90 protein-coding genes, 1 tRNA gene and 1 riboswitch (1 of these 92 cut by a window edge) are annotated in these 115,343 nt (G+C 63.9%); of the genes, 51 read left to right on the plus strand and 40 right to left on the minus strand.

The features are described 5' to 3' along the window. Positions 1 to 401: 401 nt before the first annotated feature. The 6 genes from QCE58_RS05795 to QCE58_RS05820 form a co-directional block, all read right to left on the minus strand. Complete coding sequence (locus tag QCE58_RS05795; RefSeq protein ID WP_250496747.1) at positions 402 to 3,737, minus strand: efflux RND transporter permease subunit; 3,336 nt, start codon at positions 3,735 to 3,737, stop codon at positions 402 to 404. 3 nt (positions 3,738 to 3,740) lie between these two features. Next, positions 3,741 to 6,860, minus strand: coding sequence for an MdtB/MuxB family multidrug efflux RND transporter permease subunit (locus QCE58_RS05800; protein ID WP_250521017.1), 3,120 nt, complete (start codon positions 6,858 to 6,860; stop codon positions 3,741 to 3,743). Between the two features lie 15 nt (positions 6,861 to 6,875). Further along, positions 6,876 to 8,231, minus strand: a complete 1,356-nt coding sequence (locus QCE58_RS05805) for an MdtA/MuxA family multidrug efflux RND transporter periplasmic adaptor subunit (protein WP_008350608.1) — start codon at positions 8,229 to 8,231, stop codon at positions 6,876 to 6,878. Positions 8,232 to 8,552: 321 nt separating this feature from the next. Next, positions 8,553 to 9,386, minus strand: coding sequence for an IclR family transcriptional regulator (locus tag QCE58_RS05810; protein WP_008350606.1), 834 nt, complete (start codon positions 9,384 to 9,386; stop codon positions 8,553 to 8,555). A 512-nt stretch (positions 9,387 to 9,898) separates the two neighbouring features. Beyond that, a complete protein-coding gene (locus tag QCE58_RS05815; RefSeq protein ID WP_144403775.1) occupies positions 9,899 to 10,207 on the minus strand; it encodes a hypothetical protein in 309 nt (102 codons plus the stop codon). 194 nt (positions 10,208 to 10,401) lie between these two features. Then, positions 10,402 to 10,983: a DJ-1/PfpI family protein gene (locus tag QCE58_RS05820; protein WP_250439448.1), complete on the minus strand. Its 582-nt coding sequence runs from the start codon at positions 10,981 to 10,983 to the stop codon at positions 10,402 to 10,404. A 177-nt stretch (positions 10,984 to 11,160) separates the two neighbouring features. On the opposite strand from QCE58_RS05820, the gene QCE58_RS05825 reads away from it, so the two are divergent. Then, positions 11,161 to 11,634: a hypothetical protein gene (locus tag QCE58_RS05825; RefSeq protein ID WP_051079045.1), complete on the plus strand. Its 474-nt coding sequence runs from the start codon at positions 11,161 to 11,163 to the stop codon at positions 11,632 to 11,634. Between the two features lie 115 nt (positions 11,635 to 11,749). Next, complete coding sequence (locus QCE58_RS05830; RefSeq protein WP_250521018.1) at positions 11,750 to 14,422, plus strand: mechanosensitive ion channel family protein; 2,673 nt, start codon at positions 11,750 to 11,752, stop codon at positions 14,420 to 14,422. Positions 14,423 to 14,429: 7 nt separating this feature from the next. Here QCE58_RS05830 and QCE58_RS05835 read toward each other — a convergent pair whose 3' ends face one another. Then, the gene (locus tag QCE58_RS05835; RefSeq protein WP_051079032.1) at positions 14,430 to 15,038 is read right to left on the minus strand and encodes a cysteine dioxygenase family protein; all 609 of its coding nucleotides are present in this window, start codon (positions 15,036 to 15,038) and stop codon (positions 14,430 to 14,432) included. Between the two features lie 127 nt (positions 15,039 to 15,165). Here QCE58_RS05835 and QCE58_RS05840 point away from each other — a divergent pair, with 127 nt between their 5' ends. After that, a complete protein-coding gene (locus tag QCE58_RS05840) occupies positions 15,166 to 15,639 on the plus strand; it encodes an Lrp/AsnC family transcriptional regulator (protein ID WP_033536869.1) in 474 nt (157 codons plus the stop codon). 281 nt (positions 15,640 to 15,920) lie between these two features. After that, the gene (locus QCE58_RS05845; protein ID WP_244807855.1) at positions 15,921 to 16,142 is read left to right on the plus strand and encodes a hypothetical protein; all 222 of its coding nucleotides are present in this window, start codon (positions 15,921 to 15,923) and stop codon (positions 16,140 to 16,142) included. 7 nt (positions 16,143 to 16,149) lie between these two features. On the opposite strand, the gene QCE58_RS05850 is transcribed toward QCE58_RS05845, so the two are convergent. Next, a complete protein-coding gene (locus QCE58_RS05850) occupies positions 16,150 to 18,696 on the minus strand; it encodes an FUSC family membrane protein (RefSeq protein WP_250521019.1) in 2,547 nt (848 codons plus the stop codon). A 203-nt stretch (positions 18,697 to 18,899) separates the two neighbouring features. Between QCE58_RS05850 and recC the strand changes: the two genes are divergently transcribed. From recC to arfB, 4 genes are read left to right on the plus strand one after another with little or no spacing between them, the layout of a single operon-like run. Beyond that, on the plus strand, positions 18,900 to 22,298 hold the full coding sequence (gene recC / locus QCE58_RS05855) for an exodeoxyribonuclease V subunit gamma (RefSeq protein ID WP_250521020.1): 3,399 nt from the start codon (positions 18,900 to 18,902) through the stop codon (positions 22,296 to 22,298). After that, positions 22,295 to 25,999: an exodeoxyribonuclease V subunit beta gene (gene recB, locus QCE58_RS05860; RefSeq protein ID WP_250521021.1), complete on the plus strand. Its 3,705-nt coding sequence runs from the start codon at positions 22,295 to 22,297 to the stop codon at positions 25,997 to 25,999. Before recC ends, recB begins: the two co-directional genes overlap by 4 nt. After that, the gene (gene recD, locus QCE58_RS05865) at positions 25,996 to 27,948 is read left to right on the plus strand and encodes an exodeoxyribonuclease V subunit alpha (RefSeq protein WP_250521022.1); all 1,953 of its coding nucleotides are present in this window, start codon (positions 25,996 to 25,998) and stop codon (positions 27,946 to 27,948) included. Before recB ends, recD begins: the two co-directional genes overlap by 4 nt. Then, positions 27,945 to 28,358, plus strand: coding sequence for an alternative ribosome rescue aminoacyl-tRNA hydrolase ArfB (arfB, locus tag QCE58_RS05870; RefSeq protein WP_034474228.1), 414 nt, complete (start codon positions 27,945 to 27,947; stop codon positions 28,356 to 28,358). Before recD ends, arfB begins: the two co-directional genes overlap by 4 nt. 1 nt (position 28,359) lies before the next feature. Here arfB and QCE58_RS05875 read toward each other — a convergent pair whose 3' ends face one another. The 7 genes from QCE58_RS05875 to thiC all read right to left on the minus strand — a co-directional run bounded on the left by QCE58_RS05875 (position 28,360) and on the right by thiC (position 35,390). Next, positions 28,360 to 28,884, minus strand: coding sequence for a hypothetical protein (locus tag QCE58_RS05875; protein ID WP_008350584.1), 525 nt, complete (start codon positions 28,882 to 28,884; stop codon positions 28,360 to 28,362). Positions 28,885 to 29,008: 124 nt separating this feature from the next. Next, on the minus strand, positions 29,009 to 29,941 hold the full coding sequence (locus QCE58_RS05880; RefSeq protein ID WP_250521023.1) for a DMT family transporter: 933 nt from the start codon (positions 29,939 to 29,941) through the stop codon (positions 29,009 to 29,011). 119 nt (positions 29,942 to 30,060) lie between these two features. Next, positions 30,061 to 31,662, minus strand: a complete 1,602-nt coding sequence (locus QCE58_RS05885; RefSeq protein WP_250521024.1) for an L-lactate permease — start codon at positions 31,660 to 31,662, stop codon at positions 30,061 to 30,063. Between the two features lie 257 nt (positions 31,663 to 31,919). Next, a complete protein-coding gene (locus tag QCE58_RS05890; protein WP_268811669.1) occupies positions 31,920 to 32,048 on the minus strand; it encodes a hypothetical protein in 129 nt (42 codons plus the stop codon). Between the two features lie 260 nt (positions 32,049 to 32,308). After that, the gene (locus tag QCE58_RS05895; RefSeq protein ID WP_250521025.1) at positions 32,309 to 32,833 is read right to left on the minus strand and encodes a hypothetical protein; all 525 of its coding nucleotides are present in this window, start codon (positions 32,831 to 32,833) and stop codon (positions 32,309 to 32,311) included. 205 nt (positions 32,834 to 33,038) lie between these two features. Then, positions 33,039 to 33,218, minus strand: coding sequence for a glycine zipper 2TM domain-containing protein (locus QCE58_RS05900; RefSeq protein WP_372492622.1), 180 nt, complete (start codon positions 33,216 to 33,218; stop codon positions 33,039 to 33,041). Positions 33,219 to 33,458: 240 nt separating this feature from the next. Next, positions 33,459 to 35,390 (minus strand): phosphomethylpyrimidine synthase ThiC, encoded by a 1,932-nt coding sequence (thiC, locus tag QCE58_RS05905; protein ID WP_175979900.1) that lies wholly within the window; start codon positions 35,388 to 35,390, stop codon positions 33,459 to 33,461. A 129-nt stretch (positions 35,391 to 35,519) separates the two neighbouring features. Beyond that, positions 35,520 to 35,660: riboswitch (TPP riboswitch) on the minus strand. 220 nt (positions 35,661 to 35,880) lie between these two features. Here thiC and QCE58_RS05910 point away from each other — a divergent pair. After that, entirely contained in the window at positions 35,881 to 36,822 is a 942-nt protein-coding gene (locus QCE58_RS05910; RefSeq protein WP_250496756.1) for an EamA family transporter, read from the plus strand. 350 nt (positions 36,823 to 37,172) lie between these two features. After that, positions 37,173 to 37,955 carry a DUF4397 domain-containing protein gene (locus tag QCE58_RS05915; protein ID WP_250521026.1) on the plus strand — a complete coding sequence of 261 codons (783 nt, stop codon included), beginning with the start codon at positions 37,173 to 37,175 and terminating at the stop codon, positions 37,953 to 37,955. A gap of 59 nt (positions 37,956 to 38,014) precedes the next feature. Here QCE58_RS05915 and QCE58_RS05920 read toward each other — a convergent pair whose 3' ends face one another. The 3 genes from QCE58_RS05920 to QCE58_RS05930 form a co-directional block, all read right to left on the minus strand. Beyond that, positions 38,015 to 38,656: a dihydrofolate reductase family protein gene (locus QCE58_RS05920; protein ID WP_250521027.1), complete on the minus strand. Its 642-nt coding sequence runs from the start codon at positions 38,654 to 38,656 to the stop codon at positions 38,015 to 38,017. 293 nt (positions 38,657 to 38,949) lie between these two features. After that, positions 38,950 to 39,084, minus strand: a complete 135-nt coding sequence (locus tag QCE58_RS05925) for an entericidin A/B family lipoprotein (RefSeq protein ID WP_008350566.1) — start codon at positions 39,082 to 39,084, stop codon at positions 38,950 to 38,952. Positions 39,085 to 39,272: 188 nt separating this feature from the next. Next, a complete protein-coding gene (locus tag QCE58_RS05930; protein ID WP_008350563.1) occupies positions 39,273 to 40,742 on the minus strand; it encodes a sensor histidine kinase in 1,470 nt (489 codons plus the stop codon). A gap of 149 nt (positions 40,743 to 40,891) precedes the next feature. Between QCE58_RS05930 and QCE58_RS05935 the strand changes: the two genes are divergently transcribed. The 5 genes from QCE58_RS05935 to QCE58_RS05955 all read left to right on the plus strand — a co-directional run bounded on the left by QCE58_RS05935 (position 40,892) and on the right by QCE58_RS05955 (position 43,272). Then, positions 40,892 to 41,068: a DUF1328 domain-containing protein gene (locus QCE58_RS05935; RefSeq protein WP_008350561.1), complete on the plus strand. Its 177-nt coding sequence runs from the start codon at positions 40,892 to 40,894 to the stop codon at positions 41,066 to 41,068. Between the two features lie 54 nt (positions 41,069 to 41,122). Further along, entirely contained in the window at positions 41,123 to 41,284 is a 162-nt protein-coding gene (locus QCE58_RS05940) for a DUF1328 family protein (protein ID WP_008350559.1), read from the plus strand. A 195-nt stretch (positions 41,285 to 41,479) separates the two neighbouring features. Further along, positions 41,480 to 42,055, plus strand: a complete 576-nt coding sequence (locus tag QCE58_RS05945; protein ID WP_008350558.1) for a bacterioferritin — start codon at positions 41,480 to 41,482, stop codon at positions 42,053 to 42,055. A 94-nt stretch (positions 42,056 to 42,149) separates the two neighbouring features. Next, positions 42,150 to 42,782, plus strand: coding sequence for a response regulator transcription factor (locus QCE58_RS05950; RefSeq protein WP_008350556.1), 633 nt, complete (start codon positions 42,150 to 42,152; stop codon positions 42,780 to 42,782). 49 nt (positions 42,783 to 42,831) lie between these two features. Further along, complete coding sequence (locus QCE58_RS05955) at positions 42,832 to 43,272, plus strand: response regulator (RefSeq protein WP_239295414.1); 441 nt, start codon at positions 42,832 to 42,834, stop codon at positions 43,270 to 43,272. A gap of 9 nt (positions 43,273 to 43,281) precedes the next feature. On the opposite strand, the gene QCE58_RS05960 is transcribed toward QCE58_RS05955, so the two are convergent. Both QCE58_RS05960 and QCE58_RS05965 read right to left on the minus strand, forming a co-directional pair. Beyond that, positions 43,282 to 44,082, minus strand: coding sequence for a phosphodiesterase (locus QCE58_RS05960; RefSeq protein WP_250480428.1), 801 nt, complete (start codon positions 44,080 to 44,082; stop codon positions 43,282 to 43,284). A 59-nt stretch (positions 44,083 to 44,141) separates the two neighbouring features. Then, on the minus strand, positions 44,142 to 44,498 hold the full coding sequence (locus QCE58_RS05965) for a hypothetical protein (protein ID WP_008350549.1): 357 nt from the start codon (positions 44,496 to 44,498) through the stop codon (positions 44,142 to 44,144). Positions 44,499 to 44,697: 199 nt separating this feature from the next. Between QCE58_RS05965 and QCE58_RS05970 the strand changes: the two genes are divergently transcribed. Next, positions 44,698 to 44,982, plus strand: a complete 285-nt coding sequence (locus QCE58_RS05970; RefSeq protein ID WP_008350548.1) for a hypothetical protein — start codon at positions 44,698 to 44,700, stop codon at positions 44,980 to 44,982. Positions 44,983 to 45,093: 111 nt separating this feature from the next. Continuing rightward, positions 45,094 to 45,306 carry a hypothetical protein gene (locus QCE58_RS05975; RefSeq protein WP_008350546.1) on the plus strand — a complete coding sequence of 71 codons (213 nt, stop codon included), beginning with the start codon at positions 45,094 to 45,096 and terminating at the stop codon, positions 45,304 to 45,306. Between the two features lie 29 nt (positions 45,307 to 45,335). Here the strand turns inward: QCE58_RS05975 and QCE58_RS05980 are convergent. Further along, a tRNA-Leu gene (locus tag QCE58_RS05980) sits at positions 45,336 to 45,420 on the minus strand. Positions 45,421 to 45,623: 203 nt separating this feature from the next. Between QCE58_RS05980 and QCE58_RS05985 the strand changes: the two genes are divergently transcribed. Further along, complete coding sequence (locus QCE58_RS05985; protein WP_175979903.1) at positions 45,624 to 46,076, plus strand: metallophosphoesterase family protein; 453 nt, start codon at positions 45,624 to 45,626, stop codon at positions 46,074 to 46,076. Between the two features lie 54 nt (positions 46,077 to 46,130). Here the strand turns inward: QCE58_RS05985 and proP are convergent, their stop codons facing one another. From proP to argA, 3 genes are all read right to left on the minus strand, one after another. Then, a complete protein-coding gene (proP, locus tag QCE58_RS05990; protein ID WP_033536864.1) occupies positions 46,131 to 47,606 on the minus strand; it encodes a glycine betaine/L-proline transporter ProP in 1,476 nt (491 codons plus the stop codon). Positions 47,607 to 48,273: 667 nt separating this feature from the next. Further along, a complete protein-coding gene (locus QCE58_RS05995) occupies positions 48,274 to 48,546 on the minus strand; it encodes an oxidative damage protection protein (RefSeq protein WP_008350541.1) in 273 nt (90 codons plus the stop codon). A gap of 58 nt (positions 48,547 to 48,604) precedes the next feature. After that, positions 48,605 to 49,975, minus strand: a complete 1,371-nt coding sequence (gene argA / locus QCE58_RS06000) for an amino-acid N-acetyltransferase (protein ID WP_033536863.1) — start codon at positions 49,973 to 49,975, stop codon at positions 48,605 to 48,607. A gap of 106 nt (positions 49,976 to 50,081) precedes the next feature. Between argA and hrpA the strand changes: the two genes are divergently transcribed. From hrpA to QCE58_RS06030, 6 genes are all read left to right on the plus strand, one after another. Continuing rightward, positions 50,082 to 54,455 (plus strand): ATP-dependent RNA helicase HrpA, encoded by a 4,374-nt coding sequence (gene hrpA / locus QCE58_RS06005; RefSeq protein WP_309779296.1) that lies wholly within the window; start codon positions 50,082 to 50,084, stop codon positions 54,453 to 54,455. A gap of 116 nt (positions 54,456 to 54,571) precedes the next feature. After that, positions 54,572 to 55,585 (plus strand): beta-propeller fold lactonase family protein, encoded by a 1,014-nt coding sequence (locus QCE58_RS06010; RefSeq protein WP_034474119.1) that lies wholly within the window; start codon positions 54,572 to 54,574, stop codon positions 55,583 to 55,585. Positions 55,586 to 55,666: 81 nt separating this feature from the next. Beyond that, positions 55,667 to 56,686, plus strand: coding sequence for a sterol desaturase family protein (locus QCE58_RS06015; protein ID WP_008350532.1), 1,020 nt, complete (start codon positions 55,667 to 55,669; stop codon positions 56,684 to 56,686). A gap of 76 nt (positions 56,687 to 56,762) precedes the next feature. Beyond that, complete coding sequence (locus QCE58_RS06020; protein WP_008350531.1) at positions 56,763 to 57,614, plus strand: EI24 domain-containing protein; 852 nt, start codon at positions 56,763 to 56,765, stop codon at positions 57,612 to 57,614. A 25-nt stretch (positions 57,615 to 57,639) separates the two neighbouring features. Further along, positions 57,640 to 58,458, plus strand: a complete 819-nt coding sequence (locus QCE58_RS06025) for a molybdopterin-binding protein (protein WP_250434384.1) — start codon at positions 57,640 to 57,642, stop codon at positions 58,456 to 58,458. Then, positions 58,455 to 59,150, plus strand: coding sequence for a copper homeostasis protein CutC (locus QCE58_RS06030; protein WP_250434386.1), 696 nt, complete (start codon positions 58,455 to 58,457; stop codon positions 59,148 to 59,150). The genes QCE58_RS06025 and QCE58_RS06030 overlap by 4 nt, the downstream gene beginning before the upstream one ends. A 9-nt stretch (positions 59,151 to 59,159) precedes the next feature. Here QCE58_RS06030 and QCE58_RS06035 read toward each other — a convergent pair whose 3' ends face one another. Beyond that, the gene (locus QCE58_RS06035; protein WP_008350527.1) at positions 59,160 to 59,624 is read right to left on the minus strand and encodes a rhodanese-like domain-containing protein; all 465 of its coding nucleotides are present in this window, start codon (positions 59,622 to 59,624) and stop codon (positions 59,160 to 59,162) included. A 346-nt stretch (positions 59,625 to 59,970) separates the two neighbouring features. Here QCE58_RS06035 and glnA point away from each other — a divergent pair, with 346 nt between their 5' ends. The 3 genes from glnA (at position 59,971) to ntrC (ending at position 64,285) form a co-directional block, all read left to right on the plus strand. Next, positions 59,971 to 61,386, plus strand: coding sequence for a type I glutamate--ammonia ligase (glnA, locus tag QCE58_RS06040; protein WP_008350526.1), 1,416 nt, complete (start codon positions 59,971 to 59,973; stop codon positions 61,384 to 61,386). 165 nt (positions 61,387 to 61,551) lie between these two features. After that, a complete protein-coding gene (gene glnL, locus QCE58_RS06045) occupies positions 61,552 to 62,694 on the plus strand; it encodes a nitrogen regulation protein NR(II) (RefSeq protein WP_008350525.1) in 1,143 nt (380 codons plus the stop codon). 100 nt (positions 62,695 to 62,794) lie between these two features. Further along, complete coding sequence (gene ntrC, locus QCE58_RS06050) at positions 62,795 to 64,285, plus strand: nitrogen regulation protein NR(I) (protein WP_008350524.1); 1,491 nt, start codon at positions 62,795 to 62,797, stop codon at positions 64,283 to 64,285. 17 nt (positions 64,286 to 64,302) lie between these two features. Here ntrC and xth read toward each other — a convergent pair whose 3' ends face one another. The 3 genes from xth to QCE58_RS06065 all read right to left on the minus strand — a co-directional run bounded on the left by xth (position 64,303) and on the right by QCE58_RS06065 (position 66,764). Next, the gene (gene xth, locus QCE58_RS06055) at positions 64,303 to 65,085 is read right to left on the minus strand and encodes an exodeoxyribonuclease III (protein WP_008350523.1); all 783 of its coding nucleotides are present in this window, start codon (positions 65,083 to 65,085) and stop codon (positions 64,303 to 64,305) included. Positions 65,086 to 65,172: 87 nt separating this feature from the next. Beyond that, complete coding sequence (locus QCE58_RS06060; protein ID WP_250521029.1) at positions 65,173 to 66,102, minus strand: phosphatidate cytidylyltransferase; 930 nt, start codon at positions 66,100 to 66,102, stop codon at positions 65,173 to 65,175. A 32-nt stretch (positions 66,103 to 66,134) separates the two neighbouring features. Further along, a complete protein-coding gene (locus QCE58_RS06065) occupies positions 66,135 to 66,764 on the minus strand; it encodes a lysophospholipid acyltransferase family protein (RefSeq protein WP_250521030.1) in 630 nt (209 codons plus the stop codon). Between the two features lie 230 nt (positions 66,765 to 66,994). Between QCE58_RS06065 and QCE58_RS06070 the strand changes: the two genes are divergently transcribed. The 7 genes from QCE58_RS06070 to pbpC all read left to right on the plus strand — a co-directional run bounded on the left by QCE58_RS06070 (position 66,995) and on the right by pbpC (position 79,687). Further along, entirely contained in the window at positions 66,995 to 67,609 is a 615-nt protein-coding gene (locus tag QCE58_RS06070; protein ID WP_008350520.1) for a CDP-alcohol phosphatidyltransferase family protein, read from the plus strand. A 40-nt stretch (positions 67,610 to 67,649) separates the two neighbouring features. Then, positions 67,650 to 69,425, plus strand: a complete 1,776-nt coding sequence (locus tag QCE58_RS06075; RefSeq protein WP_250521031.1) for a bifunctional alpha/beta hydrolase/class I SAM-dependent methyltransferase — start codon at positions 67,650 to 67,652, stop codon at positions 69,423 to 69,425. 56 nt (positions 69,426 to 69,481) lie between these two features. Next, the gene (locus tag QCE58_RS06080) at positions 69,482 to 70,804 is read left to right on the plus strand and encodes a phosphatase PAP2/dual specificity phosphatase family protein (RefSeq protein WP_409014095.1); all 1,323 of its coding nucleotides are present in this window, start codon (positions 69,482 to 69,484) and stop codon (positions 70,802 to 70,804) included. Next, positions 70,801 to 71,223 (plus strand): hypothetical protein, encoded by a 423-nt coding sequence (locus tag QCE58_RS06085; protein WP_250521033.1) that lies wholly within the window; start codon positions 70,801 to 70,803, stop codon positions 71,221 to 71,223. Before QCE58_RS06080 ends, QCE58_RS06085 begins: the two co-directional genes overlap by 4 nt. Before the next feature lie 117 nt (positions 71,224 to 71,340). Beyond that, complete coding sequence (locus QCE58_RS06090) at positions 71,341 to 73,158, plus strand: Ig-like domain-containing protein (protein WP_309779297.1); 1,818 nt, start codon at positions 71,341 to 71,343, stop codon at positions 73,156 to 73,158. 2 nt (positions 73,159 to 73,160) lie between these two features. Next, on the plus strand, positions 73,161 to 77,315 hold the full coding sequence (locus tag QCE58_RS06095; RefSeq protein ID WP_309779299.1) for an alpha-2-macroglobulin: 4,155 nt from the start codon (positions 73,161 to 73,163) through the stop codon (positions 77,313 to 77,315). 20 nt (positions 77,316 to 77,335) lie between these two features. Further along, a complete protein-coding gene (gene pbpC, locus QCE58_RS06100) occupies positions 77,336 to 79,687 on the plus strand; it encodes a penicillin-binding protein 1C (protein WP_250521035.1) in 2,352 nt (783 codons plus the stop codon). A 31-nt stretch (positions 79,688 to 79,718) separates the two neighbouring features. Here pbpC and QCE58_RS06105 read toward each other — a convergent pair whose 3' ends face one another. After that, the gene (locus QCE58_RS06105) at positions 79,719 to 80,228 is read right to left on the minus strand and encodes a DUF2628 domain-containing protein (protein WP_250521036.1); all 510 of its coding nucleotides are present in this window, start codon (positions 80,226 to 80,228) and stop codon (positions 79,719 to 79,721) included. A 237-nt stretch (positions 80,229 to 80,465) separates the two neighbouring features. After that, complete coding sequence (locus QCE58_RS06110; protein WP_250521037.1) at positions 80,466 to 80,864, minus strand: hypothetical protein; 399 nt, start codon at positions 80,862 to 80,864, stop codon at positions 80,466 to 80,468. 30 nt (positions 80,865 to 80,894) lie between these two features. Between QCE58_RS06110 and QCE58_RS06115 the strand changes: the two genes are divergently transcribed. The 10 genes from QCE58_RS06115 to QCE58_RS06160 all read left to right on the plus strand — a co-directional run bounded on the left by QCE58_RS06115 (position 80,895) and on the right by QCE58_RS06160 (position 92,451). Next, the gene (locus QCE58_RS06115) at positions 80,895 to 81,548 is read left to right on the plus strand and encodes a tetratricopeptide repeat protein (RefSeq protein ID WP_206540335.1); all 654 of its coding nucleotides are present in this window, start codon (positions 80,895 to 80,897) and stop codon (positions 81,546 to 81,548) included. A gap of 52 nt (positions 81,549 to 81,600) precedes the next feature. Continuing rightward, entirely contained in the window at positions 81,601 to 82,764 is a 1,164-nt protein-coding gene (locus QCE58_RS06120) for a polysaccharide deacetylase family protein (protein WP_250521038.1), read from the plus strand. 37 nt (positions 82,765 to 82,801) lie between these two features. Continuing rightward, positions 82,802 to 83,437, plus strand: coding sequence for a hypothetical protein (locus tag QCE58_RS06125; RefSeq protein ID WP_250521039.1), 636 nt, complete (start codon positions 82,802 to 82,804; stop codon positions 83,435 to 83,437). A gap of 184 nt (positions 83,438 to 83,621) precedes the next feature. Then, entirely contained in the window at positions 83,622 to 83,729 is a 108-nt protein-coding gene (locus QCE58_RS06130) for a potassium ABC transporter ATPase (protein WP_193788594.1), read from the plus strand. After that, the gene (gene kdpF, locus QCE58_RS06135; RefSeq protein WP_008350504.1) at positions 83,726 to 83,821 is read left to right on the plus strand and encodes a K(+)-transporting ATPase subunit F; all 96 of its coding nucleotides are present in this window, start codon (positions 83,726 to 83,728) and stop codon (positions 83,819 to 83,821) included. Before QCE58_RS06130 ends, kdpF begins: the two co-directional genes overlap by 4 nt. Further along, positions 83,818 to 85,602 (plus strand): potassium-transporting ATPase subunit KdpA, encoded by a 1,785-nt coding sequence (gene kdpA, locus QCE58_RS06140; RefSeq protein WP_250521040.1) that lies wholly within the window; start codon positions 83,818 to 83,820, stop codon positions 85,600 to 85,602. The genes kdpF and kdpA overlap by 4 nt, the downstream gene beginning before the upstream one ends. A 14-nt stretch (positions 85,603 to 85,616) precedes the next feature. Beyond that, the gene (gene kdpB, locus QCE58_RS06145) at positions 85,617 to 87,746 is read left to right on the plus strand and encodes a potassium-transporting ATPase subunit KdpB (RefSeq protein ID WP_051996808.1); all 2,130 of its coding nucleotides are present in this window, start codon (positions 85,617 to 85,619) and stop codon (positions 87,744 to 87,746) included. 5 nt (positions 87,747 to 87,751) lie between these two features. Further along, the gene (kdpC, locus tag QCE58_RS06150) at positions 87,752 to 88,321 is read left to right on the plus strand and encodes a potassium-transporting ATPase subunit KdpC (RefSeq protein ID WP_250434423.1); all 570 of its coding nucleotides are present in this window, start codon (positions 87,752 to 87,754) and stop codon (positions 88,319 to 88,321) included. A gap of 709 nt (positions 88,322 to 89,030) precedes the next feature. Then, the gene (locus QCE58_RS06155) at positions 89,031 to 91,820 is read left to right on the plus strand and encodes a sensor histidine kinase KdpD (protein WP_250521041.1); all 2,790 of its coding nucleotides are present in this window, start codon (positions 89,031 to 89,033) and stop codon (positions 91,818 to 91,820) included. A 46-nt stretch (positions 91,821 to 91,866) separates the two neighbouring features. Next, a complete protein-coding gene (locus QCE58_RS06160) occupies positions 91,867 to 92,451 on the plus strand; it encodes a GNAT family N-acetyltransferase (protein ID WP_008350495.1) in 585 nt (194 codons plus the stop codon). Here QCE58_RS06160 and QCE58_RS06165 read toward each other — a convergent pair. Beyond that, complete coding sequence (locus QCE58_RS06165) at positions 92,435 to 93,334, minus strand: LysR family transcriptional regulator (RefSeq protein ID WP_033537202.1); 900 nt, start codon at positions 93,332 to 93,334, stop codon at positions 92,435 to 92,437. The genes QCE58_RS06160 and QCE58_RS06165 overlap by 17 nt on opposite strands. A gap of 91 nt (positions 93,335 to 93,425) precedes the next feature. Here QCE58_RS06165 and QCE58_RS06170 point away from each other — a divergent pair, with 91 nt between their 5' ends. Both QCE58_RS06170 and QCE58_RS06175 read left to right on the plus strand, forming a co-directional pair. Further along, positions 93,426 to 93,920, plus strand: coding sequence for a hypothetical protein (locus tag QCE58_RS06170; protein WP_250521042.1), 495 nt, complete (start codon positions 93,426 to 93,428; stop codon positions 93,918 to 93,920). Between the two features lie 69 nt (positions 93,921 to 93,989). Beyond that, positions 93,990 to 95,267 (plus strand): amidohydrolase family protein, encoded by a 1,278-nt coding sequence (locus QCE58_RS06175; protein ID WP_008350489.1) that lies wholly within the window; start codon positions 93,990 to 93,992, stop codon positions 95,265 to 95,267. Positions 95,268 to 95,318: 51 nt separating this feature from the next. On the opposite strand, the gene QCE58_RS06180 is transcribed toward QCE58_RS06175, so the two are convergent. The 3 genes from QCE58_RS06180 to QCE58_RS06190 form a co-directional block, all read right to left on the minus strand. Continuing rightward, positions 95,319 to 97,442: a M3 family metallopeptidase gene (locus tag QCE58_RS06180; RefSeq protein WP_008350487.1), complete on the minus strand. Its 2,124-nt coding sequence runs from the start codon at positions 97,440 to 97,442 to the stop codon at positions 95,319 to 95,321. 167 nt (positions 97,443 to 97,609) lie between these two features. Continuing rightward, the gene (gene folD / locus QCE58_RS06185; RefSeq protein WP_250439530.1) at positions 97,610 to 98,464 is read right to left on the minus strand and encodes a bifunctional methylenetetrahydrofolate dehydrogenase/methenyltetrahydrofolate cyclohydrolase FolD; all 855 of its coding nucleotides are present in this window, start codon (positions 98,462 to 98,464) and stop codon (positions 97,610 to 97,612) included. A gap of 444 nt (positions 98,465 to 98,908) precedes the next feature. Further along, positions 98,909 to 99,136, minus strand: a complete 228-nt coding sequence (locus tag QCE58_RS06190; protein ID WP_235366345.1) for a hypothetical protein — start codon at positions 99,134 to 99,136, stop codon at positions 98,909 to 98,911. A gap of 55 nt (positions 99,137 to 99,191) precedes the next feature. On the opposite strand from QCE58_RS06190, the gene QCE58_RS06195 reads away from it, so the two are divergent. Further along, complete coding sequence (locus QCE58_RS06195) at positions 99,192 to 99,737, plus strand: hypothetical protein (protein ID WP_239294958.1); 546 nt, start codon at positions 99,192 to 99,194, stop codon at positions 99,735 to 99,737. A gap of 37 nt (positions 99,738 to 99,774) precedes the next feature. Here the strand turns inward: QCE58_RS06195 and QCE58_RS06200 are convergent, their stop codons facing one another. From QCE58_RS06200 to fixL, 4 genes are all read right to left on the minus strand, one after another. After that, the gene (locus tag QCE58_RS06200; RefSeq protein ID WP_235366347.1) at positions 99,775 to 100,677 is read right to left on the minus strand and encodes a DUF2950 domain-containing protein; all 903 of its coding nucleotides are present in this window, start codon (positions 100,675 to 100,677) and stop codon (positions 99,775 to 99,777) included. Between the two features lie 59 nt (positions 100,678 to 100,736). Then, the gene (locus QCE58_RS06205; RefSeq protein WP_250521043.1) at positions 100,737 to 102,146 is read right to left on the minus strand and encodes a DUF3300 domain-containing protein; all 1,410 of its coding nucleotides are present in this window, start codon (positions 102,144 to 102,146) and stop codon (positions 100,737 to 100,739) included. 232 nt (positions 102,147 to 102,378) lie between these two features. After that, positions 102,379 to 103,014, minus strand: a complete 636-nt coding sequence (fixJ, locus tag QCE58_RS06210) for an oxygen response regulator transcription factor FixJ (RefSeq protein ID WP_008350478.1) — start codon at positions 103,012 to 103,014, stop codon at positions 102,379 to 102,381. Then, positions 103,011 to 105,545 carry an oxygen sensor histidine kinase FixL gene (gene fixL, locus QCE58_RS06215; protein ID WP_034472179.1) on the minus strand — a complete coding sequence of 845 codons (2,535 nt, stop codon included), beginning with the start codon at positions 105,543 to 105,545 and terminating at the stop codon, positions 103,011 to 103,013. The genes fixJ and fixL overlap by 4 nt, the downstream gene beginning before the upstream one ends. A 292-nt stretch (positions 105,546 to 105,837) precedes the next feature. Between fixL and aceE the strand changes: the two genes are divergently transcribed. From aceE to lpdA, 3 genes are all read left to right on the plus strand, one after another. Further along, positions 105,838 to 108,531 carry a pyruvate dehydrogenase (acetyl-transferring), homodimeric type gene (gene aceE, locus QCE58_RS06220; protein WP_034472145.1) on the plus strand — a complete coding sequence of 898 codons (2,694 nt, stop codon included), beginning with the start codon at positions 105,838 to 105,840 and terminating at the stop codon, positions 108,529 to 108,531. An 80-nt stretch (positions 108,532 to 108,611) separates the two neighbouring features. Then, positions 108,612 to 110,243, plus strand: a complete 1,632-nt coding sequence (gene aceF / locus QCE58_RS06225) for a dihydrolipoyllysine-residue acetyltransferase (protein WP_250496778.1) — start codon at positions 108,612 to 108,614, stop codon at positions 110,241 to 110,243. Between the two features lie 74 nt (positions 110,244 to 110,317). Then, positions 110,318 to 112,366: a dihydrolipoyl dehydrogenase gene (gene lpdA, locus QCE58_RS06235; protein ID WP_008350470.1), complete on the plus strand. Its 2,049-nt coding sequence runs from the start codon at positions 110,318 to 110,320 to the stop codon at positions 112,364 to 112,366. A gap of 155 nt (positions 112,367 to 112,521) precedes the next feature. On the opposite strand, the gene QCE58_RS06240 is transcribed toward lpdA, so the two are convergent. Next, positions 112,522 to 113,097: a phasin family protein gene (locus tag QCE58_RS06240; protein ID WP_008350468.1), complete on the minus strand. Its 576-nt coding sequence runs from the start codon at positions 113,095 to 113,097 to the stop codon at positions 112,522 to 112,524. 773 nt (positions 113,098 to 113,870) lie between these two features. Here QCE58_RS06240 and pbpG point away from each other — a divergent pair. Beyond that, the gene (pbpG, locus tag QCE58_RS06245) at positions 113,871 to 115,055 is read left to right on the plus strand and encodes a D-alanyl-D-alanine endopeptidase (protein WP_033537204.1); all 1,185 of its coding nucleotides are present in this window, start codon (positions 113,871 to 113,873) and stop codon (positions 115,053 to 115,055) included. 77 nt (positions 115,056 to 115,132) lie between these two features. On the opposite strand, the gene QCE58_RS06250 is transcribed toward pbpG, so the two are convergent. Then, positions 115,133 to 115,343: the 3' end of an IclR family transcriptional regulator gene (locus QCE58_RS06250; protein ID WP_008350464.1), read on the minus strand. 599 nt of this gene lie beyond the right edge of the window; the window shows 211 of its 810 coding nt (coding positions 600-810); its start codon lies off the right edge, out of view — the gene reads right to left on this strand; it ends in the stop codon at positions 115,133 to 115,135.

A 115,343-nucleotide genomic window follows, 5' to 3' on the forward strand; every position in this document is an offset into this window, starting at 1 on the left:
GCGCGCCAGAGGCAAAAAGACCAAAGTCGCATTCGTCGCAGCAATGCGCAAGATGCTCACCCAGCTCAACGCCATGATGCGCGACGGCACAACTTGGAATCCCCCAAAACCATGATCCTTACCAACTCAACCCTTGACGCTCAATACAGTTGCTTTCTTTGCAGCAGCAAAGAAAGTGACTGCCGCCCCGCACAGGGGCAGTGCTAATAGACCGAGAGCAAAACGGGATCCGGCGAAGGACCAAGAACAAACGCCCACTCCGGCATCCGGCGAAGGACCAAGAACAAACGCCCACTCCGGCATCCGGCGACGGACCAAGAACAAACGCCCACTCCGGGATCCGGCGAAGGACCAACAACAAACGCCCACTCCGCGATCCGGAGAAAACAAAGAGCAAAACCTCACTCCGCCGCGCCAGCCGGCCCCGCCCCGCGCTGCCGCCGAGCGCGCCGTTCTTCCGCGCGAATCCGAAACCGATCCATATAAAGATAGACCACAGGCGTCGTATAGAGCGTGAGCATTTGACTCACGATCAACCCGCCAACGATCGCGATCCCGAGCGGCGCACGCATCTCCGAACCTTCGCCGCTGCCGAACGCCAGCGGCAGCGCACCGAGCAGGGCGGCGGCGGTCGTCATCATGATCGGGCGAAAGCGCAACAGACACGCCTCGCGAATCGCGTCCTGCGGCGTCTGCGCGCCGTGGCGCGTCGCCTCGATCGCGAAATCGACCATCATGATCGCGTTCTTCTTCACGATGCCGATCAGCAAAATAACCGCGATCAGCGCGATGATGCTGAACTCCGTCTTGAACAACAGCAACGCGAGCAGCGCACCGATGCCCGCCGACGGCAAAGTAGAGAGAATCGTGATCGGATGGATGTAGCTCTCGTACAGAATTCCGAGCACGATGTAAACCGCTGCGAGCGCCGCCAGAATAAGGAGCGGCTGGTCGTTGAGCGATTGCTGGAACGCCTGCGCCGTGCCCTGGAAGCTGCCGTGAATGGTCTGCGGCACGCCGATCGTGGCCATGGTCTCGTAGATCGCCGCGGTCGCGTCGGAGAGCGACTTGCCCGGCGGCAAATTGAACGAGATCGTCGATGCGACGAACTGGCTCTGGTGATTCACCGAAAGCGGCGTGTTGCCCGGCCCGAACTTCGCAATCGCGGAAAGCGGCACCATCGTTTCCTTCGATGTCGACACCGCAGCACCCGACGACGACCCGTTCTTGCCCGTCGCGGCGATCGCGTTGGTCGCCGAGTTCTTCACGGCGGCCAGCGCAAGGGCAGCGGTTGTGTCGGACGTGCTCGTCGAGGAACCGCCCGCGCCCGTCGATCCCGTCGCCGAAGTGGACGCGGTCGTCGTCGTGCCGGACGTGGTCGTCGATTGCGTCGATGCCGAACCGCTCGCCGTGCCGCCCGACGTGCTGATGTAAATCTGCTTGAGCATCTCCGGGTCCTGCCAGTATTTCGGCGCGAGCTCCATCACGACGTGATACTGCGACAGCGGGTTGTAGATGGTCGATACCTGCCGCTGGCCGAATGCGTCGTAGAGCGTGTTGTCGATCTGCGCGGGCTTGATGCCGAGGCGCGCGGCCGTCGCGCGGTCGAACGTGACCATCGCTTCGAGGCCGCCTTGCTGCTGGTCGGAATTGACATCGGCGAGTTCGGGGCGCTTTTGCAGCGCCTCGGTGAGAAGCGGCCCCCACTTGTACAAGTCCGCCGTGGAGTCGGACAGCAGCGTGAACTGATATTGCGCGTTCGATTGCCGCCCGCCCACGCGAATGTCCTGCACCGCCTGAAGGAAGGTGCGCGCGCCGGCGACATCCGCGAGCGGCTTGCGCAGGCGGTTGATGACCTGATCGGCGGACACCTTGCGCACGCTCTTCGGTTTGAGCGAGATGAACATGAAGCCCGAATTGGTCGAGCGCCCGCCCGTGAAGCCCGCGACGCTGTCGACGGCCGGGTCCGCTTCGACGATCTTCATCATCTCGGCGAACTTGAGTTTCATCGCCTGGAACGACGTGCTCTGGTCCGCCTGAATGCCGCCGATGATGCGGCCCGTGTCCTGCTGCGGGAAAAAGCCCTTCGGCACGATGACGTACAGATAAACGTTCAGCCCGATGGTCGCCAGCAGGATCAAGAGAATCGTGCGCGGATGCGCGAGCGCCCAGCCGAGCGTGCGCGCATAGCCGCGCTGCATGCGATCGAACTGGCGCTCCAGCCAGCGCGCGACGCGGCCTTCCTGCTTGCGCTCGTGCGGCTCTTCGAGCAGGCGCGAGCACATCATCGGCGTGACGGTCAGCGAGACGACGAGCGACACCGCGATCGCGAGCGACAGCGTGAGCGCGAATTCGCGGAACAGCCGCCCGACGATGCCGCCCATCAGCAAAATGGGCAGGAACACGGCGACGAGCGACACGCTGATCGACAGCACCGTAAAGCCGACTTCGCGCGCGCCGAGTATGGCGGCCTGCATCCGCGGCACGCCTTTTTCCACATGCCGAGTGATGTTCTCGAGCACGACGATCGCGTCGTCGACGACGAAGCCCGTCGCGATGGTCAGCGCCATAAGCGAGAGATTGTCGAGCGAGAAGCCGAGCAGATACATCGCCGCGAACGTGCCGATGATCGAGATCGGCACGGCGACGCTCGGTATCAGCGTCGCGCGCCAGTTGCGCAGGAACAGGAACACGACCATCACGACGAGCGCCACGGCGATCACGAGCGTGAGCTCGGTATCGTGCAGCGATGCGCGGATGGTCGTGGAGCGGTCGGCGGTCGGCGTGATCTGCACGTCGGCGGGAAGCGCGGCCTGCAACTGCGGCAGCATCGACTTCACGCGGTCGATCGTCTCGATGATGTTCGCGCCCGGCTGGCGATACAGGATCACGAGCACCGCGCGCTTGTTGTTGATGAGGCCGAGATTGCGCAAGTCTTCGACGGAATCGACCACTTCGCCGACATCCGAAAGCTTCACCGCCGCGCCGTTGCGGTACGCGACCACGAGGTCCTTGTACTGCGCGGCCTTGCTCGCCTGATCGTTGGTGTAGAGCTGGACGCGCGTGCCCTTGAACTCGATCGCGCCCTTCGGACTGTTCGCGTTCGCCGACGCCAGCGCGGCGCGCACGTCCTCCAGCCCGATGCCGTAGTGAAAGAGCGCACCCGGCTCGAGCTCGACGCGCACGGCCGGATTCGCCGAGCCGCTCACGTCCACTTCGCCGACGCCCGGCACGGTCGAGAGCGTCTGCTGCAGCACGGTCGCCGCGGAATCGTAGAGCGAGCCCGCCGTGCGCGTGGGCGAGGAGAGCGCGAGCACGAGAATCGGCGCGTCGGCGGGGTTGACCTTGTGGTACGTCGGATTCTGGCGCAGCGCGGTCGGCAGGTCGGCGCGCGCGGCGTTGATCGCGGCCTGCACGTCGCGCGCGGCGCCGTCGATATCGCGATTCAGGCCGAATTGCAGCGTGATGCGCGTCGTGCCGACAGAGCTCATCGAGGTCATTTCGCTGACATCGGCGATGGTGCCCAGATGTCGCTCCAGCGGACTCGCGACGCTCGTCGCCACCGTCTCCGGACTCGCGCCGGGCAAGGACGCCTGCACGGAGATGGTCGGAAAATCGACTTGCGGCAACGGCGCCACCGGCAAGCGCACGAACGCGAACATGCCCGCGAGCGCGATGCCGACCGCGAGCAGCGTCGTGGCGACGGGCCGGGCGATGAAGATGCGCGACAGGTTCATGACTCAGCGGCCCTCGCTGGCCGGGGCCGGCGGCGCGTCGCGATGAAAGCGCGCGCGCAGCTTGCGGGCGAGCGAATCGAAGCCGAGATAGATGACGGGCGTCGTGAACAGCGTGAGCAACTGCGACACGATCAGGCCGCCGACGATCGCCACGCCGAGCGGACGCCGCAGCTCCGAGCCCGCGCCCCAGCCGAGCATCAGCGGCAGTGCGCCGAGGAGCGCGGCCATCGTGGTCATCAGAATCGGGCGGAAGCGCAGCAGACACGCCTGGAAGATCGCTTCGCGCGGGGGCTTGCCCTGATCGCGCTCCGCTTCGAGCGCGAAGTCGATCATCATGATCGCGTTTTTCTTCACGATGCCGATCAGAAGCACGATGCCGATGATGCCGATGATGTCCAGATCGTGCCCGGTGATCATCAGCGAGAGCAGGGCGCCGACGCCTGCGGACGGCAGCGTCGAGAGAATCGTGATCGGATGGATGAAGCTCTCGTACAGCACGCCGAGCACGATATACATCGTGACGATGGCCGCGAGAATCAGGAACAGCTCGTTCGACAGCGACGCCTGGAACGCGAGCGCGGCGCCCTGATAGCGGATCTGGAACGACGCGGGCAAGCCGATTTCCTCCTTGGCCTGCTCGATTGCTTTCACGGCCTCGCCGAGCGACGCGCCCTTCGCGAGATTGAAGGAAACGGTCGTCGCCGGGAACTGGCCGAGGTGCGTGATGAGCAAGGGCGCCGCGCGTTCGTGGAACTTCGCGATGGCCGAGAGCGGCACCTGACCGTTGGTCGCGGTGGAAGAGGGCAGATAGATGCCGTTCAGCGTTTCGCTGTAATGCGCGTCTGACGGTTCGGCTTCGAGAATCACTCGGTACTGGTTCGATTGCGTGAAGATCGTGGAGATGATGCGCTGGCCGAATGCATCGTAGAGCGCATTGTCGACGGTCGCGGGCGTGATGCCGAAGCGCGCGGCTGTCTCGCGGTCGATCTCGATATACACCGACTGGCCGTTCTGCTGCAGATCGGTGGCGACGTCCGTCAGCACGGACGTGTGTTGCAGCCGCTCGACGAGCTTTGGCACCCATTCCGCGAACTCCGACGCGTTCGGGTCCGTCAGCATGAACTGATACTGCGTCGGGCTGACGGTCGAATCGATCGTCAAATCCTGCACCGGCTGCATGTACAGCTTGATGCCGGGAATATCGGCGACTTCGCTCTGAATCTCGCGGATGACATCGCTCGACGTATTGCTGCGGTCGTCGCGCGGCTTCAGGTTGATGAGCATGCGCCCGCTGTTCAGCGTGATGTTCGAGCCGTCCACGCCGACGAACGAGGTGAGGCTTTCGACGTCCGGGTTCTGCAGAATCTTCTTCGCGAGCGCCTGCTGCTGGTCCGCGACAGCCTGATACGACGCGGCCTGCGGCGCCTGCGTAATCGCCTGGATCACACCGGTGTCCTGCGTCGGAAAAAAGCCCTTCGGAATGTACACGTACAGCACGGCGGTCAGAATGAGCGTGAGCACGAAGACGAACAGCGTCGCGCGTTGGCGCGCGAGCACCCATTCCAGCGCGACCGCGTAACGCCCGATCACGTAATCGATGAACTGATGCGCGCGCGCCTCGAAGCGCTTGCTTTCCTTCGGCGGCGTGTGGCGCAGAAGTTTTGCGCACATCATCGGCACGAGCGTGAGCGAGACGATTGCCGAAATGACGATGGTCACCGCGAGCGTGATCGCGAACTCGTGAAAGAGGCGGCCGACGACATCGCCCATGAAGAGCAGCGGAATCAGCACGGCGATGAGCGAGACCGTCAGCGAGATGATGGTGAAGCCGATCTGCTTCGAACCCTTCAGCGCCGCTTCGAGCGGCGGATCGCCTTCCTCGACGTAACGCGCGATGTTCTCGATCATCACGATGGCGTCGTCGACCACGAAGCCGGTCGCGATGGTCAGCGCCATCAGCGAGAGGTTGTCGAGCGAGAAGCCGCACAGGTACATGATCGCGAGTGTGCCGACGAGCGACAGCGGCACCGACAAGCTCGGGATGATGGTCGCGTAGACGTTCGCGAGGAACAGATAGATGACGAGCACGACCAGCACGACGGACAGCGCGAGTTCGAACTGCACGTCGCGCACCGAAGCGCGGATGGTCGTCGTGCGGTCCGTGACGACGCGCACGTCGAGCGCGGCCGGCAGCGATTGCTGCAATTGCGGCAGGATTTTCTTGATGCCGTCGACCACCGCAATCACGTTCGCGCCCGGCTGACGCTGCACGTTCAGGATGATCGCGGGCGTCGAATCGACCCATGCGCCGAGCTTCGTGTTCTCCGGCCCCTCGACGATGCTCGCGACGTCCGTCAGCATCACCGGACGGCCGTTGCGATACGCGACGACCGCGCTCTTGTACGCGTTCGCGTCGGTGAGCTGGTCGTTCGCGTTGATGGTGTAGGCGCGCGTCGGGCCGTCGAAGTTGCCCTTCGGCGTGTTGACGTTGAGGTTCGAGATCGTCGTGCGCAGATCGTCGATGTTCAGGCCATACGACGCCAACGCGCGCGTGTTCGCGCGAATCCGCACGGCAGGGCGATTGCCGCCGCTCACCGATACGAGGCCGACGCCCGCGACCTGCGAGATCTTCTGCGCGAGACGCGTGTCGGCGAGGTCTTGCACTTGTGTCAGCGGCAAGGTTTTGGAGCTGACCGCGAGCGTCATGATCGGCGCGTCGGCGGGGTTCACCTTTGCGTAGATCGGGGGCGCGGGCAGGTCGGACGGCAGCAGGTTGCCCGCTGCGTTGATCGCCGCCTGCACTTCCTGTTCGGCGATATCGAGCGGCAAATCAAGGCTGAACTGCAGCGTGATGACCGATGCGCCCGCGGAGCTTTGCGACGACATCTGGTTCAGGCTCGCCATCTGCCCGAACTGCTTTTCGAGCGGCGCCGTGACGCTCGACGTCATCACGTCGGGCGACGCGCCCGGATAGAACGTCTGGACCTGGATCGTCGGATAGTCGACGGCGGGCAGCGCCGAGAGCGGCAAAAAGCGCAACGCGACGAGGCCGACCAGCATGATCGCCGCCATCAGGAGCGCCGTGCCGACCGGACGCAGAATAAAAATGCGGGATGGATTCATGCTTTCGAATGGCGCTTACTGCTGCGATTGCTGACGCCGATGACCGCCGTGGCGCGCACCCGACGCCGCCGAAGCCGGCGCCGCAGCCGACGCGCCCGATGCACCCGACGCGCCCGATGCCGCTTTCGCCTTTTCAGCCGGAATCGTGATTTTCGCGCCTTCCTTCAGGCGGTCCGAGCCGTCGATGACCACGCGCTCGCCGACTTGCAGTCCGGATTTGATGCTGGTGCGCTCGCCGTCGACCGGGCCGGTTTTCACGTTGCGCACGGTGACGGTGTTGTCCGGCTTCACGACGTACACGAACGCGCCCGACGAACCGTTGAGCACCGCCGGCGTCGGCACGATGGTCGCGTTCTTGATGACATCGACGAGCAGCTTCGTGTTCACGAACTGATTCGGGAAGAGCATGCCTTCCTTGTTGTCGAAGGTAGCGCGCAGCTTGACGGTGCCGGTCGTCGTGTCGATCTGGTTGTCGACGGTCTCGAGATAGCCCGCTTCGAGCGACGTGGTATTGGCGCGGTCATACGCCGTGACCGACATCTTCGTGCCCGCGTGCAGCGGCTTGAGAATCGCGGCGAGATTGTCTTCGGACGTGGTGAAGATCACGCTGATCGGCTGCAACTGCGTGATGACGACGACGCCGTTCGTGTCGCCCGTCGTCACGTAGTTGCCCGGATCGACCTGACGCAAGCCGACGCGCCCCGACACCGGCGCCGTGATGCGCGCGTAGGTCAGATCGAGCTTGTAGGTATCGACGTTGGCCTGATCCGACTTCACCGCGCCTTCGTACTGCTTGACGAGCGACGCCTGCGTGTCGACCTGCTGTTTCGCGATGGAATCCTGCGAGAGCAGCGTCTGATAGCGCTGCAGGTCGAGGCGCGCGGTCTGCAGCAGCGCCTGGTCTTTCGCGAGCGTGCCCTCGGCGTTGCGCAGCGAGATTTCATACGGACGCGGATCGATCTGCGCGAGCACGTCGCCCTTCTTGACCATCTGGCCTTCCTTGAACGCGACATCGACGAGCGTGCCGTTCAACTGCGTCTTGACCGTGACGTTCGCGAGCGGCGTCACGGTGCCGAGCGAATTGATGACCACGGGCATTTCGCCTTGGGTGACGGTCGCGACATGCACCGGCTGCGGCTGATTCATCGGATTCGGCATGCCGCGCCTTCCGCCTTGACGGGCTTCCGGCGCGCCGCTCGTGCCGCCGCTCTCGCCGCGATTCCACGGATGCCACCACGCAACTGCGCCGGCGACGATCAGGATCGCGACGATGAGCGGCACGACCCGGCGCCGCCGCGGCGCGGGTTCGATGGCGGCAGGCGTCGGAGGCGTCGGGCGCGAGTGCCCTGGGGGATTCTTTTGGTCGTCCATCGGTTCGGAGGCTGGTCTTTCAAATCTGTTCGGAGCGCGGACGGGCGGCGGTCACGGTTCAAGCGCCAGACGATGCGCCGCGCGCATGAACCGAGACCGAAGCGGAGGCCGTGAATGACGCGGGGCCGTTGAAAGCGGCTGGAAAGGCTGCCTGTCGAGCCAGGCGAGCGATCCGGCGCGACCCCGGTGCGCGCGAAGCATGATGCTACGTCCCGCACCCGAGGGCGTCCACCGGCCTTTCTTTCTGTTGATTACGAGTGTTACACGCGCAACCGGCCGCGCTTTCGAAGGCGTTCGGCCGCGCGGCGGCCGTCGCGTAGTCTAACTGGCGGCGCGCAATAGGTTCGGGGCGTGCGTTCCGCCGATCTCGCGTGTGATCTGCTCGACGCAATCGAGCAGGGCGGGCGCGACCTCGTCGATCAATATGTCGCGCGGACACTGATGCGCGGCGCCGCCGCAATTGACCGAATAGCGTTCTTCGGACGGCCCGACGAAGCCCGCCGCGACCGCATTCAATCCGTGATGCCATTCGCCGATGGAGATCGCGAAGCCGAGGCGCAACGCATCGTCGAGGCCGCGTTGCAAGCCGCCCGCGATGGCCGGCCAGTCGTCGCCGGATGCGATCTGCAAGCTGCCGATCAGCGCACGCCGATCCGCGTCGGACAACACCGCGAGATACGCGCGTCCGACAGCGGTGCGGCTCAGGTCCATCCTGCCGCCGACTTCCAGCCGCGACACCAGAACGGCGGACCGCGGACGAATGGCATCGATTACAACCATCTCCAAACGATCGCGCACGGCGAGGTGCACCGAGAGACCAGTGCGCTCGGCGAGACGGATAAGAAACGGGCGCGCTCGAGCGCGAATATCGAAATTACGTAAGAATCCGTTGCTCAGTTCGAGAACGGACGCCGTCAGCACGAAGCGCTCGCTGTCGGGCAAGCGGTGCAGCAATCCGGCGCCGACGAGCGTCGCGGTGATCCGGGATATCGTGGGCTTCGGAATTCCCGTCCAGTCGGTCAGTTCTCGATTGCTCACCGGCGCGTCCGCGGCGGCGATCCGGCGCAGCACATCGAGCCCGCGGGCGAGCGCGGTGACTTCCTCGCCGTCCTTCTCCCGGGCGCGTTCGCGGCCCACCGACGGTTCGTTTTGCATAGGCATTCGTTAAGTGAAACATCGTTTTGTTTGATGACCTGGCGCAATTCTACAAGGCCAGCACGAGAAACTTGCAAACGATGCAAACCTTCAGAATAAGCTGTACCCGCAATGAAATTTTTATGTGTTTCGGTGCATGTTGAACGAAACTTGGGCAGTTGCCCGGACCGCGAGATTTTGCTTGACTTGAGCAGCGATCCCGGAAAAAATGGAACCGAATTTCGAAACCCGGGGTGACGTGCGCTTCAGCGCTTACCGCCCGAGCTTCGGAGACAGGCTCTCAGGTTCTAGCACGGCCCTCGGAATGGCTAGAACTTTTAAGGCGCTACGGAAACGTAGCGCCTTTTTTTTCGTCCGTGCGTTCGTCGAAAGTCTTGGCGCGAATATACCGGAAAGCGCGGGGGAGCCGGGTCTCGTCGTTCGGACGTCGAAAGGAAATGATGGGGAGAGAAGCGGCAGTCATCTTCGCTGCCGAAAGCAAAACGCGGCGCAATGTGCGCCGCGCTGGGAGATCAATACATGTTCGCAAACACGCGTGGCTGCCGAAGCAAGCGTTTGCCGCGCCCGATCCAGTAGACCGCTGCGCACACCAGCAATAGCGCGACCGAGTACACGACGAGCGGCGAAATTCGTTCGGGCGCGGGCGGGCTCGTCGCGATGAGCAGAGCCGCGAAGAATGCAGCGCCCGCCTGACAGAAAGCGCGGTGAGCGAGACTGCGACGCATGCGTGGAGTGGTGAAGCGGGAGACAGGGGCGCGAGTGAACGGCTCGAAGAGCATCAACCCTGCGACAAGGGCGACGGCGACATTCATGAAGAGCATGGTGCGAGACTTCGTGGGAGGCGGGACGGCGGCAAATATATGCCAACCGTATAGGGTGCCAAAACCAGAAGTCTCCGAAATGTAGAGGGAAAATTCTATTCGCCGCTCACCGCGGGTAAATCGTTTGCGCCAGCTATATGTAAGGCTGGCGCACCCCGTTGACCAGAGGCGAGGTTCCCCTGCGATGCAAGGTTTCAAAGTTCGATTCGAGTGCCGAGCAGCGTCAGGAATTGCCCGATCCACGCCGGATGCGCGGGCCATGCGGGCGCGGTGACGAAATTCGCATCGGTGATGGCCTCATCGACGGCGATATCGGCGTAAGTCGCGCCCGCGAGCCGCACTTCGGGCGCGCACGCCGGGTACGCGGAAATGCGCCGCCCTTCGATCACGCCCGCCGCCGCGAGCAATTGCGCGCCGTGGCAGACCGCGGCGATCGGCTTGTTCGCCTGCGCGAAGTGCCGCACGAGTTCGAGCACGCGATCGTTCAGGCGCAGATATTCCGGCGCGCGGCCGCCTGCGATCGCGAGCGCGTCGTAACGGGCCGGATCGATGTCGTCGAAGCTCGCATTCAGCGTGAAGCGATGTCCCGGCTTCTCCGTATAAGTCTGATCGCCTTCGAAATCGTGGATCGCCGTCTTCACGGTGTCGCCGCGCTTTTTACCGGGGCACACCGCATCCACCGTATGGCCGACGGCCTGCAACGCCTGAAACGGAACCATCGTTTCATAGTCCTCGGCGAAATCGCCGGTGAGAAACAGAATCTTCTTGGCAGCCATCGCTAACCTCGTCAGGGAATGGGTTGTCGGATGCTCGATGCCGCGCGCCGCTCCATCGCGCTCGCGCCGCGCGGATCAGTCTACTATTCGCGCCGCGCTTCGCATGTGACAGCGCGAAGCGACGCGCACCGACAGCGTATGATGTGCGCGAGTTTCGAGACGAAGGAAGGTATCACCATGCAGATGACTCCCATGACCCGCATCGCCGTGACGCTCGCCGCGCTGGGCGTGCTGGCCGCGTGCGAGAAGCACGACGCAACCGCGGGGCAGGCCGCGAGCGCTCTCAACAATCTGGCGAGCCAGACGAGCCAGAAGTTCGACCAGGCGGCGAGCTACGTCGGCCAGAAGGTCGATGCCGCGAAACAATCGGCGCAGCAGAACATCGACAGCGCCGGATCGATGCCCGATGTCTCCGCGAGCAGCGTCGCCGCGACGGCGCGATCGAACTTCGACAGCGCGGCGAGCGCGACGAACGCCGCGATCAACAATGCCGCGAGCGCGACGGGCGCGGGCTTGCAATCGGCGGGGCGCAAGCTGCAGGAATGGTCCGCGCAGTCGGGCGGCGCGTCGAATCCGCAAGCGAGCGCGCAAGGCTCGGTCGCCGGACCCACGTCCGAGTCCAGCGGCGCGCGCACCGAGATGGATAAATAGGGCTGTTTCGTCTGAAAAATCAACGCAGAAGCGCTTAACATTCGGTTACGTCCGCTTTGGGCGGCCTCCCTGTTATAGCCGCTAAACTGGCGGACTTTCAGAAATCGAGACCGTTATGAAGTCACGCAAGCTCGCGCCGCGAAGCGCGGCGGCGTCTGGCGCGATCTCCTGGATGGCGGCGTGCGTGCTGTTGCGCGCCGCACTCGCGCGCCACGCTGCGCGCGCGTTTTCGCTTGCAATGTCGTCGATGCTCGCCGCGCTGGCCGCGTCGATCGTGTTCGCCTCGCCTGCCGTCCAGGCCGCACAGGCCCTCACGCTGCCCACGTTCCAGGAACTGATCACGCCGGCCGCGCCCGCATCCGCACCGGATGCCGCGTCGGCGCCCGCGATGTCCGACGCCGAGATGCTGCGCTCGCTCGACAACATCATCGCCACCCTCGATAGCGACAAGCAGCGCACGGCGCTCGTCGCGCAGCTCAAGCATCTGCGCGATGCGAAGCGCGCCGCCGATTCCACCGCTCCGGCATCCGGCGCGGCGGCGGCCTCCGCGACGGCGGACACCGCCGCGAGCGGCACGGCAGCGGGCGCACAGCCGACTTCGGGAACGACGGCATCGTCGGTCGTGGCGACCATCGCGCAGAACGCGGGCTTGCTGGGCGCGATCGCGTCGGCGCTCACGAACATCGAGGCCGACGTGAAGCGCGGCAAGACGCCTATCGCCTATTGGGTCGGACGCTTCAACGCCGCCGGCAACGAGCTTTTCACGATCGTCACGAGCCAGAGCCGCGAATCGTTCGGCCGCACGCTCTTCAACTATTTCGCGACGCTCGCGGGCTGGGGCGCATGCGCGATGGCGCTCGTCTATCTGCAGCGGCGCGTGCGGGCGCGATTCGGCATCGACAGCGGCCTGCATTCGAACCCGACGACGCGCGAACTGCTGCTCTTCACGCTGCGCCGCGTCGCGCCGTACCTGTTCGCGTTCCTCGCGGCGCTCACGTTCACGCACTACATGCCGCTGTCGCTCGGCCGCACGCTCGCGATGGTCACCGCTTACGCGATCGTCGCGGGCGCGGTGTTCTCCGCAATCTGTCTCATCATGTTCTCGCTGTTCGGCTCGGCGCACCGGCGCGTCGCGGTGAACCTGCTCATCGGCCGCGCGCGGCGGCTTCTCTTTCTGATCGGCACGCTCGGCGCGCTCGGCGACGCCGCCGCGAATTACGACGTCGCGCAGCAGCTCGGCACCAATCTCTCCGCGCTGATCTCGACGTGCGCGAACATGGGCGCCGCGGCGCTCACCGCGTATTTCGCGCTCGCGTTCCAGCGGCCCGTCGCGCATCTGATCCGCAGCCGCACGTACGAGCAGCGCAACACGCGCAAGGCCGCGACCGAGACGTTCGAAGTGGTCGCGTCGCTTTGGCAGTTGCCGCTGCTGCTGCTCGCGTCGGCGTCGGTTGTGGCGACGCTCATGGGCATCGGTACGTCGGAGAACGTGCTGCAGATGGCGATCGCCACCGCGGGCCTGCTCGTCGTCGCGTTCTTTCTCTCGGCGATCGTCGTGCGTATCACGCGGCCCAAGTCGAGAAAACCGCGCCGCCAGTCGGCGTATGTGCGCAGGCTCGTCAAGTTCGTCGGCACGATGATCGTGGTCGGCGTCTGGCTCGTGTTCCTCGAATTGTCGTCGCGTTTCTGGGGATTCTCGCTCGCGCACATGGCCGAGGAGAGCGTCGCCGCGCGCGGCATCACGCACGCGGTCGGGATGATCGTGCTGACGTTCTTCGTCGTCTGGCTGATCTGGATTCTGATCGACACGGGCATTCAGGAAGCGCTCAGGCCCGACGCGACGCGGCGCGGCGGACGCGGCCCGAGCATGCGCGCCCGCACGATGCTGCCGCTCGTGCGCAACGTGGTGTTCGTGTTCCTGCTGACGGTCGCCGCGATCGTCACCGCCGCGAATCTCGGCCTGAACGTGACGCCGCTGCTCGCGGGCGCGGGCGTGATCGGCCTCGCGGTGGGTTTCGGCGCGCAATCGCTCGTGGCGGATCTGATCACCGGGCTTTTCATCATCATCGAGGACACGATTTCGGTCGGCGATTCGATCGAGGTTGAAGGCGGTCACGCGGGCATCGTCGAAAGCCTGACGATCCGCACCGTGCGCCTGCGCGACGGCCAGGGCGCGATCCACGCGATTCCGTTCTCGCAGATCAAGACGGTGAAGAATCTGTCGCGCGATTTCGCGTACGCGGTGTTCGAGGTGCGCGTGCCATTTTCGGCGGACGTCGACCAGGTCACGCAGATGATTCGCGAAGTCGGCGCGGATCTGCTGGACGATTTCCGCTATCGGCTCGAAATGCTCGGGCCGGTCGAAGTGTGGGGACTCGACCGCTTCGACCCGAACTGGATGGTCGTGAAAGGGCAGATCAAGACGCGCCCGCTGCAGCAATGGAGCGTCGCGCGGGCGTTCAATCTGCGTATCAAGCGCAAGATGGACGAAGCCGGCATCGAGATTCCGGTTCCGCAGATGCACGTGCAAATGACGCGCGACGCGATGTCGGGCGCGGACGCCGAAGGACGCGAGCGCGCGCGGCGCATCTGGACGGGCGAGGCGCCGGCGCCGGTGGAAGAGGAAGAAGAACTCGCGGCCGGGCCGGCCTTTGTGCACGAGACGAAGATCGCCGCAGCCGCGGCCCGCGACGTTTCGCACGAACCCCAGCCGGCGCCGCCGCCGACCGATCAATCCGTGCAGATTCCGCCGCAGATTCCGACCGCGTCCGAGCCGGGGAAGGGCTGAGCTTTTTTCAGGCGGCGAGCAGATCGTTGACGTGTGTGGCGATCTGCTCGCCCGCGACGCCGTAGACATGCAGCGATACGGCGCGCGCGGCGGCATCGGCGGGATTGCCGAGCTGATGAATCGCGCCGCGTCCCGCATCCACATAGGACACCGCGCCCGGCGCGCGCGGATGACGCCGCGTCTCGATCGCGCGATGCGCGACTGCATCCCAGCGATAAAGCGTTTCTTCGAGCGCGCCATCGATCACCGCATAGCCGCACCATGTCCGATGACCATGCACCGGGCTCGCTTGCCCCGGCTCCCAGACGAGCGCGGCGATCGCGTAACGGTTGAGCGGGTCGGCGGCGAGCAGATGACGGCAATAGTTCCGCGGATCGCTCACGCGCTGATCGGGGCGCAGCAGACCCGGATCGGCGATCGCGCGTTGCAGCGCGAGGCGCACGCGCTCGCCGAACGACGCGCGCGAATCCGCTTCGGCGGCGGCGAATGCGGCGTCGATTTCGCGGCACAGTCGTTCGAGCGCGGGGTTTCGGAACGCGGCACAATCGGCGGCCGGGGAAGCCGCCAAAGCCGATGAAGAGGGCCGCGCCAGGCGGCTGACATGTTCGAGTCGCATAGTGGATGAGCCGTCGCGTCGTTGTTGTTCGATCCGCTCATTTATACCGGCTTGCCTCCAGAATTAGTTTCCATATAATTCCGCTCGACCATCAAGAAATAGAATAATTTCCTATAAGGGGTGCAGCATGGGAATGGACCTCATCGACCGCAAGCTGCTCGAATTGCTTCAGCAGGATGTGACGATGCCCATCGCGGAACTCGCGCAGCGCGTGAACCTTTCGCAGACGCCGTGCTGGAAACGCGTGCAGCGTCTGAAAGAGACGGGCGTGATCCGCGCGCAGGTTGCGTTGTGCGATCCGAAGAAGCTGGGCGTCGGGACGACGGTGTTCGTCGCGGTACGCACCAACCAGCACACGCAGACCTGGGCCGACGATTTCACGCGCGCCGTGCGCGATATTCCGGAAGTGGTCGAGGTGTACCGGATGAGCGGCGAGACCGATTATCTGTTGCGCGTCGTGGTGTCGGATATCGACGACTACGATCGCGTCTACAAGCAACTCATTCGCGCCGTGCCGCTGTATGACGTGAGCTCGAGTTTCGCGATGGAGCAGATCAAGTATTCGACGGCGTTGCCGGTGCGCCCCACGCTCGAACCCTGAACCGCCGACACATAAGAAAAGCCGCCCGGGCGGGCGGCTCAACACGTCCGGTCACTAGGTATCCCGGGATTGCCCCTTTAGCCCTTCCCGGGATCGGACGCGCATGGAATCGTGACTAGTATCGTCAATCGGACGGGCCGCGTTCAAGCGCGCGCGTGCAGCAGAGAATTTCGCGATGGCGGCGCGGGTTGCGAAACGACGATGGGCGCCCCGCAATCCAACTGAAACCCAACCCGAGTACCATAGCGGGTCCTTCCCGACACGCCGCCACGAATCCATTCATGAGCCACGACCCCCGCGATCCGCGCCGCCCGGACGGTACGCCGAAAAAGAATCCGACCCGCGCCGTCAGCGTGTTCATCGTGGTCGTGGTGCTGATCGTGATCGGCACGATCCTGTTCAACGCGATCCGCGAGAAGCGCGAGTTCGACGAGGAAAACGCGCAGCCATCCGCGGCGAGCGACGTGCGCCCCGCCGTGCCGGCGGTCGGCGCGTCGCATTAGGCACGCGTCAAACCGGCAGGCGAATCTGCGCGGCGTCCTTCTCGATCAGCGATGACGCCGCCAGCATCTGCTTGCATTGATGCGCGAGCAGCTTGAGATCGTGAAGCGCATCGGCGGGCAGCGACTGCGCGCGCTCTGCATCGACGACCATCTTGTCCAGATCGCGCCGCAGTTGCTTGAGCGCGTCCGCGTGAGCGGGCGGCGCATCGGGCTTGGCGGCGGCGGGCAGTTCGCCCTCGGCCTCGGCGAGATTGTCGCGCACGATCCCGAAGGTGCGCTGCACCGGCTCGAACGGCTGACCGCCCACCTCGTTGAGCGATTGCAGCAGCGGCGCGGCGGCGGTGATCTGCGAGGCGAGCACATGGCTCTGCACGAGCAGATCGTTCAATTCGGCGGCATACCTTTGCTGCGCCTTGGGCTCCAGCATCATGCGCTGGAACGCCTGCGCGAGATTGGCGAACGCGATATGCACGTTCTTGCGCGCGAGCCGGTAGCGGAAGGCGCGGTCGAGCGCCGTGGCGGTCACCGTCGCCGCGGCGGATGCGCCCTTGCTCGCCGTGGCCGCCGTGCTCTCGCCGATGCTCACCGACGATAAACGCTGCGCCGTCGCGCTCGCGGCTTTCATCGCGGAATCGGCGGCGGGCGGCGGCGTGGCGGCCATCGGCTCGACCGGTTCGCTGACCGCTTCCGCCGTGATCGTCACCGTTTGCGCGGGCGTCGCCACGGCCGACGACGTCGCCGCCACCGCACCCGCATTCGCATCGGCGAACACGGCGCGATCGACCGGCGTTTCGGCCGCCGGCGCGTGAACCGCAGCCGCGCGCGCCTTGTCGGTCTGCGTCCCGCGCCACCACCAGCTCGCTTCGAGATAATTGCGCGTCGCGGCGAGCAGATCCTTCACGGGCTTGCCCATCAGCCGATATTCCCAGTACGGAAACAGATGACTCGCCGCGATCGCGATCGCGCAGCCGACGACGGTGTCGATCGCGCGCTCGCCGATGATCCGCATGTTGCCCGGCGCGAGCAGATGGAACATCAGCAGCACATACGACGACGTGAACACGACGCTCGCCGCATAGTTGAAAAGCAGGAGGCTGTAGCTCATCACCATCGACGCGAACATCACGACGAGCAGGATGTGCGGCTCCTTGAAGAACAGGATCAGCGCGATGGTCACCGCGCAGCCGATCGCCGTGCCGATGATCCGCTGCGTGTTGCGCTGCTTGGTGAGCGAGTAGCCGGGCTTCAGAATGATGACGGTCGTCATCACGATCCAGTACGCGTTCGTGAGCGGCAAGAGACGCCCGAGCCAGAAGCCGATACCCACGGCGATCGTCACGCGCAGCGCATGCCGGAAACTCGGCGACGACATCGTGAGGTTCGAGAATATCTGCATGAACGGCACGCGCCGGCTCGATATGAAGCGCGACAGCGCGTGGTCGATCTGCACTTCGGTTTCGGTGACGCTCGGTTCGTCGCGCGTGCGGCGGCGCATCTTGTCGATGAGACGCGTCGCGCTCCACAGACGCCTAAACACGGCGGCCGCCGCCGCGTACGCTTCGGGATTCTTCTCCGGCAGCCCGTGCTTGCGCATCAGTTCCAGTTCGTATTCGATCGCGCGCAGTTCGGCCTTCATGCTGATCTGCCGGCCGGCCGCCTTGTTCTGCAGCACCGCGAGCCCGATTTCCTCGAGATCCGCGCTCGCCTTGCGCATCAGGTCGCGATAGAAGATCAGCACGTCGGAGCCGGCGAACGTCTTTCTCACGAGCGGATAGTCCGTATGCGCGCCGACGAAGAACTCGTGCAGATCGACCACGTTGATGAACAGATTGAAGAGCCGCGCGCGCCGCGCGTTGAGCTTGCCGCTCTTCACCTTCGGCAAGTTGCGCAGCACGATGTCGCGCGCCGCTTCCTGCCGCTCGACGGCCGCAATCTGCTTTTCGATGAGCACGCGATAACACTCGTCGAGATCGGCGTCGCTGTCGTAGAACTCGGCGCGCGCGAGCAGATACTCCGCGCAACTGAAGATGCTTTCGGCCAGCGCCTGCTGCTCGATGCGATAGACGAGCAGCCGTGAGACCAGCGTCGCCCAATACGTGTACCAGAGGCCGCCCAGCAAAATCCACGATGCGTTGATGAGCGCCTGCATCGGCGTGAAATGCTCTTCCAGCGTGACGACCATCATGAAGAGTGTCGCGAAGCTGATCTGCGGCCAGCGATTGCCGTACACGACGATCAGCGACAGCACGAAGGTCAGCGGCACGATGGTCAGCCAGAGCGTGATCGGATTCGCGGTCGCGATGCCCGTTGCGAGCGCCGCAAGAAAGCCGATCACCGTGCACGCGAGCATCTCGTTGTGCTTGTGCCTGAGCGGGCCGGGCATGTCGACGACGCACGCACCGAGCGCGCCGGTCGCGATCGTGAAACCAAGCTCGCGATTGTGAAAGACGGTGAGCATCAGGACGGCGGGCAGCGATACGCCGAGCGCGATGCGCAACCCGCCAAAGAAATACTGGCTGTAAATGAACTTCCTGATTTCGAACGAATAGCGCATCGACTTCCTGTTTTACGCTCGTTGACGTCATGGGGACGAAGCGAGAATCGAGTCTAACCCAACTCACCCGGGCTTCGACCCTCGGCCATTCGGCCAGGTTCTCGGCGGCACGTCCGCTTTGTTATGCTGGCGCATTAGCTAACAAAGCTTTTCAAATCGCGCGCCGGTGAAGCTTTCACAGACCGCATAGCAAGCCGCTTTCCATGCTCGAACTCTTCTATTCGAATCGTCACGAGACGCTCGCCGCAGCGCTCTTCGAAGACCTCGACGCGTTTGCGATGCGCGAGGGCGATCCCTTCGCGCGCGAGTCCGTCATCGTGCCGAGCGCGGCGTTGCGGCGCCGGCTCGAACTCGATATGGCGGAGCGCTTCGGCATCTGCGCGAACGTCGACTTCTGTTATCTCGCGCAATGGCTGTGGGCGCAGATCGGGCGCGTGCTGCCGGTGCCCGCGCATTCGCCGTTTTCGCCGGACCGGCTCGCGTGGCGTTGCTATCGGCTCTTCGAAGATCCATCGTTCGGCGATTCGGCGCGGCTATCGACGTATCTGAACGCCGCCGACGATTCCATGCGCTACGAACTCGCGCGGCGCATCGCGACAGTCTTCGATCACTATCTGACGTATCGGCCCGAGTGGCTCACGCATTGGCAGGCGGGCGGCTCGATTCTCACGGGAAGCAATGCCGAAATCGACGCGCGCGGCCCGCGTCTTTCTGGCGCGAACGACATCCAGCGCGAGGACGAGCGCTGGCAACGAGCGCTCTGGCGCGCACTGCTCGAAGACCTGTCCCGCGATGAGAACGGCGACGAGAAAGACCCGACGCCGCCCGCATACCGCTTCCTCGCCGGTTCCCCCGGCTTCGATCTCGATACGGTGATGCGCGCGCAATGGCCGAGCCGCATCAGCGTGTTCGCCTTGCCGACGATGCCGCCGCTGCACATCGCGCTCTTGCGCGAGCTGTCGCGCTGGATCGACGTGCGCGTCTACGCGCAGAATCCTTGCCGCGAGTTCTGGTTCGACATCGTGAGCGAGGCGCGCGTCGAGCAACTCGAATTGAAGGGCGAGGCGGACTATCAGGAAGTCGGTCATCCGCTGCTCGCGGAGTGGGGCCGGCAGACGCAGGCGCAACTGCACATGCTGCACGAATTGACCGAGAGCGCGGCGTCGAGCGAGCGGCAACTGTTCGAGAACAATCCCGCGCCTACGTGGCTCGCGCGTCTGCAAAACGGCATCCTCGCGCTCGATGAAGACAGCGCCGAGCCGCAGCCCGAGGACATCGTCGAGAACGGCATCGAAGTGCATGTTTGTCACAGCCTGTCGCGCCAGCTCGAAGTGCTGCACGACCGCTTGCTCGACTGGTTCGACGATATCGAAGGGCTGGAGCCTTCGGACGTGCTCGTCGCGTTTCCGGATCTCGCAGTCGCCGGGCCGCTCATCGACGGCATCTTCGGCACCGCGCCCGCGGGCGCGAGCAACGAGCGCCGGCGCATTCCGTATCGGATTACCGGCCTGCCGCCGTCGCAGGCGAATCCCGTCGCGCGCGCGCTCATCGACTGGCTCGCGCTCACCGAACGCAGCGTCGGCGCGCCCGAGCTCGTCGAATGGCTGCGCGTGGATGCGATCGCGGCGCGCTACGGCATCGACGCCGCCGCGCTCGAAACGGCGCAGGCGTGGCTCGCGGCGGCAGGCGCGCGGCGCGGCCTGCGTCCCGACGACGTGACGGCGGACGACGTGCCCGCCGCGCGTCACACATTCGCCGATGCGCTCACGCGGCTCTATCTCGGCTATGCGCTGCCGGGCGGCGGCGCGCCGGTCGCGGATTGGCTGCCGATCGAAGGGGCGAACGGGTCGGAGGCCGAATTGCTCGGCCGTCTCACGCGCTTCGTCGACGATATCGACGCGTTCGCCGAACGCATCGCGAGAGCGCGCACCGCGCGCGCCTGGGGCGATCTGCTGCTCGACGCGCTGGAGCGTTTTTTCGATGCGGGCGTCGCGTTCGCCGACGCCGTCGGCGACGTGCGCCGCGCGATCGATTCGCTGATCGCCGCAATGGACGAGGGCGCGGGCGAGACCGAAGTATCGGCCGCCGTGATCCGCACCGCGCTCACCGATACGCTCGACGATCCAGCGCGCGGCGGCGTGCCCTGGGGCGGCGTCACGTTCTCGTCGCTGACGAGCTTGCGCGGGCTGCCGTATCGCGTCGTGTGTCTGCTCGGCATGGACGACGGCATGCTGCCGAGCCTCGCGCGCGCCGACGAGTTCGATCTGATGGCGCGCTTCGGCAAGCTCGGCGACCGTCAGCGCCGCGACGACGAGCGCAATCTGTTTCTCGATCTCACGCTCGCGGCGCGCGACCGGCTGATGATCGCGTACACGGGCCGCAGCATCCGCGACAACGCCGTGCTGCCGCCCGCCGCGCTCATCGACGAACTGCTCGACTATCTCGCGCAGTCCGTCGCGGGCAAGCACGCGGCGCCGGACGAACTCGCGAACGCGCGCGCGCGCTTCGTGTTCGAGCATCCGCTGCAGCCGTATGCGCCCGAGTATTTTCGCGACGATGGCAGGCTCTTCACTTACGAACCCGAGCGCGCCGAACTCGCTCGCGCTTTGGAGTCGGGCAAGTCGCAGCCCGTCGCGCGATTCTTCAGCGCGCCGTTGCCGCCGGAAGACGACGCGCAGACCGTCGCGTTCGACGACTTCGTGCGCTTCTGGCGGCATCCGGCGCGCTCGCTGTTGCGCGACCGCCTGGGTATTGCGCTCGTCGATGCCGAGTCCGAACTCGACGACACCGAGCCGTTCGAGCTCGGCTTCGCGGGCCGCGATGCGCTCGCCGCGCGCGTGCTGCCGGCGCTGCTCGACGCCGCCGACGATGGCGAGCGCGCCGCGCGGGAACTCGCAAGACGCGTCGCGCGCGCGAGTCCCGAAATGCCGGGCGGCGCGACGGGCGGCGTGTGGCAGGCGCGCGAACTGCACGCGCTCGGGCAACTGGCGGAGCGCGTGCGGGCATCGACGTCGGCGGGCGTCGAACGTCTGCCGTTCTCGCTGGACGTGAGGCCACGCTGGCCCGACACCGCGGGCATCGCGCTATTCGGCGCGCACGACGATTCGCTCGTCGACGTCCGTCCGATGGCGCTCGTCGGCACGTTGAACGCGCTGACGCCGCAAGGCCAGGTGATCTATCGCTACGACGCGCCGCGCGCGCGCGATTATCTGTCCGCGTGGCTCGCGCATCTCGCGTACTGCGCGGCGCTGCCCGACGGACCGCGCCGCACGATCTGGCATGGGCGCGGCGCACAATCGGCGGATTTCGAACTGATGCCCGTCGCCGATCCGCTCGCGCATCTCGCCGCGCTCGCGTCGCTCTATCGCGCGGGACGCCGCATGCCGCTGCGCTTCTTTCCGAAGAGCGCGTGGCTCAAGGTGAAGGAGGGCGATTCGAAAGCGCAGGCCGCGTGGGAATCCGAGCGCACGCACGCCGAATCCGACGATCCGGTGTTTCGCATCGCCTTTCGCGGCGCGGACCTCGCACTCGACGACGCCTTCGCCGCGCTCGCGCGCATCGTGTTCGAACCGCTCGTGCAACATCTGCGGAGCGGCGCATGACCAACCTGACTTCATCTCTGGACAACATCGGCGTGCAGGAACTCGACGTCTTCTCTTGCGCGCTCGACGGCGTCAATCAGATCGAGGCTTCCGCCGGCACCGGCAAGACCTGGAACATCTGCGCGCTCTACGTGCGGCTGCTGCTCGAAAAGCGCCTGTCCGTCGAGCAGATTCTCGTCGTCACGTTCACGAAGGCGGCGACCGCCGAGCTGCACGAGCGCATCCGCTCGCGGCTCGCGGGCGTTGCGCATGCGATCGAAAACGGCGATGCGGCGGGCGATCCGTTCATCGAGCAACTGTTCGACACGACGCTCGCCGGCATCGACGCAGACGAAGCCGCGAAGCGCCTGCGCATCGCGGTGTCGACCTTCGATCAGGCCGCGATCCACACGATTCACGCGTTCTGCCAGCGCGCGCTGCAGGAAGCGCCGTTCGCCGCGGCGATGCCGTTCGCGTTCGAGATGGAAGCCGACGACAGCGCGTTGCGCTTCGAACTCGCCGCCGACTTCTGGCGCGAGCGCGTCGAGCCGGTGGCGGCGCGCGTGCCGTCGTTCGCGTCGTGGCTCGTCGCGAAGGGCGCGGGTCCGGCATCGCTCGATGCGCAGCTCGCGCGGCGGCTGAAGAAGCCGCTCGCGGCGCTGCGTTTCGGTGACTTCGGCGCCGCGCAAACCGCCGACATGCAGGCGCTCTTCGACCAAGCCTGCACGTTGTGGCACGCCGAGCGCGACGGCATCGTCAAGCTGCTCTCCGACGCGAAGGATGCGCTGAAAGCGAACAGCTACAGCACGAAGATCGTCGGCGAGGCCATCGAGGCATGGAGCGCCTACTTCGCGGAAGGCGATTGCCACGCGCCGCCGCCCGAGCGGGCGCTCAAGCTCACGGCGACCGCGCTCGCCAAGGGCACCAAGGTCAAGAACACGCCGCCCGCGCACGCCTTTTTCGATCAGGCCGATGCGCTCGCCGCGTCCGCCGCCGCCGCCGAGGCATCGCAGCGCGCGATGTGGCTCGACATCGTGCGTGAATGGCTCGATCACGCGCCTTCGGAACTCGCCGCGCGCAAGCGCGCGCGCCGCGTCGTGTCGTTCGACGATCTGCTGTCGAACCTGCATCACGCGCTCGTGAAGCATGCGTGGCTCGCCGAGGCGTTGCGCGCGCGTTATCCAGCCGCGCTCATCGACGAATTCCAGGACACGGACCCGCTGCAGTTCGCGATCTTCGATCGCGTATTCGCGCCGCACGGGCCGCTCTTTCTCGTCGGCGACCCGAAGCAGGCGATCTACAGCTTCCGCGCCGCCGACCTGCACACGTATCTCGCCGCGCGCGACGGCGCGAGCGCGCGCTACACGCTCGCGGTCAACCAGCGCTCGACGCCGCCGATCATCGAGGCGTGCAACCGTTTGTTCGAGGCGAATCCGGCGGCGTTCATCCTAGATGGGCTCGACTATCAGCCGGTGCGCGCGGGCACGCGTCAGCGTGGACCGTTCGTCGACAACACGCCTGCCGCCGCGTATTCGGACATCGCGGATTTCTGCGTGTGGATGCTGCCGCACGGCGAATCGGTGCTTGTGAAAGCGAATGCGCAGCGCGATGCCGCAGAGGCCTGCGCCGCCGAGATCGCGCGGCTGTTGCGCGGTGCGCAGCGCGGCGAAGTGACCATCGGGAAAGCGCCGCTGTCGGCGGGCGATATCGCCGTGCTCGTGCGGACGCATCGGCAGGGCAGTCTCGTGAAGCGCGTGCTCGCGGCATGGGGCATCGGCAGCGTGGAGCTCGCGCAGGCGTCCGTGTTCGGCTCGCTCGATGCCGAGCAGATCGAGCGCGTGCTCGCCGCCATCGACACGCCGGGCGATCTGCGCCGCCTGCGCGCCGCGCTCGCTACCGACTGGTTCGGGCTCGACGCCGCCGCGCTCTGGCGGCTCGAACACGCGGACGCCGCCGATCCGCACGGCGAGCCGATCGATTCGACGAGCTGGGTCGAGCGCTTCTCGCGCTATCGCACGATCTGGCACGAGCGCGGCTTTGCGGTGATGTGGCGCACGCTCGCGCGCGAGCTGTCGATCGCGACGCGTCTCGTCGCACGGCCCGACGGCGAGCGCCGGCTCACGAACGTCAATCATCTGGCGGAGCTGCTGCAGGCGCGCTCGGCCGAACAGCCCGGCATCGCGCCGACGCTGCGCTGGCTCGCGGCGCAACGCGAGCAGCAGGGCGGCGGCGAGGAAGCGCAACTGCGTCTCGAATCGGACCGCAATCTCGTGCAGATCGTGACCGTGCACAAGTCGAAAGGGCTTGAGTATGCGGTCGTGTTCTGTCCGTTCCTGAACGACGGCGCGTCGCGCGAGGCGTCGAAATCCGGTTTGCCCGATGCGCGCGAGTATCACGACGACGCGGGCGTGGCGGTGCTGCATTACGGCATGGAAGGCGACGAAGACGATCTCGCGAGTGCGGCCATTGCGCGCGAGCAGGCGGCCGAGAGCGCGCGTCTCGTGTATGTCGCGCTGACGCGCGCGGTGTTCCGCTGCTATGTCGTCGCGGGTTCTTATCTGTCGAGCCGGTCGACGAAGGAGTCGCGCCGAAGCGTCCTCAACTGGCTCGTCGCGGGTGGCGGAAAAGACTTCGATGCGTTCTGCGATGCGCCGCCCGAGGAAGCGGAAATCGTCGCGGCGTGGCATGCGGTTGCGGCGCGGTCGCAAGGCGCGATCGGCGTCGCGCCGCTGCCGGTGATCGACACGCGCGAGCCGCTCGAAGCCGACGCGTCCCACGAACACGACATCGCCGCGCGCACGAACCGGCGCATCCTGCGCGATCGCTGGCGTATGGCGAGCTTCAGTTCGCTGATCGCGGCGGGCGCGCGCGACGAGGCGAATCAGGCGCAGCCGGTGGAAGCGCGTCCGGATCACGACGAACTCGCCGCGCTCGATGACACCGCGCGCACGGACGCCGCTTCAAGTGACGAATCGCCGCTCGATCCCGACGACATTCTCGCGTTTCCGCGCGGCGCGGCGGCGGGCGAGTGCCTGCATCGCATGTTCGAGCTGGCGGATTTCACCGATGAGTCGAGCTGGCCGGCCGCCGTCGAGCGCGCGCTGCACGAGCATCCGACGCCCGCGCCGGAAGCGCTCGCGCCGCGTCTGCGTCCGATGATGCTGCGTCTCATCGGCGACACCGTGAGGAGCGAAATCGCGCCCGGCATGCGGCTCGCGACCATCCCGACGACGCGCCGCATGAACGAACTGGAGTTCCTGTTCCCGGCGGATTCGCTCGATTTCAGCGCGTTGCGGCGTCTGCTCGCGGCGCACGGTTTTCCCGACGTCGCGCTGGAGGCGGGCGCGTTGCGCGGATTCATCAAGGGTTTCATCGACATGATCGTCGAGCACGAAGGCCGTTTCTGGATCATCGACTGGAAGTCGAATCACCTGGGCGATGCCGCTTCCGACTACGCCGCCGCGCCGCTCGCCACGGCAATGGCGGAGCACGCGTATCACCTTCAGGCGCTCATTTACGTGGTCGCGCTGCATCGATATTTGCGCGCGCGGCTCGCGGGCTATGCGTACGACACGCATGTCGGCGGCTATCTGTATCTGTTCGTGCGCGGCGTGCGCCCGGACTGGCGCGACGGTGAAGAAGCGTGCGGCGTGCATCGCGGACGGCCGTCGCTGGAACTGGTCGAGGCGCTCGATCGTTTGATGTCGGGAGGCGCGGCATGAGCACGCTCGATGCAGTGCAGGCGACGCGCCCCGTGCCCGCGCCCGCCGATGAAAGCGCGGCGCTCGCCGAAGGTTTCGCGCGGCGCATGAGCGCGCTCGCGGCGCGCCTGAACGCAGACGAACGCAGCGTGCTGTGGGCCGAACGCGCCGCGCTCGCGATGAGCCGCGCGACCGCGCAAGGCCACGTGTGCCTGCCGCTCGCCGCGCTCGCGCGCCGTCACGACGCGCGTTTCGACGAGGCGCGCGACGCGCTGCTTGCAAGCGGTGTCGCGTGCCTCGTGCGCGGCGGCGCGCGCGCGGACGCGGCCGACCTGCTGCCGCTCGTCATCGACGAGGACGGGCGGCTTTATCTCGCGCGCTACTTCGACTACGAGCGCAGGCTCGCGTGCTTGCTCGTCGAACGTTCGCGCGATGCGCGCATGACCGCTTCGCGAGAGGACATCGCGCGACAGGCCGAACGCATCGCGCGCTATTTCGGCCCGCGCGCGGATGACGACATCGACTGGCAGCGGGTCGCGGCGTTCGTCGCGCTGGCGGGACGGCTGACGATCGTGAGCGGCGGGCCGGGCACCGGCAAGACGACGACCGTCGTCGGCGTGCTCGCGTGTCTGCTCGACGCCGATCCGGACTTGCGCATCGCGCTCGCCGCGCCGACCGGCAAGGCGGCGCAGCGCATGCAGGAGGCGCTCATCGAGCGCGCGGACAAGCTGCCGCCCGAACTCGCCGAACGCCTGCCGCGCACGTCGTTCACGTTGCAGCGATTGCTCGGCGTGCAGTCGGACGGGCGCTTCCGGCATCATCGCGACAATCCGTTGCCGTATGACGTGATCGTCGTCGACGAAGCCTCGATGATCGACGTCGCGCTCGCCGCCCATCTGCTCGAAGCCGTCGCGCCGGCGAGCCGTCTCGTGATGCTCGGCGACAAGGATCAACTGTCGGCGGTGGAAGCGGGCGCGGTGTTCGCGGAACTGAGCGCGGAGCCGTCGTTCAGCCATGCGGGCGTGGCGCGCATCGCGGCGGCGCTTTCGGTCGATGCGAAGCGCCTCGAAGCCGCATTGCCGACCGCCGCGCCCATCGACGATTCCGAGGGCTACGGCGATCTCTTCGACGCGAAGGCCGAGCCCGCGCTCACCGATTGCGTCGTGTGGCTGCAGAAGAACTATCGCTTCGGGCTCGATTCGGACATCGGGCGTCTGTCGATCGCAATCCGCAATGGCGACGAACGGGCCGCGCTCGATGCGCTCGATCCATCGGGCGAGCGCGCGGCCGTGCTCTTCGACGATGGCGACGCGACGCTGTCCGAGCGCACCCTCGCGCGTCTCGCGAAAGGCTTCGCGCCGTACGCGGACGCGCTCTCGGCCGTGCTCGATGGCGAGCAAGCGGATCACGCCCGACTCTTCGATGCGCTGAATCGCTTCCGCGTGCTGTGCGCGACGCGCAAGGGGCCGCGCGGCGTCGACGAAGTGAACGCGCGCATCGCGGCGAAAGTGCGCGAGCAAGCGGGCATTGCGCTTGCACTCGGTGCACAGTGGTTCGCCGGACGGCCGGTGATCGTCACGCGCAACGACTACGCGCTCGGGCTTTTCAACGGCGATATCGGCATCGCGCTGCCTGGCGCCGACGGCCTGTTGCGCGTCGCGTTCCGCCTGGCCGATGGCGCGCTGCGCTACGTGTCGCCCGCTGCGCTGCCGCCGCACGACACCGCGTTCGCGCTCACCGTGCACAAGTCGCAAGGCTCGGAGTTCGAGCACGCGGCGCTCGTGTTGCCCGGCGCGTTCGTGCGCGTGTTGTCGCGCGAGCTGGTGTACACGGCGATCACGCGGGCGAAGCGCAGAGTCGAAGTGATCGGCTCGGCGGCGATCTTCGCGCAAGCCGTCCGGGAGCCGACGCGCCGCGACTCCGGGCTGGCCGCGAGAATGCGGCGCCTATCAAGGGAATTCGACCGATGACCATCACCGACAGCCTCGCCGTCCCGCCCAACGAAATCGAGCTGACGGCCGTGCGCGCGCAAGGCGCGGGCGGTCAGAACGTCAACAAGGTGTCGAGCGCGATCCATCTGCGCTTCGACATCCGCGGGTCTTCGTTGCCGGAGCACATCAAGGCGCGTCTGCTCGCGCTTTCCGACAGCCGCGTCACGCGCGAGGGCGTGATCGTCATCAAGGCGCAGGAGCATCGCACGCAGGACATGAATCGCGCGGCGGCGCTCGCGCGTCTCGACGAACTCATCCGCAGCGTGTCAATCACGCGCCGCAAGCGAATCGCGACGAAGCCGACGCGCGCATCGCAGTTGCGGCGCGTCGAAGGCAAGGTGAAACGCGGCGCGATCAAGGCGGGACGCGGGCCGGTGCGTGGCGAATGACTCAGCTTTGCCACTTCGGCGGCATGTCGACGCGCGGCCCGAAGAACCACGACTTGAGCACGTCGCGTCCGATCACGCGGCCCAGTTCGGCGAACGCACAGTAGTTGCCGATCATCAGCACGAGAAGGATCTGGACGGCCCAGAACTGCGGCCAGTTGATATGCGCGATGAGCGCCTGATTCGCGGCAGCAAGGCCGTGGGTCTCCTTCCAGAAGTCCAGCAGCCGCTCGAGATAGTGCAGGATGCCAGCGATGGCCGTGTAGATCAGCGTTTTCCAGGCGGCGTTCCAGACCAGCGGACGGTCCGGATAGCGGTTGATGAACGGCAGCATGTTGGCGATCAGCACGGACTTGCCGAGAATCAGCGAAGCGACGAGCACCGACATCGACGAGGTCAGCGAAATGCCGGTGCCCATTACCATCAACGCGCGCACGATGGCGACGGCATGCAGGAGGATGAAAAAGAAAACGGTCGGCGGGACCATTTTCATCATTTCATGTTTGAGCTTGGCGAACAGATCGTGCATGACGGCTCCCGGCAAAAGCGCGAAGGATGACGCGGCGCCGCACGGCGTGCAACGGCATCCAAACAATTTCACCCTTGCGGACGATGCCGCCCGCACACCGCCGCTTTTCCCGAAAGCAGTATAGTCAGCGCGCGAATTTTCGCCGTCCGACGAACGGCACGCGTTTCACGACGCCCGTCGCGAGCGCGGTGCCCGCGAGCACGATCGCGCAGCCCGCCATCATGACGAGCGAGACGTGCTCGCCGAGAAAGAGCGCGCCCCACAGAATGCCGAACAGCGGAATCACGAACGTGACGGTCATCGCGCGCGCCGGGCCCGCGACCGCGACCAGATGGAAGTAGATGAAATACGCGATCCCCGTGCAGCCGATGCCGAGCGCGAGCACCGCGCCCCATGCGTGCGCGGAAACCGGCGCGGCGGGCCACGTAAAGAGCGCGATCGGTGCGAGCGTGAGCGTTGCGCCGATCATGCTGCCGGCCGCGTTGGTCATCGCGGCGACGTCCATCAGATACTTTTTCGCGAAGTTGCCCGCGACGCCGTAAAGCGCCGACGCCGCCAGCGCCGCCGCCGCCGCGAGCATGCCTTGCACCGGCAGCGCGGCGGCTTGCCCGGCGTGCTCCGGCGCGATCTGGTTCCACACCAGCACGAGCACGCCCGCGAAGCCGATCGCCATGCCGATCGTGCGCGCGGCCGTCAGGCGATCCTTGAGCCACAGGAAAGCGACGAGCGCGCCGAACAGCGGCGTCGTCGCGTTGATGACGGACGTGGCCCCGGCCGAAAGCGTCAATTCGGCATACGCGAAGAGACAAAACGGCGCGGCCGAGTTGAGAATGCCGACGGCGAGCAACTGAAGCCAGCGTTTCTTCAGCGTCGCGGCGGTTTGGGCGAGCGGCCGCCGTGAAAGCAGCATCGCGATCAGGAACACGGCGCCGATGCCCACGCGCACGGCCATCAGCGGCGCGACGCCGAACTCGGCGACGCCCACGCGGATGAAGAGAAACGACGCGCCCCACAGGGCGGCGAGGACGATCAGTTGCAGCAGATTGGCGGGTGACATGGCGGGCGGACTTCGCAAGGCTCATCGAAAGTCCGCGCATGTTAGCACCGCGTTCGTCTCAGAAATGGTCCGCCGGACGAAAGCGCAAGAAGCGGGAGAAACAGGGGAAGCGCGAAAGCTCAATGCGGCGGGATCATCCACGTCAGCACGTTTTGCTGCAGCCACACGAGCACGCCGAGCAGGATCGTCAGCAAGATCGAATGCTTGAACGTGCGCGCGAACACGAGGCCTTCCTTGCCTTTGAGCTCGGTGGTCGCGACGCCGGTCGAGATGTTTTGCGGCGAGATCATCTTGCCCATCACGCCGCCCGACGAATTGGTCGCCGCCATCAGCACCGGATTGAGGTTGAGCTGGTTCGCCGCGACGACCTGCAGATTGCCGAAGAGCGCGTTGCCCGACGTGTCGCTGCCGGAGAGGAACACCGCGACCCACCCGAGGAACGCGGACACGAGCGGGAAGAACGGCCCGACCGACGCCACGCCCAGACCGAGCGTGTAGTTCATGCCCGAGTAGTTCATCAGATACGCGAGGCCGACGATCGTCGCGACCGTCAGAATGGCGATGCGCGTCTGCACCCACGTATCGCCGATCGCCGCGACGTATTCGCGCGCGGGCAGCTTCACCATCAACGCGGTGATGATCGACGCGACCAGGATCGCCGTGCCCGTCGCGAGTGGCTGGAAGTCCCAGATCGCGCCGTAAGGCTGCTTGTAGAGCGTGATGTAGACCGCCTTGTCGAGGCCCGGCCACGCGATTTTCACGTCGCCGATCATGAAGATCTTGAGCACCGTCCACACGATCACGACCACCGAGACCACGATCCACGGCACCCAGCCCTGGCCGCCCGGAATCGCCGAACGCGTCGCGCCGGCGCGCTCGACGTTCACCGCGAAGCGCTCGTCCGCGACCGGCTTCCACACGCGCAGGAACGCGATCGTCACGATCAGCGAGACGAGCGACGAAAGCACGTCGGTGAGCGCATAGCTGATGTAGTTCGACGTCACGAACTGCGTCAATGCGAACATGCCGCCCGAGACGAGCAGCACGGGCCAGATACGCATCATGTTGCGAAAGCCCGCGTAGATACCGATCACATAGAAGGGCAGAAAGAGCGCGAAGAACGGCAACTGGCGACCGACCATTTTGGCGAGCGCATCGGTGGGCAGGTGCGTCACTGCGCCGAGCACGGTGATCGGCACGCCGAGCGCGCCGAACGCGACCGGCGCCGTGTTGAAGATCAACGTGAAGGTCAGCGCTTCGAGCGTCGGGAAGCCGAGCAGGATCAAGAGCGAACTCGTGATTGCGATCGGCGTGCCGAAGCCCGAAATCCCTTCGAGCAGCGCGCCGAACGAGAAGCCGATCACGACGAGCACGATGCGCCGGTCGTTCGGCAGGTTATCGACCATCCACATGCGAAACGCTTCGAAGCGCCCCGAGCGCTGCGCGACGTTGTAGAGCAGGATCGCGGCGAAGACGATCCACATGACCGGCCACAGCGCGAACACGGCGCCGGCCGCGACCGAATCGAGCGCGAGCCCGACCGGAAAATGCCAGCCCGCGATGGCGATGACGAGCGCAAGGACCAGCCCCGCGAGCGACGCCTGCCACGCGGGACGGCGCGCCCAGCCGAGCAGCACGAGCACGAGGATGATCGGCAGCGCGGCGACGATGAAGGATGCGAACAGGGAATTGGCGATCGGGATGAGTAGCTGGTGGAACATCGGGTCTCCTTCGTTCTGTCATGAACCGAAGCGGCGCCAACGCGAAGCCGCGATGCGCGTGGAGTTCGATGTCCGGTCGCCGGCTTAAGCAACCGCATAACGCGCACACTAAGAATAGGGCGCGAAGAACATGCGTCAAGGCGTGAATGCCCGTCCATTCCGGCCACGGCGTGGCGCGCAGAGGTGAATGGACGTGAAGGGACGCGCCGCTTGCGGGCGCGTCATCGATGCGGACGGAGAAGCACGGACGAGCGCGATCAGCCCTCGGCGACGGCGCTCGGCGCGCTCTCGTCGCGACCGGCCGATGGCGTCTGGCGGAAGACCCACACGGTCAGAAGGCCGAGCGAGGCGAAAATCCACAGCAGGAAAAACACGAAGGCCATCATGTCCGATCCCCCGATACGGAAAAGTGCGCGGAACAACGGTTATCGCCGTTGCGACTCGATGCAGGGAAGCTATGTAGCCAAAACCGTGCCAATCATCTGGCGAATAGTGGCGAAGCCTTGTCGGATAAGGAAAGTGCGCCGGCGCACGATGAAGCGCGTCGTGCGCGCGAGCCCGTGTCGAAAGGAAAATGTTGCAGCAGTGTTACGCGGCAAGGCGACAAACGGCTTTTTGTCTCACCTGGCGTATCGCGGCGCGGCGATCAGTGTCCGCGGCCGCCGCCTCCGCCGCCATGCCAACTGCCGCCGCCGCCGTGCCAGCCTCCGCCCCCATGCCACCCGCCGCCGCCGTGCCATCCGCCACCGTGGTAGCCGCCGCGATAGCCATGTCCCCAGCAGCATCCGCTGCCGCCCCAGTAGCCGAAGCTGAACGAAACCGCCGGATAACCGTAGCCGTAGCCGTAGTACGCCGGATAGCCGTAGTACGGGTAAGCCGCATACGGCGGGTAATACGGATAGGGATACGTCCGGTAGTAGTCGGAGTACGACGAGCCGACGGCGTATTCGTACTGTGGCGGCAAGGTCGCGGATGACGTCGGCGTGGCCGCCGTGCCGGACGCGGGCAACGCAAATTCCCGCTGCGTGTAGGTCGCGCCGACGACAGGCGCGGGCGGATAAGCTGGATAAGCCGGATAACCGTAAGGGTAATAACATCCGCCGAGAAGAAGCCCGGCGGCGAGCGCTGCGGCGGTCGTCCTGGGTCCGGACATGCTGCGGGCGGAAATCATGGCACTGCTCCTTGCGTTACGGCTTGCGGGACGTGGGATCGAATGAAATTGGCCCCTTAAGAAGCAGCTTAGTCGAACGACAACCGGGAGGCGCGCCGCGTGATGTGAAAAAGCATTGCGGCGCGCCTTTATGTAACAGAAATGAAACAGCGGGTCGTTGATGGCGGCGAAACGCGTCCGTTGCGTCGTTCAGACGATGTTCGCGCTACTTCCCGACCTGATTGCCGATAATCCCGCCGACCGCCGCGCCGCCGAGCGTCGAAAGCGCGCTGCCGCCGATCACCGCGCCGCCCGCCGCACCGACGCCGGCGCCGATAGCCGTATCCCGTTGACGCGTGGTCATGTCGCCGCAAGCGGTCAGTCCTCCCAGAAACCCAACGATCATTGCAGCGGCGCCGATCTGTTTGATGATTTTCATGTCGACTCTCCAATTCGAAGATGAGATGAATCGGCTGCGGCTCGGCCGCATTTGCGCCGGTTCACGCACTCAACCAGCAGAAAAGATGCCCGAATCGTCGGATGAACCGCTCATTCAGGCCCGACAAGGCTTTGCGCCCGGCGCACACATAAAAAACGGCCTGCCGCACGCGCTGTGCGACAGGCCGTTGTCAGCGAGTCAGAAGCTTCAGGTCGGCTGATAGATTTCCGCGCCCTTTTTCACGAACTCGATCGCCTTCGTCTCCATGCCCTTGGCGAGCGCCTCGCTTTCGCTGACACCTTGCTTCGCCGCGAAATCGCGCACGTCCTGCGTGATCTTCATCGAGCAGAAGTGCGGGCCGCACATCGAGCAGAAATGCGCGACCTTCGCGGAATCCTTCGGCAGCGTTTCGTCGTGGAATTCGCGCGCCTTGTCCGGATCGAGACCGAGATTGAACTGGTCTTCCCAGCGGAATTCGAAGCGTGCCTTCGACAGCGCGTTGTCCCGCACCTGCGCGCCCGGATGACCCTTCGCGAGATCGGCCGCGTGCGCCGCGAGCTTGTACGTGATGATGCCTTCCTTCACGTCGTCCTTGTTCGGCAGCCCCAGGTGTTCCTTGGGCGTGACGTAGCAGAGCATCGCGGTGCCGAACCAGCCGATCATCGCAGCGCCGATGCCCGACGTGATGTGGTCGTAACCCGGCGCGATGTCGGTCGTCAGCGGCCCGAGCGTGTAGAAGGGCGCTTCGTCGCACCATTCCAGTTGCAGGTCCATGTTTTCCTTGATGAGCTGCATCGGAACGTGGCCGGGGCCTTCGATCATCACCTGCACGTCGTGCTTCCACGCGATCTGCGTCAGTTCGCCGAGCGTCTTCAGTTCGCCGAGCTGGGCTTCGTCATTGGCGTCGTAGATCGAGCCGGGGCGCAGGCCGTCGCCGAGGGAGAACGAGACATCGTATTGCTTCATGATTTCGCAGATGTCTTCGAAGTGCTCGTAAATGAAGCTTTCCTTGTGATGCGCGAGGCACCACTTCGCCATGATCGAGCCGCCGCGCGACACGATGCCCGTCATGCGGTTCGCGGTCAGCGGCACGTATTGCAGGCGCACGCCGGCGTGAATCGTGAAGTAATCGACGCCTTGCTCCGCCTGCTCGATGAGCGTGTCGCGGAAGATTTCCCACGTCAGGTCTTCGGCCTTGCCGTTCACCTTTTCGAGCGCCTGATAGATCGGCACCGTGCCGATCGGCACCGGCGAATTGCGGATGATCCACTCGCGCGTTTCGTGGATGTGCTTGCCGGTCGACAGATCCATGACCGTGTCGCCGCCCCAGCGAATCGCCCACGTCATCTTGTCGACTTCCTCGCCGATCGACGACGTGACCGCCGAATTGCCGATGTTCGCGTTGATCTTCACGAGGAAGTTGCGGCCGATAATCATCGGCTCGCTTTCCGGGTGATTGATGTTCGCGGGGATGATCGCGCGGCCGCGCGCCACTTCCTCGCGCACGAATTCAGGCGTGATTTCCTTCGCCGCGTCCTTGCCGAACGCCGCCGCGCCGAAGGCTTGTCCGGCGTGCTGGCGGCCCATCATCTTCGCGAGCTTTTCGCCGTTGGGGCCGCTCGTGCGCAGGCTTTCGAGATACTCCGCGCGACGCTGGTTCTCGCGAATCGCGATGTACTCCATCTCCGGCGTGATGATGCCCTGGCGCGCGTAGTGCATCTGCGAGACGTTCTTGCCGGCGAGCGCGCGGCGCGGATGACGGTGCAAACCCGGAAAGCGCAGTTCGGCCGTTTTGGGATCGGCGGCGCGCTCGCGGCCGAACTCGCTCGACAGGCCGCTCAGTTCCTCGGTGTCGCCGCGCTTTTCGATCCACGCGCCGCGCAGCGCGGGCAGACCGCTGCGAATGTCGATCTGCGCGTCGGGGTCGGTGTACGGGCCTGACGTGTCGTACACGTAGACGGGCGGATTCTTCTCGCCGCCGAAGCCGTCGGGCGTGTCGGATTGCGTGATCTCGCGCATCGGCACGCGGATGTCGGGCGTCGAACCTTCGACATAGACCTTGCGCGAGTTCGGCAGCGGCGCGATGGCGGCGGCATCGACGACGGCGTTTTCCGAGAGGAACTTCGGGTTGGCATTCATGTGCTTGATCTCCTAAGGGACGATTTTTTTCAGCACGAGCGATGTCGTAGCTCGTGGTGACTCAGGAGCTAAACAGGGAGGAACGAGATGGAAAGGTACGGGTTCGGTTGAAGTGGCGTGGACTGCGGCCTATGGAACCCGAACGCTTCCCTGCGCTGGCATTATCCAGATCAGGTTCAAAGGGTATTTCTCACCCACGCCACACGAAGCGCTTCGCCGATGAAACCGCACGAAACCGCGATGTGCAACGCAGGACCCCCGCGTTAGCAGCCGACACGTTACACCGCGGCGTGGCGTCTTGGCAACCATCCCGAAAATGAGCCGATGGATGCGAGCGCTTACTGCATAATGTCGGGCGCCGCGGATTTCCGGGTTTTCCCGAAGGTCGCGCGGTCCTTCCTCGCGCCATTCCCCTTTGCTTTACGCCATGTCGTTCTGTCTGGTTTTGCCCGTTTTTCTCCGGCGCGCAGCCGTCGCCGCGGAGTGATGCATGTCCGCTCTGCCTCCGCCGCGCCTGCCGTTCAGCTTCCCTGACCGTTTTCCGTTTCGCGCGCCGCGCTCTTTCAAGGGGCAGGTCGCGCTTGCGCTGACGGTCGTCTATCTCGTTTGGGGATCGACGTATCTCTGCATCCATCTCGCGCTCGAATCTTTTCCGCCGTTGATGCTCGGCGGGCTGCGCAATCTGTTCGCGGGCATCGGGCTATTCTTGATCGCGGTGCATCGCAAGTCGGTGTGGCCCAGCGCGCGGGAAGTGCGCAACGCGGCGATCGTCGGCACGTTGCTGGAAGGTCTGTCGAGCGGGATGATGGCTTACGGCATGCGGACCGTGGGGACCGGCACGGCCGCCGTGATGGTCGCGACGGTGCCGCTTTTCGCGACGATCTTCACCGCGCTCAGCGGACGCGGCGTCGCGAAAGGCGAGTGGTTCGCGGTGGCGCTGGGTCTGCTCGGGATCGTGCTGCTGAATCACGGCGATCCCTCGCCGAGTTCGACGGTCGGCACGCTGGCGATTCTGTGCGCCGCGATCTTCTGGGCGGGCGGCGCGCATCTGGCGACGCGCCTGCCGCAGCCTTCCGATCTGCTGATGTCGACGGCGCTGCAGATCGGTTTGGGCGGATTGATCGCGACGGCGATCGCGTTCGCATCGGGCGAGCGGTTGGCGAGCGTCGGCGTCGGCGCGGGGTTCTCGTTTTTGTATCTCGTTGTGATCGGTTCGATGGCCGCTTATGTCGCGTATAACTTTCTGATCCGCAATACGAGCACGATCGTCGCGACGAGTTGTCTTTATGTGAATCCGGTGGTGGCGGTTGGTTTGGGCGCGCTGCTGCTCGGGGAAATCGTCACGCAATGGACCGTGATTGCGACCGTTGTGATTCTGCTTTCCGTTGGGCTTTCGTTCTGGTTTGATCAGCGGCGGCGGGGACTTCTCTGAACGCACCATCCTTGTAAAAACCGCTTCTCGTCACGCGGCGACGCTGCATTGATCGATGCAGCACCGCGCGGGGTCTTCGCGCATCCCGAGTAATTCCTCTAACGAATCCGAAACCCTTTCCGGACGGGCCTCAGCGGCCGATACACGCCATCGTCGCACCGTCTCGGGGCATGCTCATTGCTCAACGCATGCGCCACTTCGACGGCAAATCTGATCGATCGAAATGGCAAGAGGGAAACCCGAATCGGGCCCGGCGAGCGAGCGCGCAAAGTCCTGCGGATGCCTAATCGTCCGGACCCGGATGACGATGTGGCCGATCAAATCAAATCAAAACAAAGGAAGGTGAAACCATGAAGCTCATCCGCACCGCTGCCGCGCTTGCCGCCGTCGCCGCTTTGCTCTCCGCTTGCGGCGGAAGCTCCGATGACGTCGGCAAGGAAATCGGCGTCACTCAGCCGCAAGTCCATTTCATCCACGCGATCCCGAGCGGCCCGAACGTCGACTTCTACGACAACAGCAAGATCCTGCAGCCGAATCTCGCCTATAAGGCGGTGACGAACTTCGCGAACATCGACACGGGCCAGCACAACTTTTCCTACGCCGCCGTCAACACGACGACGCAACTCGCCACCGACACGACCATCTCGAACGCGGCGAAAGGGCACGAATACACGGTGATCGCGCTGCCGGACGCGGGCTTCGTGCCGTCGATCGCGGTGATCGACGATCCGTTCGACAAGGGCCTGCTATCGAGCAGCGCACGCGTGCGCGCGTTCAACGCATCGACGAACGCGCCGAACCTCGACATCTATCTCGTCGCGCCGGGCACGAACATCTCGACCGTCAGCCCGACGATGGCGGGCGTCGCCTACAAGAACGCCGTACCGGCGACGACGCAAGACTCGATCTACGTCTCCGGCGGCACGTATCAACTGATCGCGACGCTGCCGGGCTCGAAGACGCCGGTCTATAAATCGGCGTCGTTCGATCTCGTCAACAACGCGGACTGGCTCGTGACGACGCTGCCTTCGGGAACTGCAGCCACGCAACTCGTGCCCGAGAAGATTCGCGTGCTCGTCGCGCAGGGTGGCAACACGCAGCAGCCGGCGCTCGAACTGCCCGACACGCAATAAGGCATGAACCGCACAGCCCGGCCGGAAGAATCGGCCGGGCCTTTTCGTATCGCGCGCAGCTACTTCGCAAGGACGATGTGCGTGGCCCGCTCCGTCGGAACGTGCTCGACCGTCCGATATCCCAAAGCGCGCAAATCCAGACCGTCGAAGAGCGATTCCCCTTGCCCGAGCGCCACCGGCGCGAAAGCGAGGTGGATTTCATCCACATGGCCGGCCTGAATGTATTGCTTGACCGTGGCCGCTCCGCCGCCGATCTTGATGTCCTTCGCGCCCGCCGCTTCGCGTGCCTTTTGCAGCGCGACCTCGATGCCGTCCGAGACGAAGTGAAACGTCGTCCCGCCTTGCATCCGAATCGGCGGACGCGGGTAATGGGTCAGCACGAAAGTCGGCGCATGATAGGGCGGATCCTCACCCCACCATCCTTTCCATTTTTCATCCGGCCATTCGCCGCGAATCGGCCCGAACATGTTGCGCCCGACGATGAACGCGCCGAATCCGTCCATCGCGCGCCGGGCGAAGTCGTCATCGACACCGGTTTCGCCGTCGTCTTTTCCCTGCATCCGCCGAAACGTCTGCGTCGGGAAAAACCACTGAAAGAGCTCCGGGCCCCGCACCCCGAGCGGATGTTCCAGACTCTGACCGGTTCCCGCGGCGAAGCCATCGAGCGAAACGCCGAACCCGGCTACTTTTACTTTGGCCATTCGTGTCTCCGTTTGCGCTGTGAATCCCGATGTCTGAAGCCAGGCATCATCGCTCAGGAAGGCATCGAGATGAGCGAACTCTATCGCAGCGAAGGGGATCTGGGTCATCGGCGTCATTGTGCAGAGAATGACGCGTGACCCGTGGGACGCCGCGAGCGGCCTGGACGACACACGAACGGCTCCAAAGACAAAAAAAATCCCGCCACGCGAAGGTGGCGGGAAGAGAGAGAACTACGTCAACGATATGGAACGCCTGAGCGGGAACGCCGCAGCGAAGCGGCGCGCCTCGTGAATTACTTGTGCTGCTCCGCGGAGTTCGAGATGGCCTGGCCGCCCTTCGAGATGTCCTGACCGGCTCCCGAAACGGTGTTGCAGCCTGCGAGAGCCGCGCTGCCGGCGATGAGGAGTAGAGCGATGAGTCGAGTCATGTGTATTCCCCTTGGAGTTGAAATGCGTGACAGGAAAAACGGTTCGCGCATCGTGTGTGGTCGACGGGCGCCTGGCTGACGTCCTGTCTTACCGGTGTGATCAATCATAAAAAAGCGCATCGATCGCGGATGTAGGCACGCATGCGATTCTGGTGTCGGCGTCGTCCGCATTTCGTGTCGGCGCCGTCCTACGTGGATGCCGCGACGACCGGCGCATCGGCGCTGCGCTCGCGCGGCATCGACACGCTGATCGCCGTGCCGCGCGGCGTCGCGCGCTCGATCTCGAAGCGTCCGCCGCGCGCCGACACGCGCTGCCGCATGCCGACGAGCCCATGCGTCTGCGTGCGCTTCAAATCCTGCGGCCGAATGCCGATGCCGTCGTCGGTGATCGAGAGCGACACGTTTGCTTCATCGACCGTCAGCGCCACGCGGATACGGCTCGCGTGCGCGTACTTCGCCGCGTTCGTGAGCGTCTCCTGCGCGACGCGGAAAAGCGCGATTTCGATCGCCTCGCCGAGCTTCACGTCCTCGCCCGGCAGGTCGAATTCGACGTTCCAGCCGTTGCGCTGCGCGGCTTCATCGGCGAGCGAGCGCAGCGCCGTGACGAGACCGAAGTTGGCGAGCACCGTCGGGCGCATGTCCTCGATGATGCGGCGCTTCAACGCGATGCCCTGATCCAGATTGCCGAGCGCGCGCGCGAGTTTTTCGGCCATCGCGGGCTCGCTGTCCTTCAGCTTGCCGCGCACCCACGCGACATCCATCTTGCTCGCGGTGAGGATCGAGCCGAGTTCGTCGTGCAGTTCGCGCGCGAGCTCCGTCTTCTCGTTTTCGCTGACGGACTGCAAGTGCCACGCGAGCGCCTCGAGCTGACGCGTGCGCGCGAACACGAGCTGATCGAGCTCTTCCTGCTGCGTGATAAGCGCCTTCTGCACGCGCGCCTGCTTGTCGAGCTGAATGCCGAGATTACGAAACAGCAGGATGAATAGCACGATGTTGAGGGCGCACAACGCGCCCACGCACAGCGTCGAGATGCGCTGGTCGGCGCGGCTCGCGTCGAGCGCGTGTTGCGCGCGCTGCTCTTCGTTCAGGCGCAACAGCGACAGCGCCGCATCGAGCGTGGCGCTCGCGTCGGGTGGCGGCAGCGCACGCGTGGCATCGGCGTCGGGCGAATCGGCGATGCGCGCGGTGCCTTGCGCGATTTCATCGTCGGCGGCGGCGCGGATCTGCGCGAAGCTCGCGAGCGCGGTGTCGTCACCGATGCGCCGGTAATACGCATCGAGCCACGCCAGCGTGCGCCGCACGCGTCCGGCCGCGTCGCGGAAATGCGCCTGATACGCGTCGTCGGCCTGTAGCGCGAAGCCGCGTTCGTCGGCGGTGAGCGCGGCGATATCGGCGGCGAGCATCGAAAGCTGCGCGGTCGCGCCTTTCGCTTCGAGCGCGGTCTCGTATTCCGACGCGATCCGCATGCGCCCCGATTCCAGAATGATCAGCCCGCCGACCGTGATGACGATCGCCACCGTCATCGCGACCGCCCAGCTGTAGCGGCGCATCCAGTCGTTGAAGCGCGTGGCGCGGCGCGCGATTCCTTCCGGCGCGGGCGGCGGCGTGTCCTCGGGCAAGATCGTCGTCGGTATCGCGGTGGGCGGTACGTGGCTCATGGCGTGGGTCGTCCGGCGTTTCACTTGGAGCAGCCGATTTGAAAGCAAGTGTCGGTGGATTCCCACAGCAAAAAAGGAGCCTGCCCGAATGCGCGGCGCGCATCGCGTGGCTACGATAGTTCCGTCATCCACTCCTACGGGGAACGATCATGCTGAAGTGGGCCTTGTTTTTCGCGATCGTAGCCGTGATCGCCGGCGTGCTGGGGTTCACCGGCGTCGCTGCCGGAGCGGCCGCCATCGCCAAGTTCCTGTTCGTGCTGTTCCTGATCCTGTGCGTCGTGTTTCTCGTGCTCGGCTTCGTCGTCACGAAAAAAGCGATCGATTAGCGGCGTTCCGGACGTATCGACAAAACGTAATCAAAAACTCAGGAAGGAGGTCACATGCTTCATTACGCTGCAGTCTTCTTCGTCATCGCCCTCATCGCGGCTGTGTTCGGTTTCACGGGCATCGCGGCCGGCGCGGCGGAAATCGCGAAGATCCTTTTCTTCATTTTTCTCGTCGTGTTCGTGGTCACTTTGCTGCTCGGCGTGTTCCGAACGTGACGCCCGCTTAGCTAAAAGCCACGAGCCATCAAGCCGCGCGCGGGTTTCATCACCGTCGCGCGGTTTCTTCGACAGATCAGGCATGGTGTGTGCATCGGAGTATCGGATTGGATAGCAGGGCGCTATGGAAACCCTGGCGCCGAAGCCTGCTCCAGCGAACAACGTCAACTCACCTGTCAAAGAGGAGCGAACCAAATGTCCAAATCGTCTGCGGTAAACGCCGAGCCGAGCCAATCCACCGACGCCTTCGTTCTCGATGTCGAGAAGATCCGCGCCGATGCCCGGCAGCACATGGACGAAGGCGCGGTGACGACCGGCTACGGCGCCGATCGCGAGACCGTGCTGAAGCTGCTCAACGATTCGCTCGCCACGGAAATCGTCTGCACGCTGCGCTACAAGCGCCACTATTTCATGGCGAAGGGCATCCACTCGGAAGCCGTCGCACAGGAGTTTCTCGAGCACGCGAACGAGGAACAGCAGCACGCCGACACGCTCGCCGAGCGCATCGTGCAACTCGGCGGCGCGCCGAATTTCGCGCCCGACGGCCTCTCGTCGCGCTCGCATTCGCAGTACAGCGAAGGTAAGGATCTGATCGACATGATCCGCGAGAATCTGATCGCGGAGCGCATCGCGATCGACACGTATCGCGAGATCATCCGCTATCTCGGCGACAAGGACGTCACGACGCGTCGCATCTTCGAGGACATTCTCGCCGTCGAGGAAGAGCACGCCGACGACATGGCCGATCTGCTGGAAGGCCGCAACGGATGAGGACGAGGTCGCCGGGGACGCGTCGCGCGCCCGGCGCCCGCATGACATGGCCGATCCACTGGTAGCAGACCGTCCGGCAGCACGGACCACGCGAATGATTCGAGTCTTGATAGCCGACGACCACGCCATCGTGCGCAGCGGGTTCAGGCAGTTCGTCGCCGACGAACCCGACATGGAAGTCGGCGCGGAAGCCGCCACCGGCGACGAGGCCATCGCGCTCGTGCGCGCGCAGGCGTTCGATGTCGTGCTGCTCGACATCGCGATGCCCGACAAGAACGGCGTCGATACCTTGCGCGTCATCAAGCAGATCCGTCCGGAGCAGGGCGTGCTGATGCTTTCGGGCTTCCCCGAAAGCCAGTACGCAATCAACCTGCTGAAGGCGGGCGCGAACGGCTATCTGAACAAGGATGCCGCGCCCGACGAAATCGTGCGCGCGATCCGCACGGTGGCACGCGGGCATCGTTATCTGTCGGAGTTCATCGCGGATGCGCTCGCCGACAAGCTCGACAAGCCCGCCGCCGAGCGCCCGCACGAACTGCTGTCGGAACGCGAGTTTCAGATTTTCTGCAAGCTCGCGGGCGGCCAGTTGCCGACGGAAATCGCGCAGGAACTGCATCTGTCGGTGAAGACGGTGAGCACGTATCGCGCGCGCGTGCTCGAAAAAATGCGGCTTTCCAATAACGCCGACCTCACGTATTACGCGATCAAGAACGGCCTGATCGAATAGCGGCGCATCGTTCGAACATCCGCGAGAGCACTGCCGGAGGACGCCCGCCGTGGGCAATCACATCGACACTGACGACCGAATGGAGCAGCCGGGCGCGCGGCGGCCGCCGCTCGCGGCGTTGCTGATCGAGGATTCGCCGCTTATCCGCCGCAGCCTGACCGAGGCGATCGACGCGCTCGGGCCGTGGCGCGTGACCGCGTTCGCCGATGCGCCCGACGAGGCCATCGCGCTGCTGTCGTCGCGGACTTTCGATGCGATCATCGTCGATCTGCAACTGAAGCGCGGCTCGGGCATCGACGTGCTCGCCTGGCTCAAGGAGGGCGGCGCGCCGCGCTCGGAAACCGCGTTCATCGCGGTGCTCACGAATCACGCGCTGCCGACGTATCGCGAGCGTTGCCTGCAATACGGCGTGCGTCACTTCTTCGACAAATCGCTCGAGTTCGATCGCGTGCTCGACGCGCTCGACGACTACGCGCGCGAGCGCACCTGAAGGCTCGGCTCAGAAAGGCTGCGGCCCGCCACCTTGTTCGACGCTCATGCAATGCGTGACGAGGCCGACGCCGGCGCGCCACAGATGCAGCCCGAATGCGGGCGGCTCCATCACGAAGGCTTCTGGACCATCGGATTTCAATTGCAGCGCGACCTGATGCGCCGTCGACGGGGCGCACCACACGATCGTGCCGCCGAAGCGCGCGCTGATCGCGCGGTGCACGTGGCCGCATACGATGCGCTCGACGTTCGGATGACGCCGCACGAGTGCGTCGAGCGCGCGGCTGTCGTCGGGCGCGAGGCGGATGTCGTCCATGAAGCCGATGCCGCATTCGATCGGCGGATGATGCATGCCGATCAGCACCGGCCGGTCGCGCGAGGCGTCGAGCTGCGCTTCGAGCCAGGCAAGGCGCGTGGCGCACAGGCGTCCCGCGCCGGAGCCGGGATCGAGCGTGTCGAGCGCGATCACGCGGACTTCGCCGACGTCGAACGCGTACTGCAGGAAACCGTCGTGACCCGCGAGCTCGGGGAGATCGCCGAAGACGGCGCGCAGATTCGCGCGGTCGTCGTGATTGCCGGCGATGACGCGCCACGGAATGGCGAGCCGGTCGAGGAGCGTGCGCAGATGCCGGTATTCGTCGATGCCGCCCGCATCGACGAGATCGCCGGTAACAAGCACGGCGTCGGCGCGCGGATCGAGCGCGTTGAGGACGTCGATCGCGCGGGCGAGATACGCGGCGGTATCGACGCGGCCGTAGGCGAGCGTGCCCGGCGGCGTGATGTGCAGATCGCTGATCTGGGCGAGCAGCATGCGCGAATCTCCTCGTCGCGGACGGTTTCGGGCTGGGTCGTCGGATTCAGCCGTCGGATTCAGTCGTCGGATTCGGCGACCGGCGGCTTGGGCGCGAGCTTCGCGGGGACGAGCCACTGGAAGCCGGTCATCGACGTTTCGCTGAACGTGCATTCGGCGGCTGCGGGCACCGATGAAGACTTCGTGGCCGGCGGCTTCGGCGGATTCTGGATCGTGCCGTGCACGACGACCCGCGAGCCATGATAACTCGCGCCGGAACCGGTGATTTTGAGCGGCGCGCTCGCGGCGTCGGGATAGTCGGCCCGCACCTTCTCCTTGCAGGTCTCGACGTTCTTGTAATAGGACGTGCAGCCGCCGAGACAGGCGAGCGAAGTCGTGAGCAGGACGGGCAGCAGGTGACGGATGCGATGGTTCATCGATGAATTCGGTCGGTGCCCGATGCGGCGAGACGCGCCGGGGCGTGATGAGTGTCGGGCGGAGCTTTATAACATGCGTACCGCAGTGCATCACTGTAGTGCATCGCGGCGCGTGACCGCTTGTTTTGTGCAGCGATGCGGTAGCACAATCGGCACTGACGTTCGACGAGCGCGTTCCTCACCGATGGAGACGACCGCCATGCAGAAGGACATCGAAGTAGGCGATTACCTGCTCGCCATGCAGGCCGTGCCGAAGCCGCTCGCGGCCGATGGCGACGAGGATGCGGCGCCGTCCGAAGGTTACGCGATCCGCGTGCGCGTGACGCGCCTCGACCAGAAGCCGCTGCACGGTTCGAAACTCGCCGACGACTCCGGCGAAATGACCGGCGACCGCGGCCCGTTCGAGACCGTCGCCGAGGCGATCGCGCACGGCGAGGCGTGGGGACGGCACTACGTCGCGCGTGTGCTGGGGCATGCGGTGTAGGCAGCGAAGGCAGCGAAAGAGGGGATCGGTTTCCCCGCGTGCGGCGGGTTCAGCGAGATGGTGCGTGCGGCTAGACTCGGGTTCATCGACCGGACCATCGCGGAGCCCGCCATGACGCCCGTTGCGCTCTACATCACCCCGAACTACATCGCTTCCGTGAAGAGCGGCAAGGCGCGCGACTGCTTCGGCGGTACGGTGCGCTTCGTCGGCGTGGATGCGTTGCCGTTCGATATCGAGCATGTGTGCCTGCTCGAACGCGATACGGCGATCGAAGCGCTGCTCGATGCAGTGAGGGATGCGGAGCGGTTGTTGAACGCGGTGTGAGGGTGCGGCGCGCTGCCCTTCATACTGCTTGGTGCCGGGGACCGGACTCGAACCGGCAAGCCGTGAGGCGGCGGATTTTAAGTCCGCTATGTTTACCAATTTCATCACCCCGGCAGGGCGGACGCGATTCTACCATTGCATGCGACCGCGCCAAAGCCGCGCCGCTCGTCGTATACAAGCCGTTCGACAAGGTTTCGGCCGTCCCGCATAATCGCCGGCACCGATTCAGTCGCGAGGACACGATGATGGTGCCGGAACCGAACGTGGCGCACGGCGAGGACTTCGGCGTGCGCGCGAACGAAGAAGCGTGACGCCTCATGCGTATTGCCCTTATCTCCGATACCCATAACCTCGTGCGCCCCGAAGCGCTGGACGCCTTGCGCGGCTCCGCGCACATCATCCACGCGGGCGATATCTGCAGACGCGACGTGCTCGATGCGCTCGCGTCGCTCGCGCCGCTCACCGTCGTGCGCGGCAACAACGATATCGCCGATGACCTCGCGCGGCTGCCCGAACACGCGCGCATCGAACTGGGCGGCGCGACGATTCACGTCGTCCACGATATCGCCGATGTGCCGAAGCAGCTCGACGGCATCGATGTCGTCGTGACCGGTCATTCGCACAAGCCGCTCATCGAGCGGCGCGGCGACGTGCTCTTCGTGAATCCCGGCAGTGCGGGGCCGCGTCGCTTCAGATTGCCGGTCACGCTCGCGCTGCTCGATATCGACGACGGCAAAGCGGAAGCGCGCATCGTTTCGCTGATCGAATGAAAAAAGGGCCGGCGCTTCACGCACCGGCCCTCCCATTCGATCACGCCAGAACGCTTACGCGCGCACCGTGCCTTCCGGGAACGCATCGTCCATTTCGGCGGCTTCGCGATGGCCGCGCAGAATCGCATGCGCTTCCGACTTCGACGCGACCGCCGGCGGCGAGCCCTTCAGCGGCTTCTTCGCCGTCTCGGAGAGCGCGAGCACCGACACGATGCCGATGATCGACGCGCCCATCAGATAGTACGCGGGCATCATCAGGTTGCCGGTCGTGTCGACGAGCCATGCGGTGACGAGCGGCGTCGTGCCGCCGAAGAGCGACACCGACACGTTGAAGCCGATCGCGAGCGCACCGTAGCGGATCTTCGTCGGGAAGAGCGCCGGCAGCGACGACGGCATCACGCCCGTGAACGTCGACAGCAGCGCGCCGAGAATCATCATGCCGGCGAAGATCGACGGAACGGTGCCCATGCGGATCAGCGAGAGCGAAGGAATCGACAGCACCAGCAGACCGATACAGCCGGCGAGCATCACCGGCTTGCGGCCGATCGTGTCCGACAGACGGCCGGCGAGGAGCGTGAGCGGCATCATCAGCACCATCACGACGAGCACGATGAAGAGGCCGTGCGTCTCGTTGAACTTGAGCGTCGCCGACAGATAGCTCGGCAGATACGACAGCGCCATGTAGTCGGTCACGTTGAAGATCAGCACGAGGCCCACGCATTGCAAGAGCGGCTTCCATTGCTGGATCAGCGTCTCGCGGAACTGCTCCTTGGTCGTCTCGTGCGACACGGCTTCGGCCTTTTCGGCTTCACGCTGGAATGCAGGCGTTTCTTCGAGCTTCATCCGGATGTAGAGACCGATCAGGCCGAGCGGACCCGCGATCATGAACGGAATGCGCCAGCCCCACGACAGCAGGTCTTTTTCCGACATCACCGCCGTCAGCACCGCGACCACGCCCGCGCCGAGCACGTAGCCGACGAGCGTGCCGAATTCGAGAAAGCTCGACATGAAGCCGCGCTTCTTGTCCGGCGAAAATTCGGCGATGAAGGTCGCCGCGCCGCCGTACTCGCCGCCCGTGGAGAAGCCCTGCACGAGACGCGCGATGAGCAGCAGCACCGGCGCCATCACGCCGATCGATTCGTAGCTCGGAATGATGCCGATACAGAAGGTGCCGACGGCCATCATGATCATCGTCATCGCGAGCACGCGCTTGCGGCCGATGCGGTCGCCGAGCGGGCCGAACACCATGCCGCCGATCGGGCGCACGAGGAAAGCGGCGGCGAACGTGCCGAAGGTCGCGAGCAACTGCGCGGTGGGGCTGCTCGACGGGAAGAACACACGGCCGAGCGTCACGGCGATGTAGCTGTACACGCCGAAATCGAACCACTCCATCGCGTTACCTATGGCCATGGCGCCGACGGCGCGCTTCAACAGGGATTGATCGACGATGGTGATGTCGTCGAGGGTGAGGTCGGACTTCTGACTGGATGAATCGCGTTTGCGCCAAAGGCCCTCGTTAAGAGAAGACATAGTTCGAAAAACTCCGTATTCGATCCCGACGCTCAAAGAACGTCGGGTGCGTCGCCGCGGAGGACGGACGCAAATTGCCGGGATAGTGCAGTTTCGAGACGGCGCCGCGAACGCTTGAAGACGAAAGCAAAGGCTTTCCGCGACCTCGGGCCGAGCGGCTCGAAGTCGATGAGCGAAAAGAAACACGGTGCCGGTGCCTCGCGCGGGTGTAGTCGCGAAATTGCACTCGGGTGAAACACACGAATTTGACGTGCGGACGGCGAACGCAGCGCTGAATGACTGAGTTGCCGCGGGTGGGCCGCGACGTCGGCGAAAAAACAACTTGAGACGAAAAAGGCCGGCGTTACTGCTTGGAAAACCGACGCGCCTCTTTGTATAAGAAACTGTCACTACCGCGCAACGCCCGAACTTGAAGTCGGAAACATTTGCACGTGAATGATGGTGAATTGCTGTTGATAACGAGCAAGATGATAACACGATGACAGACGATCTGCAAACCGGTCTGCCACCGCGCTCGAGCCCGACGGCCGCAAAGCCTTGTCGGACGTAGGATTGCGCCGATTGTCATCTCGTGGTCCGATGTACTAAGCGGAACAATTTTCCGCCGCGCGGACAACAAAAAACCGGCCGCTCGGGCCGGTTTTTGCGATGCGATGAACGCGCGATTTCAGCTTTGCGGCGGCACGTAGCCGGACGCCGTATCGGCGCCTTCGCCGAAGAAATACTTCTCCGTCTGCTTGATCAGATACTGGCGTGCGCGCGGATCGGCCATGTTCAGCCGATTCTCGTTGATGAGCATGGTCTGCTGCTTGAGCCAGCCTTGCCAGGCTTCCTTCGAGATCGTTTCGTAGATGCGCTTGCCGAGCTCGCCCGGCAGCGGCGGGAAATCGAGTCCTTCGGCTTCCTTGCCGAGCTTCGCGCATTGAACCATTCGGGCCATTGTGAGTTTCTCCTCTGTATCGGGGGCAAAGCGCCGTTCGACGCTTCTTGGATCATGTTCAAAGCTGTTTCATCAGGACGAGCGACTTGCGCTGCCAGTTATAGAGCCGCCGGCGATCTTCGGGCAGATCGTCCACGGTCACTTTCACGAAACCGCGTTTCAGGAACCAGTGTTCGGTGCGCGTCGTCAGCACGAAAATGCGCGTCAAGCCGCGTGCGCGGGCGCGCTGTTCAATGCGCTTCAACAGGCGTTCGCCGTCGCCCGAACCTTGCGCTTCCGGCGCGACCGTCAGGCAGGCCATTTCGCCGATGCGCTCCTGTGTGTACGGATAGAGCGCCGCGCAGCCGAACAGCACGCCATCGTGCTCGATGACCGAGAAATGGTCGATGTCGCGCTCGATCTGGTGCCGTCCGCGCCGTACGAGCGTGCCGTCGGATTCGAGCGGCTCGATCAGCGTGAGAATGCCGCCGACGTCGTCGGGCGTCGCTTCGCGCAGGCTTTCGAGATTCTCGTACGAGATCATCGTGCCGACGCCGTCGTGCAGGAACAGTTCGAGCAGCACGCTGCCGTCGAGCGAATACGGAATGATGTGGCCGCGCGCAACGCCGCCGCGGCACGCGCGCACCGTATGCTTCAGATAGAACGCCGTGTCGCCCTGCAATTCGCCGCTTTCCTGCAAGCGATAGGCGTCGTCGAGCGACATTTCGCGGATCAGCTCGTTTTCCGAGTCGCCGAGACCCGGAATTTCGGTCACGAAAATGATCTTGTCGGCGCGCAGCGCAATGGCCGCGGCGGACGCGACATCTTCCATCGACAGATTGAAGGCTTCGCCCGTCGGCGAAAAACCGAGCGACGACAGCAGCACGAGCTTGTTCGACGCGAGCGACTGGCGGATGGAATCGCCGTCGATCTTGCGCACGACGCCGGTGTGCTGGAAATCGACGCCATCGAGAATGCCGACCGGCCGCGCCGTCACGAAGTTGCCCGACACCACGCTGATGTGCGCGTGCGCCATCGGCGTGTTCGGCAAGCCCTGGCTGATCGCGGCCTCGATGTCGAGACGCACTTCGCCGGCGGCTTCTTTCGCGGATTCGAGCGCGCGGGCATCCGTTATGCGCAAGCCGTGAGAGAACGACGACTCGACGCCGTGCAGGCTCAGTTGCTCGTCGAGCTGCGGACGCGAGCCGTGCACGAGCACGACGTGGATGCCCATTGCGTGCAACAGGCCGACGTCCTGCACGAGCGCGTTGAGGCGACCTTCCTGCACGAGTTCCCCGCCGAACGCGACAACGAAAGTCTTGTTTCGAAACGCGTGAATGTAGGGCGCGACGGATCGCATCCAGTCGACGAACTGGGCGTGGGGATTCGGCGCTTCGGGCTCGACTGCCGGCTGCGTCGCGGTCATCGTGAGGTCGGTTTGGGAATTCATCCCGGGATTATAATGCGACGCTATGCCGAATGTTTCTCGTCCCTCACGCCCCGATCAGGCGGGCAAGTCTCAGTCCGCCGACAAATCCCTCGATACTCAGGAGCAGTTGCGACAACTGCGTGAAAGTCTGCTGCGCGAGACGCGGGAGGGCGCGGGCACGTCCGATTCCGGCGAAGCGGCGGGTTTGAGCAAGAAGGAACGCGCCGCGCAGCGGTTCGCGGGCGGCAAAGCGGCGGCGGAGGCTCCTTCGCAACCGAAGAAGGCGGCGCAATCGAAAGAGCGGCCCGCGAAAGCGGAGGTCACGGCGCAACGTCCGCCGAAGGCGCGCGACACGGCGCAAGCTGCCACGCAAGCGCCCCCGAAACGCGAAGACGCGAGGCGTGAACAAGGTGCGCGGCCGCAGCGTCCGGCGCGCGTTCAGCAGCCGAAGCCCGTCGAAGCGCGCCAGCCGCAGCCGCAGCCGCAACCTGCGCCGCGTGTCGAACCTTCGGCCGAAACGCGCCCGCCGCGCAAACAACGCCCGGTTGAAGCACGTCCACCGCGCGAACAACGCCCGGTTGAAGCACGTCCGTCGCACGTCGAACGCCCGGCCGAAACGCGTCCGCCTCGCGAGCAACGTCCGCCGCGCGCGCCGCGCGTCGTCACGCCGAATCCCATTCCGCCGATCACGTTTCCCGAAGCGCTGCCCGTTTCCGGCCGACGCGAGGAAATCGCGCGCGCGATCGCTGCGAATCAAGTCGTGATCGTCAGCGGCGAAACCGGCTCGGGCAAGACGACGCAATTGCCGAAGATCTGCCTCGCGCTCGGACGCGGTCTCGGCGCGGGTGGCAGCGGGCTGATCGGGCATACGCAGCCGCGCCGCATCGCCGCTTCGGCGACCGGCCGGCGCATCGCGGAGGAACTCGGCACGCCGTTCGGCGAAGTCGTCGGCTACAAAGTGCGCTTCACGGACAATCTGGCGCCCGGCGCGTCCGTCAAGCTGATGACAGACGGCATTCTGCTCGCGGAAACGCAGACCGATCCGCTGCTGACCGCCTACGACACGATCATCATCGACGAAGCGCACGAACGCAGCCTCAACATCGACTTTCTGCTCGGTTATCTGAAGGAAATCCTGCCGAAACGCCCGGATCTGAAGCTGATCGTCACGTCCGCGACCATCGACGCAGAACGCTTCGCGCGCCACTTCGGCAGCGACGAAAAGCCCGCGCCGGTGATCGAGGTGAGCGGACGGCTGTATCCGGTGGAAGTGCGCTATCGGCCGATCGAAGAGGAAAGCGAGGCGATCAGGAACGCGCAGGGCACGGCGCCCAAACGCAACGATCGCAAAGCCGATCGCGATCTGATGGAAGGCATCGTCGATGCCGTCGATGAACTGTGCCGCGTCGGTCCCGGCGACGTGCTCGTGTTCCTGCCCGGCGAGCGCGAAATCCGCGATGCCGCAGAAGCGTTGCGCAAGCATCATCCGCCGCATACGGAGATCCTGCCGCTCTTCGCGCGCCTTTCCGCGCAGGAGCAGGAGCGCGTGTTCAAGCCGTCGAACGCGCGGCGCATCGTGCTCGCGACGAACGTCGCGGAGACGTCGCTGACGGTGCCGGGCATCCGCTACGTGGTCGATACCGGCATGGCGCGCGTGAAGCGTTATTCGTATCGCAACAAGGTCGAGCAACTGCAGATCGAGCCGGTGTCGCAGGCGGCGGCGAATCAGCGCGCGGGCCGATGCGGGCGCGTCGCGGACGGCGTGTGCATCCGTCTGTACGACGAAGCCGATTTCGCCGCGCGGCCGCGCTTCACCGATCCCGAAATCCTGCGCTCGTCGCTCGCGGCCGTGATTCTGCGGATGAAGTCGCTGCATCTGACGGCGATCGAAACGTTTCCGTTCATCGAACCGCCGCCGGGCCGCGCGATCGCGGACGGCTATCAATTGCTGAACGAACTCGGCGCCGTCGATGACGACAACGCGCTGACGAGTCTCGGCCGCGAACTCGCGCGCCTGCCGCTGGATCCGCGCGTCGGCCGCATGATTCTCGCCGCGCGCGATCATCATGCGCTCGCGGAAGTGCTGATCATCGCGTCGGCGCTGTCGGTGCAGGACCCGCGCGACCGTCCGATCGAGGCGCAGGAGCAGGCGGATCAGGCGCATCGGCAGTTCGTCGACGAGCGCTCCGAATTTCTGCAGTGGACGCGCATCTGGAAGTGGTTCGAGGAAGCGGTCGCGCACAAGAAATCGAACAAGCAGCTCGCGGATGCGTGTCGCGCGAATTTCCTGTCGCATCTGCGTTTGCGCGAGTGGCGCGACGTGCATTCGCAACTGCTGACGGTCGTGCGCGAGCACGGCTGGCGTCTGAACGAATCGGATGCGACCTTCGAGCAGGTGCATCTGTCGCTCTTGACGGGCCTGCTCGGCAACGTCGGTCTCAAGGCCGACGACGAGCCGCATTATCTCGGCGCGCGCGGCATCAAGTTCTTTCTTTGGCCGGGCTCGGCGCTCTTGAAGAAAGCGGGGCGCTGGGTGATGGCGGGCGAACTCGTCGAGACGAGCCGCCTCTACGCGCGCACGATCGCGAAGATCGAGCCGGAATGGCTCGAAACGGTCGGCGCGCATCTGCTGAAGAAATCGCTATCGGACGCGCATTGGGAGAAGAAGGCCGCGCAGGTCGTCGCCTACGAACGCGCGACGCTGTACGGGCTGACGGTGTATGCGCGTCGGCGCGTGAGCTTCGGCAAGCAGGACGCGAAATACGCGCGCGAACTGTTCATTCGCGGGGCGCTCGTCGAAGGCGAATTCGATACGCGTCTGCCGTTCTTCGCGCACAACCGCAAGCTCGTCGCGGACATCGAGCAACTGGAACACAAGTCGCGCCGTCAGGACGTGCTCGTCGACGATGAACTCATCTACGGCTTCTACGATTCGCTGATCCCCGAAAACATCTGGACGGGCGCGGCGTTCGAGCGCTGGTATCGCGACGAGCAGAAGAAAGAGGGCAACGACAAGCTGCTGTTCCTGTCGCGCGACGACCTCATGCGTCACGAAGCTGCCGGCGTCACGACGGATCTGTTTCCGAAGCGCATGACGATGTCGGGCATCGAAATGGCGCTGACGTATCACTTCGAGCCGGGTTCGCCGCGCGACGGCGTCACGCTGCAAGTGCCGCTTTACGGGCTGAATCAGGTCGATGCGCGCCGCGTCGAATGGCTCGTGCCCGGCATGATCAAGGAGAAGGTGCAACTGCTGCTGAAGTCGCTGCCGCAGAAGCTGCGCCGTCACGTCGTGCCGTTGCCGGAATACGCCGCGGCTTTCGCCGGGCGTCATGGCGGGCCGAAGTTCGGCGCGGGCGCGCTCGTCGATTCGCTCATCGCCGATATTCGCGAGCAGACGCAAATCGCCGTGAAAAGCGCCGATTTCAAGCTGGAAACGCTGCCCGCGCACCTGTTCATGAACCTCAAGGTGATCGACGAACACGGCCGCCAGCTCGCGATGGGCCGCAATCTCGCGCAGTTGCGCGCGGAACTCGGCGGGCAGGCGCAGCAGCAGTTCCAGAAACTGACGTCGGCGGCGGCGTTCGATGCGCTTTCCGGGGACTCCGATACGCCGCCCGCACAGCAACCGGCAAGCGAAGGCACCGCGCTCTACGAGAACCTCACGACGTGGAACTTCGGCAAGCTGCCCGAGCTGCTGGAAATCCGCCGGCGCGGGCAGACGCTCTTCGGCTATCCGGCGCTCGTCGATCGCGGCACGCATTGCGACGTCGAAGTGTTCGATTCGCCCGAGGAAGCGGTGCGTATTCATCGCGCGGGGTTGCGCCGGCTTTTCGCGCTGCAGTTGCGCGAGCCGATTCGCTATCTCGAGAAAAATCTGCCGGGCCTGCGGGAGATGTCGATGCAATACATGGCGCTCGGCACGGCGGACGAACTGCGCGATCAGATCGTGGAAACGGCGCTCGATCGCGCGTGCCTGCAAGACCCGCTGCCCGACGACGACGCCAGCTTCCACGCGCGCCGCGACGCCGCGAAAGGGCGTCTGACGCTGCTCGCGAACGAAATCGCGCGGCTCGTCGGCACGATCCTCAACGAATATGCGGCGCTCGCCAAAAAGCTGGCGTCGGTGAAATCGTTCGCGTCGGCCTATGCGGACATGCAGGCGCAATTGAGCGCGCTCATCGGCAAGCGTTTCGTCATCGATACGCCGTATGCGCAGCTTGCGCATTTTCCGCGCTATCTGAAGGCGATCGCGCAGCGCGTCGACAAGCTCAAGGCCGATCCGGCCCGCGACGCGCGTCTCGCCGCCGATCTGCAGCCGCTCGCGCAGAAATATCAGCGCGCGTTATCGCTGCGCGGCGGCGTCGCGGATGCGCGGCTTGCCGAATATCGCTGGCTGCTGGAGGAATTGCGCGTATCGCTGTTCGCGCAGGAACTGCGCACGCCGATGCCGGTCTCGGTAAAACGCCTCCACAAGGTGTGGGAATCGATGCAGCGTTAGGTTTCCGCTGGAAAGACGCAAAGAATCAACGTATTGCGCAAAAAGACCTCGCTCGTCAACCCGCCGCGGGAGGCAAACGTTCTACAATGACGCCTGCCCTCCGAAGCCTACTTTTCATGCGCAATATTTTCCGTTCCGGCCGTGTGCGTGCCTTCGCCGCACGCGCAGCCATCGCAACCGGCGCCGCCTTGGTCGCTTCCGCAGCACTGGCCAACAATGTCATCGTGCTCAACTCGGCGGAAGCCACGCTGAGTCTCATCGACGAAAACACGCATCAGGTCGTCGGCACCGTGCCGACGGGCAAAGAGCCGCATCACCTGATGCCCACGCCCGACAGCTCATCGCTGATCGTTGCGAATTCGGTGTCGAACAACCTGATGTTCGTCGATCCGAAAACCGGCGCGTTCCAGCGCTGGGTGCAGGACATCGAAGATCCGTATCAGCTCGGTTTTTCGCCGGACAAGAAATGGTTCGTCTCGACGGGTCTGCGCCTCGACCGCCTCGACATCTATCATTTCGACGGCAAGAATTTGAGCGTCGCGAAGCGCCTGCCGCTCGCCACGATGCCGAGCCACATCGCGTTCACGAACGACAGCTCGACCGCGTTCATCTCGCTGCAGGTGTCCGGCGAAATCGCGGCGATCGACCTGCCGACGCAGACCGTCAAATGGAAGATGAAGGTCGGCAAGGTGCCCGCGGGCGTCTGGCTCACGCCGGGCGACAAATATCTGCTCGTCGGCATGACCGGCGCGGATTACGTGGCCGTGGTCGACTGGCGCAACCAGAAGGTCGTCAAGACCATCACGACCGGCAAGGGCGCGCACAACTTCCGCTCGATGGTCGACGGTAAGCACGTACTCGTTTCGAATCGCGTGGCGAACACGATCAGCATCATCGACGAGGACACGCTCACGAACGTCGGCGACATCACCGGTCTCTTGCCCGGCCCCGACGACATGGAACTTTCCGCCGACAAGAAGTATCTGTGGGTTACGTTCCGCTTCGCGAAGCACGTCGGCGTGATCGACCTGGCGAATCGTAAGCTGATCGAAACCATCAAGGTCGGCCGCTCGCCGCACGGCATCTACTTCTACAATCGCGCGCCGGTGACGGCGCCGAACGGGGCGTAAGCAAACAGGGCGCGCATTCGCGCCCTGTACTACGATTGAGGGATGGCCGGTCCCGGACGGCCGCACGCACCACGGAGCACCATGTTTCATTCCATTCTTTCGTCGCTGGACGGTCTCGTTTCCTGGCTTCAGACGCAGCTCTACGTCGATGTCGTGCAGCCGGTCCTGTTCAAGATCGGCATGATGGACTACGACGAAGACACCTACGACGCGCTGTACTGGGTGATCGTCGGCGTGCTCGAAGTGCTCGCGATGTACGCGATCCTGCGGCCGCTCGAAGCTTTCCGCCCGGCGGAGGAGTGGAAAGACCGCAAAGGCGTGCGCGTGGACGTGCTCTACACGTGGATCGTCAAGCTCGGCATCCTCAATCTGTTTTTCTTCTTCACGTTCCAGCCGCTCTTCGATTCGATGCAGAGCTGGCTGCGCCTCCATAACGTGCCGAATCTCGAGATCGACAACCTGTGGCCCGGCGTGACGACGCAGCCGCTCGTCACGTTCGTCATCTATCTGCTCATTCTCGATCTGGCGGGATACTGGTATCACCGGCTGGAGCATCGTTTCGGCATCTGGTGGGAATTGCACGCGGTGCATCACAGCCAGCAGAAGATGTCGCTCTGGACCGACGACCGCAACCATCTGCTCGACGACGTTCTTCAGGCGAGCTTTTTCGCGTGCGTCGCGCTCGTGATCGGCGTGGAGCCGTCGCAGTTCGTCGTGCTCGTCGCCATCACCAACTTCATGCAGAGCGTGCAGCACGCGAACATCCGCATGCACTTCGGCTGGCTCGGGGAGCGCATTGTCGTAAGTCCGGCGTTTCATCGCCGCCATCACGCGATCGGCTTCGGTCACGAAGGCACGACTTACGGTTGCAACTTCGGCGTGCTGTTCTCGTTCTGGGACATTATCTTCCGCTCGGCGTCGTTCGACCGCACCGTCGAGCCGACGGGCATCCGCGACCAGCTCGGGGCGCCGGGCGTTGCGCCCGTCCATTACGGCGACGGCTTCGTCGAACAGCACTGGCTCGCGTTCAAACGCATCGCCGCGCGCCTTTCCGCTCGCCGTGCGGGTGCGTCCGCTTCCGACAACTCGGCGGCCGTCTGAGCGTCTCCGGTTCGACCAGCGCCCGTGCGCGGCGCTGGTTTATCCTGTCGGTTCCTTCTTCTTTTAAGAAACACGCATGAGTGACTTGCTGCGTTCGTTCGTGCGCGCGCTTGCGAACGTCTTTCATCCGCGCATGCTCTGGCTGACGCTGATGCCCTTCGGCGTCGCCACCGTGGTCTGGGGTGCGGTGCTCTGGTTCTTCTGGCAGACGCTTACCGGCGCCGCCAACGACTGGCTCAGCGCGTGGGCGCTGACCTCGTGGATGTACCGTCTCTTCGATGCCGTCGGCTTTTCGTCGCTGCACGCGGTGATCGCGCCGTTTCTCGTCGTCATCATGACGGTGCCGCTGATCGTCGTGACGGTGCTGCTGCTCATCGCCACGTTGTCGATGCCGGGCGTCGTCAAGCTCCTCACACGTCGCCCGAAAGGTCATTACTCATCGCTCGAAGAGCGGCGCGGCGGCTCGTGGTACGGCAGTCTCGGACACTCGGTCGTGACCACGGTCGTCTGTCTCGTGCTGCTCGTCGTCACGCTGCCGCTGTGGCTCATTCCGCCGTTCTTCGCCTTGATTCCGCCGCTGTTGTGGGGCTGGCTCACGTATCGCGTGATGACTTACGACGCGCTCGCGCTTCACGCGAGCGCCGACGAGCGCCGCGCGATCGTGCGCGATGCACGCTGGCCCTTGCTTGCGATCGGCATCGTGAGCGGCCTGCTCAGTTCTGTCCCGACGATGCTCTGGGCATGGTCCGTCTGGCTCTTGCCGCTCTTTCCGGTCGTCGCCGCCGTGACGATCTGGGCGTATGCGTTCATCCTCGTGTTTTCGGCGCTCTGGTTCGCGCATTACTGCCTGCACGCGCTGGAGCGTTTGCGCGCGAGCGAGCCGCAATTCCCGGCGATCACGGTCGAATCCCGCGACGTTTCACTGTAAGCACGAAAAAAGCAAAGGGGCATTCATGGGCATTGGCGTCATCATCATCGGCGACGAAATCTTGTCCGGCCGCCGCACCGACAAGCATCTGCCGAAAATCATCGAACTGCTGGGCGCGCGCGGCCTGTCGCTCGACTGGGCCGAATACGTCGGCGACGATCCCGCGCGCATCACCGCGACGCTCGCGCGCACGTTCGCATCGGGCGATATCGTGTTTTCGACGGGCGGCATCGGCGCGACGCCCGACGACCACACGCGCCAGTGCGCCGCCAAGGCGCTCGGCGTGCCGCTGGAGCTGCATCCCGAAGCGGCGGAACTGATCCGCGCGCGCATCCGCGATACGGCGGCGCAGGCGGGCAAGCCGGTCGAGCTGGAGTCGCCGGAGAACTTGCATCGGCTGAACATGGGCACGTTTCCGCGCGGCGCAGAGATCATCCCGAACAGCTACAACAAGATTCCGGGCTTTTCGGTCGGCGATCATCATTTCGTGCCGGGCTTTCCGGTCATGGCCTGGCCGATGATCGAATGGGTGCTCGACACGAAGTACGCGCATCTGCATCACGCGACGCCGCATGTCGAGCGGTCGCTGCTCGTCTTCGGCCTGCCCGAGTCGCGCATCACGCCGCTGATGGTTTCGATCGAGCGCGACTTCGAGGGCGTGCGTGCGTTCAGCCTGCCGAGCGTCGGCGATGCTACGCGCGGGGCGCTTTACGAGCGCGCGCATATCGATCTGGGCGTGAAGGGCGATCCCGAGCAGGCGAACGCGGCGTTCGACGTGCTGCGCGAGGGCGTGATCGCGCTCGGCGGTGAAGTCGTGGAAGTGCCGTCGGAGGAAGCGAAGTGACGCTGCTGGAAGTGATCGCCACGACCGTCGCCGACGCGCGGGCAGCCGAGCGCGGCGGCGCGGACCGTCTCGAACTCATCACCGCGATGGGCGAGGGCGGACTGACGCCGAGCATCGGCCTGATCGAATCGGTGATCGAGGCGGTCGGGATTCCGGTGAACGTGATCGTGCGGCCGCACAGCCGCTCGTTCGTCTACGATGCCGACGACTACGCGGTCATGCTGCGCGATGTTCGCGCGATCGCGAAGACGCGCGCGAACGCGATCGTCGTGGGGATGCTGCGCGCCGATGGCTCCGTCGACACCGACGGCCTCGCGCGCGTGATCGAAGCAGCGGATGGCCTGCAGCTCACGTTTCACCGCGCATTCGACGAAACACGCGATCTGCTCGCTGCGTTCGATACGCTGCTGCAGTTCGGTGCCGTCACGAATGTGCTGACGTCGGGTGGCAAGCCTTCCGTGCTGGACGCTCAGGAAACGATTTCGAAGCTCGTCGAAAACGCGGTGGGAACGCGCTGCGCGATTCTGGCGGGCGCCGGATTGACCGTCGATGCGGTCGCGCCGTTCGTCGCATCGACGCGCGTGAAAGCGGTGCACTTTGGCTCGGGCGTGCGCGTCGATGGGAAGTCTCTGGCGCCCGTCGATGAAGCGAGGGTCAGGCGCGTGCGCACCTTGCTCGACGCGCGTGCTTGAGCAAAACCTTCAAGCCCCGATCCAGGGCAGCTTGCGGAAACACCATCCCGATACCGTTTTCCGATGCCCCTGTCCGTCCTTGTCGCCTTCGAAGCCTTCGAGCAGGTCGTACGCCTGGGCGTAGCCTTCCTTCTGCGCCGCGACCGCAGCGAGCTTCGAGCGCGCGGCGCTGCGACACAAAAACACGACAGGCGTATCCGGGGTGGCGACCTGTCGCAATTGTTCGATAAACTCGGCGTTTGGCACGGAACCGGGGTAGCGAATCCATTCGATGTGCGCGTACTGAGCGCCATCGATGGCCGGGCGGCCGACCCAATCGAGTTCGGCGCGGGTGCGAACGTCGACGAGGCGTACGCGCGGGTCGAGTTGCAGTAATTCAAATGCTTCGGCGGGTGAGAACGCGCCCGCGTAGGTCAGATTGTTTTCGGCGGCGCGTTTGCCGGCCTGGGCATACAGCTGTTCGAGCGTGCTCATGACGTATGGGTCTCCGTAGGCGCAAAGAATCATTCTAGCGTGGCGCGCAGTTTCGACGCCGCGCGCGAAATTGGTGCAAGAAGACTCGGATGCACTATAAAAGTGCTGAAGAAATATCAGACAAACCGTGCTGCACTGATTTGGTGCTCGACGCGGAGACGGCGACACGAACGCCGCCATCGAAAGCGAAGTGGTTTCACCCAAAACGCGCGCTGCTTCAAGCGCTTAGCGCGAAGATGGTGCGCTTGGCACGGAAGCTGCTTTTCCATCCTCGATTGAATCGATGTACAGGATTGGTCGGGGCGGCGAAGCGATTCGCCGACTTTTGTTAATCAGGAGATAGGTAATGAGTAAATCCGTGGCCGACGTCATGCAACTCGTCAAGGACGAGGACGTCAAGTTCGTCGACTTCCGCTTCACCGACACGCGCGGCAAAGAACAACACGTTTCCGTGCCGGTCTCGGCATTCGACGAAGACAAATTTGAAAGCGGCCACGCTTTCGACGGTTCGTCCATCGCAGGCTGGAAGGGCATCGAAGCGTCGGACATGCTGCTCGTGCCGGACGCGAACACCGCCTTCATCGACCCGTTCTTCGAAGAATCGACGCTGGTTCTGTCCTGCGACGTGGTCGAGCCGGCCGACGGCAAGGGCTACGAGCGCGACCCGCGTTCCCTCGCGAAGCGCGCGGAAGCCTATCTCAAGAGCTCGGGCCTCGGCGACACCGCCTACTTCGGTCCGGAGCCGGAATTCTTCATTTTCGACTCGGTGCAGTGGAACACGGACCAGTCGGGCACGTTCGTGAAGATCGGCTCGGAAGAAGCACCGTGGTCGTCGGCGAAGGAATTCGAAGGCGGCAACACCGGCCACCGTCCGGGCACGAAGGGCGGCTACTTCCCGGTCGCTCCCGTCGACACGTTCCAGGACATCCGCTCGGAAATGTGTCTGCTGCTCGAGCAGATCGGCATTCCGGTCGAAGTGCATCACCACGAAGTGGCGGGCCAGGGCCAAAACGAAATCGGCACCAAGTTCTCGACGCTGGTTCAGCGCGCGGACTGGCTGCAGCAGATGAAGTACATCATTCATAACGTGGCGCACACGTACGGCAAGACGGCGACGTTCATGCCGAAGCCGGTCGTCGGCGACAACGGTTCGGGCATGCACGTTCACCAGTCGATCTGGAAGGACGGTCAGAACCTGTTCGCGGGCAACGGCTACGCGGGTCTGTCGGAATTCGCGCTGTTCTACATCGGCGGCATTATCAAGCATGCGCGCGCGCTGAACGCGATCACGAACCCGGGCACGAACTCGTACAAGCGCCTCGTGCCGCACTTCGAAGCGCCGGTGAAGCTGGCTTACTCGGCTCGCAACCGTTCGGCATCGATCCGTATTCCGCACGTCTCGAATCCGAAGGGCCGCCGTATCGAAACGCGCTTCCCGGATCCGCTCGCGAACCCGTACCTGTGCTTCTCCGCGCTGATGATGGCGGGTCTCGACGGCGTGCAGAACAAGATTCACCCGGGCGAAGCCGCGGACAAGAATCTGTACGACCTGCCGCCGGAAGAAGACAAGAAGATCCCGACCGTTTGCGCGGGCCTCGACCAGGCGCTCGACGCACTCGACGCGGACCGCGAGTTCCTGACGCGCGGCGGCGTGTTCACGGATTCGATGCTCGACGCATACATCGAACTGAAGACGAACGAGCTGCAGCGTTATCGTCAGGCGGTGCATCCGATCGAGTTCGAGATGTACTACTCGCTGTAAAGCAGCATGATCGAAGCGCGTTTTGTCGTGAGCAGTCCGATGAGGCGCGCGACGTGTGCTGAACAGTGATCCAAAGGGACGGCGCGCCGTCCCTTTTTTAATCGCTGCTCAGTGTCATGAAACGATAAGAAGATCGGTGTCACGAACGACCTCATCGACTGCACGATGGTGCTCAAGAATCTGATCAAGGCGCGCAAAGGCCACGCCGATGCGCTCTCCGACAATACGCAGCTCGCGGCAAGCGGACTGCTGCCCGGCTTCGAGGCGCTGCCCACGAACGTGCTCGTTCTGGACGTGCGCAATCTGCGGATCGCGTATGCGAATCCATCGGCCGAAGCGATGCTGGAAATGTCGCGCAAGCAGTTGACGCAGACGAACTGGCCCGACCTCTTCGCGAACGCGGACGAGCTCGCGACCACGATCGCGTCGATCGCCGAGAACCGCTTCAATGCGACGCGGCTCGACGCGGTGCTCGAGAGGCAGAATCGCGAGCCGGTGCATGTGCATGCGATCGTCGGCTATCTCGAAGCCGCGCCGGAATACGTGCTGCTCGAACTCTTCGAGAACGAGCGACATCTGCGCACGGACCGCGAAGAGCGTATCCACGATCTCACCGCGGTCAACAAGCAGCTCATCCGCAATCTCGCGCATGAGATCAAGAATCCGCTCGGCGGCATTCGCGGTGCGGCGCAGTTGCTCGAATTCGAACTCGGCGCGCGCGAACGCGACGAACTGCGCGAATACACGCAGGTCATCATCAAGGAATCGGATCGGCTGCAGACGCTCGTCGATCGCTTGCTGGAGCCGCACCGGCATCCGCATATCGTGGGCGACGTGAACATCCACGAAGTCTGCGAGCGGGTGCGCGCCGTGATCCTCGCGGAGTTTCCGCGCGGCCTCACGATCGAGCGCGACTACGACGTGAGCGTGCCCGATCTGCGCGGCGACAAGGAACAGTTGATTCAGGCGCTGCTGAACATCGTGCGCAACGCGGCCGAAGCGCTGAAGGAACGCATCTCACAAGGCGATGCGAAGATCGAGCTGCGCACGCGCATCGCGCGCAAGGTGACCATCGGCAAGAAGCTGCACAAACTGGCACTGGACTTGCATATCACTGACAACGGTCCCGGCATCCCCAGCGAAATCCGCGACCGGATCTTCTTTCCGCTCGTATCGGGCAGGGAAGACGGCAGCGGTCTCGGCCTCACGCTCGCGCAGTCGTTCGTGCATCAGCACGATGGGCTGATCGAAGTGGAAAGCCGGCCGGGCTGTACCGAGTTCGCCATCCTGTTGCCGTTCGAGAATTGACCAGCGACTTCACGCCAAGGAACGTAGTGCCGCATGCTTTGACGCCTGACCGTTTCGACGGGCTCACACCGAACCACACGAAGACTTCTCGCCGAACGATATGAAGCCGATCTGGATAGTAGACGACGACCAATCCATCCGCTGGGTGCTGGAAAAGGCGCTCGCACGAGAAAACTTCACGACGCGCAGCTTCTCCGGCGTGCGCGACGCGCTTGCCGCGCTCGAAGGAGAAAGCCCGCAAGTGCTCGTCTCGGACATCCGCATGCCAGGCGGGTCCGGGCTGGAACTGCTGCAGACCGTGCGCGACCGCTTGCCGGGCTTGCCTGTCATCATCATGACGGCGTTCTCGGATCTCGACAGCGCAGTGGCCGCGTTTCAGGGCGGCGCCTTCGAATATCTCGCCAAGCCATTCGATGTCGACAAGGCCGTCGAGCTGATCCGCCGCGCCGTGGATGAAAGCATGCGCGGCGAAGCGTCGGTCGACGAGCGCGTGACCGAGACGCCCGAGATGCTCGGTCAGGCGCCCGCGATGCAGGACATGTTCCGCGCGATCGGCCGTCTGTCGCATTCGGCGGCGACCGTGCTCATCACGGGCGAATCAGGCACCGGAAAGGAGCTTGTCGCGCGCGCCTTGCACCGACATAGCCCACGCGCAAACGGACCGTTCATCGCGCTGAACACGGCGGCGATTCCGAAGGATCTGCTGGAGTCCGAACTGTTCGGGCACGAGCGCGGCGCGTTCACCGGCGCGCAGGCGATGCGTCAGGGCCGCTTCGAACAAGCCGAGAACGGCACGCTCTTTCTCGATGAAATCGGCGACATGCCGTTCGACCTCCAGACGCGCCTGCTGCGCGTGCTGTCGGACGGGCAGTTCTATCGCGTGGGCGGGCACAATCCGCTGAAGGCGAACGTGCGCGTGATCGCGGCGACGCATCAGAATCTCGAATCGCGCGTGCGGCAGGGCTTGTTTCGCGAGGACTTGTATCACCGATTGAATGTGATTCGGCTGCGTCTGCCGGCGTTGCGCGAACGCAGCGAGGATATTCCGCTGCTCACGCGACACTTCCTGCAGAAGAGCGCGCGCGATCTGGGTGTCGAGCCCAAGCGCGTGTCGGACGATGCACTCGCGTATCTCGCGTCGCTGCCGTTTCCCGGCAACGTGCGTCAACTGGAGAACCTGTGCAACTGGCTCACGGTGATGGCGCCCGCGCAGGTGATCGAGCAGAAGGATCTGCCGCCCGATCTCACGTCGCGTCAGGAGGTGAGCGCCGAGAGTCTCGCCGTATCGACGGATGGCGCGGTCGCGCCGGTTCCCAATGCCGTGAACGGCGCCGGATCCGCGCCGATCGCGGCGGCGCCGGCGGGCGTCGCGGCGAGCGTGTGGGAGAACGGCTTGCGCACGGAAGTCGCGCGACTGTTGCGCGAGAATTCCGCCGATGTCATGGACGAACTCGCGCGCCGTTTCGAAGCGGCGGTGATTCGCGAGGCGCTCGACTTCACGCGCGGGCGCAAGGTGGAGGCGGCGGAGCGTCTGGGCATCGGCCGCAATACGATCACGCGCAAGATTCAGGAGTTGCATCTCGACGCGTGAACGTCGTTACGACGGGATCAGCCGATCGTCGCGATCACGGGCGCGTGGTCCGACGGCTGGTCCCACTTGCGCGGCACCTTGTCGACTTCGCATGACGTGCAGCGCGCGGCCAGTTCCGCCGACAGCAGGATGTGGTCGATGCGCAGCCCCGCGTTGCGGCGAAACGCCATCATCCGATAATCCCACCACGTAAAGAGCTTCTCGGCCTGCTCGAACTTGCGGAAGGCATCGGTCAGGCCGAGCCCGACGAGTTGCGCGAAGTGCGCGCGCTCTTCGGGCGACACGAGGTTCTGGCCTTCCCATGCTTTCGGATCGTGCACGTCGCGGTCTTCCGGCGCGATGTTGTAATCGCCCAGCAACGCGAGCTGCGGATGACGCGCCATGTCTTCGCGCAACCATTCGCGCAGTGCGTCCAGCCAGCGCATCTTGTAGGCGAATTTCTCGGAGCCGGGCGCCTGTCCGTTCGGGAAATATGCGGAGATGATGCGCACGCCGTCGATCGTCGCGGCGATCACGCGTTGCTGCAGATCTTCGAATCCGGGAATGTTGCGCACGACGCTGATTTCATCGACTTCGAAGCCCGCATCGGCGCGCACCAGAATGCCGACGCCGTTGTACGTCTTCTGCCCGGCGAACCAGCTTTTGTAGCCGGCGGCTTCGAGTTCGGCGCGGGGAAATTTCTCGTCGGGGAGCTTCAGTTCCTGAAGGCACAGCACGTCGACGCCCGAGAGCGCGAGCCAGTCGATGACATGCTGCTGGCGGACTTTGAGGGAATTGACGTTCCAGGTGGCGATTTTCATGAGTGCCCGTTTTCTTCGTAGAGCGCGGCCGTTGCGCTGAAGGCTCGATTCTAGCGGAGCGGTGGGGCGGGGGCGGGCTCGCAGACGTCACACATAAACGAATCTGACCAGATGAAAAAACACAGGCGCGGCGAAGCAGATCGAATCGACACGATCGAGCATGCCGCCGTGTCCGGCGAGCATCGAGCCCCAGTCCTTCGCGCCGAGCGAACGCTTCACCGCTGAAAGAACCAGCCCGCCGATGAACCCCGCCAGAACGATGGCGAACGACATGCCGAGCGCCGCGCCGAAGCCGAATGGCGTGATCCGGTAAAGCGCCGCGCCGCAAAGGGTCGCCAGCGCGCCACCGCCGACGAAGCCTTCGACCGTTTTAGAAGGCGAAAGCACGGGTGCGATCTTGCGCTTGCCGAACAGTTTCCCCACGACGTACTGCAAGACATCGCTGATCTGCACGACGAGCAGGAAGTAGAAGAGCAATAACGCGTTCTGCCCGCGATAGCCGGGAATGTCGAGTGTCAGGAGCGCGGCGGCGTGGCTCAGGCCGTAGACGCAGACCATCAGCGCCCAGTTAATGCGTGCATTGCGACTCAGAAAGTCGCGCGTATCCTGCGTCAGCGCCGATACCAGTGACATCGCGAAGAAGAGATGCACCGGTACGAAGATGGAATACATGCCGTACCAGTTGATGCCAAGCAGAATGTACTGAACGGGAACCGCGACAAAGAACGCGAGGAACAGCGTCGAGTGATCGCTCGGCGTGGTCGGTGTGAGTGTTATGAACTCGCGCAACGTGAGGAATGACAGTAGCGCGAAGACCACATAAGTTGCAGTCTCGCCGAGTCCAATGGCGATCGCCATGACGGCGACCATGCCCCACCACGCGCGGATGCGTTCATTGAGGTTGACGATGGTCGCGCTCTTGCCATTCGGCTGGGCGGCGAGGATGGCGCCTGTCACGGTCGCGACGGCGAGAAAGCCCGCCACGCCCGCGATCAATTTCCAAAACAGTTCTGGCATGTTCGAGAATCGGAGATGTTGTTGCAGCAAGCTCAGTCTGAGCAAGCCGATGGCGCCAGCGCGACGATCGCATCGCGCATGCGTGTGAGAAAAGCAGATTTGTCATCGGTCGCCCGAAGCGCTTCGCCCGCGCCGAAATGGACTTTGCAGATCAACGGAATCGGCCAGATCGCGCCCTTGGGCATGATCCGCTGAAGATTCTCGAGATAGACCGGCGCGAGGGCGATGCCGGGAAACTCGCTTGCCAGATGAAAGAGTCCGCTCTTGAAGCCTTGCGGCAAAGCATCCGTGCCACGTGTGCCTTCGGGAAAGATAATCACCGAATGCCCCTTCGTGAGCGCATCGCGAACCGGATCGAGCGGATCGCCATCTCCTTCGCGTCGACGATCGATCAGCACGACGTTCAGCAGTTTCTGCGCGATATGTCGCTTGAGCGCGTTGGCGTTCCAGTAGTCGCGCGCAGCAACGGGCCGCACGGAATCGCGCAAACTGCGCGGCAACGCAGCGAGGATAGCGAGTGTGTCGATATGGCTCGTGTGATTCGAGAAGTAGATCTGTTGAGTTTCGCCTGCACGAGGGACATGACAGACTGGGTAGGCTCCAGCGACCAACCGAACGAGAGATAACAGTAAATCGCGTTGCCAGGCATATATCCGTTTCATGAGTCGGTAGTGGTGTGGATTGCTTATTTATATTCCGTTCACATGCGCATCGACGGAGCAAGTGGTCTTGACAAGATGTGTCAGATGTTTAGCAAGTGATAACAGAACTGCATAACAAAGAGGCTCTGCAATCCTAACGGTTGACGGGATGCAAAAGTGCCCTGATAGTAGCGGCTTTTTCGATCCATCGGGACGTCAGGCATGGTCGACGAACCGGCGAAAACATCGCAATGAGCCTCTACGCACTCAAGCCGCGCTTCCAAATTCTGCTTCGTCCATTCACAAATTGGCTCGCGCGGCGAGGCGTGACCGCAAACCAGGTCACGGTAGCCGCGATGCTTGGATCGATGGCAGTCGGTGCATCGGCGTGGCTCGGTTATCCCGAGCGCGGTCTGTTTCTGCTCATTCCGCTGTGGCTTTTCATCCGCATGGCGCTGAATGCCATCGACGGCATGCTTGCGCGCGAACACGGCCATAAGAGCGCATTGGGCGCTTACCTGAACGAACTAGGCGATGTGATCTCGGACACGGCGCTCGTGCTGCCGTTTCTGGCCGTGCCGGCTTTCGCGCCATCGGACGTGTGGCTTTTCGCCTGGACGGCGTGCGTAGTCGAGTGCGCGGGACTGATCGGACCACTGGCCGGCGCGGATCGTCGCTACGACGGGCCATTCGGCAAGAGCGACCGCGCGCTGGCGCTCGGGGCATTTGCGCTCTGGTTCGGAATGGGGCTGCCGGTCGGTTCGACGTTTGTCTGGCTGTGGCGTGCACTGATCGCACTCGCGGTATTGACTGCGATCAGACGCGTCGCGATGGGCGTTCGCTTATCGCGTGAAACGGGCCGTTAAGCGTTACCTGCAACATCGAAACAACGAAGGCAAAAATCACATGACTCAAGCGACTATTCGACGCGCACGAGAGGCGCGCTTCACGACTCACGACGGTGAAGCGCTTTTCTATCGGCACTGGCCCGCGGCGGGCGCGACACGCAGCGGCGCTGTGGTGCTGCTGCATCGGGGGCACGAGCATTCGGCGCGTGTCGCGCATCTGGTCGATGAACTCGACATGCCTGGCTACGATTTCTTTGCGTGGGACGCGCGTGGGCACGGACGTTCGCCCGGCGCGCGCGGATACAGTCCGAACGCAGCGGCTTGCGTGCGCGACCTCCAGTGCTTCGTCGAACACATCCGCGACGTTCATGGCGTCGCCATCGAAGACATGGCGGTCGTCGGTCAGAGCGTCGGCGCCGTGCTGGCCGCGGCCTGGGTGCACGATTATGCGCCGCCCGTGCGCTGTCTCGCGCTCGCATCGCCGGCGTTTCATATCAAGCTGTACGTGCCATTTGCACGTCCGGGATTGCGTCTGATGCACGAGCTTCGCGGTCTGTTCTATGTGAACAGCTATGTGAAGCCAAAATTTTTGACGCACGATCCGGAGCGCATCGCGAGCTATGCCGCGGATCCGCTGATCACGCGGCCGATCGCGGTCAATATGCTGCTGGACCTGCACGACACGGCGAGGCGCATCGTCGACGATGCGGCCGCCATCACCGTGCCGACGCAACTGCTGATCTCGGGTGCGGATTGGGTCGTGCATCGCGGACCGCAGGAACGCTTCTTCGAGCGGCTCGGGTCGGCGCGCAAGGAGCGCATGGTGCTGCCCGGTTTCTATCACGATACGCTCGGTGAACACGACCGCGCGCAGGCGCTCGCGCCGCTGCGGGCGTTTCTGCTGCGTGAGTTCGAGGCGCCTTGCGCGCGAGTCTCGCTCGTGGATGCCGACACGCGCGGACCTTTTCATGCGGAATACGAAGCGTTGAAACAAGCTCCCGCCAGTCCGCTCGCGCGTTTGTACTGGATGGCTGCGCGCGCGGGGTTGCGGGTGGGCGGCGCATTCTCGGAAGGCATTGCACTTGGGCATCGGCTCGGGTTCGATTCCGGCTCGACGCTCGACTACGTGTACCGCAACGAAGCGAGGGGACGCGGATGTGTGGGGCGGCACATCGATCGCAACTACCTCGACTCTCCTGGCTGGGTGGGCATCCGTCAGCGCAAGATCAATATCGAGGCGTTGATCGCCGAGGCGATGACGCGAATCACGCGCTCGGGCGAGACGGTCCGGATCGTCGATATCGCGGCGGGACATGGCCGTTATGTCCTTGACGCCATCGCCGCGGTGACCCGTCGCGATGGCGTGTCGCCCGAGCACATTCTGTTGCGCGATTACAGCGCGCCGAACGTCGATGCTGGACGCGCTCTGATTGCGCAACGTGGTCTCGAAAGCGTTGCGCGTTTCGAGCAAGGCGATGCCTTCGACGAGGCCTCGCTCGCCGCGCTCGATCCCCGTCCGACGCTTGCGATCGTGTCAGGGCTGTACGAGCTTTTTGGCGACAACGCTTCGATAGAACAGTCGCTCCGTGGCCTCGCGCGCGCCGTGCAACCTGGCGGCTACCTCGTCTATACCGGACAGCCGTGGCATCCGCAGCTCGAATTCATTGCGCGCGTGCTTGGGAATCATCGTGGCGAGACAGCGTGGGTCATGCGTCGCCGTTCGCAGGCGGAAATGGACGAACTCGTCGCGCGCGCCGGCTTTCGCAAGATCACGCAGCGCATCGATGAAAAGGGGATCTTCACGGTGACGCTTGCCGAGCGCGTCGCGTCCTGATGAATAGCGCTGCCTTGTCCGTCGCCGGTGCGCGAAGCGAACGGGACGCCTCCTTGATGTTGCGATCCGGATGGCTCGCGATCATGGGCGCGTTGTTCTTTTCGACATACGCCTTCGCGAACTGGCTGGCGTCGACGCGCGCCTCGGTGCCAACCTTCGCATTCGCATGGGAACGGGCCATTCCGTTCATGCCGTGGAGCATCGTGCCGTATTGGTCCATCGATGTGTTCTACGCGCTCTCGTTCCTGTTGTGCGTCAGGCGCGCGGCGCTCCACGCGCACGTCCGCAGGCTTTTCACGGTGCAAATGATCTCCGTGGCATGTTTCATCGCGTGGCCGTTGAGCTTCGGCGCCGAGCGGCCAGTCTCGAGCGGTGTGACCGGCGTGCTATTCGACCTCCTGACGGGCATCGATAAGCCGTATAACCAGGCTCCATCGCTGCACATCGGATTGCTGATCGTGCTTTGGACGTTCTACGCGGGCGTTCTGCGGAACAAAGCTGCTCGTGCGGTCTTGCATCTCTGGTTCATGGCGATCGGTGTTTCCGTTCTGACCACATGGCAGCACCATGTGATCGACGTGCCGACCGGCGCGGCGGTGGGTGCCTTTGCGCTATTTCTCTTTCCTCTCGCAGACGATGTGACCGGCGCCGCGCTCCCTTGCGCGCGAAGCCGGCGGATAGCTGGCGTCTATGCGACCGTCGCGGTCGCGCTGACCGCGTTCGCGTTGATCCTTGTGCGGCATGCCGTTGGTGCCGCGCTTGTCGCGGGATGGGTTTCGCTGGCATTCGCTTGCGTTGCGTGGATTTATTGGCAAGGCTCGCCTGCCGCGTTTCAGAAGGACGAGCGGGGCCGCATTCCGTTGGCCGTCCGTCTGCTGCTCGCTCCGGCTATCGCTGGCGCATTCATCAACTCACGGTTATGGACGCGCAAGAGGCCATCGCCTGTTCGCGTTGCGACCGGCGTTTCCATCGGTCGCACGCCGACGCCTCGCGAATGGCGGCAGCATGGTTTCGATGCATTGCTCGATCTGACGGCCGAGATGCCGCGCTGGATCGCGCTCGATCAATCGCATGTGTACCTATGCGTGCCGCATCTGGATCTCGTGCCGCCGACTCTGCTGCGTCTGAACGCGGCTGTCGAGGCGCTCGGTGAACTGCATCGCGACGGGCGCGATGTGCTGGTTTGCTGTGCGCTCGGTTATGGGCGCAGCGTGCTGTGCGCGGCGGCGTGGATCGCGAAGACGCAAGGTTTGCACGATGCACGCGCGGCACTTCTGGCTGTGCGGTCGGCGCAGCGTCGCGCGGTCTGGTCGAAGGACACCGTCGCGTTGCTGCAGGACTGGATCGACCATTGCACGGTTCATGGAAGACAAGGATGAACGCCTGTTTCATCGCGGCGGCGCGTGGTGCGCTCGATGCTGGCTGCTGTGCGTGCGCGGTCGCCTTGGCAGCGGCAGGCGTGGGGTGGGGTGTCGCCATTCGTTGCGAGCATTTGCATTACGTGCGAACGCTGATCGCGCTCATCAGCACATGTTCGGGCATAGGCGCTTCGTGGCTAATGGTGCGAATCGTCATCGACCGACAGTTGTTCGCCACGCTTGCCGCAATGGAATCTTCGACGCTCGATGATCTCGACCGCGTGCTGATCGAGCTCGGATGGACCGCTGCATCGCGTGCCGGCCGGCCGCTCGATGCACGGGTGCGCGGCGTGACTCGACTGCTCAGGGCGAGCGTGATGCTTGCGGTCGTGCAGTGGGTGTGCGTGGGTGTGGCGGTGGTGGTGATGGAGGGGGCGTGAGGGCGCTCTTTGATGTATCCGCTCAAGATCCTTCGAAGCTGGTCGGATGATGTTGGCTTTTGAACGTAGGTCAAAAGTTTTATCAATGACTCTAAAAATAATCGCATTGAGAAATCGATGAAGTTTCTGCGCACGCTGGTTTTCTCGCCGATCCGTCTGATCGTCTTCGTCTTGCTGTTCATGATGCGACTGGGACGGCGCATCGTCCGCGTCATCGTCGGCGACGTGTCGTGGAGCGCGCCGGCGTGGCCTCGTGCCGTGGCCCGCACGGTGCGCCGCTGCCCGTTGCGGGTGGCGGGCGTGCTCGTCCTCGCGCTCGTCGGATGGTACGGCTGGCATTGGCATCAGCACCGGCCGAAGCCCGTCGAACCCGAACGTGTGACCTTCGAAGTCCGGGCGCCAGCAGTGACTTCCTATGCCGATTCCGACGGACGCTCGAAGGTGGATATTCAGCCGCTGGAGTTGAAATTCTCGCGCTCTGCCGCGGCGCTCGACCTCGTCGGCAAAACCGTTGCCGGTGGCGTGAAGATGGAACCTTCGCTCAAAGGCGAATGGCAATGGGCCGACGATCACACGCTCCGCTTCACGCCGGCAATGGATTGGCCGGTGGGAGCGCACGTTCAGGCCGACTTCGATGTGGCCAGGCTTTTCGCTCCGCACGTCATGCTCAAAGATGACCGCTTCGAGTTCGACACCGCTTCATTCATGGCGCAGGTCGTCTCGTCCGCGTTCGAACAGAACCTCCTCGACCCTGCTTCGAAGCAGGTGCGAATTCAGCTTCGCTTCAACTATCCGGTCGATCCTGTCGCGCTCGAGAAGCGCATCGTGCTCGCGCTTCGGGACCGTAGCGGCAAGACGGTGAAGAGCTTGCGCTATTCGGTCACCTATGACGAAGTCAAGCTCAACGCGTGGATACATTCGGAGCCGCTCGAGATCCCTCGGGACCCTCTGACGGTCCAGCTTGAAGTCGACAGCGGCCTGGTGAGCACGCGCGGCGGCAATCAAACCAAGGATGCGTTAAGAGCGTCAGTCGGTGTGCCGGGTCTTTACAGTCTTGACGTCGTTGGCATCTCTCCCACGCTGGTGGACAACGACCGCTTCGAACCGGAGCAGGTATTGGTCATGCGAACCAGCGGCGATGTCCGCACGCAAGACCTGGCGGCGCACACGAAGGCATGGATGCTCCCCAGGCACAAGCCCGGATCCGGACTGTCCGACGAAGATCCGCCCTACGAATGGCAGCTTGGCGAAGTCGACGATGGGATTCTCAGGAAAGCGCAGCCGCTCGCCCTCGAATCCGTGCCGACCGCGGAAGAGTACGCGTCGATGCAAAGCTTCAAGTACCGCGCGGAGGCGGGCGCTCGGATATACGTGCACATCGATGCGGGCATGAAATCGTCGGGCGGTTATGTCCTTGGCGAACCCATGAAGACGGTGCTGACTGTTCCTGAGTATCCCAAACTCCTTCGCATCATGGCCGATGGATCCTTGCTTTCGATGAGCGGCAGCAAGCGCATCTCGATCGTGTCGCGAAATGTGCGTGGCATGAAGCTGGAGATCGGCCGCGTTGTACCAGAGCAGGTTCAGAGTCTGGTGAGCTTCAATGAAGGCTCGTATTCGCAACCTCGACTGCGTTGGGATTTCGACGAGGATCACATTGTCGAGCGCTTCGAAATGAAGCGGTCTTTTCCGGCCGGCGATCCGGGCAAGGCGCACTACGAAGGCGTCGATTTGAGCCAGTATATGAAGAGCGGCAAGCGGGGGATATTTCTACTGCACCTGTCCGGTTTCGATCCCGATCTCAAAACAAAGCAGGACGACACGTCGCCGACGATGACGCGGACGATGCGCCGTCCCAGTCGCATCATGAACAGCAAGACGAAGCAAGCAGCGACGGTGACGACGGCGGCGAAGGCCCGCAGGACACGCGCCTGATCGTGGTCACAGATCTCGGCATGCTGGTCAAGCGCGCGCTCGACGGCAGTCAGGACGTGTTCGTGCAGTCAATTCGCACCGGCCGCCCGGTGGCGGGCGCGACGGTATCCGTGCTTGCGATTAACGGCCAGACGCTGTTCACGCAGACGACCACTGCCGACGGCATCGCGCATTTTCCGACCTTCAAGGGCCTCGCGCGCGAAAAGCGTCCGCAGTTGTATCTCGTGCAAAGCGGCGACGACACTTCGTTCCTGCCCGTGTCCGCGAGCGACCGACGCCTCGATTATTCGCGCTTCGATGTCGGCGGCGAGCGCAACGCGCCCAATCAGGGACAACTGTCCGCGCATCTGTTTTCCAATCGCGGCTTGTATCGTCCCGGCGAGTCGATTCAAATGGGAATTATCGTGCGTGCCGCGAACTGGTCGCGCAGCCCGGCGGGCATGCCCTTGCAGGCGGAGATCGTCGATCCACGCGGCATGACGGTGAAACGTCAACCGGTGTCCGTCGACGCCTCCGGCTTCACGGAGCTGAGCTACACGCCCGCGGAATCGGCGCCAACGGGTGTGTGGGGCGTCAATCTCTATATCGTCAAGGACGGCAAGCCGGCCGACGAACCGATCGGCAGCGCGAGCGTGCAGGTCAAGGAATTCATGCCGGACCGCATGAGGGTCGATGCGGGCTTCTCGCAGCAGGCAGCGGAAGGCTGGGTCAAGCCGGACGGTGTCAAGGGCGTCGTGAAGGCGCAGAATTTGTTCGGTACGCCCGCCGCCGGCCGGCGCGTGAGCGCGTCGCTCGTATTGCGCCCGGCATGGCTTGCATTTCGTGGCTGGCAGGATTACCGCTTCGTCGATCCGCGTCGTGCGCAAGAGGGCTACTCGGTAGCGCTCGAGGACGGCATGACCGATGACAGTGGACACGCGGAATTCGACCTCGATCTGAAGAAGTACGCCGATGCGACGTATCAACTGTATTTCGAGGCCAAGGCGTACGAACAGGACGGCGGCCGCGGCGTAACAGCAGGCGCGCGCATGATGGTGTCCAGCAACGACTGGCTCGTGGGTTACAAGTCCGTCGACAATCTCGATTACGTGCAGCGCGGCAGTCCTCGCGCTGTGCGGCTCATCGTCATCGACCCGAATACGAAAGCTATCGCGCTGAATGATTTGCGTGCGCAACTGGTCGAGCTGCGTTACGTCTCCATACTGACGAAGCAGGACTCCGGGGCTTACAAGTACGAATCGCGTCTGAAGGAAGTGCCCGTCGAGGAACGCAAGCTCGCGCTGCCCGTGGCAGGGCTCGACTATCCGCTACGCACCGATCAGCCAGGCAACTACGCGTTGCTGATCCGTCGCGCCGACGGCAGGGAAGTCAATCGTGTGCAGTACTCGGTCGCGGGAGACGCGAACATCACGCGCTCGCTGGACCGAAATGCCGAGTTGCAAGTGAACTTGAGCAAGCACGATTTCAAGCCGGGCGAAAACATCGAGATCGCGATTCGCGCGCCATACGCGGGAAGCGGTCTCATCACGATCGAGCGCGACAAGGTCTATGCACACGTCTGGTTCCATGCGAAGACTACGAGCTCGGTTCAGCACATCAAGGTGCCCGCAGGCTTCGAGGGCAACGGCTACATCAACGTGCAGTACATTCGCGATCCGTCTTCCGATGAAATCTTCACCAGTCCACTGAGCTATGGCGTGGCGCCGTTCTCGGTGAACCTCGATGCGCGCCGTTCCAAGATTAACGTTGACGCGCCCGCTCTCGTCAAGCCGGGCGAGAAGATCGACTTCAACATCACGACGAGCGAGCCTGCGAAAGTCGTCGTCTTCGCCGTGGATGAAGGGATCCTGCAGGTCGCGCGTTACAAGCTCGCCGATCCGCTGCAGTTCTTCTTCCGCAAGCGGATGCTTGAAGTCGACACTTCGCAGATCCTCGATCTAGTCCTGCCGGACTTCGAAAAGATCATGTCGATGGCCGCGCCCGGCGGCGATGCCGACGATGCTATCGGACGGCAACTCAATCCGTTCAGCCGCAAGCACGAGAAGCCGGTGGCGTACTGGTCCGGCATCGCCGATGTGAACGGCCACGCGCGCCTCTCCTACACCGTGCCCGATTCGTTCAACGGCAAGCTGCGCGTGATGGCGGTGGCGGTATCGCCCGGGCGTGTGGGCGCGTTCGAAGGCGCGGTGACGGTGCGCGGCGATTTCGTGCTTTCGCCGAACACGCCCGCTACGCTTGCGCCCGGCGACGAAGCCGACATCAGCGTGGGCGTCGCAAATAATCTGATCGGAATGGGCGACAAGCCGATGCCCGTGTCGGTGAGCGTCAGGAGCGGCCCGCAATTGCAGGTGGTCGGCGCGGTGACGCAAAACATCATGCTCGCGCCGATGCATGAAAGCGTGGTGACGTTTCGCATCAAGGCCACGCAGACGCCCGGGCCGGGCGAATTGAACTTCGACATACGTCACGGCGGGAAATCGGCGCGCAAGCGTGTCGAGGTCACGGTGCGTCCTGCGGCGGCGTACCGCACGCAGTTGAACGCCGGGCGCGTCGATGCAGGCGCAAAGGCCAGCGTGCGAGACCTGCGTCAAATGTACGATGCTCACGCGACCCGCGAGGCTAGCGTCTCGACCGCGCCGCGCGTATTCGCGGCGGGACTTGGGACGTATCTCGAGTACGCCGATCACGACTCCAGCGAGCAGATGCTGAGCGCGCTGGTGCCGCGAATATTGGCGAACGACCTGCTTGCGAGCGCGGCGCCCGATGCCGCGCGGACGCCCGTCGCGAAAGCAGACGTGAACGCCCAGTTCTTCGATCGCCTGCGAGCGCGTCAGAATGCGCAAGGTGGTTTCGGCCTGTGGACGGCGACGCCCGACGCGGAGCCTTTCGTTTCCGCCTATGCGATGCACGTACTGATCGATGCACGCGAACGCGGCGTAATCGTGCCGCTCGACATGATGGAAGCGGGCAACCGCTACTTGCAGCAACTCGCGTCGAACGAGCGGCTCGGTTCGCTCGATCTCTTGCGCCAGCGCGCCTATGCGGTGTATCTGCTCACCCGACAGGGCAATGTGACGACCAACCATCTTGCCGGCGTGCAAAAGCGGCTGCAGGAGGCCTATCCAAAAGAGTGGAAGGACGATCTCGCAGCGGCGTGGCTGGCGGCGTCGTATCAATTGATGCGGCAGGACAAGGACGCCGCGCAACTGATCTCTGCACCGCAGGCCACGTTGGAGCGCAAGCCGTCGCGCAATGAAGCATACAGTGAGGGGTATTTCATGGATCCCCTTACTCGCGATGCCAGCGTGCTCTATCTCCTGGCGAAGCATTTCCCGGAGCGCGCACGCAAACTGCTTCCGCGCGTAATTGAAAATCTGTCCGCACCGCTCGAACTGGGGCGATACGACACGCTGTCAGCCGCGATGACCATTCTCGCGCTCGATGCCTACGCGCAGGCAGGGGTAAGCGGACTCGACAAGCTGGCGATCATCGCATGGCGTGCGAACGCGATGCCGAAGGACATTTCAACGGTTGGGGGAGATAGTTGTCGTGTGGCTAAGTGGGACAGCGCAGTCACGCGCATTGAGATCGTCAATGGAAGCGCATTGCCCGCCTGGTGGACGACCGTGCAGTCCGGGTACGACCGCAACGCGACTGGAAAAGCGGTGAGTAAAGGCATTGAAATCGCTCGTGAATACACCGCCACGAATGGCCGACCCCTTGACACGATTACCGTGGGCGATGAAATCGACGTCCATCTCAAGTTGCGTGCGATAGATGCGGACGACGTGAGCAATATCGCAATCGTCGATCTCTTGCCGGGCGGATTCGATCCGGTGGAAACGCCACCCGTGATCGATGCCGATGCGAGTGATGATGATCGCGCCGGCAGCAGCTTCGGCGGCGATGAACAATGGCGTCCGCGCATCGGTCAGCCGGGTTCGACGTTCCAGCCTGTGCATGCGGAGGTGCGTGAAGATCGCGTTGTCCTGTACGGCACGGCGAGCAGCAACGTCAAGGAGTTCGTCTACCGCATTCGTGCGACCAACTCAGGCCGTTTCGCCGTGCCGCCGGCGTTCGCTGAATCGCTATACGACCGTCGCATTCAGGCGCAATCGGCCGGCGGCGCGACGCTCGACGTAGCGCGCGCAAGATAAGCGCGTGTGGATAGCCGCCTATGTTCGAAAAACGTCGCTGGCATCACTGGCTCGCGGGTGTGCTTTTCGCGGTCGCCATGCTCGCAGGCATCCGACTGTGGCCGCATCCGGCGCTTGCCGACTGGAAGCCGACGTCCACAGCCGTGTATGACGATCACGGCCGGCTTTTGCGGCTCACGCTCGCGAAGGACGACCGTTATCGCCTGTGGACGCCGCTGGAGCGCGTGTCGCCCCAGTTGGTCGATGCCGTCCTGCTGCATGAAGACCGTTGGTTTCGCTGGCATCCCGGTTTCAGCCCGTACGGACTTCTGCGCGGCGCGTGGGTCACTTACGTAGGTGGCGGCCATCCCCAGGGAGGATCGACCATCACGATGCAGCTCGCGCGCTCGCTGTGGCGGATCAATACGCGCACTCCGTGGGGCAAGGTTCGGCAAGTCGCGCGCGCATTGCAACTCGAGCTTTGCTATTCGAAACGGCAAATCCTCGAAGCCTATCTGAACGACGTTCCTTACGGACGCAACGTGGAAGGCGCCGCGGCCGCGAGCCTGATTTATTTCGACAAGACAGCCGAGCGTCTGACGCCGCCCGAAGCGTTGACGCTGGCGGTGATTCCGCAGGACCCGGCGCGGCGCGTGCGCGCGGGGCATACGCAGATCGCACCGCCGTTGATGTCGGCACGCAATCGGTTGTACGAGCGCTGGCTTTCACGCCATCCTGGGGACGCCGCGCAGCGGGCGCTGTTTACGCTGCCGCTTTCGCTGCGTCCGCTGTCGAGCTTGCCTTTCGAAGCGCCGCATGCTGTCGATCAGGCGCTCGCCGAGCGCAGTGCGTGGAGCATTGGCGACGACGGCGACGCAGCGAGACTCGACACGACCGTCGATCTCGACATGCAACACACGGTGGAACGACAGATCGGCCGATACGTTCTGCGCTTCGGTTCGCACGGCGTGCGCAATGCCGCCGCAATCCTCGTCGATACACGCGACATGAGCGTGAAGGCCTTGGCCGGCTCGGCGAATTTCGCGGATCGATCGATCCACGGTCAAGTGAACGGTACGTCGGCTCTACGCTCGCCGGGGTCGACGCTCAAGCCGTTCATCTACGCGCTCGGTTTCGATCAGGGCGTTCTGCACCCGCAGACCGTATTGCGCGATGTGCCGACTTCGTTCGGTCCCTATGCGCCGGAGAATTTCGATGGCGGTTTCCTCGGGCCGATTACGGCAAGCGATGCACTGAATCGCAGCCGCAACGTGCCTGCCGTGTGGATCGCAGCGCAGTTGAAAGATCCTGATCTGTACGAGTTCCTGCAGTCGGCAGGCGTGCGACGCATGGCGAGCGCTCAGCACTATGGCCTGTCGCTCGTGCTGGGAGGGGGGGAAGTGACGATGCAGGATCTGGCAAGTCTCTATGCGGCGCTCGCAAATGGCGGACTCCATGAACCGCTGCGCCTGCGCACAACTCGGCCCCGCGCGATGCCCAAGCGCCTTTTGAGCGAGCAAGCCAGCTTCATGACCATGGATATTCTTCGGCAACATCCGCGACCCGACGACACGAGTGGGGCCGCGTCGTCGGGGGTGCCGGTGTACTGGAAAACAGGCACGTCCTGGTCATTTCGCGATGCCTGGACCGCAGGCATCTTCGGACCGTATGTACTCGTCGTGTGGGTCGGCAATTTCGACAATTCGAGCAATGCCGCTTTCATTGGCGTCGACGCAGCGGCGCCGCTTTTCTTTCAGATCGTCGATGCAATGCAGGCGGAGTTTCCCATTGCGAAGGCCGAGCGGCGAGCACCCGCGAATCTCAAACGCGTGCGCGTCTGTCTTGCGAGCGGTGACCTTCCGAACGAGTGGTGCCCGCAGCAGGGATGGACCTGGTTCATCCCCGGCAAATCGCCGATCCGTGTAAGCACCGTTCATCGTCGCATCGTGATAGATGATGCAACTGGACAACCTGCCTGCCCGCCGTACGCAGACAAGCGCACGCACACGGAAGTGTACGAGTTCTGGCCCTCCGACTTGCAGAAGGTGTTTGCTAGCGCAGGGATGCCGCGACGCAGCGTCCCTTCGAATCCGGCATGCCGCGACAGCGGCCTGATGCTGGACGATGCGCCGAAAATGCTGTCGCCGTCGCGCGCTACCACGTATGCGCTTCGACTCCATCATGGGGAATCGGGGCGCATCGCCTTCACCGCAACGGCGGCCGCCAGCGTGCACACCTTGTACTGGTTCGTGGACGATGCGTTCATCGGTAGCGCTGCGGCGCGCGAGACACTCTTCTGGCAACCGTCCGTGGCAGGCGAATATACGGTGCGTGTGGTCGACGATCAAGGGCGCAGCGATGCGCGTCCTTTGAGAGTGGCGTTGACCGAGTGAAGCAAGACTCCGCTCGAGCCTTGCCGCGCGATCAGCCGAAGAGGGCAATGCCCAGAACCACGATCATCAGAAGCGCGAGCATCCATGCCGCCGCGGCGTTCGTGCCGCCTTTGCGGCACAGCTCGTATTCCAGCGAGCTGCCGGATGAACCCTGGTTGCGAAGTTTGCCGATGCTCCTTAGCACATGTTCCCGGTAGAGAAGATTGCCGGAGAGTCCCAGCGCGAACGAAATCGCGTACGACACAAAGCCGCCAGCCCCATCTCCCAGCGAACCGACGGCGAACCGAAGCAGGACAGCAGCCGCGAACAACGCTCCAGCTTGCCAGTACATCTTTCGATAGACGAGCCAAATTGGACCGATCACGAACGCGGCTCCGTTCCATGTACATCTTGGCTGCCCGCGTTTGTTCAGAAAGGACCATTTGTACGCGTAGTACTTCGCGTTCTTTCCGACGAAGAGAGCGACGTCCGGTTCGAGCGTGGGCGACTGTATCTCGGTGTTGATTTGAGGCACGTCTAGTTGATGTTCGGTTGGTTCCATGATGCTTGCCTCGAGTGTGCGGTCCTTTCGTATGTCCGGTCGCGAGCATTGCAGCATGCTGCGCTGTTGTCCACGGTGCCGTATGGCTTTTGCGGAAATTTGAAGAAATTGCGCATCGGCTGCTAGATCGAGCGAATCGGCGATTGCTATGCTTTCATGATTCGGTATCCGAAGAAATAGCGATGCGATGAATCACTTCATTCATCGTAATGAAGAAAAAGCAATGTCCAACATCAATCAACCGTCTACTCCTAAAAGATATCCGGCGCGACTGTCATTCTTCAAAAGGACGGCGCCCAGTCGGTTCGTATCCAGAGTGATGCACAAGGCGCTGCGCAGATTCCAGCCGATATGGCGAATGACAGCAAGGTGCTTCTGATCATCAAGAAGGCTGGTTATTCCGATCTGGTCGCCAGGTGCCCATGCGCTGGACTGTCCTATGCGCTGAGTCCGGTGATGAAGAATCTGGATGGCATGCGCGTCGTGCTTACATGGGGACAGCGCCCGCGCGATCTCGATCTGCACGTGTCCTATCCGCAGAATCACGTCTACTTTCAACACTAAGCCGGGGACGACGCCAATCTGGATGTCGACCACACGGATAGCTACGGTCCGGAAACCATCACGCTCGATCACAAGCGTTCCGGCCAGACCTACGTCTTCGCCGTGCACGATTTCAGCAACGAGAGCAACCCCGCGTCGTCGGAGCTTGCGAACAGCGAGGCAAGGGTGTTCGTGTATGTCGGCCAGTCGCTGGTTCGAACGTTCAGCGTGCCGCGTCAGGCGGGCAATCTGTGGACCGTGTTCCGCGTCAACGGCGAGGGCGAGATTCAGGACATCAACACCATGCGCGGCGTGACGGTCAGAGCGAGCGAGGTGCTCGGCACCATCGACAACTACAACGACGAGCAGTTGAGAATCGTGCCGGCCAATCAGGACTATGTCGACGCGGCCCGCGCGAGCCTGATCAACAAGGACGGCGAGCGTGCCTATCACGCAGGCAACTTCGACGACGCTATCTGGCTGTACCGCGAGGCGATCAGCTTCAATCCGGAATTCGGCCAGGCGTACAGCAATCTCGGGCTCGCCTTCCAGAAGGCCGGACGTGCTGCCGAAGCCATCTGGGCCAATCGCAAGGCGATCGCGCTGGCGAATGGAGCGACGGCCGCGACGGTCCGCGCCAGTTCGTACTACAACATCGGCCGCATCTATGAGGACGCCGGCCAGTTCACCGACGCATTGAGCAACTACCGCGCAGCGCGACGCGAAAAGTCGAATCCGGTCTACGACGCCGCCATTACGCGCGTCAGCAATCGCTAAATCCGTTCAATCCAGGCCCCGGCATCGCGCCGGGGCCCGCATCGCTCATCACATGTACAAGAAAGCTCTCGCGGCGATGCTCATGGCATTCGCCGCGATGTCGTCGCACGCGGCAGGTCCGGTTTCGGTCGCCATCGGCGATCGCGGGACGTGGCCGATATCCATCGATAGTACGGAGAACTTCGATCTCGCTTCGCGCGCCGAACTTCTCGCATTCGGCAAAGCGCTGGCCGATAGCGAACAACTGTCAGACGCCGAGTTGCAGAGCCGGCTGAAGGTGAAATCGTTCGATCGGGCATCGGTCGATCGTATCCGGGGCCGTTATTGGAAGCGTCTGACCGGAAACTATCTGAACGCTTCGGCGAATTGCACGCCGAGTGCTCCGTTTTGCGTAAAGGTGCATGGCGAGGCTGACTTCGTGAACGCGGCCAAAGCCTTCGCAGTCCCGGCGGATAGTCCGTATCGCGCGTGGTCATCGCAGGCTCGGACGTTTCACAACACGTATCTCGACGAACTGCTGAGACTGGCCGCGCTCTTTCCGAAGGTCAGCAGTGAGATCGACACGTATTCGTCGCGCGAGATCGACGGCAACGAGTTCGCCGACCGCACCTTCCTGCTCACCTTCGACGATGGCCCGACCACCGCCGGCGGCACAACCGACGCGTTGCTGCGGACGTTGCGAGACGCTCGCTTGAATGGCGTGTTCTTCACGCTCGGGACGCGGTTGCAAACGCGCTTGCAGCAGGCGGGTGTGTCGTCGATGGCGTATGCCTATCGCGGCATGTGCGTCGGCGCGCATGGCTGGGAGCATCGTTCGCACGCAACCTGGCCGTCGTGGGAAGAGTCGGTGGCGCGGAGCATCGGGCTGGCGCAGGCGAATCTGCCGGACAGTTTCGTTCCGCTCTTCGGGCCGCCCTATGGTCAACGCCGAGCGGACAGCGGCGACTTCTTCGCATCGCAAGGCCTGCGTGTGGCGCTCTGGAATATCGATTCGCAAGACTGGAACGAGAAGGTGAGCGCGGATGAAGTCAAACAGCGCGTGCTCACGCTCATGCTGCTGTGGCGACGCGGAATCATTCTTTTCCACGATATTCATCCGAAGGCGCAGGTTGCGGTGCCCTGGTTGCATGACCGGTTGACGGCATCGGGTGTGCAGTGGATGGATTGCAAGAGGGTTGGTCGCGACGAACGCCGATTGATCGCGCTGATTGTTTGAACCAACGACAGGCGGCGATGCGGTCAAAGGACGTCAAATGAAAAGAAGAAAGTTTATTGCCCTCACGGTATCGATGCCTTTCGCTCTCAGCGGGTGCCTGACATCCGGATTGAACGAGGAAGCAAAGTCGCCCGATTACTACAGGTACGCGGAAACGATAAGCAGTGTGCTTATCTCGGCTGACCAGAAGACGCTAGTGTTTCTTGGTAAGAATTATCACTGTATTTTCGATGCGCCGGATCACTTCGTGGATGTCCTTCAGTCACCCTTTCACGCCGGAATGACCGCAGATGTCAATCAGTTCTACGTAGACGGAGACAGCAATGTCAGCGGTTCCTTCGTCTTGAATCTCGACAAGGCGGCGAGCTTCAGCGAAGAGCAGAAGGAGGAACTGGGAAATCTTGGAATCGATCCGCAACGCCGGTCTCTCTCGTTCAGGCTTAGCGGGCGGCGATATGACGCGAAAGGTTTCGACCGGTCGAAGGTCAATCCCATGCTGCTGAACCAGTCTTATGAAGTCTCCGTCAGGGAGCAGCATTACTCCAATGCGAAGAAAGTCATCCTGCTGGCGACGCCCGTGACCGTGGCGGCAGATGGCGCGCTGATGATCCTCGCCATTCCATTGTTGCCTGTGCTCTATGTGGTCTTTATGCGGAACTTTCGTGTGATGTGACGCCCGGCTGATCAGATCGACTCGGGCTCACTCACGCAAGGCACGAAGCATTAGCGCCCGCCTATCCAAGGCGGGCGTTTTTTTACACCATTTTTACACCCCGCCTCCCACTCTTTTCCCGCCCTTTACGTCCATTTTCTTAATCTCCACCTTGTCCTGAACCGCACAAGGGGAGAACACCAAAATGGACCTGATTTACCTCGCCGGCATCGTCCTGTTCTGGGGACTTTGCGTGGCGCTCACGCGCGGCTGCGAGCGACTCGGCCGCCGCGCGACGGGAGGGCGTCCATGAGCGCCTGGATGCTGTGGCTCGCGGCGGCTTCCACGCTGCTGCTCTTCGTGTATCTCGTGTACGCGCTTCTGCGTGCGGAGGATCTCGAATGAACGCCAACACCTTCATGCAGACGGCGCTCTTCATCGTCGTGCTGATTGCGCTGGCCATTCCGCTCGGCCGCTATATCTCGAACGTGCTCGACGGATCGTCCGTTATCGTGCGCAAGATCGGACGCCCGATCGAATCGATGCTCTATCCCATCGCCGGCGTCGATCCCGAATCCGAGATGTCATGGAAGCATTACGCGCTCGCCGTGATGCTCTTCAACGTGCTCGGCGCGCTCGTGCTGTATGCGCTGCTGCGCCTGCAGGGCACGCTGCCCGCCAATCCGCAAGGCATGGCCGGCATGACGCCCGATGCCGCATTCAACACCGCCATCAGCTTCGTGACCAACACGAACTGGCAGGACTACGGCGGCGAAAGCACGCTCGGCTATCTCGCGCAGATGCTCGGCCTGACCGTGCAGAACTTTCTCTCGGCGGCGACGGGCATCGCGGTCGTCATCGCGCTGATTCGCGGCTTCAAGCGGCATAGCGCTCAGACCATCGGCAACTTCTGGGTCGACCTCACGCGCACGACGCTCTACATCCTTGCGCCGCTTGCCGTCGTGTTCGCGCTCGTCTTCGTGAGCCAGGGCGCGATCCAGAACTTCAGGGCGTATCAGGACGTATCGACGCTGCAGGTCACCACATATCAGACGCAATCCACCGACGCGCAAGGCAAGCCCGTCACGCAGACGCTCAAGGCCGACAAACAGACGCTGCCGATGGGGCCGGTCGCCTCGCAGGAAGCGATCAAGATGCTCGGCACGAATGGCGGCGGTTTCTTCAACGCGAACTCCGCGCATCCGTACGAGAACCCGACGCCGTTCTCGAACTTCATGCAGATGCTCGCGATGCTGATCATCCCGGCTGCGCTGTGCGTCGTGTTCGGGCGCACGGTCGGCGACAGGCGTCAGGGCTATGCCGTGCTCGCGGCGATGACCATCGCGTTCGCCGTCGCGTGCTGGGGCGAGATTGCATCGGAGCAGGCCGGCAATCCGCTTTACGCGTCGCTCAAGGTCGATACGCAAGCGTCCACGCTACAGGCCGGCGGCAACATGGAAGGCAAGGAAACGCGCCTTGGCATCGCGCAATCGGGCATCTTCACGGTCGCGACGACGGCCGCATCGTGCGGCGCGGTCTCCAGCATGCACGATTCGCTGACGCCGCTCGGCGGCCTCGTGCCGATGCTGCTGATCCAGCTCGGCGAAGTGATCTTCGGCGGCGTCGGTTCCGGTCTCTACGGCATGCTCGCGTTCGCGTTGCTCGCGGTGTTCGTCGCGGGTCTGATGATCGGCCGCACGCCCGAGTATGTCGGCAAGAAGATCGAATCGTTCGAGATGAAGATGGTCTCCATCGTCATTCTGCTTACGCCGCTATTGGTGCTGCTGGGCACATCGATCGCCGTGCTGAGCGCGGCGGGCACGGCGGGCATCGCGAATCCGGGCGCGCACGGCTTCTCCGAAGTGCTTTACGCGTTCAGCTCCGCCGCCAACAACAACGGCAGCGCGTTCGCGGGCCTTTCGGTGAACACGCCGTTCTATAACTCGATGCTCGCCATCGCGATGTGGTTCGGCCGCTTCGGTTCGCTCATTCCGATCCTCGCCATCGCGGGCTCGCTCGCCGCGAAGAAGCGTCTCGCCGTGACAGCGGGCACCTTGCCGACCCACGGACCGCTCTTCGTCGTGCTCCTGCTCGGCACGCTCCTTCTGGTCGGCGCGCTCACGTATGTGCCGGCGCTCGCGCTCGGGCCCATCGTCGAGCACGTCACGATGATCGCAAGCCATTGATTTCCGAGGACAGCATGAATCAAGAGAATCAAACGCCGCTGCATCGCCCGGAGAATCTCGGGCAGGCGCGCACAGCGGCACGTTCGATGTTCGATCCGGCGCTCGTGAAGCCGGCGATCGTCGATTCGTTCAGGAAGCTCGCGCCGCGCACGCAGTTGCGCAATCCGGTGATGTTCTGCGTCTACGTCGGCAGCATTCTGACGACGGTGCTCTGGCTCGCCGCGCTCGCCGGCCAGGCGGAAGCGCCCGCGGGCTTCATCCTCGCGATTGCGCTGTGGCTGTGGTTCACGGTGCTCTTCGCGAACTTCGCCGAAGCGCTCGCGGAAGGGCGCTCGAAGGCGCAGGCGGCATCGCTGCGCCAGGCGAAGCACAACGTGATGGCGAAGAAGCTCAACGAGCCGCATCCGAAATCGCCGATCCGCATCACGACGTCCACGGAATTGCGCCGCGACGATGTCGTGCTCGTCGAAGCGGGCGACGTGATTCCCGCCGACGGCGACGTGATCGAAGGCGTCGCGTCGGTCGACGAATCCGCGATCACGGGCGAATCCGCGCCGGTGATCCGCGAGTCGGGCGGCGATTTCTCGTCGGTGACGGGCGGCACGCGCGTGCTTTCCGACTGGATCGTCGTGCGCGTATCGGTGAATCCGGGCGAGGCGTTTCTCGACCGCATGATCGCGATGGTCGAAGGCGCGAAGCGTCAGAAGACGCCGAACGAAATTGCGCTGACGATCTTGCTCGTCGCGCTGACGCTCGTGCTGCTCTTCGCGACCGCGACGCTGCTGCCGTTCTCGATGTTCTCCGTCGAGGCGGCGAAGCAGGGCCACGTCGTCACGATCACCGCGCTCGTCGCGCTGCTCGTGTGCCTGATTCCGACGACGATCGGCGGGCTGCTGTCCGCGATCGGCGTCGCGGGCATGAGCCGCATGATGCAGGCGAACGTGATCGCGACGTCGGGCCGCGCGGTCGAAGCGGCCGGCGACGTCGACGTGCTGCTGCTCGACAAGACCGGCACGATCACGCTCGGCAATCGCCAGGCGTCGACGTTCGTGGCGGCGCCCGGCGTGGCCGAGCGCGATCTCGCGGACGCGGCGCAACTCGCATCGCTCGCCGATGAAACGCCGGAAGGCCGCAGCATCGTCGTGCTGGCGAAGCAGCGCTTCAATATCCGCGAGCGCGACATGGCGACGTTGCACGCGACCTTTCTCGCGTTCAGCGCGCAGACGCGCATGAGCGGCGTGGATCTGCCGAATCGCGAGATCCGCAAGGGTTCCGCCGATGCGTTGAAGCGTTACGTCGAAGAACGCGGCGGACGTTTTCCGCAGGAAGTGCAGCATGCCGTCGATGAAGTCGCGCGGCGCGGCAGCACGCCGCTCGTGGTGGCCGAGCGCGTGAACGATACGACGCGCGCGCTGGGCGTGATCGAGCTGAAGGACATCGTGAAGGGCGGCATCAAGGAGCGCTTCGCGGAGCTGCGCAAGATGGGCATCAAGACGGTGATGGTGACGGGCGACAACCGGCTGACGGCTGCTGCCATCGCGGCGGAAGCGGGCGTCGACGACTTTCTCGCCGAAGCGACGCCGGAAGCGAAGCTGGCGACGATCCGCGCGCATCAGTCCGAGGGGCGTCTCGTCGCGATGACGGGTGACGGCACCAACGATGCGCCCGCGCTCGCGCAGGCCGACGTCGCGGTGGCGATGAACACGGGCACGCAGGCCGCGAAGGAAGCGGGCAACATGGTCGATCTCGATTCGAACCCGACGAAGCTCATCGAGATCGTGGAGATTGGCAAGCAGATGCTGATGACGCGCGGCTCGCTGACGACGTTTTCCATCGCCAACGACGTCGCCAAGTACTTCGCGATCATCCCGGCCGCGTTTGCGACGACGTATCCGCAGTTGCGCGTGCTGGACGTGATGCATCTGGCGTCGCCATCGTCGGCGATTCTGTCGGCGGTGATCTTCAATGCGCTCATCATCGTGTTTCTGATTCCGCTCGCGTTGAAGGGCGTGAAGTATCGCGCTTTGGGCGCCGCGTCGTTGTTGCGACGGAACCTGCTGATTTACGGGCTGGGCGGCATCGTGTTGCCGTTTCCGTTCATCAAGCTCATCGATATGGTCATTACCGCTCTTGGCTGGAGTTGAACATCATGAAGAATCTGTTGCGTCCCATGCTGGTGTTGTTCGTCGCGTTGACTGTCGTGACGGGCGTGGTGTATCCGGCGGTCGTCACCGCGATCGGACAGGCGGCGTTTTCGCATCAGGCGAATGGGAGTTTGATCGAGCGCGATGGGCGTCTCATGGGCTCGGAGATCATCGGGCAGCAGTTCGATGCGCCTCGGTATTTCTGGGGGCGTTTGTCGGCTACTGCGCCGAATCCTTATAACGCGGGGAGTTCTAGTGGCTCCAATTTCGGGCCGACCAATCCGGCGCTCGCCGATGAGATCAAAGCGCGCATTGCCGCCTTGCACGATGCCGATCCGGGGAATGAGGCGGCTGTTCCCGTCGATCTGGTGACTTCGTCCGGGAGCGGGCTCGATCCGGAAATCAGTCCGGCGGCTGCGGCGTATCAGGTTTCGCGGGTCGCGAAGGCGCGGGGGATGTCGGTGGCTCGCGTTGAAGCGCTTGTCGCTCAAGCTACTAGCGGGAGGCAGTTTGGAGTGCTCGGAGAGTCTCGGGTGAATGTGCTTAAATTGAATCTTGCGTTGGATGGGGAGTAGTTGGGGGCGCTTGGCTTGGTTTCGCCGGATCCCGTTTTGCTCTCGGTCTATTAGCACTGCCCCTGTGCGGGGCGGCAGTCACTTTCTTTGCTGCTGCAAAGAAAGTAACCAAAGAAAGCAGCTTTTCAGGCCCGCGGTCACACGCAATTTGGGTAGTTCTCTCGTCCAAGGTGGCACTCGCCTAAAGAGTGCCCTCAAAGGACTAACGGGGCTTGGATCGCGCGCGGTCTGCCGCCCGAATGCGTCGAGCGCGCTGGTTCAGCACGAAAGAGCTTCGGCACAGCGCTACGCGCTGCCGCCGGGTATGCAAGGGAAACCAACGTGCGGCACTTGCGGAGAGATGGAGACGTTAGTAAAGCAGCAAATGCATCCCCGATTGACCGGTCGGCCGCGAAGCGGGCTGGAGCTATTTGGTGCTGAACCAGTTTGTTGTGTGGTGCGATGTGACAGACCGTGCGCGAGCCAAGCCCGATTAGGTGTTTGAGGGCACTCCTTAGGCAGCCCACGATGGACGAGAGGACTACCCAAATTGCGTGTGACCGCGGGCGTATCGGGAGCTGCTTTCTTTGGTTACTTTCTTTGCAGCAGCAAAGAAAGTGACTGCCGCCCCGCACAGGGGCAGTGCTAACAGACCGACACGAAAACGGGATCCAGCGAAATCGCAAGCGAACCACCACAACAAGCGCCAGCAAGAACCCCAAAAAAAACCATGCCCCGCCCAACCCCAGAAGAACTCCTCGACAAACTCCACCGCGAGGAAGAAAAACGCGAGCGCGGCAGACTGAAGATTTTCTTCGGCGCATCGGCGGGCGTAGGCAAGACCTTCGCGATGTTGCAGGCCGCACGCCGCCGCCGCGATGAAGGCGTGGAAGTAGTCGTCGGCCTGGTCGAAACGCATGGCCGCAAGGAAACCCTTGCACTGGTCGAAGGCCTCGAAACGCTCCCGCCCGCGCGCATCGAACACCGCGGACGTCTGCTCGCCGAATTCGACCTCGACGCCGCGCTCGCCCGAAAACCGCAACTCATCCTCGTCGACGAACTCGCGCACTCGAACGTGCACGGCTCGCGCCACATGAAGCGCTGGCAAGACGTGCAAGAACTGCTCGACGCGGGCATCGACGTCTATACGACCGTCAACGTCCAGCACCTCGAAAGCCTCAACGACATCGTCGGGCGCATCACCGGCATTCGCGTCTGGGAGACCGTGCCCGATCGCATCTTCGACCTCGCCGATGAAGTCACGCTCGTCGACCTGCCGCCCGAAGAACTGCTCGACCGTCTGCGCGAAGGCAAGGTCTACCTGCCGGCGCAGGCCGAGCACGCCGTGCGCAACTTTTTTCGCAAGGGAAATCTGATCGCGCTGCGCGAACTCGCCTTGCGCCGCACGGCCGATCGCGTCGACGCGCAAATGCGCGAATACCGCGCCGATCAGTCGATCGAACGCATCTGGCGCGCGCGCGAACGGCTCATCGCGTGCATCGGCCCGGGACCGGAAAGCGCGACGCTCGTGCGCGCGGCCGCGCGGCTCGCCACGGCGCTCAAGGCCGACTGGCTCGCGGTGTACGTCGAGACGCCGAAGCTGCAGCGCCTCTCCGACGATCAGCGCCGCCGCACGCTCGACGCGCTCAAGCTCGCCTCCGAACTCGGCGCGGAAACCGTCACGCTCGATGGCGCCGATGCCGCCGCGACGCTCATCGACTACGCGCACATGCGCAACGTGTCGAAGCTCGTGGCGGGCGCGTCGGCGAGCGCGGGATGGCGGCGTCTCATCGCTCGGCCGGTGAGCGAGCGCATCATCCGGCAAGGATCCGATATCGACGTGACGCTCGTGTCGACCGGCACACGCGACGAGCCACGCCGCACGATCACGCAAGCGTTCGGCACCTGGCGCGACGGCGCGCACTCGCCGCCGCGCGCCTATCTTCATGCGCTCGCGATCGGCGGCGGCATCACGCTCGTCGCCGACATGCTCGCCGCCCGTCAGTTCGCAATCACGAATCTCGTGATGCTCTATCTGCTCGGCGTGATCTTCGCGGCCGTGCGGCTCGGGCGCGGTCCCGGCGTGATGCTGTCGTTTCTGTCGGTCGCCGCGTTCGACTTCTTCTTCGTGCCGCCCGAGCTGTCTTTCTCCGTGACGGACACGCAGTATCTGCTCACGTTCCTCGTCATGCTGCTGACCTCGCTCACGATCAGTCATCTGACGTCGAGCCTGCGGCGCGAGGCGCGCATCGCATCGCAACGCGAGCGGCGCACGGGCGCGATGTACGCGATGACCAAGGAACTCGGCGCCGCGTTGATGACCGAGCAGATCATCGAGATCGGCACGCGCCACGTCGCGGAAGTGTTTCAGGCGAAGGTCGTGATGCTCCTGCCCGACGCCGCCGAGAAAGTGCGGCAGAAAGTGGACGAACCGAATCCCGATGTGACGCTCGATGCCGCGCGTCTCGATCTCGACATCGCGCAATGGGTCTACGACCAGCAGAAACCGGCCGGACGCGGCACCGAGACCTTGCCCGCGAGCCAGGCGCTTTATCTCCCGCTCAAGGCGCCGATGCGCACGCGCGGCGTGCTCGCGCTCGTGACCGGGCGCGAAGCCGAACTCGCGGTGCCCGAGCAGCGCCGCATGATCGAAACGTTCGCGTCGCAGATCGCGCTTGCGCTGGAACGCGTGCATTACGTCGAAATCGCGCAGGACGCGCTCGTCAACATGGAATCGGAGCGCCTGCGCAACTCGCTTTTATCCGCGATATCGCACGATCTGCGCACGCCGCTCACGTCGATCGTCGGCTTCGCTTCGGTGCTGGAGGAAGAGGCGCGGGAAGCAGGCGGCCAGAGCGAGGCATCGCAGGAACTCGTGCACGCGATCCACGAAGAAGCGCTGCGCATGAGCGGCCTCGTGATCAATCTGCTCGACATGGCGCGTCTGCAGGCGGGCGCGATCCGGCTGAATCGTCAATGGTCGATGCTCGAAGAAACCGTGGGCGCCGCGCTCGCGAGTTCGCGCCGCGTGCTCGCCGGGCGTCCCGTACAGACGCGCGTGCCGGCGAACTTGCCCTTGCTGCAACTCGACGCCGTGCTGATGGAGCGTCTCTTCGCCAACCTGCTGGAAAACGCCGCGAAGTACACGCCGCCCGCGACGCCGATCCGCATCGGCGCCGCGCTCGCGCACGACGGCGATGCGCGCTTCGTGCGCGTGTGCATCGACGATGAAGGGCCGGGCGTGCCGGCCGGCATGCAGAACCGTCTCTTCGACAAGTTCACGCGCGGCGAGAAGGAATCGGCGCAACCGGGCATCGGGCTCGGTCTCGCCATCTGCCGCGCGATCGTCGAGGCGCATGGCGGGCACATCGGCGTCGAGAATCGCGCGGACGCGAACGGGCGCATTCTCGGCGCACGATTCTGGTTCACGCTGCCGGCCAACGATGCGCCGCCCGAAGAATTGCCGCCCGACGAGGATGTCGACTCGAAGGCGGCCGCGCCGGGAACGGACGATGTCTGACGCGGCGAATTATGATGTCGGCTCACGAGCAAACTGAAAACCAACGATGAGCCAACCGACTTTGAACGGCGAGCGCGTGCAGCTTCGTCCGCTGCAACGCGAGGATCGCGCCGCCTTGCTCGATGCAGCCGCCGACGGCGAACTCTGGAATCTGAGCGTGACGGTCGTGCCGAACGAAGACACCATCGATCGTTATATCGACACCGCACTCGCGGGCCGCGATGCCGGCACCGTGATGCCGTTCGTGATCGTGCGCGCCAGCGATGCGCGCGTCGTCGGCAGCACGCGTTACTGGAAGATCGACCGCGTGAACCGCAAGCTCGAAATCGGACATACGTGGCTCGCGGCATCGACGCAGCGCACGGGCATCAACACGGAAGCGAAGTTTCTGCTGCTCGCGCACGCGTTCGAAGCAATGCGTTGCGTGCGCGTGCAGTTCACCACCGACGAGCTCAATGCGAAATCGCGCGCGGCGATACTCGGCGTCGGCGCGAAACAGGAAGGCATCGTGCGGCACGAGCGCATCATGCCCGATGGCCGCAAGCGCAATTCGGTGCGCTTTTCGATCATCGACGACGAATGGCCCGACGTCAAAGCGATGCTGCTCGCCAAGCTCACGCGTCGAGCGTAGCGCGCGCCTTCAGCGCTTTCACGCGCGCCTTCATGAACGCGACGAAGCGGCGCGTGACGGTGTCGTCGCGTTCGTCTTGCCATGCAAGTCCGACGCGCCAGCGCGCCGCTCGATCGCGCAATGTCAGCACGCGCGCATCGCGCAGCAAGTACTGCGCGCGCGATGGCAGGAACGCCGCGCCCACGCCGCCCGCCACCGATGCGAGCACGGACTGGATATCGTCCGCTTCCTGAATCACGCGCGGCGCGAAATCGTGCTCCGCGCACCAGCGATCGATCTGCGCAGCAAGCCCCGGCCCGCGCCCACGCGACAGCGCGATGAATCCCGGTTCGTTCAGTTCGTTCAGATTCGCGGGCAGACGCTTGTAGCGCGTGTGCTCGGGCACGGCGAGCGCGAGCGTTTCATCGAGCACGGTGAAGCCGGAAAGCCCGGCGCTCGCGGGCATCCGCATGAATCCGACATCGAGCTTGTTCGCGAGGATGCGGCGCGTCTGTTCGTGCGACGAGAGATCGTGCAGCGTGATGCTCACGTCCGGATTCAGCGCGCCGAATTCGGCGATCAGCTTCGGCACATGCGTGAGCGTCGACAGGCACAAGCCGACGCGCAGAAATCCGCGCGCGCCGCTCGCGGCTTCGCGTGCGCGGGCCAGCACGGCGTCGGCGTCGCGCACGAGCGCTTGCGCATCGCCGATGAAGCCCGCGCCGAACGTCGTCAGATCCGCGCCGTGGCGTCCGCGTTCGAAGAGGCGCGCGCCGAGGCTTTCTTCGAGCGACGCAATCTGCTTGCTGAGCGCAGGCTGGCTCAAGTGCAGCGCTTCGGCGGCACGGCCGAAATGACGCAATTCGGCGATGGTGAGAAAGGAGCGCAGGAGTTTCAATTCCATTTGGCGATCGAACACGTCGAAACATTCATTTTACTTATCGATTGCCGAGCGCTTCAATGAGGATACTCACTCGTCACATCGGGAGTTCCACTTGGATGCCGCATCGTTTCGTGTCGCCGTCATCGCGCTCGAATCGCGGAAGGGCGATGCCGCGCTCGACTGTCGATTCATCGCCGCAAAGCTCGCCTATGCCGCGCGCCAAGGCGTGTGGCTCGCGCTGTTTTCCCCTTCGGGTATCGACGATTCGCGCGCCGATCCGTTCGACGATCCGTCGATTCACGCGATCGCCGCCGCCGTCGATGAAAGCGGCGTCGCGGCGGGCGTCGGCTGGATCGAGCGCACCGAAGACGGCGGGCGCTTCGACAGCTACGCGATATGTTTTCCCGGCGGCGCGCGCGTGCGTCATCGCATGCCGCATCTCGCGCGACGCGGTTCGCACAGCGGCGATCGCCTCGGCGTATTCGACGCGCATCCGCTTGCGCACGAGACGGAGCGCACGACGGAGCGCACGACGGAACGCACGATGCCGCGCGGTTCGCTGCCGCTCAGTTTCGCGATCGTCGGCCGTCATCGATTGACGGGTTGAATCGCGCCTCCGCACGGCTTTTATGTCCCGATACAATCGGACGAACAGCCCGGCACGGAGGTTTCGCACATGGATTTGATCATTCGCCGCGCGGCGCTCGCTCACTCGCGCGAACTCGTCGACATCGGCATGGAGGCGGGGCGCATCGCCGCGATCGAGCGGCATCTTGCGGCCACCGCGCGCGAGGAAATCGATGCGAACGGCTCGCTCGTCACCGCGCCTTTCGTCGACGCGCACTTCCATATGGACGCGACGCTTTCCTACGGCCTGCCGCGCGTGAATGCGTCCGGCACGCTGCTCGAAGGCATCGCGCTATGGGGTGAATTGAAGCCGGATCTCACGCAGGAAGCGCTCGTCGAGCGCGCGCTGCAGTACTGCGACTGGGCCGTCGCGCGCGGATTGCTCGCGATCCGTTCTCATGTCGATGTGTGCGATCCGCGGCTTCTGGCCGTCGAAGCGCTCGTCGAAGTGAAACGGCGCGTGAAGCCGTATCTCGATCTGCAACTTGTCGCGTTTCCGCAGGACGGCGTGTTGCGCAGCCCGGGCGCGTTCGACAATCTGAAGCGCGCGATCGCGATGGGCGTCGATGTCGTCGGCGGCATTCCGCACTTCGAGCGCACGATGGCGGACGGCGCGGCATCGGTGAAGCTGCTGTGCGAATACGCGGCGGAGCAGGGCTTGCGCGTGGACATGCACTGCGACGAATCCGACGATCCGATGTCGCGCCACATCGAAACGCTCGCTGCGGAGACGCATCGGCTCGGCTTGCATGGACGCGTCACCGGCTCGCATCTCACGTCGATGCATTCGATGGACAACTACTACGTCAGCAAGCTCATTCCGCTGATGCGCGAGGCGGGCGTGAATGCAATCGCGAATCCGCTCATCAACATCACGTTGCAGGGGCGCTCGGATACTTACCCGAAGCGGCGCGGCATGACGCGCGTGCCGGAACTGATGGCGGCGGGCATCACGGTCGCGTTCGGGCACGACTGCGTGATGGATCCGTGGTACAGCCTGGGTTCGGGCGACATGCTCGACGTCGCGCACATGGGCTTGCACGTCGCGCAGATGACGGGCGTCGACGCGATGCGCGCGTGCTTCGATGCGGTCACGAAAAATCCTGCGCGGATTCTCGGGCTCGAAGGGTATGGCATCGAAGTGGGCTGCAACGCGGATTGCGTGGTGCTGGATGCGCGCGATCCTGTCGAAGCGATTCGGCTGCGGGCGGCGCGAACGGTTGTTGTCAGGCGCGGGAAGGTGGTGAGCCGGAGTCCGGCCGTGCGCGCGACGCTGGCGCTGGAAGGAAGGCCGGGGGAGGTGGATTTCAGGATCGAGAGGCGATAAAAAAAACCCGGTCCTCGCGGACCGGGTTTTCGCATCAATCGGCAGGAGGCGTCAATGCACCGTCGCGCCCGACATCCCGTTATGCCTCAACAACGCGTCGATATCCGGCTCGCGCCCACGGAACGCCTTGAACGATTCCATCGCCGGACGGCTGCCGCCGACTTCCAGAATCTCGCGACGATAACGCGTACCCGTGGTCGCATCGAGCACCGAACCGCTTCCGGCCTTCGCGGCTTCCTCGAACGCGGCGTACGCATCGGCGGATAAAACTTCTGCCCACTTGTAGCTGTAATACCCCGCCGCATACCCGCCCGCGAAAATATGGCTGAACGTATTCGGCCAGCGCGAGAAGGGCGCCTGCGGGATCACATGGAACTTCTCGTTGATCGCGCGTGCGAGATCGTTGACGTTCTGCGTCGCGTTGGCCGGATCGTAGGACGTGTGCAGCACCATATCGAACATCGAAAAGACGATCTGGCGCAGCGTGCCCAAACCGCTCTGGAAGTTCTTCGCGGCGAGCATCTTGTCGAACAGTTCGCGCGGCAGCGGCGCGCCGGTTTCGACGTGCGCGGACATGTCGGTCAACACGTCCCATTCCCAGCAGAAATTCTCCATGAACTGCGACGGCAGTTCGACCGCATCCCACTCCACGCCGTTGATGCCCGACACGCCCAGTTCGTCGATGCGCGTCAGCATGTGATGCAGCCCATGCCCGAATTCGTGGAACAGCGTGATGACTTCATCGTGCGTGAAGCATGCGGGTTTGCCGCCCACCGGCGCCGAAAAGTTGCAGGTGAGATAAGCAACCGGCGTCTGCACGCCGCCTTCGCCGCGCTTGTGACGCGAGCGCGCGTCGTCCATCCATGCGCCGCCGCGCTTGCCTTCGCGCGCGTAGAGGTCGAGATAGAACTGCGCGACGAGCGTGCCGTCCTTGTTCTCGACGCGGAAAAAGCGCACGTCCGGATTCCACACGGCGGCTTCGTCGCGGCGGATCGACACGTTGAAGAGCGTCTCCGTCACCTTGAAGAGACCCTTCAACACGGCTTCTTGCGGGAAGTATTGCTTCACTTCGTTTTCCGAGAACGAATAGCGCTTCTGACGCAGCTTCTCCGCCGCGTACGCGATGTCCCACGGCTGCAACTCGGGCATGCCGAGCTCGGTCGCGGCGAACGCGCGCAGTTCCATCCAGTCGTTTTCGGCGTAGGGGCGGGCGCGCTTCGCCAAGTCTTCGAGGAACGCGATGACCTGCGCGGGCGATTCCGCCATCTTCGGCGCGAGCGACACTTCCGCGAAGTTCTGATAACCGAGCGTCTTCGCTTCTTCCTCGCGCAGCTTCAGATGCTCGACGACGTTCGCTGTGTTGTCCCATTCGGCCTTGCCGTTGCCATAGGTCGCGCCGAGTTCGGACGCGCGCGTGACGTACGCGCGATACATCGCCTCGCGCATCGGACGATGCTCCGAATACTGCAGCACCGGGAAATACGACGGGAAATGCAGCGTGAACTTCCAGCCGTCCTTGCCGTCGCGTTGCGCGGCTTCGTGGGCGGCTTCGATCACGTCGTCGGGCAGACCGGCGAGATCGCTCTTCTGCGTGACGATGTACGCATAGGCGTTGGTCGAATCGAGGACGTGATCCGAAAACGCCTTCGACAGCGCCGCCTGTTCTTCCTGCAACTGCGCGAAACGCGGCTTGCGGTCTTCGGGTAATTCGGCGCCCGAGAGACGGAAATCGCGCAGCGAGTTTTCGAGGATTTTTTTGCGCTCGGCCGACAAGCCCGCGAATTCGGTACCGGCGGCGATCGCCTTGTACTTTTCGTAGAGCGCGAGATTCTGTCCGACGCTCGCCGAGAATTCGGTCACGCGCGGCAGGTTTTCAGCGTGGGCGGCGCGCAGTTCGGGCGTGTCGGCGACGGCGTTCAGATGGCCGACGATGCCCCACGCGCGCGACAATTTTTCCGATTCCTGCTCGACGGCCTCGACGACGTCTTTCCACGTCGCAGGCGTCTCGGGCGCGCTTGCACGGTCGACGGCGGCCTTGGCATTGGCAAGGAGCACATCGAGCGCGGGCGTGACGTGCGCCGGCTGAATCTCGCCGAAACGCGGAAGATCGGAGAAGTCGAGCAGCGGATTGGCCGCTGCCGCTTCGGACGTGATGGCTGACGTGGTATCGCTCATGGCTCTCCCGTGCTGATGTTGGATGACGCCGCACGGGTGTCGCGCCCCGCGCCGGCTCGTTCGGAGATTATTGGGGCGGGCGCGGCAAATTCCAATCGTTTGTTTTTAAGGGGCCGATTAAGGCAATGCCCGGCATTCCCCTACAACCCGCGGCCGCCCCGCGCCGCTCAAGCCTGCGCCGCGCGCTCGGCCGCTTCGATCGTGTTGACGAGCAGCATCGTGATGGTCATCGGGCCGACGCCGCCGGGCACCGGCGTGATATAGCCCGCCACTTCCTTCACGCCCGCGAAATCGACGTCGCCGCACAGCTTGCCTTCGTCGTTGCGGTTCATGCCGACGTCGATGACCGTCGCGCCCGGCTTCACCATGTCCGCCGTGAGGATGTCGCGGCGGCCGACCGCGGCGACGATCACATCGGCGTCGCGCGTATGTTTGGCGAGGTCGCGCGTCTTGCTGTGGCAGATCGTGACGGTCGAGCCCGCTTCGAGCAGGAGCAGCGCCATCGGCTTGCCGACGATGTTCGAGCGCCCGATCACGACGGCGTTCGCGCCTTTCAGGTCGATGCCGTGCGCTTCGAACATCTTCATCACGCCGTAGGGCGTGCACGGGCGAAAGAGCGGCTTGCCGGTCAGAAGCGCGCCCGCATTGGCGACGTGAAAACCGTCGACGTCCTTTTCCGGCGCGATCGCCTCGATGACCTTGTGGCTGTCGATGTGGGCGGGCAGCGGCAGTTGCACGAGGATGCCGTGGATCGACGCATCGGCGTTGAGCTTTTCGATGTGCGCGAGCAGTTCGTTTTCGGCGAGCGTCGCGGGGAAACGGTCCATCACCGAGTGCAGGCCGTTGTCCTGGCAGGCCTTCACCTTGTTGCGCACGTAGACTTCGCTCGCCGGATTGTCGCCGACGAGCACGACGGCCAGGCCCGGCTTGTGTCCACGGGCGGAGAGGGCGGCGGCGCGCCGGGCGACATCGGCGCGAAGGGTCTTGGATAGGGCGTTGCCGTCGATGAGTTGGGCGGTCATGGCGAATCGGATCGAGGATGGGCGAGGGCGCGCGAGGGCGTGAAGCCGACGCCGTGCCCGCCGCTCTGATCGGCGACGGTGCGCGGCGCTCGCGCAAGGTGCTGGGCGCTTGCTTGGCCGCTGTGCGGCAAATGCGCCCTTGGGAAGGGCGAAATTATACCGCCGGGCGCGCTCGGGAGTCTCGGCGGGTCACCGACGTGAAACCAGAATCTCGGATCCGCTGCGTGCCGATGAGTCTTCGCCCAGCGCTTGTCAAATTACTTGCCGCTTACCAGTAAACCACCGTTCTTCCGGGATACTCCCTGCCGCGTTATTTACCGATGCTTGCAGGAGAAAATCAAGAATGTCTTTCGGAAAATGTGCAGTCATATCATTGACGTTTAGCAGTGTCGTTTTGCTTTCCGCCTGCGGTGGCGGAGGCTCCGGCGGCGCGGATGAGAACCGTCAGCCCGCCAGCGCGCCCGCCGCGGCCGCACCGGCCAGCGCGGCGTCGTCGACGGTCCCTTCGACAGATTTGCCGACCAGCGCCAGCGCGCCTGCTGCGGCGTCTTCGCCGGCAACGGTGGGGGAAGCACTGCCGAGCCTCGCGAATCCGCAAGCAGGATCGACGGCGCAAACAGGAACGAACGCCGAAGGAATCTGGACGACGAATTCGCTGACGAACCGCACCATCGCGCTAGTCGATCCGGACGGCAATATCTCGTCGCTCAATGCGATTGGGTCGATCGTGACCAGCGCACTCTATGGCGTCATCTCATACTCGCCGCAGGCCTGGACGCTGACGTCCGGTCTGTCTTTCAACAACATGCTGTTCGCGTATCCGACGAGCTCGGGAAGCGGAACCTACTCGCCGCGAAACACTTTCAGCGGGAGCTACGTCGCGAATGGAGCGACCACGGAGTTCTCGTCGAACTACGATGCAGCGAACGCATTGAGTGTCACGCAGCAGAGCGTCGCGGGCACCTGGACGCAATCGTCGACGTCGCTGACGATCGCCGACGACGGCTCTTTCACAGGCAAACTAAGCGGTTGCGACGTCAGCGGAAAAATGTTGCTGGCGACGCCCGGCAGCAATCGCAACATGTACGCCGTGACGATGAGCGTGGCGCCCGCCACTTCCTGCTCGGTGCCCGCCGGCACGACCTATACCGGCAACGCGGCCATTCTGTTCGTGCCGATCACCGGCAGCAATGGTTATCGCCGAACGGTTCTGTACAACGTGCATAACCTGAACGAACTTCGTTATGCCTACGGCCAGTTGACGAAACAATAGTCCTCTCGCCCTGAGCCGCGCGCCACCCCGCGCCCGCTCAGGGCGTCACCACCTTCCACGACGAATCCGGGTTGAACGACTTGATCGCCGCCGCCTTGCTTGCGGAAGCCGGGCCCAGATCCTTCTCGTAGATCTGTCCGTCCTGATTGACCATGAACGTCATCACGCCCGTCTGGCCGTAGCGCGCGGGCGTCGCGATGACGCCGAAACCCTGCGTCAGCCGTCCGTCCTGAAGATAGTTCTTCGCGCCGCCCGGTGCGTTCGAGCCTTGCGACGTCAGAATGCGGTAGTGATAGCCGTAGTAGCCGTCCTTGTCGGTCGGCTTGTTCGGCATCGTCTCGGCGAGCGGACCGAGCGGGCTTTCCGGCTCGCCCGGCGCCGTGTCCCAGTAAAGGCCGTCGTGCTTGCCGGGCGTGCTCACGAAGCGGTCGGCGTAGCGCCCCGCCGTCTTGCGATAGTCGTCCTGCGCGGCGACGACCGCGAGCGCGACCTGCATCGCCGATCGCTCGTTGCGCCCGATGCGCCTCGTCAGCAGCTCGTCGCGCGCGGCGCGCATGTCGAAGCGCCAGCCGTTCGCGACCTTGACGAGCGGAATCGGCAGCGTCCAGCCGTCCGTGCCCGCTTCGATGCGCGCTGAAGGATGTCCGTCGACCTTTTGCGCATCCTCGACGATGCGATGCTGCTGCGCCCACGCGCCGAGGTACGCGTAGATATCCTCCCGGCCGATGCTGCCTTCGGGCACATATCGGCGATGGTCCTTGCCGAGCACTTTGGCGAGCGCGGCTTCGTCGTTGGTGGCGATGGCGTCGGTGAACGCTTGCGCCGCCGCTTCGGGCGTCGGATAAACGGCCTGCGCGTGCGCGAGCGACGCGCCGAGCACGAGCGACGCGACCGCGAACGCGCGCAGGACGAGCTTCTTCGATGAGGCGAATGGTTTCATGTCGGGCTCCTGGATCTGGCGTTCGCCGCATTCGCGGCGTTTGACGATGGAATCGATCATCAACGGCGGAAGCCTCCGCCGCCGCCTCGATGGAACCCGCCGCCGCCTCCGCCACCGCCGTGGAATCCGCCACCGCCGCCGCCTTGAAATCCGCCGCCGCCACGTTGCACGCCGCCTCCGCCCGCGCCCAAACCACCGCCACCGCCACCGCCACCGCCGCCGCCCGCCTGACGCTGAACACCGCCGCCACCCGCGCCGGCGCGCTCATGCGACTGATTGAACGACTGCCGGCTCGCCTGTCCGCGCTGCATGTCCTGGCGCGCGCCGTTGCCGTCGCCCGCGCCGCGCAGCGCGTTGTCGCGATTTACGTCCTGCGAGCGCTGACGAAGATCGCTCGTCGTGCGCGCGTTCGGTCCGCCGCCCTCGCGGATGCTCTGCGCGCGCTGGCTCGCCGATTCGTTGAGGTTCTGGCCGGTGCGCTGCTGCAAGGTCTGCGCGGCTTGCGCGCGCGCATCCTCGCGGCCCCGGAACTGGTTGCCGTTCGCGCCGAGATTGGCGTTGTTCAGGTTCTGGCGGTTCGCGGCGACGTTCGTCCGGTTGAACTGCGGATCGTTGCGGTTCCAGCGCACGTTATTGCTGTTCGCATTGATGCGGTTGGCCGTGTTGATGTTGTTGTAGCGATTCACGTTGACGTTGACATCGCCGTGACCCCAGTTGCAGTTGCCCCACAGCGAATTCACGACCGCGACGCCTGTTGCGAACGCCATGCCGGTCATGAACGCCGACCCGATCGCATATCCCGGAGGCGGCGGCACATAGACCGGCGGATACGCGGGATATGGCCACGTCCCGTACACGACCGTCGGGTTGTAGGTCGGCACGTAGACGACTTGCGGATTGGCGGGCTCGATCTGGATCACCGTAGTGCTGGTGGTCGTACTGCCCGCCGGCGCGGGCGCGCTCGTGACTTTCTGCTGCTCGTTCGTCTTCAGATTGCCCGCGCTTTGCGCCGCGCGCCGCAGACGCTGAACGGAGTCCATCACGTCGCTCGGCTGCGCGATGAACGCGTTGCCGAGCTGCGTCACCCAGTCGATCTTGGAGGCCATCGTCGCGAGCGCCTGCGGGAAAGCGACGAGCGACTGCACGCTCGGGTCCCACGGCTGCGTCTGCACGGCTTTCACGGCGTCGTCGCCCTTGACGTTCGGATTCGCCTTCGACCAGTCGGCCGCTTCGGTAATCTGCGACGGATACGTCGACGCCATCAGCACTTGCGCGAGCAGCGCATCCGGATAGAGCGCGACCGGCGCGGTCAGCGCGTCGAGTTGCTGGTTCGTGAGTTTCTGGCCGGCCGGCGCGGCGTTCTGCGCTTGCGCGTCGAGCGGATGCGCGGCGAAAAGCGGCATCGCGGCGAGCGTGACGGCGAACGCGATCGCTCTTGCCGTGCCGATTTGCGAACCAATGACACCCATTCGTTTCGACATCGAATCCCCCCGTGCGAGACGTTGCGAGATCGTTGCGCGTAGCCGGGATTGAAGCGAGGAAATCGGGTAGTGATCCGGCGTGATTCAGCCAATATCACTTTTCAGTTCGGCGTTCAACGAACTTTGGCGGGAAGGAGATTCGGGCGCATTCGCTCGCGAGCGCGCCGATAAACGCGCGGCCGGCATGACGATGCCGGCCGCGAAGGGGAGAGCCGAAGCGCTATTGCTGCGGCTTGTTCGACAGCGCGAGACGCAGCAGATCGGCCACCGTGTTCACGGAAAGCTTCTCCATGATGTTCGCGCGATGCGCTTCGACCGTCTTGATGCTGATGCCGAGATCGTCGGCGATCTGCTTGTTCAGCCGCCCGGCGATGATGCGTTCTAGCACCTGATGCTCGCGCGCCGTCAGCTTGCCCAAGCGCTCTGCGGCCGCGCGCTGCTGCTGCACGCTGGTGCTCTCGCTGCGCGCCTTTTCGAGCATGCGCTCGACGAGCTTGCGCAGTTCGGCTTCGTCGAACGGCTTCTCGATGAAGTCCATCGCGCCCTTCTTCATGGTCGAGACGGCCATCGGGACGTCGCCGTGCCCCGTCACGAAGATGATCGGCAAGAGCGAGTTCTCGGCGATGAGCTTCTCCTGCAGTTCGAGCCCCGTCATGCCGGCCATGCGCACGTCGAGGATCAGGCAGGAAATCGCGCCGGAATGGGCGATCGGCAGGTAGACGTCGAGGAACGATTCCGCGCTGGAGAAACACTGAACGCGATAGCCGTTTGCTTCGAGCAGCCAGCGCAAGGAATCACGTACGGCTTCGTCATCGTCGACGACGAAGACGGTTTCCTGAGTGGTGACTGTGCTCATAGTTCTCCCGTAACTGTTTGTTGTCTCGTATGTTCGTCCTGCGCATCCGTGCCGCCCGTGCCCGAGCCGCCTTCCACTTCGCCGATCGGCAGGCTGCAGTGGAAAGTCGCGCCGGTCACGTGGCCGTCCGCTTCGACGTTGTTGACCACCCAAAGGCGCCCGCGATGCGACTCGATGATCGAACGGCAGATGTTCAACCCCATGCCCATGCCGTCGGACTTGGTGCTGTAGAACGGCTCGAAGAGACGCTCGGCGGTTGCTTCGTCCACGCCCGGACCCTGGTCGACCACGCTGATGCACACGAAGCCGCCGTCCATGCGCTGCACGACTACGCGTATCACCGGATCGACGGCGTGTGGTTTCGCATCATGCATCGCCTCGGCCGCGTTTTTCAACAGGTTGACCAACACTTGTTCGATCAAAACCGGGTCGACGTAAATGACGGGCATCCGCGAACGGATTTCGGTGACGATGCGGATCTTGCGTTTGCGCGCCTCGATCTCGGCGAGACCGACCGCGTCCGCGACGATATCCGCGACGCGCGCCGCCTGGCGCTTCGGTTCGCTGCGCTTCACGAACTCGCGGATGCGCTTTATGATCATGCCCGCGCGCACGGCCTGCTGCGCGGTTTTTTCGAGCACCGGAAGCAGCGTTTCCTGCGTCATGCGGCCGGATTTCACGAGCGCGACGCAGCCCGAGCAATAGTTGTTGATCGCGGCGAGCGGCTGATTCAGCTCGTGCGCGAGCGATGACGCCATTTCGCCCATCGTCATCAGGCGGCTCGTGAACTGGAGCTTTTCTTCCTGCTGATGCGCGAGTTCCTGCGCCTGCTTCCTCTGCGTGATGTCGGTGGCGATCTGCATCTGCGCGAGATGGCCGTCGACCCACTGAATGTACTGGCGGCGCACCTCGAACCACTTCTGAATGCCTTCGACGTAGACCTCCTGCGCGTCGGCCGAGCTTTCCGTGAGGGCGGTGGCGGGCAGGCCCGCGTAGGTATCGACCATGTCGATGGTGTCGGACGAGCTCTGCGAACCGCCGTCGAACGCCGCGCCCGCGAGTTCCAGATGGCCGTCCGGACGAATGCCGAACAGATGCCGGTAATAGCGGTTCGCGAACAGCAGTTCGGCTTCGTCGGCGGCGAGCACGGAGACGGCGGCGTCGAGACTTTCGAGGACGGTGGTGAAGCGCTCGTGCGCGGCGGCGAGTTCCTCACGCGCGCGTTTCGGTTCGGTGATGTCCGTCATCGACGACATCCAGCCCGTCTGACGGCCGGAACTGTCGATGAGCGGCGAGACATAGAGTCGCGCGTGGAAAAATGACCCGTCTTTTCGGCGCACACGCAGTTCGAAACCGGACGAGGGCGCTTTGCCGCGCAGCGTCATGTCGAGCTGGCGCTGCATCTCCGGATACGCGTCGCGCGGCCAGTACGGGAACGGCGCGTTCTTGCCGACGAGATCGCTTTCGTCCCAGCCCGTCATCCGGCAGAACGCCGGATTCACGTGCGTGATGCGGCCGTGCATGTCGAGCACGCGCATGCCGATCAGCACGGAGTTTTCCATCGCGCGACGGAAGAACGCCTCGGCGTAGAGCGCCTGCTGCGCCTCGAAGCGCTGGCGCGTGTGCTTCCACAGACTCCAGAGACTCCACAGCACGAAGCACGACAAACCGGCGACGAGCCAGACGAGCGTGTTGTTGGTGAAGTTCGTGAGCTGCGGATACGAGTACACGCGCACCGACAGGCCTTGTCCGGGCGGGTCGAGCGGCAGGTCGTAGAACATGTCGCGCGGCAGGCGCGGGCGGCTCGATGTGGTCGCGAGCTCGCGGTTGTTCAGATCGGTGATGGAAATCTTGTATTTCGCCGACAATTCGCTCGGAATGTCGTGCTTCAGTATGCCTTCGATCGAGAACACGGCCGCGATCGAGCCGAGGAATTCGCGGTCGCGGAAAACCGGCGTCTGCAGCGTGATGTAGCCGTTGCCGAGATCGTCGTACAGCAACGGCGAGTAGACTTGGCGGCGGGTGGTGCGCGCTTCGTCGAAGGCGGCCTGCACGGCCTCGTCCATCTGCGTGTCGTTCGGCTTGGCGAGGCGCGATCCGAGCACGGGCAGCGGCGTATTCGGCCAGCGCGGCTTATGCTCGCTCGTGTACCAGTTCATGTAGAGGATCTCGGGATGCCCCTGCATGATGTCGGTGGACGATGTCTGGAAGGTTTGCGGATCGCCGTGCCCGGTCGCGATGTCGCGCGCGAGCGCCTGGATCTGCTCCTGCGCACCGGTCATCGACAGGCGAATTTGTTGCTGAGCCCACGCGACGTTGCGATAAAGCGTGTCTTCCTGCTGCTGTTGCTCGCGCCGGTTCAGGCTCCAGAGAATCAGACTCATCACGATCAGAAACACCAGGATCGAAATGAGCGGCGTGAGTAAATAGGAGTTCGACCACCACGGTCCGTGGTGCCAGCGGGAGGGCGAGGCGTCGGTCGGCTTGCGCGCGGACCTCGCCGAGCGTTTGATCAGCCGTTCGGTCAACATGGAGCGATTGTAACGCACCACCTGATTGTTAAATGGCGTAAAAAGACGGTAAAGCGTGCTCAGTTGCAGGAAAAGGAGGAGAAACATCTGAACAAAAAAGTCTTATCGGACGGTGCGTTGCAGCAATTTTTCGCATGGTGAGATTAGCTCTCATGATTTGAAAAATTCCTTGCGTCATGGTCTGGACCCTCTTTAGAATTGCCGGCACGCGGCCAGTGCCCGCTTTTCCGCGTGTGTTCGCGGGCGTGCGCCGGCGGTTCTCATCGAGTGTTCCTCACATCAGGAGACGAGCATGTCCGCTGTACCCGACGAAGTTCTCAAATATGTCGCCAACGCCAAGGACGACGATCCTCAGGAAACCGCCGAGTGGCTCGATGCGCTCGACGGCGTGATTTCCGCGGTCGGTCCTGATCGCGCGCACTACCTGATCGAGAAACAGATCGAATTCGCTCGCGTGCATGGCGAGCACCTGCCGTTTTCGGCGAACACGCCGTACATCAACACGATCCCCGTCGCTTCGCAGGCGAAGATTCCGGGCGATCAGGACATCGAACACCGCATCCGCTCGTACACCCGCTGGAACGCCATCGCGATGGTGCTGCGCGCGGGCAAGGACACGAACGTCGGCGGTCACATCGCTTCGTTCGCATCGGCCGCGACGCTCTACGACGTCGGCTTCAATCACTTCTGGCACGCGCCTTCGAAAGATCACGGCGGCGACCTCGTCTTCGTGCAGGGCCACTCGTCGCCGGGCGTCTATTCGCGCGCGTTCCTGCTCGGCCGCCTGACCGAGAAGCAACTGAACAACTTCCGCCAGGAAGTGGGCGGCGAGGGCATCTCGTCGTATCCGCATCCGTGGCTGATGCCGGATTTCTGGCAATTCCCGACCGTGTCGATGGGCCTCGGCCCGATCATGGCGATCTATCAGGCGCGCTTCATGAAGTACATGGCCGCGCGCGGCATGGCGAAGACCGAAGGCCGCAAGGTCTGGGCGTTCCTCGGCGACGGCGAAACGGACGAGCCGGAATCGCTCGGCGCGATCGGCATGGCCGGCCGCGAGCGTCTGGACAACCTCGTGTTCGTCATCAACTGCAATCTGCAGCGACTGGACGGCCCGGTGCGCGGCAACGGCAAGATCATTCAGGAACTCGAAAGCGAATTCCGCGGCGCGGGCTGGAACGTCATCAAGGTCATCTGGGGCAGCCGCTGGGACGCGCTCTTCGCACGCGACAAGACCGGCGCGCTGATGCGCCGCATGATGGAAGTCGTCGACGGCGAATATCAGACGTACAAGTCGGAGTCGGGCGCGTTCGTGCGCGAGCACTTCTTCAACACGCCGGAACTCAAGGCGCTCGTCGCCGACTGGTCCGATGACGACATCTGGAACCTGAACCGCGGCGGCCACGATCCGCACAAGATCTACGCGGCCTTCGACGCAGCGACCAAGACGAAGGGCGCGCCGACCGTCATCCTCGCCAAGACCATCAAGGGCTATGGCATGGGCGAGCATGGTCAGGCGATGAACATCACGCACCAGCAGAAGAAGCTGCCGATCGACACGCTGAAGAAATTCCGCGACCAATTCCGTCTGCCGCTTACCGACGAGCAGATCGCCGACGTGCCGTATCTCACGTTCGAGGAAGGCTCGAAGGAACTCGAATACATGCGCCAGAAGCGCATGGACCTGGGCGGCTATCTGCCGACGCGCCGCGAGAAGGCCGAATCGCTGCCGGTGCCGGCGCTGTCCGCGTTCGAGCCGCTCTTGAAGGGCACGGGCGAAGGCCGCGAAATCTCCACGACGATGGCGTTCGTGCGGATCCTCAACATCCTGCTGAAGGACAAGGCGCTCGGCAAGCGCATCGTGCCGATCGTCCCGGACGAGTCGCGCACGTTCGGCATGGAAGGCCTCTTCCGCCAGATCGGCATCTGGAATCAGGACGGCCAGAAGTACATCCCGGAAGACTCCGACCAGCTGATGTTCTACAAGGAATCGGAGACGGGGCAGATCCTGCAGGAAGGCATCAACGAAGCGGGTGGCATGTGTGACTGGATCGCGGCCGCGACGTCGTACTCGACGCACGGCGAGATCATGATCCCGTTCTACATCTTCTACTCGATGTTCGGCTTCCAGCGCATCGGCGATCTGGCGTGGGCCGCGGGCGACATGCGTTCGCGCGGATTCCTGCTGGGCGGCACCGCTGGCCGCACGACGCTGAACGGCGAAGGGCTGCAGCACGAAGACGGCCACTCGCTGCTGTGGGCGGCATCGATTCCGAACTGCGTGAGCTATGACCCGACGTTCGGTTACGAACTCGCCGTCATCATGCAGGACGGCCTGCGCCGCATGGTCGCGGACCAGGAAGACGTGTACTACTACATCACCGTGATGAACGAGAACTACGAGCATCCGGCGATCCCGCAAGGCGATGCCGTGGCTTCGGACATCATCAAGGGCATGTACGCCTTCAAGAAGGCCGATGCGCCGGCCAAGGCGCACGTTCAGTTGATGGGCGCGGGCACGATCTTCAACGAAGTCATCGCCGCGGCTCAACTGTTGAAGGACGACTGGGGCGTCAGCGCCGATCTGTGGAGCGTGCCGAGCTTCACCGAACTGGCCCGCGACGGTCAGGCGTGCGAGCGCTGGAACCTGCTGCATCCGACCGAAGAGAAGAAGCTGCCGCACGTCACGGCGCTGCTGAAGGACGCGAAGGGCCCGGTGATCGCATCGACGGATTACATCCGCGCGCTCGTCGACCAGATTCGCGGCTATGTCCCGCAGAAGTTCGTGGTGCTCGGCACCGACGGCTATGGCCGCTCGGATACGCGCGAAGCGCTGCGCCACTTCTTCGAAGTCGACCGCTACTGGGTGACGCTGGCTGCGCTCAACGCGCTGGCCGACGAAGGCACGATCGAGCGCAAGGTCGTCGCCGAGGCGATCAAGAAGTACAACCTCGACCCGTCCAAACCCAACCCGATGACCGTCTAAAGGCATCGCCCCCGTGCGTTGTGACGCGGCCTCTTTCCGAAGCGGAAGGAGGCCCGCGTGCGACCCAGGAGACACTAATAATGAGTCAAGCGATCGAAGTCAAAGTGCCGGACATCGGCGATTTCAAGGACATCCCCGTGATCGAGGTGCTGGTCAAGGTGGGTGATACGGTCGAACCCGAGCAGTCGCTCGTCACGCTCGAATCCGACAAGGCCACGATGGACGTGCCGAGCTCGGCAGCGGGCGTCGTGAAGGAAGTGAAGGTCAAGGTCGGCGATAACGTGTCGGAAGGCTCGCTCATCGTCGTGCTGGAAGGCGGCGGTGCGGCCGCTGCGCCGGCTCCGGCGCCGGCTGCGGCGCCTGCGCCCGCGCCGGCTGCCGCGCCCGCTGCAAGCGGCGGCGGTTCCGTCGAAGTGAAAGTGCCGGACATCGGCGACTTCAAGGACATCCCGGTCATCGAGATCGCGGTGAAAGTCGGCGACAAGGTCGAGAAGGAGCAGTCGCTCGTCACGCTCGAATCCGACAAGGCCACGATGGACGTGCCGAGCCCGGCGTCGGGCACGGTCAAGGAACTGAAGGTCAAGATCGGCGATACGGTCTCCGAAGGCACGCTGATCCTCGTGCTGGAAGGCGGCGCAGGCGGCGCGGCCGCACCGGCGCCCGCGCCCGCGCCGGCGGCACCGAAGGAAGTGCCCTCGGATGCGCCCGCGAAGCCCGCGCCCGCGCCGAAGGAAGCGCCGTCCGCGCTCGCGCAGGCGCCTGTCATTCCCGCCGGCGACGGCTCGCGCACGTCGAGCCACGCGTCGCCGTCGGTGCGCAAGTTCGCGCGGGAACTGGGCGTCGATGTGTCGCGCGTGCGCGGCACCGGGCCGAAGAACCGCATCACGCAGCAGGACATCACCGCGTTCGTGAAGGGCGTGATGTCGGGACAGGGCGCGGCGCCTGCGGCTGCGGCGCCGGCTGGCGGTGGCGGCGGCGAACTCGGCCTGTTGCCGTGGCCGAAGATCGACTTCACGAAGTTCGGTCCGGTCGAGCCGAAGCCGCTCTCGCGCATCAAGAAGATCTCGGGCGCGAACCTGCATCGCAACTGGGTGATGATCCCGCACGTCACGAACAACGACGAAGCCGACATCACCGAGCTCGAAGAATTGCGCGTGAAGCTCAACAAGGAGCACGAGAAAGCGGGCGTGAAGTTCACGATGCTCGCGTTCGTCATCAAGGCCGTGGTCTCGGCGCTGAAGAAGTTCCCGGACTTCAACGCGAGCCTCGACGGCGACAACCTCGTCTTCAAGCAGTACTACCACATCGGTTTCGCGGCCGATACGCCGAACGGCCTCGTCGTTCCGGTGATCCGCGACGCGGACAAGAAGGGCCTCGTCGATATCGCCAAGGAAATGGCGGAACTGTCGAAGCTCGCGCGCGACGGCAAGCTGAAGCCCGATCAGATGCAGGGCGGCTGCTTCTCGATCTCGTCGCTGGGCGGCATCGGCGGGACGCACTTCACGCCGATCATCAACGCGCCCGAAGTCGCGATCCTCGGTCTGTCGCGCGGCTATCAGAAGCCCGTGTGGGACGGCAAGCAGTTCGTGCCGCGCCTCACGCTGCCGATGTCGCTGTCGTATGACCATCGCGTCATCGACGGCGCGGCCGCGGCGCGCTTCAACGCTTATCTGTCGGCGATTCTGGGCGATTTCCGTCGCGTCATTCTCTGATCTGCTGATCTGGCCGACGGCGGAACCTCGGACGTTCGTCCGAGGTTCCATCCGCATATCTCTTAGGGGACAACATGAGTCTCGTCGAACTAAAAGTACCCGACATCGGCGACTTCTCCGATGTCGATGTCATCGAAGTCAATATCAAAGCCGGCGACGTCATCGAAAAGGAACAGGGCGTCATCACGCTCGAAACCGACAAGGCCACGATGGAAGTGCCCGCGGATGTCGCGGGGACCATCAAGGAAGTGAAGGTCAAGCAGGGCGACAAGGTGAGCCAGGGCTCGGTCATCGCGATGATCGAAACCGCCGGCGCTGCGGCCGCGCCATCGCCGGCTCCGGCTCCCGCCGCTGCGCCCGCACCGGCTGCGGCTTCGGGCGGCGGCGTGCAGGACGTGAAGGTGCCGGATATCGGCGACTTCAAGGACATTCCCGTCATCGAAGTGCATGTGAAGCCGGGCGATACGGTCGAGAAGGAGCAGTCGCTCATCACGCTCGAATCCGACAAGGCGACGATGGACGTGCCGTCGCCTGCCGCCGGCACGGTCAAGGAAGTGAAGGTGAAGGTCGGCGACAACGTGTCGGAAGGCACGCTGGTTCTGACGCTCGAAGGCGGCGCGTCCGCTGCGGCGCCTGCTCCCGCGCCCCAGAAAGCGGCGCCGGCAGCCGCGCCGACGCCCGCGCCGCAAGCAGGCAGCTACGCCGGCGCGGCCGATGTCGAATGCGACATGCTCGTGCTCGGCGCCGGTCCCGGCGGTTATTCGGCGGCATTCCGTTCCGCCGATCTCGGCATGAAGACCGTGCTCGTCGAGCGTTATTCGACGCTCGGCGGCGTGTGTCTGAACGTCGGCTGCATTCCGTCGAAGGCGTTGCTGCACACGGCGCTCGTCATCGACGAAGCGGCCGAGCTCGCGGCGCACGGCATCAGCTTCGGCGAGCCGAAGGTCGATCTCGACAAACTTCGCGGCTTCAAGGAAGGCGTCGTCAAGAAGCTGACCGGCGGTCTCGCGGGCATGGCGAAGGCGCGCAAGGTCCAGGTCGTGACGGGCGTCGGCGCGTTCGTCGATCCGAATCACATGGAAGTGAACGGCGCGGACGGCAAGAAGGTCGTCAAGTTCAAGCAGGCGATCATCGCGGCGGGTTCGCAGGCGGTGAAGCTGCCGTTCTTCCCGGACGATCCGCGTGTCGTCGATTCGACCGGCGCGCTCGAACTGCGCCAGCTTCCGAAGCGCATGCTGGTGGTGGGCGGCGGCATCATCGGGCTGGAAATGGCGACGGTGTATTCGACGCTCGGCGCGGACATCGACGTCGTCGAAATGCTCGACGGCCTGATGCTCGGCGCGGACCGCGATCTCGTGAAAGTCTGGGAGAAGTTCAATTCCAAGCGCTTCACGAACGTGATGCTCAAGACCAAGACGACCAAGGCGGAAGCCAAGGAAGACGGCATCTATGTGACGTTCGAAGGCGAGAAGGCGCCGGCCGAGCCGCAGCGCTACGACCTCGTGCTGCTCGCGGTCGGCCGCAGCCCGAACGGCGGCAAGATCGGCGCGGACAAGGCGGGCGTCGCGGTGACGGATCGCGGCTTCATCAACGTCGACAAGCAGATGCGTACCAACGTGCCGCACATCTTCGCGATCGGCGATCTCGTCGGCCAGCCGATGCTCGCGCACAAGGCCGTGCACGAAGGCCACGTCGCGGCGGAAGCGGCGCACGGCGAGAAGGCGTATTTCGACGCGCTGCAGATTCCGTCCGTCGCTTATACGGATCCGGAAGTGGCGTGGGCCGGCAAGACGGAAGAGCAGTGCAAGGCCGAAGGCATCAAGTTCGGCAAGGCGGTGTTCCCGTGGGCCGCGTCGGGCCGCGCGATCGCCAACGGCCGCGACGAAGGTTTCACCAAGCTCATCTTCGATGAAGAGACGCATCGGGTGATCGGCGGCGGCATCGTCGGTCTGAATGCGGGCGATCTCATCAGCGAAGTGTGTCTCGCGATCGAGATGGGCGCGGATGCGACCGACATCGGCAAGACGATCCACCCGCACCCGACGCTCGGCGAATCGGTCGGCATGGCCGCCGAGTTGTACGAAGGCGTGTGCACGGACTTGCCGCCGCAGCGCAAGAAGTAAGCGTCCGCGGTTACAGAAGAAAGGCGCGCTCCTTGACCGGAGCGCGCCTTTTTGTTTGTGGGATTCACGAGCAATAGACGACAAAAAACCCGGCGCGATGGCCGGGTTCTTCGTGATTCTTGCTGCATCGGCCGGGCAGGGGCCCGGCGGCAAACTTACGCAACCGACTTCTTGGTGGCGCGGGCAGCTTGCTCGGTCGCTTGCGTAGCGGCCTTCGTCGCAGCCGTAGCGGCAGCGTTGAAGTTGCTTTCAGCAATTTCGACAGCTTGCTTCGTTGCCTTGTGAACCGTTTCGTACGTCGTGTTGGCGGCGGTGATGGCCGACTTCATGACGGCGACGGCGGTTTCCGAACCGGCCGGTGCGTTCTTCGCGACGTTGTCGACGAGCGTTTGGACCTTGCGGTTCTGCTCTTCGTACTGCGCTTCCGCGACGCGGGCGAATTCGGCTTGCGTGGCCGACGCGATTTCATACAGGTGACGGCCGTACGACAGCACCTTTTCCGCGACCGGCTGGGTCAGGCTGGCTTGCAGGGCGAGCAGTTCCTGCGCGTCCTTCACCGACAGCGCGCGCTGTGCGTTTTCCTGGCTTTCGGCCAGCGTGGACTTCACAACTTGCAGGTTCAGTTCGACGAGCTTCTCAACGCCTTCGAACGCCTTGTTCGTGAGGCCGAACAGCGTGTCGAAGTTGGCTTTCTGTGCAGCGGCGATTTGCTCGGGGGTCAACAGCGTCATCTCAGGCTCCTGATGGCAGACCCATCAACGCGGGTCGTGGTTTGGGTAGATCCGGCGCGATATACCTGCCGGCTAGGTGCAACTGCGATTGGTGCGTCGCAACATGAGACCCATTTTAGAGATATTCCGATGGATGTCAAGCACTTTTTGTGCGCCGCACAATAGGCAGAAACCGTATGTTAAACAACAACTTACATGCCGATTGCGTGGTCGAAATAAGCGTCCGTGGAAACCCTATGCACTCAAGCTGGGCATGGCTTCCGACACGCATCGGGCCGCATGTTCAACCACGATCAAAGCACGGCTCGATGAAACTTTGATGTTCCGGCGCGCGGACAGCGCGGGTTCTGCGGCGATGCGGAAGCGAGATATTTCTGAAGGTCGTCTCATTTTTAAGATGTCGCCGTACACCAAATTGTTGAAGAAACGTTAACATTTCGGCTGTCCGAGTTGTCTCGTGATCGTCTGTGCGCTCCGTTGGTGCTGACTCCCGTCCGTATCTCTGCGTTTTGTCTGATCCGATCCTCACGTTTCACTAAAGTCGTGGAAAGTTTTGCCGATAGTGCGTTTGTCGCGGTGTAGCAAAGCGCGTTTTGGGCAGCACTATTTCGCCGGGCCGATCGTTTTTTCCGATCGAGGCGGTTTTTTGTTCAGCAATACGCAATCACGGCTTACAACTCGGTTTAACGAGTGCCGATAAGTGCTTAATATTGCTTAAATTTCGTAGCTTCACTACACTTGGCGGTACCCTCCAGCCGCCCAACAGAACACTAATGAAAACCGAAATGTTTTCGTCGTTGAAGGTGGTGCATGGCGTGGCAGTGCGCTCGGCATTGTCCATCGCCGTCTCCATCGCAGTAGCGACGTCCTTCGCAGCGGCTCCGGCTGAAGCCCTCGCGAAGACCGCCACCCAAACCAAAACCGCAAAGAAATCCACCGCCAAGGCTGAAAAGCCCGCGCGCGTCGCCAAGACCACGCTGAAAGCGCCGAAGCCCGCGAAAGCGGCGAAAGTCGCCGCGGCCGATGACGACGATGACGCGCCGCGCGCATCGCGCAAGCGTCGCGCGTCGTATCGCATGGAAGCGCATTCGCGACGCGCCGCGGTGCACGCGGTTGCGTTCCAGCCGCGCGCGACGTCGGTTGGTCAGGCGTTCGGGCTGCACGATACCCCCGACAGCCTCGCGCTGCGTTCGAGCGTGGCTTACGTCGTCGACCAGAACACGTCCGAGACGCTCTTCGACAAGAACTCGCGCGCCGTCGTGCCGATCGCATCGATCACGAAGCTGATGACCGCGATGGTCGTGCTCGATTCGCACATGCCGCTGACCGATGAAATCACCGTCACCGACGAAGACCGCGACTACGAGAAGTTCACGGGCTCGCGCCTCGCGGTCGGATCTCAACTGAATCGCGAAGACATGCTGCACATCGCGCTGATGGCGTCGGAAAATCGCGCGGCGGCGGCACTCTCGCGCTATTACCCGGGCGGCCGTCCGGCGTTCATCGCCGCGATGAACGCGAAGGCCAAGTCGCTCGGCATGGTCGACACGCACTTCGAGAATTCCACGGGACTCACGAGCCAGAACGTGTCGAGCGCGCGCGACCTCGTGAAGATGGTCAACGCGGCGTATCAATATCCGCTGATCCGCAAGTTCTCGACCGACCGCAGCTACGACGTCTTCACCGGCAAGCGCAATCTCGCCTACAACAGCACGAACGCGCTGATCCGCAATGCTTCGTGGGACATCGGCTTGCAGAAGACGGGTTTCATCAACGAAGCGGGCGAGTGCCTCGTGATGCAGGCAACCGTCAACGGCCGTCCGGTCGTCATCGTGCTGCTCGATTCGTACGGCAAGTATTCGCGCTTCGCCGACGCGGGCCGTCTGCGTTCGTATCTCGATACGCTCGGCGAGCCGCATATCATGAGCGCGGACATGGGCAGCGGCGCAAATCCTTGAGCGCCTGATCTTCGCTGATGCAAAAGCAAACGGGATTCGTCGAAAGACGAATCCCGTTTTGACATGCGGCGAAGAAATCAGCGATGCGCGTGTTGTTGCGCGTCGGAAGCTGCCTCTTCCGGGTGATATCCCAGCGATTGCGAGATCTCGAGCGCCGTGTGGCTCAATTGTTTCAGCCAGGCGTCCTGCAGACGATCGGCGGGCGCGGACAGCGACAAGCCGGCGACGAGGCGTCCCGTATCGTCGTAAATGCCCGCCGCGATACAGCGCACGCCGAGTTCGAGTTCC

Origin of the sequence: Caballeronia sp. LZ028 (genome assembly GCF_031451415.1) — a bacterium.
Taxonomy (GTDB): Bacteria; Pseudomonadota; Gammaproteobacteria; order Burkholderiales; family Burkholderiaceae; genus Caballeronia; species Caballeronia zhejiangensis.

What these genes read in the sequence shown, in the direction of transcription:
- QCE58_RS05795 (WP_250496747.1), bottom strand. Translation starts at nt 3,737, where the DNA reads ATGAACCTGTCGCGCATCTTCATCGCCCGGCCCGTCGCCACGACGCTG.
- QCE58_RS05800 (WP_250521017.1), bottom strand. Translation starts at nt 6,860, where the DNA reads ATGAATCCATCCCGCATTTTTATTCTGCGTCCGGTCGGCACGGCGCTC.
- QCE58_RS05805 (WP_008350608.1), bottom strand. Translation starts at nt 8,231, where the DNA reads ATGGACGACCAAAAGAATCCCCCAGGGCACTCGCGCCCGACGCCTCCG.
- QCE58_RS05810 (WP_008350606.1), bottom strand. Translation starts at nt 9,386, where the DNA reads ATGCAAAACGAACCGTCGGTGGGCCGCGAACGCGCCCGGGAGAAGGAC.
- QCE58_RS05815 (WP_144403775.1), bottom strand. Translation starts at nt 10,207, where the DNA reads ATGCTCTTCATGAATGTCGCCGTCGCCCTTGTCGCAGGGTTGATGCTC.
- QCE58_RS05820 (WP_250439448.1), bottom strand. Translation starts at nt 10,983, where the DNA reads ATGGCTGCCAAGAAGATTCTGTTTCTCACCGGCGATTTCGCCGAGGAC.
- QCE58_RS05825 (WP_051079045.1), top strand. Translation starts at nt 11,161, where the DNA reads ATGCAGATGACTCCCATGACCCGCATCGCCGTGACGCTCGCCGCGCTG.
- QCE58_RS05830 (WP_250521018.1), top strand. Translation starts at nt 11,750, where the DNA reads ATGAAGTCACGCAAGCTCGCGCCGCGAAGCGCGGCGGCGTCTGGCGCG.
- QCE58_RS05835 (WP_051079032.1), bottom strand. Translation starts at nt 15,038, where the DNA reads ATGCGACTCGAACATGTCAGCCGCCTGGCGCGGCCCTCTTCATCGGCT.
- QCE58_RS05840 (WP_033536869.1), top strand. Translation starts at nt 15,166, where the DNA reads ATGGGAATGGACCTCATCGACCGCAAGCTGCTCGAATTGCTTCAGCAG.
- QCE58_RS05845 (WP_244807855.1), top strand. Translation starts at nt 15,921, where the DNA reads ATGAGCCACGACCCCCGCGATCCGCGCCGCCCGGACGGTACGCCGAAA.
- QCE58_RS05850 (WP_250521019.1), bottom strand. Translation starts at nt 18,696, where the DNA reads ATGCGCTATTCGTTCGAAATCAGGAAGTTCATTTACAGCCAGTATTTC.
- recC (WP_250521020.1), top strand. Translation starts at nt 18,900, where the DNA reads ATGCTCGAACTCTTCTATTCGAATCGTCACGAGACGCTCGCCGCAGCG.
- recB (WP_250521021.1), top strand. Translation starts at nt 22,295, where the DNA reads ATGACCAACCTGACTTCATCTCTGGACAACATCGGCGTGCAGGAACTC.
- recD (WP_250521022.1), top strand. Translation starts at nt 25,996, where the DNA reads ATGAGCACGCTCGATGCAGTGCAGGCGACGCGCCCCGTGCCCGCGCCC.
- arfB (WP_034474228.1), top strand. Translation starts at nt 27,945, where the DNA reads ATGACCATCACCGACAGCCTCGCCGTCCCGCCCAACGAAATCGAGCTG.
- QCE58_RS05875 (WP_008350584.1), bottom strand. Translation starts at nt 28,884, where the DNA reads ATGCACGATCTGTTCGCCAAGCTCAAACATGAAATGATGAAAATGGTC.
- QCE58_RS05880 (WP_250521023.1), bottom strand. Translation starts at nt 29,941, where the DNA reads ATGTCACCCGCCAATCTGCTGCAACTGATCGTCCTCGCCGCCCTGTGG.
- QCE58_RS05885 (WP_250521024.1), bottom strand. Translation starts at nt 31,662, where the DNA reads ATGTTCCACCAGCTACTCATCCCGATCGCCAATTCCCTGTTCGCATCC.
- QCE58_RS05890 (WP_268811669.1), bottom strand. Translation starts at nt 32,048, where the DNA reads ATGATGGCCTTCGTGTTTTTCCTGCTGTGGATTTTCGCCTCGCTCGGC.
- QCE58_RS05895 (WP_250521025.1), bottom strand. Translation starts at nt 32,833, where the DNA reads ATGATTTCCGCCCGCAGCATGTCCGGACCCAGGACGACCGCCGCAGCG.
- QCE58_RS05900 (WP_372492622.1), bottom strand. Translation starts at nt 33,218, where the DNA reads ATGATCGTTGGGTTTCTGGGAGGACTGACCGCTTGCGGCGACATGACC.
- thiC (WP_175979900.1), bottom strand. Translation starts at nt 35,390, where the DNA reads ATGAATGCCAACCCGAAGTTCCTCTCGGAAAACGCCGTCGTCGATGCC.
- QCE58_RS05910 (WP_250496756.1), top strand. Translation starts at nt 35,881, where the DNA reads ATGTCCGCTCTGCCTCCGCCGCGCCTGCCGTTCAGCTTCCCTGACCGT.
- QCE58_RS05915 (WP_250521026.1), top strand. Translation starts at nt 37,173, where the DNA reads ATGAAGCTCATCCGCACCGCTGCCGCGCTTGCCGCCGTCGCCGCTTTG.
- QCE58_RS05920 (WP_250521027.1), bottom strand. Translation starts at nt 38,656, where the DNA reads ATGGCCAAAGTAAAAGTAGCCGGGTTCGGCGTTTCGCTCGATGGCTTC.
- QCE58_RS05925 (WP_008350566.1), bottom strand. Translation starts at nt 39,084, where the DNA reads ATGACTCGACTCATCGCTCTACTCCTCATCGCCGGCAGCGCGGCTCTC.
- QCE58_RS05930 (WP_008350563.1), bottom strand. Translation starts at nt 40,742, where the DNA reads ATGAGCCACGTACCGCCCACCGCGATACCGACGACGATCTTGCCCGAG.
- QCE58_RS05935 (WP_008350561.1), top strand. Translation starts at nt 40,892, where the DNA reads ATGCTGAAGTGGGCCTTGTTTTTCGCGATCGTAGCCGTGATCGCCGGC.
- QCE58_RS05940 (WP_008350559.1), top strand. Translation starts at nt 41,123, where the DNA reads ATGCTTCATTACGCTGCAGTCTTCTTCGTCATCGCCCTCATCGCGGCT.
- QCE58_RS05945 (WP_008350558.1), top strand. Translation starts at nt 41,480, where the DNA reads ATGTCCAAATCGTCTGCGGTAAACGCCGAGCCGAGCCAATCCACCGAC.
- QCE58_RS05950 (WP_008350556.1), top strand. Translation starts at nt 42,150, where the DNA reads ATGATTCGAGTCTTGATAGCCGACGACCACGCCATCGTGCGCAGCGGG.
- QCE58_RS05960 (WP_250480428.1), bottom strand. Translation starts at nt 44,082, where the DNA reads ATGCTGCTCGCCCAGATCAGCGATCTGCACATCACGCCGCCGGGCACG.
- QCE58_RS05965 (WP_008350549.1), bottom strand. Translation starts at nt 44,498, where the DNA reads ATGAACCATCGCATCCGTCACCTGCTGCCCGTCCTGCTCACGACTTCG.
- QCE58_RS05970 (WP_008350548.1), top strand. Translation starts at nt 44,698, where the DNA reads ATGCAGAAGGACATCGAAGTAGGCGATTACCTGCTCGCCATGCAGGCC.
- QCE58_RS05975 (WP_008350546.1), top strand. Translation starts at nt 45,094, where the DNA reads ATGACGCCCGTTGCGCTCTACATCACCCCGAACTACATCGCTTCCGTG.
- QCE58_RS05985 (WP_175979903.1), top strand. Translation starts at nt 45,624, where the DNA reads ATGCGTATTGCCCTTATCTCCGATACCCATAACCTCGTGCGCCCCGAA.
- proP (WP_033536864.1), bottom strand. Translation starts at nt 47,606, where the DNA reads ATGTCTTCTCTTAACGAGGGCCTTTGGCGCAAACGCGATTCATCCAGT.
- QCE58_RS05995 (WP_008350541.1), bottom strand. Translation starts at nt 48,546, where the DNA reads ATGGCCCGAATGGTTCAATGCGCGAAGCTCGGCAAGGAAGCCGAAGGA.
- argA (WP_033536863.1), bottom strand. Translation starts at nt 49,975, where the DNA reads ATGAATTCCCAAACCGACCTCACGATGACCGCGACGCAGCCGGCAGTC.
- QCE58_RS06010 (WP_034474119.1), top strand. Translation starts at nt 54,572, where the DNA reads ATGCGCAATATTTTCCGTTCCGGCCGTGTGCGTGCCTTCGCCGCACGC.
- QCE58_RS06015 (WP_008350532.1), top strand. Translation starts at nt 55,667, where the DNA reads ATGTTTCATTCCATTCTTTCGTCGCTGGACGGTCTCGTTTCCTGGCTT.
- QCE58_RS06020 (WP_008350531.1), top strand. Translation starts at nt 56,763, where the DNA reads ATGAGTGACTTGCTGCGTTCGTTCGTGCGCGCGCTTGCGAACGTCTTT.
- QCE58_RS06025 (WP_250434384.1), top strand. Translation starts at nt 57,640, where the DNA reads ATGGGCATTGGCGTCATCATCATCGGCGACGAAATCTTGTCCGGCCGC.
- QCE58_RS06035 (WP_008350527.1), bottom strand. Translation starts at nt 59,624, where the DNA reads ATGAGCACGCTCGAACAGCTGTATGCCCAGGCCGGCAAACGCGCCGCC.
- glnA (WP_008350526.1), top strand. Translation starts at nt 59,971, where the DNA reads ATGAGTAAATCCGTGGCCGACGTCATGCAACTCGTCAAGGACGAGGAC.
- glnL (WP_008350525.1), top strand. Translation starts at nt 61,552, where the DNA reads ATGGTGCTCAAGAATCTGATCAAGGCGCGCAAAGGCCACGCCGATGCG.
- ntrC (WP_008350524.1), top strand. Translation starts at nt 62,795, where the DNA reads ATGAAGCCGATCTGGATAGTAGACGACGACCAATCCATCCGCTGGGTG.
- xth (WP_008350523.1), bottom strand. Translation starts at nt 65,085, where the DNA reads ATGAAAATCGCCACCTGGAACGTCAATTCCCTCAAAGTCCGCCAGCAG.
- QCE58_RS06060 (WP_250521029.1), bottom strand. Translation starts at nt 66,102, where the DNA reads ATGCCAGAACTGTTTTGGAAATTGATCGCGGGCGTGGCGGGCTTTCTC.
- QCE58_RS06065 (WP_250521030.1), bottom strand. Translation starts at nt 66,764, where the DNA reads ATGAAACGGATATATGCCTGGCAACGCGATTTACTGTTATCTCTCGTT.
- QCE58_RS06070 (WP_008350520.1), top strand. Translation starts at nt 66,995, where the DNA reads ATGAGCCTCTACGCACTCAAGCCGCGCTTCCAAATTCTGCTTCGTCCA.
- QCE58_RS06075 (WP_250521031.1), top strand. Translation starts at nt 67,650, where the DNA reads ATGACTCAAGCGACTATTCGACGCGCACGAGAGGCGCGCTTCACGACT.
- QCE58_RS06080 (WP_409014095.1), top strand. Translation starts at nt 69,482, where the DNA reads ATGTTGCGATCCGGATGGCTCGCGATCATGGGCGCGTTGTTCTTTTCG.
- QCE58_RS06085 (WP_250521033.1), top strand. Translation starts at nt 70,801, where the DNA reads ATGAACGCCTGTTTCATCGCGGCGGCGCGTGGTGCGCTCGATGCTGGC.
- QCE58_RS06090 (WP_309779297.1), top strand. Translation starts at nt 71,341, where the DNA reads ATGAAGTTTCTGCGCACGCTGGTTTTCTCGCCGATCCGTCTGATCGTC.
- pbpC (WP_250521035.1), top strand. Translation starts at nt 77,336, where the DNA reads ATGTTCGAAAAACGTCGCTGGCATCACTGGCTCGCGGGTGTGCTTTTC.
- QCE58_RS06105 (WP_250521036.1), bottom strand. Translation starts at nt 80,228, where the DNA reads ATGGAACCAACCGAACATCAACTAGACGTGCCTCAAATCAACACCGAG.
- QCE58_RS06120 (WP_250521038.1), top strand. Translation starts at nt 81,601, where the DNA reads ATGTACAAGAAAGCTCTCGCGGCGATGCTCATGGCATTCGCCGCGATG.
- QCE58_RS06125 (WP_250521039.1), top strand. Translation starts at nt 82,802, where the DNA reads ATGAAAAGAAGAAAGTTTATTGCCCTCACGGTATCGATGCCTTTCGCT.
- QCE58_RS06130 (WP_193788594.1), top strand. Translation starts at nt 83,622, where the DNA reads ATGGACCTGATTTACCTCGCCGGCATCGTCCTGTTCTGGGGACTTTGC.
- kdpF (WP_008350504.1), top strand. Translation starts at nt 83,726, where the DNA reads ATGAGCGCCTGGATGCTGTGGCTCGCGGCGGCTTCCACGCTGCTGCTC.
- kdpA (WP_250521040.1), top strand. Translation starts at nt 83,818, where the DNA reads ATGAACGCCAACACCTTCATGCAGACGGCGCTCTTCATCGTCGTGCTG.
- kdpB (WP_051996808.1), top strand. Translation starts at nt 85,617, where the DNA reads ATGAATCAAGAGAATCAAACGCCGCTGCATCGCCCGGAGAATCTCGGG.
- kdpC (WP_250434423.1), top strand. Translation starts at nt 87,752, where the DNA reads ATGAAGAATCTGTTGCGTCCCATGCTGGTGTTGTTCGTCGCGTTGACT.
- QCE58_RS06155 (WP_250521041.1), top strand. Translation starts at nt 89,031, where the DNA reads ATGCCCCGCCCAACCCCAGAAGAACTCCTCGACAAACTCCACCGCGAG.
- QCE58_RS06160 (WP_008350495.1), top strand. Translation starts at nt 91,867, where the DNA reads ATGAGCCAACCGACTTTGAACGGCGAGCGCGTGCAGCTTCGTCCGCTG.
- QCE58_RS06165 (WP_033537202.1), bottom strand. Translation starts at nt 93,334, where the DNA reads ATGGAATTGAAACTCCTGCGCTCCTTTCTCACCATCGCCGAATTGCGT.
- QCE58_RS06175 (WP_008350489.1), top strand. Translation starts at nt 93,990, where the DNA reads ATGGATTTGATCATTCGCCGCGCGGCGCTCGCTCACTCGCGCGAACTC.
- QCE58_RS06180 (WP_008350487.1), bottom strand. Translation starts at nt 97,442, where the DNA reads ATGAGCGATACCACGTCAGCCATCACGTCCGAAGCGGCAGCGGCCAAT.
- folD (WP_250439530.1), bottom strand. Translation starts at nt 98,464, where the DNA reads ATGACCGCCCAACTCATCGACGGCAACGCCCTATCCAAGACCCTTCGC.
- QCE58_RS06190 (WP_235366345.1), bottom strand. Translation starts at nt 99,136, where the DNA reads ATGGTGCGGTTCGTCAGCGAATTCGTCGTCCAGATTCCTTCGGCGTTC.
- QCE58_RS06200 (WP_235366347.1), bottom strand. Translation starts at nt 100,677, where the DNA reads ATGAAACCATTCGCCTCATCGAAGAAGCTCGTCCTGCGCGCGTTCGCG.
- QCE58_RS06205 (WP_250521043.1), bottom strand. Translation starts at nt 102,146, where the DNA reads ATGGGTGTCATTGGTTCGCAAATCGGCACGGCAAGAGCGATCGCGTTC.
- fixJ (WP_008350478.1), bottom strand. Translation starts at nt 103,014, where the DNA reads ATGAGCACAGTCACCACTCAGGAAACCGTCTTCGTCGTCGACGATGAC.
- fixL (WP_034472179.1), bottom strand. Translation starts at nt 105,545, where the DNA reads ATGTTGACCGAACGGCTGATCAAACGCTCGGCGAGGTCCGCGCGCAAG.
- aceE (WP_034472145.1), top strand. Translation starts at nt 105,838, where the DNA reads ATGTCCGCTGTACCCGACGAAGTTCTCAAATATGTCGCCAACGCCAAG.
- aceF (WP_250496778.1), top strand. Translation starts at nt 108,612, where the DNA reads ATGAGTCAAGCGATCGAAGTCAAAGTGCCGGACATCGGCGATTTCAAG.
- lpdA (WP_008350470.1), top strand. Translation starts at nt 110,318, where the DNA reads ATGAGTCTCGTCGAACTAAAAGTACCCGACATCGGCGACTTCTCCGAT.
- QCE58_RS06240 (WP_008350468.1), bottom strand. Translation starts at nt 113,097, where the DNA reads ATGACGCTGTTGACCCCCGAGCAAATCGCCGCTGCACAGAAAGCCAAC.
- pbpG (WP_033537204.1), top strand. Translation starts at nt 113,871, where the DNA reads ATGAAAACCGAAATGTTTTCGTCGTTGAAGGTGGTGCATGGCGTGGCA.